This window comes from Paraburkholderia nodosa DSM 21604 (assembly GCF_000519185.1).
In the GTDB taxonomy this organism is placed as follows: Bacteria; Pseudomonadota; Gammaproteobacteria; order Burkholderiales; family Burkholderiaceae; genus Paraburkholderia; species Paraburkholderia nodosa.
The window spans coordinates 57672-169418 of the sequence record NZ_JAFA01000018.1; the positions used below are offsets into that span (position 1 = coordinate 57672).

The 111747-nt window shown below is 64.9% G+C and carries 93 protein-coding genes, 1 tRNA gene, 1 pseudogene and 1 riboswitch (1 of these 96 cut by a window edge); of the genes and pseudogenes, 39 read left to right on the forward strand and 56 right to left on the reverse strand.

The window, feature by feature from the left end; genetic code table 11:
* The 3 genes from fba to A3CW_RS0124695 all read right to left on the reverse strand — a co-directional run.
* Positions 1-545: the 5' portion of a class II fructose-bisphosphate aldolase gene (gene fba, locus A3CW_RS0124685; RefSeq protein ID WP_028205946.1), read on the reverse strand. The gene continues 520 nt to the left of window position 1, outside the view; only the first 545 of its 1065 coding nucleotides appear in the window; it begins with the start codon at positions 543-545; its stop codon lies off the left edge, out of view.
* Between the two features lie 410 nt (positions 546-955).
* Positions 956-2392 (reverse strand): pyruvate kinase, encoded by a 1437-nt coding sequence (pyk, locus tag A3CW_RS0124690; protein WP_028205947.1) that lies wholly within the window; start codon positions 2390-2392, stop codon positions 956-958.
* 429 nt (positions 2393-2821) lie between these two features.
* A complete protein-coding gene (locus A3CW_RS0124695) occupies positions 2822-4021 on the reverse strand; it encodes a phosphoglycerate kinase (protein ID WP_028205948.1) in 1200 nt (399 codons plus the stop codon).
* A 492-nt stretch (positions 4022-4513) separates the two neighbouring features.
* Between A3CW_RS0124695 and A3CW_RS0124700 the strand changes: the two genes are divergently transcribed.
* The 6 genes from A3CW_RS0124700 to A3CW_RS0124725 all read left to right on the forward strand — a co-directional run bounded on the left by A3CW_RS0124700 (position 4514) and on the right by A3CW_RS0124725 (position 9431).
* The gene (locus A3CW_RS0124700) at positions 4514-5437 is read left to right on the forward strand and encodes a branched-chain amino acid transaminase (protein WP_028205949.1); all 924 of its coding nucleotides are present in this window, start codon (positions 4514-4516) and stop codon (positions 5435-5437) included.
* A 59-nt stretch (positions 5438-5496) separates the two neighbouring features.
* Complete coding sequence (locus A3CW_RS0124705) at positions 5497-5691, forward strand: zinc-finger domain-containing protein (RefSeq protein WP_028205950.1); 195 nt, start codon at positions 5497-5499, stop codon at positions 5689-5691.
* Between the two features lie 209 nt (positions 5692-5900).
* Complete coding sequence (waaF, locus tag A3CW_RS0124710) at positions 5901-6926, forward strand: lipopolysaccharide heptosyltransferase II (protein WP_028205951.1); 1026 nt, start codon at positions 5901-5903, stop codon at positions 6924-6926.
* 311 nt (positions 6927-7237) lie between these two features.
* Positions 7238-7684: a nuclear transport factor 2 family protein gene (locus A3CW_RS0124715; protein WP_028205952.1), complete on the forward strand. Its 447-nt coding sequence runs from the start codon at positions 7238-7240 to the stop codon at positions 7682-7684.
* A 27-nt stretch (positions 7685-7711) separates the two neighbouring features.
* Complete coding sequence (locus tag A3CW_RS0124720) at positions 7712-8800, forward strand: YheT family hydrolase (RefSeq protein WP_028205953.1); 1089 nt, start codon at positions 7712-7714, stop codon at positions 8798-8800.
* A complete protein-coding gene (locus tag A3CW_RS0124725; protein ID WP_028205954.1) occupies positions 8793-9431 on the forward strand; it encodes a DUF2946 family protein in 639 nt (212 codons plus the stop codon). Before A3CW_RS0124720 ends, A3CW_RS0124725 begins: the two co-directional genes overlap by 8 nt.
* A gap of 8 nt (positions 9432-9439) precedes the next feature.
* Here the strand turns inward: A3CW_RS0124725 and A3CW_RS0124730 are convergent, their stop codons facing one another.
* On the reverse strand, positions 9440-11245 hold the full coding sequence (locus tag A3CW_RS0124730; protein WP_028205955.1) for a M48 family metalloprotease: 1806 nt from the start codon (positions 11243-11245) through the stop codon (positions 9440-9442).
* Positions 11246-11427: 182 nt separating this feature from the next.
* On the opposite strand from A3CW_RS0124730, the gene moaC reads away from it, so the two are divergent.
* Both moaC and A3CW_RS0124740 read left to right on the forward strand, forming a co-directional pair.
* Positions 11428-11907 (forward strand): cyclic pyranopterin monophosphate synthase MoaC, encoded by a 480-nt coding sequence (moaC, locus tag A3CW_RS0124735; protein WP_028205956.1) that lies wholly within the window; start codon positions 11428-11430, stop codon positions 11905-11907.
* Between the two features lie 4 nt (positions 11908-11911).
* A complete protein-coding gene (locus tag A3CW_RS0124740) occupies positions 11912-12262 on the forward strand; it encodes a nucleotide pyrophosphohydrolase (RefSeq protein WP_028205957.1) in 351 nt (116 codons plus the stop codon).
* A gap of 71 nt (positions 12263-12333) precedes the next feature.
* On the opposite strand, the gene A3CW_RS0124745 is transcribed toward A3CW_RS0124740, so the two are convergent.
* The 8 genes from A3CW_RS0124745 to recA all read right to left on the reverse strand — a co-directional run bounded on the left by A3CW_RS0124745 (position 12334) and on the right by recA (position 20990).
* The gene (locus A3CW_RS0124745; RefSeq protein ID WP_028205958.1) at positions 12334-14175 is read right to left on the reverse strand and encodes a PglL family O-oligosaccharyltransferase; all 1842 of its coding nucleotides are present in this window, start codon (positions 14173-14175) and stop codon (positions 12334-12336) included.
* Between the two features lie 144 nt (positions 14176-14319).
* On the reverse strand, positions 14320-14931 hold the full coding sequence (locus A3CW_RS0124750) for a pilin (RefSeq protein ID WP_035513850.1): 612 nt from the start codon (positions 14929-14931) through the stop codon (positions 14320-14322).
* A gap of 126 nt (positions 14932-15057) precedes the next feature.
* The gene (locus A3CW_RS0124755) at positions 15058-15780 is read right to left on the reverse strand and encodes a TerC family protein (protein WP_028205960.1); all 723 of its coding nucleotides are present in this window, start codon (positions 15778-15780) and stop codon (positions 15058-15060) included.
* 187 nt (positions 15781-15967) lie between these two features.
* Positions 15968-16849, reverse strand: a complete 882-nt coding sequence (sucD, locus tag A3CW_RS0124760; protein ID WP_028205961.1) for a succinate--CoA ligase subunit alpha — start codon at positions 16847-16849, stop codon at positions 15968-15970.
* 91 nt (positions 16850-16940) lie between these two features.
* On the reverse strand, positions 16941-18107 hold the full coding sequence (sucC, locus tag A3CW_RS0124765) for an ADP-forming succinate--CoA ligase subunit beta (RefSeq protein WP_028205962.1): 1167 nt from the start codon (positions 18105-18107) through the stop codon (positions 16941-16943).
* Between the two features lie 50 nt (positions 18108-18157).
* Positions 18158-18853 carry a DUF2889 domain-containing protein gene (locus tag A3CW_RS47510; protein ID WP_051481694.1) on the reverse strand — a complete coding sequence of 232 codons (696 nt, stop codon included), beginning with the start codon at positions 18851-18853 and terminating at the stop codon, positions 18158-18160.
* Between the two features lie 119 nt (positions 18854-18972).
* Entirely contained in the window at positions 18973-19860 is an 888-nt protein-coding gene (gene recX / locus A3CW_RS0124775) for a recombination regulator RecX (RefSeq protein WP_081771791.1), read from the reverse strand.
* A gap of 53 nt (positions 19861-19913) precedes the next feature.
* Entirely contained in the window at positions 19914-20990 is a 1077-nt protein-coding gene (gene recA, locus A3CW_RS0124780; protein WP_028205964.1) for a recombinase RecA, read from the reverse strand.
* 247 nt (positions 20991-21237) lie between these two features.
* Between recA and A3CW_RS0124785 the strand changes: the two genes are divergently transcribed.
* From A3CW_RS0124785 to A3CW_RS0124800, 4 genes are all read left to right on the forward strand, one after another.
* Complete coding sequence (locus tag A3CW_RS0124785) at positions 21238-22002, forward strand: response regulator transcription factor (RefSeq protein ID WP_028205965.1); 765 nt, start codon at positions 21238-21240, stop codon at positions 22000-22002.
* Between the two features lie 12 nt (positions 22003-22014).
* Complete coding sequence (locus A3CW_RS0124790) at positions 22015-23664, forward strand: sensor histidine kinase (protein WP_081771792.1); 1650 nt, start codon at positions 22015-22017, stop codon at positions 23662-23664.
* A gap of 321 nt (positions 23665-23985) precedes the next feature.
* Positions 23986-25644 (forward strand): MFS transporter, encoded by a 1659-nt coding sequence (locus A3CW_RS0124795; RefSeq protein ID WP_028205967.1) that lies wholly within the window; start codon positions 23986-23988, stop codon positions 25642-25644.
* 113 nt (positions 25645-25757) lie between these two features.
* Positions 25758-25834: transfer RNA gene (locus tag A3CW_RS0124800), tRNA-Met, on the forward strand.
* Between the two features lie 111 nt (positions 25835-25945).
* Here A3CW_RS0124800 and A3CW_RS47515 read toward each other — a convergent pair.
* Positions 25946-26962: a sensor domain-containing diguanylate cyclase gene (locus A3CW_RS47515; protein ID WP_035513854.1), complete on the reverse strand. Its 1017-nt coding sequence runs from the start codon at positions 26960-26962 to the stop codon at positions 25946-25948.
* 174 nt (positions 26963-27136) lie between these two features.
* Positions 27137-27832 (reverse strand): FadR/GntR family transcriptional regulator, encoded by a 696-nt coding sequence (locus A3CW_RS0124810; RefSeq protein ID WP_028205968.1) that lies wholly within the window; start codon positions 27830-27832, stop codon positions 27137-27139.
* 133 nt (positions 27833-27965) lie between these two features.
* On the opposite strand from A3CW_RS0124810, the gene dgoD reads away from it, so the two are divergent.
* Both dgoD and A3CW_RS0124820 read left to right on the forward strand, forming a co-directional pair.
* Positions 27966-29114 carry a galactonate dehydratase gene (gene dgoD, locus A3CW_RS0124815; protein WP_028205969.1) on the forward strand — a complete coding sequence of 383 codons (1149 nt, stop codon included), beginning with the start codon at positions 27966-27968 and terminating at the stop codon, positions 29112-29114.
* Positions 29115-29393: 279 nt separating this feature from the next.
* Complete coding sequence (locus A3CW_RS0124820) at positions 29394-29693, forward strand: hypothetical protein (RefSeq protein ID WP_028205970.1); 300 nt, start codon at positions 29394-29396, stop codon at positions 29691-29693.
* Between the two features lie 17 nt (positions 29694-29710).
* On the opposite strand, the gene A3CW_RS0124825 is transcribed toward A3CW_RS0124820, so the two are convergent.
* Positions 29711-30637, reverse strand: a complete 927-nt coding sequence (locus A3CW_RS0124825) for a CopD family protein (RefSeq protein ID WP_028205971.1) — start codon at positions 30635-30637, stop codon at positions 29711-29713.
* A gap of 611 nt (positions 30638-31248) precedes the next feature.
* Between A3CW_RS0124825 and A3CW_RS0124830 the strand changes: the two genes are divergently transcribed.
* From A3CW_RS0124830 to A3CW_RS0124845, 4 genes are all read left to right on the forward strand, one after another.
* Complete coding sequence (locus A3CW_RS0124830) at positions 31249-32016, forward strand: c-type cytochrome (RefSeq protein WP_028205972.1); 768 nt, start codon at positions 31249-31251, stop codon at positions 32014-32016.
* Positions 32017-32038: 22 nt separating this feature from the next.
* On the forward strand, positions 32039-33334 hold the full coding sequence (locus tag A3CW_RS0124835; RefSeq protein WP_028205973.1) for a c-type cytochrome: 1296 nt from the start codon (positions 32039-32041) through the stop codon (positions 33332-33334).
* Positions 33335-33670: 336 nt separating this feature from the next.
* A complete protein-coding gene (gene trhA / locus A3CW_RS0124840; protein ID WP_028205974.1) occupies positions 33671-34291 on the forward strand; it encodes a PAQR family membrane homeostasis protein TrhA in 621 nt (206 codons plus the stop codon).
* A gap of 257 nt (positions 34292-34548) precedes the next feature.
* Complete coding sequence (locus A3CW_RS0124845; protein ID WP_028205975.1) at positions 34549-36201, forward strand: DEAD/DEAH box helicase; 1653 nt, start codon at positions 34549-34551, stop codon at positions 36199-36201.
* 66 nt (positions 36202-36267) lie between these two features.
* Here the strand turns inward: A3CW_RS0124845 and A3CW_RS0124850 are convergent, their stop codons facing one another.
* Positions 36268-37101 carry a ferritin-like domain-containing protein gene (locus A3CW_RS0124850; RefSeq protein ID WP_028205976.1) on the reverse strand — a complete coding sequence of 278 codons (834 nt, stop codon included), beginning with the start codon at positions 37099-37101 and terminating at the stop codon, positions 36268-36270.
* Between the two features lie 640 nt (positions 37102-37741).
* On the opposite strand from A3CW_RS0124850, the gene A3CW_RS0124855 reads away from it, so the two are divergent.
* On the forward strand, positions 37742-37939 hold the full coding sequence (locus A3CW_RS0124855) for a hypothetical protein (protein WP_028205977.1): 198 nt from the start codon (positions 37742-37744) through the stop codon (positions 37937-37939).
* Between the two features lie 249 nt (positions 37940-38188).
* On the opposite strand, the gene A3CW_RS0124860 is transcribed toward A3CW_RS0124855, so the two are convergent.
* Positions 38189-38566 carry a hypothetical protein gene (locus A3CW_RS0124860; RefSeq protein ID WP_028205978.1) on the reverse strand — a complete coding sequence of 126 codons (378 nt, stop codon included), beginning with the start codon at positions 38564-38566 and terminating at the stop codon, positions 38189-38191.
* 221 nt (positions 38567-38787) lie between these two features.
* Between A3CW_RS0124860 and glpK the strand changes: the two are divergent.
* Positions 38788-40322, forward strand: a pseudogene (gene glpK, locus A3CW_RS47520) (glycerol kinase GlpK).
* A 141-nt stretch (positions 40323-40463) separates the two neighbouring features.
* Positions 40464-41150 carry an HAD family hydrolase gene (locus A3CW_RS0124870; RefSeq protein ID WP_028205979.1) on the forward strand — a complete coding sequence of 229 codons (687 nt, stop codon included), beginning with the start codon at positions 40464-40466 and terminating at the stop codon, positions 41148-41150.
* 109 nt (positions 41151-41259) lie between these two features.
* Here A3CW_RS0124870 and ribB read toward each other — a convergent pair whose 3' ends face one another.
* The 4 genes from ribB to A3CW_RS0124890 form a co-directional block, all read right to left on the reverse strand.
* Positions 41260-41988, reverse strand: coding sequence for a 3,4-dihydroxy-2-butanone-4-phosphate synthase (gene ribB / locus A3CW_RS0124875; protein ID WP_028205980.1), 729 nt, complete (start codon positions 41986-41988; stop codon positions 41260-41262).
* A 163-nt stretch (positions 41989-42151) separates the two neighbouring features.
* A riboswitch (FMN riboswitch) is annotated at positions 42152-42325 on the reverse strand.
* Positions 42326-42438: 113 nt separating this feature from the next.
* Positions 42439-43188 (reverse strand): helix-turn-helix domain-containing protein, encoded by a 750-nt coding sequence (locus tag A3CW_RS47525; protein WP_081771798.1) that lies wholly within the window; start codon positions 43186-43188, stop codon positions 42439-42441.
* Between the two features lie 201 nt (positions 43189-43389).
* A complete protein-coding gene (locus A3CW_RS0124885; RefSeq protein ID WP_028205981.1) occupies positions 43390-44577 on the reverse strand; it encodes an MFS transporter in 1188 nt (395 codons plus the stop codon).
* 57 nt (positions 44578-44634) lie between these two features.
* Positions 44635-45039, reverse strand: coding sequence for a VOC family protein (locus A3CW_RS0124890; protein WP_028205982.1), 405 nt, complete (start codon positions 45037-45039; stop codon positions 44635-44637).
* A 115-nt stretch (positions 45040-45154) separates the two neighbouring features.
* On the opposite strand from A3CW_RS0124890, the gene A3CW_RS0124895 reads away from it, so the two are divergent.
* The 12 genes from A3CW_RS0124895 to A3CW_RS0124950 all read left to right on the forward strand — a co-directional run bounded on the left by A3CW_RS0124895 (position 45155) and on the right by A3CW_RS0124950 (position 58957).
* The gene (locus A3CW_RS0124895) at positions 45155-46138 is read left to right on the forward strand and encodes a LysR family transcriptional regulator (RefSeq protein ID WP_028205983.1); all 984 of its coding nucleotides are present in this window, start codon (positions 45155-45157) and stop codon (positions 46136-46138) included.
* A gap of 278 nt (positions 46139-46416) precedes the next feature.
* Positions 46417-47790 (forward strand): tRNA (N6-isopentenyl adenosine(37)-C2)-methylthiotransferase MiaB, encoded by a 1374-nt coding sequence (miaB, locus tag A3CW_RS0124900; RefSeq protein ID WP_028205984.1) that lies wholly within the window; start codon positions 46417-46419, stop codon positions 47788-47790.
* 37 nt (positions 47791-47827) lie between these two features.
* Positions 47828-48961: a PhoH family protein gene (locus A3CW_RS0124905; protein WP_028205985.1), complete on the forward strand. Its 1134-nt coding sequence runs from the start codon at positions 47828-47830 to the stop codon at positions 48959-48961.
* 35 nt (positions 48962-48996) lie between these two features.
* Complete coding sequence (gene ybeY / locus A3CW_RS0124910) at positions 48997-49458, forward strand: rRNA maturation RNase YbeY (RefSeq protein ID WP_028205986.1); 462 nt, start codon at positions 48997-48999, stop codon at positions 49456-49458.
* 9 nt (positions 49459-49467) lie between these two features.
* Positions 49468-50157: a gamma-glutamylcyclotransferase gene (locus A3CW_RS0124915; protein WP_035513857.1), complete on the forward strand. Its 690-nt coding sequence runs from the start codon at positions 49468-49470 to the stop codon at positions 50155-50157.
* Positions 50158-50365: 208 nt separating this feature from the next.
* On the forward strand, positions 50366-51259 hold the full coding sequence (locus A3CW_RS0124920; RefSeq protein ID WP_028205988.1) for an HlyC/CorC family transporter: 894 nt from the start codon (positions 50366-50368) through the stop codon (positions 51257-51259).
* A 197-nt stretch (positions 51260-51456) separates the two neighbouring features.
* Positions 51457-53145 carry an apolipoprotein N-acyltransferase gene (gene lnt / locus A3CW_RS0124925; RefSeq protein ID WP_028205989.1) on the forward strand — a complete coding sequence of 563 codons (1689 nt, stop codon included), beginning with the start codon at positions 51457-51459 and terminating at the stop codon, positions 53143-53145.
* 237 nt (positions 53146-53382) lie between these two features.
* On the forward strand, positions 53383-54390 hold the full coding sequence (gene glyQ / locus A3CW_RS47530) for a glycine--tRNA ligase subunit alpha (protein WP_081771794.1): 1008 nt from the start codon (positions 53383-53385) through the stop codon (positions 54388-54390).
* Positions 54391-54406: 16 nt separating this feature from the next.
* A complete protein-coding gene (gene glyS, locus A3CW_RS0124935) occupies positions 54407-56506 on the forward strand; it encodes a glycine--tRNA ligase subunit beta (protein ID WP_028205990.1) in 2100 nt (699 codons plus the stop codon).
* A gap of 30 nt (positions 56507-56536) precedes the next feature.
* Positions 56537-57100, forward strand: coding sequence for a D-glycero-beta-D-manno-heptose 1,7-bisphosphate 7-phosphatase (gene gmhB / locus A3CW_RS0124940; RefSeq protein ID WP_028205991.1), 564 nt, complete (start codon positions 56537-56539; stop codon positions 57098-57100).
* A 41-nt stretch (positions 57101-57141) separates the two neighbouring features.
* Complete coding sequence (locus A3CW_RS0124945; protein WP_028205992.1) at positions 57142-57903, forward strand: lysophospholipid acyltransferase family protein; 762 nt, start codon at positions 57142-57144, stop codon at positions 57901-57903.
* A 169-nt stretch (positions 57904-58072) separates the two neighbouring features.
* The gene (locus tag A3CW_RS0124950) at positions 58073-58957 is read left to right on the forward strand and encodes a M48 family metallopeptidase (RefSeq protein ID WP_028205993.1); all 885 of its coding nucleotides are present in this window, start codon (positions 58073-58075) and stop codon (positions 58955-58957) included.
* 190 nt (positions 58958-59147) lie between these two features.
* On the opposite strand, the gene A3CW_RS47535 is transcribed toward A3CW_RS0124950, so the two are convergent.
* The 10 genes from A3CW_RS47535 to gloA all read right to left on the reverse strand — a co-directional run bounded on the left by A3CW_RS47535 (position 59148) and on the right by gloA (position 71398).
* Positions 59148-60131, reverse strand: a complete 984-nt coding sequence (locus A3CW_RS47535; RefSeq protein ID WP_051481695.1) for a hypothetical protein — start codon at positions 60129-60131, stop codon at positions 59148-59150.
* 28 nt (positions 60132-60159) lie between these two features.
* Positions 60160-61230 (reverse strand): hypothetical protein, encoded by a 1071-nt coding sequence (locus A3CW_RS47540; RefSeq protein ID WP_051481696.1) that lies wholly within the window; start codon positions 61228-61230, stop codon positions 60160-60162.
* Positions 61220-62509, reverse strand: coding sequence for a lipopolysaccharide biosynthesis protein (locus tag A3CW_RS47545; protein ID WP_154678026.1), 1290 nt, complete (start codon positions 62507-62509; stop codon positions 61220-61222). The genes A3CW_RS47540 and A3CW_RS47545 overlap by 11 nt, the downstream gene beginning before the upstream one ends.
* A complete protein-coding gene (locus A3CW_RS0124975) occupies positions 62500-63669 on the reverse strand; it encodes a polysaccharide pyruvyl transferase family protein (RefSeq protein WP_028205994.1) in 1170 nt (389 codons plus the stop codon). The genes A3CW_RS47545 and A3CW_RS0124975 overlap by 10 nt, the downstream gene beginning before the upstream one ends.
* Positions 63669-64904 carry a glycosyltransferase gene (locus tag A3CW_RS0124980; RefSeq protein WP_028205995.1) on the reverse strand — a complete coding sequence of 412 codons (1236 nt, stop codon included), beginning with the start codon at positions 64902-64904 and terminating at the stop codon, positions 63669-63671. Before A3CW_RS0124980 ends, A3CW_RS0124975 begins: the two co-directional genes overlap by 1 nt.
* Positions 64904-67189: a polysaccharide biosynthesis tyrosine autokinase gene (locus tag A3CW_RS0124985; protein ID WP_035513861.1), complete on the reverse strand. Its 2286-nt coding sequence runs from the start codon at positions 67187-67189 to the stop codon at positions 64904-64906. The genes A3CW_RS0124980 and A3CW_RS0124985 overlap by 1 nt, the downstream gene beginning before the upstream one ends.
* 33 nt (positions 67190-67222) lie before the next feature.
* Positions 67223-67690: a low molecular weight protein-tyrosine-phosphatase gene (locus A3CW_RS51185; RefSeq protein ID WP_211254083.1), complete on the reverse strand. Its 468-nt coding sequence runs from the start codon at positions 67688-67690 to the stop codon at positions 67223-67225.
* On the reverse strand, positions 67687-68697 hold the full coding sequence (locus tag A3CW_RS0124995; protein WP_245623733.1) for a polysaccharide biosynthesis/export family protein: 1011 nt from the start codon (positions 68695-68697) through the stop codon (positions 67687-67689). The genes A3CW_RS51185 and A3CW_RS0124995 overlap by 4 nt, the downstream gene beginning before the upstream one ends.
* A 269-nt stretch (positions 68698-68966) precedes the next feature.
* Positions 68967-70424 (reverse strand): undecaprenyl-phosphate glucose phosphotransferase, encoded by a 1458-nt coding sequence (locus A3CW_RS0125000; RefSeq protein WP_322787967.1) that lies wholly within the window; start codon positions 70422-70424, stop codon positions 68967-68969.
* A 587-nt stretch (positions 70425-71011) separates the two neighbouring features.
* A complete protein-coding gene (gene gloA, locus A3CW_RS0125005; RefSeq protein ID WP_028206000.1) occupies positions 71012-71398 on the reverse strand; it encodes a lactoylglutathione lyase in 387 nt (128 codons plus the stop codon).
* Positions 71399-71595: 197 nt separating this feature from the next.
* On the opposite strand from gloA, the gene panE reads away from it, so the two are divergent.
* Positions 71596-72546, forward strand: coding sequence for a 2-dehydropantoate 2-reductase (panE, locus tag A3CW_RS0125010; RefSeq protein ID WP_028206001.1), 951 nt, complete (start codon positions 71596-71598; stop codon positions 72544-72546).
* A gap of 42 nt (positions 72547-72588) precedes the next feature.
* Here panE and rsmA read toward each other — a convergent pair whose 3' ends face one another.
* The 4 genes from rsmA to A3CW_RS0125030 form a co-directional block, all read right to left on the reverse strand.
* Entirely contained in the window at positions 72589-73416 is an 828-nt protein-coding gene (gene rsmA / locus A3CW_RS0125015) for a 16S rRNA (adenine(1518)-N(6)/adenine(1519)-N(6))-dimethyltransferase RsmA (protein WP_028206002.1), read from the reverse strand.
* Between the two features lie 15 nt (positions 73417-73431).
* The gene (gene pdxA, locus A3CW_RS0125020) at positions 73432-74454 is read right to left on the reverse strand and encodes a 4-hydroxythreonine-4-phosphate dehydrogenase PdxA (RefSeq protein ID WP_028206003.1); all 1023 of its coding nucleotides are present in this window, start codon (positions 74452-74454) and stop codon (positions 73432-73434) included.
* A gap of 24 nt (positions 74455-74478) precedes the next feature.
* On the reverse strand, positions 74479-75846 hold the full coding sequence (locus tag A3CW_RS0125025) for a peptidylprolyl isomerase (RefSeq protein WP_028206004.1): 1368 nt from the start codon (positions 75844-75846) through the stop codon (positions 74479-74481).
* 101 nt (positions 75847-75947) lie between these two features.
* The gene (locus A3CW_RS0125030) at positions 75948-78332 is read right to left on the reverse strand and encodes an LPS-assembly protein LptD (RefSeq protein WP_028206005.1); all 2385 of its coding nucleotides are present in this window, start codon (positions 78330-78332) and stop codon (positions 75948-75950) included.
* A 247-nt stretch (positions 78333-78579) separates the two neighbouring features.
* Between A3CW_RS0125030 and A3CW_RS0125035 the strand changes: the two genes are divergently transcribed.
* A complete protein-coding gene (locus tag A3CW_RS0125035) occupies positions 78580-79653 on the forward strand; it encodes an aminoglycoside phosphotransferase family protein (protein WP_035513869.1) in 1074 nt (357 codons plus the stop codon).
* Positions 79654-79715: 62 nt separating this feature from the next.
* Positions 79716-80426 (forward strand): N-acetylmuramate alpha-1-phosphate uridylyltransferase MurU, encoded by a 711-nt coding sequence (murU, locus tag A3CW_RS0125040; RefSeq protein ID WP_028206007.1) that lies wholly within the window; start codon positions 79716-79718, stop codon positions 80424-80426.
* Between the two features lie 47 nt (positions 80427-80473).
* Here murU and A3CW_RS47550 read toward each other — a convergent pair whose 3' ends face one another.
* Positions 80474-82378 carry an ABCB family ABC transporter ATP-binding protein/permease gene (locus tag A3CW_RS47550; protein WP_051481700.1) on the reverse strand — a complete coding sequence of 635 codons (1905 nt, stop codon included), beginning with the start codon at positions 82376-82378 and terminating at the stop codon, positions 80474-80476.
* Positions 82379-82676: 298 nt separating this feature from the next.
* On the opposite strand from A3CW_RS47550, the gene A3CW_RS0125050 reads away from it, so the two are divergent.
* On the forward strand, positions 82677-83072 hold the full coding sequence (locus A3CW_RS0125050) for an acyl-CoA thioesterase (protein ID WP_028206008.1): 396 nt from the start codon (positions 82677-82679) through the stop codon (positions 83070-83072).
* A gap of 46 nt (positions 83073-83118) precedes the next feature.
* Here A3CW_RS0125050 and A3CW_RS47555 read toward each other — a convergent pair whose 3' ends face one another.
* Positions 83119-86685: a sensor domain-containing protein gene (locus A3CW_RS47555; RefSeq protein WP_407669765.1), complete on the reverse strand. Its 3567-nt coding sequence runs from the start codon at positions 86683-86685 to the stop codon at positions 83119-83121.
* A gap of 248 nt (positions 86686-86933) precedes the next feature.
* Positions 86934-87416 (reverse strand): nitrate reductase associated protein, encoded by a 483-nt coding sequence (locus tag A3CW_RS0125060; protein ID WP_028206009.1) that lies wholly within the window; start codon positions 87414-87416, stop codon positions 86934-86936.
* 175 nt (positions 87417-87591) lie between these two features.
* Between A3CW_RS0125060 and fdhD the strand changes: the two genes are divergently transcribed.
* On the forward strand, positions 87592-88461 hold the full coding sequence (gene fdhD / locus A3CW_RS0125065; protein WP_051481701.1) for a formate dehydrogenase accessory sulfurtransferase FdhD: 870 nt from the start codon (positions 87592-87594) through the stop codon (positions 88459-88461).
* A 14-nt stretch (positions 88462-88475) separates the two neighbouring features.
* Here the strand turns inward: fdhD and A3CW_RS0125070 are convergent, their stop codons facing one another.
* From A3CW_RS0125070 to A3CW_RS0125155, 18 genes are all read right to left on the reverse strand, one after another.
* On the reverse strand, positions 88476-89246 hold the full coding sequence (locus A3CW_RS0125070; RefSeq protein ID WP_028206011.1) for an enoyl-CoA hydratase: 771 nt from the start codon (positions 89244-89246) through the stop codon (positions 88476-88478).
* A gap of 103 nt (positions 89247-89349) precedes the next feature.
* Positions 89350-90549 carry an acetyl-CoA C-acyltransferase gene (locus A3CW_RS0125075; protein WP_028206012.1) on the reverse strand — a complete coding sequence of 400 codons (1200 nt, stop codon included), beginning with the start codon at positions 90547-90549 and terminating at the stop codon, positions 89350-89352.
* A 34-nt stretch (positions 90550-90583) separates the two neighbouring features.
* On the reverse strand, positions 90584-93025 hold the full coding sequence (locus A3CW_RS0125080) for a 3-hydroxyacyl-CoA dehydrogenase/enoyl-CoA hydratase family protein (RefSeq protein WP_028206013.1): 2442 nt from the start codon (positions 93023-93025) through the stop codon (positions 90584-90586).
* Between the two features lie 129 nt (positions 93026-93154).
* Entirely contained in the window at positions 93155-94942 is a 1788-nt protein-coding gene (locus A3CW_RS0125085) for an acyl-CoA dehydrogenase C-terminal domain-containing protein (protein ID WP_028206014.1), read from the reverse strand.
* Positions 94943-95012: 70 nt separating this feature from the next.
* Positions 95013-95612, reverse strand: a complete 600-nt coding sequence (locus A3CW_RS0125090; protein ID WP_028206015.1) for a TetR/AcrR family transcriptional regulator — start codon at positions 95610-95612, stop codon at positions 95013-95015.
* Positions 95613-95854: 242 nt separating this feature from the next.
* Complete coding sequence (locus A3CW_RS0125095; protein WP_035513874.1) at positions 95855-97243, reverse strand: phospholipase D-like domain-containing protein; 1389 nt, start codon at positions 97241-97243, stop codon at positions 95855-95857.
* 7 nt (positions 97244-97250) lie between these two features.
* Entirely contained in the window at positions 97251-97745 is a 495-nt protein-coding gene (gene nudB, locus A3CW_RS0125100) for a dihydroneopterin triphosphate diphosphatase (RefSeq protein WP_028206017.1), read from the reverse strand.
* Positions 97746-97893: 148 nt separating this feature from the next.
* On the reverse strand, positions 97894-99699 hold the full coding sequence (gene aspS, locus A3CW_RS0125105; RefSeq protein WP_028206018.1) for an aspartate--tRNA ligase: 1806 nt from the start codon (positions 99697-99699) through the stop codon (positions 97894-97896).
* A gap of 63 nt (positions 99700-99762) precedes the next feature.
* A complete protein-coding gene (locus A3CW_RS0125110; protein WP_028206019.1) occupies positions 99763-100404 on the reverse strand; it encodes a DUF502 domain-containing protein in 642 nt (213 codons plus the stop codon).
* A gap of 57 nt (positions 100405-100461) precedes the next feature.
* Entirely contained in the window at positions 100462-100821 is a 360-nt protein-coding gene (locus A3CW_RS0125115; protein ID WP_028206020.1) for an FmdB family zinc ribbon protein, read from the reverse strand.
* A gap of 218 nt (positions 100822-101039) precedes the next feature.
* Positions 101040-101690 carry a methyltransferase domain-containing protein gene (locus A3CW_RS0125120; protein WP_028206021.1) on the reverse strand — a complete coding sequence of 217 codons (651 nt, stop codon included), beginning with the start codon at positions 101688-101690 and terminating at the stop codon, positions 101040-101042.
* 27 nt (positions 101691-101717) lie between these two features.
* Entirely contained in the window at positions 101718-103295 is a 1578-nt protein-coding gene (gene ubiB / locus A3CW_RS0125125) for a ubiquinone biosynthesis regulatory protein kinase UbiB (RefSeq protein WP_028206022.1), read from the reverse strand.
* Between the two features lie 18 nt (positions 103296-103313).
* Positions 103314-103949 (reverse strand): ubiquinone biosynthesis accessory factor UbiJ, encoded by a 636-nt coding sequence (locus A3CW_RS0125130; protein WP_028206023.1) that lies wholly within the window; start codon positions 103947-103949, stop codon positions 103314-103316.
* 173 nt (positions 103950-104122) lie between these two features.
* The gene (locus tag A3CW_RS0125135) at positions 104123-105145 is read right to left on the reverse strand and encodes a Tim44 domain-containing protein (RefSeq protein WP_028206024.1); all 1023 of its coding nucleotides are present in this window, start codon (positions 105143-105145) and stop codon (positions 104123-104125) included.
* 36 nt (positions 105146-105181) lie between these two features.
* On the reverse strand, positions 105182-105913 hold the full coding sequence (ubiE, locus tag A3CW_RS0125140) for a bifunctional demethylmenaquinone methyltransferase/2-methoxy-6-polyprenyl-1,4-benzoquinol methylase UbiE (protein WP_028206025.1): 732 nt from the start codon (positions 105911-105913) through the stop codon (positions 105182-105184).
* A gap of 89 nt (positions 105914-106002) precedes the next feature.
* Complete coding sequence (locus tag A3CW_RS0125145) at positions 106003-106416, reverse strand: gamma-butyrobetaine hydroxylase-like domain-containing protein (RefSeq protein ID WP_028206026.1); 414 nt, start codon at positions 106414-106416, stop codon at positions 106003-106005.
* Positions 106417-106485: 69 nt separating this feature from the next.
* Entirely contained in the window at positions 106486-106911 is a 426-nt protein-coding gene (locus tag A3CW_RS0125150; protein WP_028206027.1) for an HIT family protein, read from the reverse strand.
* 41 nt (positions 106912-106952) lie between these two features.
* Entirely contained in the window at positions 106953-110999 is a 4047-nt protein-coding gene (locus A3CW_RS0125155; protein ID WP_028206028.1) for a DUF3683 domain-containing protein, read from the reverse strand.
* Between the two features lie 311 nt (positions 111000-111310).
* Between A3CW_RS0125155 and A3CW_RS53930 the strand changes: the two genes are divergently transcribed.
* Positions 111311-111747: pyridoxal-phosphate dependent enzyme (locus A3CW_RS53930; RefSeq protein WP_245623735.1), on the forward strand; the 437-nt coding region annotated here is incomplete at its 3' end.

The following is a 111747-nucleotide window of genomic DNA, read 5'->3' on the forward strand; positions in this document are numbered from 1 at the left end:
ACGAAGTCGGCGGCCTGCTCCGGGTCCGTCAGGAGCTGCTCGCGCGTCATGGTGCCTTCGGCGCCGTGACCGTCTTCCTTGTCGCCCTTCATCGTTTCCAGCGAACCGAGCACACCCAGTTCCGCTTCGACCGTCACGCCGATCGAGTGCGCCATTTCGACGACCTTGCGCGAGACTTCGACGTTGTACTCGTACGATGCGACCGTCTTGCCGTCGGCTTCGAGCGAGCCGTCCATCATCACGCTGGTGAAACCGCTGCGGATCGCGGCCATGCAGACCGCCGGCGACTGGCCGTGGTCCTGGTGCATCACGACCGGAATATGCGGATACGACTCGACCGCGGCTTCGATCAGGTGGCGCAGGAAGGGCTCACCCGCGTACTTACGCGCGCCGGCCGATGCCTGCATGATCACCGGCGAACCGACCTGGTTCGCGGCTTCCATGATCGCCTGGACCTGTTCCAGGTTGTTCACGTTGAACGCCGGCAGGGCATAACCGTGTTCAGCCGCGTGGTCGAGCAGTTGACGCATTGATACGAGAGGCATTGTTGCTACTCCTTTGATTTGAAACGAAATGCTTCTGCCGCCGACTGTCTTGCGCAGCCGGTCGAGGGCGGCCTGGCAGCCGCCGCCCGCGTGACCTGCCGCGGGCTCGATAGGGTGATTTTATCGCGAAGCGCGTCCGTTCCCGGCGCCAGGCACGTAACTGGCATGAAATTGGCGTATCGGAGCGTCAAAACCGCGAGAAGGTGCAAAAAGAGTTGACAGCCCGCGCGCCGTTTCTACAGCGTACGGGCTGCAATTGCGGGGAAAAGGCGTCTAAATGGCACCGATCTGGCGTCGATCTGATACCAGTGTGATACCAGCTGGCCACCTCGGGCGCCGACCGCATTTATTTTCGGGAGTCGCGAAAATAAAGCGAAAAAAATCGCCGCCGCGAGGTTACAGCAACGAACTTACAGCACGTCGCCCACGCGCACGATTTTCAGCGTGTTCGTGCCGCCCGGCTGCCCCATCGGCTCGCCCACGGTCAGCACGACCATGTCGCCGCGCGACGCGTAGCCCTTGCTCACCACCACCTCGATGGCTTGCTGCAGCGCCGTGTCGCGGTCGCTGCTCGTGTCGAGGTGCAGCGGCGTGACATTGCGGTAGAGCGACATGGCGCGCTCGCTGCCCGGGCGCGGCGTGAGCGCGAAGATCGGCACATGGGTCCAGTGACGCGACATCCAGAGTGCGGTCGAGCCCGACTCCGTGAGCGCGACGATCGCCTTCGCGCCCAGGTGGTAGGCCGTAAACAGCGCGCCCATTGCGATCGACTGGTCGATGCGCGTGAAGGTGCGGTCGAGGAAGTCCTTGTCCAGCTCGGATTGCTCCGACTTCTCCGCTTCCAGACAGATCGCGGCCATCGCCTCGATGGTCTGCACCGGGTACTTGCCCGCCGCCGATTCGGCAGAGAGCATCACCGCGTCCGTGCCGTCGAGCACGGCGTTGGCGACGTCCGAGACTTCGGCGCGCGTGGGCACCGGCGCGTGGATCATCGACTCCATCATCTGCGTGGCCGTGATGACGAGCTTGTTCGAGTCGCGCGCCATGCGGATCATGCGCTTTTGCAGCGCCGGCACGGCGGCATTGCCCACTTCCACGGCCAGGTCGCCGCGCGCGACCATGATGCCGTCCGACGAGTCGAGAATTTCCTGCAGCGCCGGAATCGCTTCGGCGCGCTCGATCTTCGCGATCATCTTCGGCTTGATGCCGTACGGCGCGCCCGCGATGTTCGCGAGCTGGCGCGCCATTTCCATGTCGGTGGCGTTCTTCGGGAACGACACGGCGACGAAATCCGCGCCCAGCGACATGGCCGTGCGGATGTCTTCCATGTCCTTCGCAGTGAGCGCGGGCGCCGTCAGGCCGCCGCCCTGGCGGTTGATGCCCTTGTTGTTCGACAGGTCGCCGCCCACGCGCACGACCGTATGAATCTCGCTGCCGATCACGCGCGAAACGTCGAGCACGATCAAGCCGTCGTTGAGCAACAAGATGTCGCCCGGCTTCAGGTCGCGCGGCAGGTCCTTGTAGTCGAGACCGACGCGCTCGTCATTACCGAGCTCGCATTCGGCGTCGAGGATGAAGGGATGGCCCGGCTCGAGCGTCGTCTTGCCATTCTCGAATTTGCCGACGCGAATCTTCGGACCTTGCAGGTCCGCCATGATCGCAACTTCGCGGCCAGCCTGGCGGGCGCAGTCCCGCACCATTTCAGCACGCTGACGGTGGTCGTCGGCGGTGCCGTGCGAAAAGTTGAGGCGCACCACGTCCAGTCCTGCGCGGATCATTTTCAGCAGGATGTCCGGCGTGCTGGAAGCCGGACCGATGGTGGCGACAATCTTGGTGGCGCGATGCATGAGTCTCCTCGTCTGGATAGGATCGCTGGGAAAACCGTTGCTGCGAGAAGTGCTGGCCGGCTGCGCCGCGGGTGCGGATGCGCCGGAACGCGCACCGGGTCTACCCGGCGTCGCTTTCTTGGAGGACGCCGCGGGGCTCACACGAGCCGCTGCGGCGCTTTCTACCTGCGTAGTCATGTTCGATGCGGGCGTGGCTGTACGCCCTGTCGGATTCTGTGCGGCTGTCGATTCAGCAGTCGACTGCGTCGCCGCAATGTCCATTTCGGCAGCGGCGGCGGGCGTCGCGTCCGCCCTCGCCTTATCAGTATCTGCCTGGGGCGCTGCACGCCCCTTTTGTTTTGCTGCGGCCCCGGCTGCGCTGCGCGACTTCTGTGCGCTTGCACGAGGAAGTTTGCTCATGGCCTTCCCGGCCGGGGCGCGCGGCGCCACTTAACCGGCCGCCCGCGTTTCGAGCACTTCGACCGCCGGCAGCTTCTTGCCTTCGAGGAACTCGAGGAAGGCGCCGCCGCCGGTGGAGATATAGCTGACCTTGTCGGCAATGTTGTACTTCGCGATGGCCGCGAGCGTGTCGCCGCCGCCGGCGATCGAGAACGCGCCTGAACTGGCGATCGCATCAGCGAGCGTCTTCGTGCCGTTGCCGAACTGGTCGAACTCGAACACGCCGACCGGGCCGTTCCACACGATCGTGCCGGCCTGCGCGAGTTGCGCGGCGAGCGCGTTGGCGGTGACGGGACCGATGTCGAGGATCATCTCGTCGTCGGCCACATCGGCCACGTTCTTCGTCTCGGCCTTGGCCGTCGGCGAGAATTCCTTCGCGGTCACGACGTCGGTCGGGATCGGCACCGAGGCGCCGCGCGCGCGCGCCGCTTCGATGATGGCCTTCGCATCGTCCACCAGATCGGCTTCGGCAAGCGACTTGCCGATCTTCAGACCCGCGGCCAGCATGAACGTGTTGGCGATGCCGCCGCCGACGATCAGCTGGTCGACCTTCTCGGCCAGCGACTTGAGGATGGTGAGCTTGGTCGAGACCTTCGAGCCCGCCACGATCGCCACCAGCGGGCGCTTGGGCGCGCCGAGCGCCTTGCCGAGGGCGTCGAGTTCGGCCGCCAGCAGCGGACCCGCGCAGGCGACGCCCGCGTACTTCGCGATGCCGTAGGTCGTGGCTTCGGCGCGGTGGGCGGTGCCGAACGCGTCGTTCACGTAGATATCGCAGAGCTTCGCCATCTTTTGCGCAAGCTCGTCCGAGTTCTTCTTCTCGCCCTTGTTGACGCGGCAGTTTTCGAGCAGCACCACGTTGCCAGGCTCGACGTTCACGCCGTTTTCAACCCAGTTCGCAACCAGCGGCACGTCGCGGCCGAGCAGTTCGGCGAGGCGCTTGGCGACCGGCGCGAGGGAGTCTTCGGGCTTGAATTCGCCTTCGGTCGGGCGGCCCAGGTGCGAGGTGACCATCACGGCCGCGCCGGCGTCGAGTGCGGCCTTGATGGCCGGCACGGAGGCGCGCACGCGGGTGTCTTCGGTGATGTTGCCGTGATCGTCCTGCGGCACGTTCAGGTCGGCGCGGATGAATACGCGCTTGCCCTTCAATTTGCCTTCGGAGATCAGATCGGAAAGACGCAGAACCTTGTTCATGGGCATGTCATCTTGATGGTGGGAAGGCGGTGGCAAGGCAATGCGGCGCCGCAGGCCGTACTCTGGCGCGGCAAGACGTGCTCAACGGCACGGCGCGGGATCCGGTGTGACTGTCTCGGGTCGCGGCTCCGGGTCGCTGCTCGTCGCTGGCACGAGCCGGCATCGAATTGCGAGATCGGTATTTTAGCTGATAGCCAGGACGATCTGAGACGTGTCCAGGCGAATCTCCCGTATTTGGGCAGACGCTGCTCGCCGGGCGGGCGTTCCCGCGATTTGCTGCGATGCAGCATGCGTTAACCCCGAAAAAAATCGCCGGGAAACGGCGCGAAACGACCCTAAAATCGCCCGAAAACCCCGCCCCACGCGCCCGCGGGCGCGCTGGAAGGCGTCAAATGACGCTAAAATAATCGTCTTTGCCAACCGCAACCACGCGGCGCGCGGCGAAACCCCGTGCATAAGCCCGATATTTACTGCACCTGTCTGGAGAATCGTATGTCAATGGCCGACCGCGACGGCAAGATCTGGATGGACGGCAAGCTGATTGAGTGGCGCGACGCCAACATTCACGTGCTGACCCACACGCTGCACTACGGCATGGGTGTTTTCGAAGGCGTACGCGCCTATCAGACCGCCGACGGCAGCACCGCCATCTTCCGCCTCGCCGAGCACACCAAGCGTCTGCTCAACTCGGCCAAAATCTTCCAGATGGACGTGCCGTTCGACGCGAAGACGCTCGCCGACGCGCAGCTCGAAGTCGTGCGCGCGAACAAGCTCGAGTCGTGCTACATCCGCCCGATCATCTGGGTCGGCTCGGAAAAGCTCGGCGTTTCGGCCAAGGGCAACACCATTCACGTGGCCATCGCCGCATGGCCGTGGGGCGCCTATCTCGGCGAAGACGGCCTCGCCAGGGGCATCCGCGTGAAGACGTCGTCGTTCACGCGCCATCACGTGAACGTGTCGATGGTGCGCGCCAAGGCTTCGGGCTGGTACGTGAACTCGATCCTCGCCAACCAGGAAGCCACCGCCGACGGCTACGACGAAGCGCTCCTGCTCGACGTGGACGGCTATGTCTCGGAAGGCTCGGGCGAGAACTTCTTCCTCGTGAACAACGGCAAGCTCTACACGCCGGACCTCGCGTCGTGCCTCGACGGCATCACGCGCGACACCGTCATCACGCTCGCGCGCGACATGGGCATTCCGGTGATCGAAAAGCGCATCACGCGTGACGAGGTGTACACCTGCGACGAAGCGTTCTTCACCGGCACCGCCGCCGAAGTCACGCCGATCCGCGAACTCGACAACCGCACCATCGGCAGCGGCTCGCGCGGTCCGGTCACGGAAAAGCTGCAATCGGCCTTCTTCGACGTGGTTTCGGGCAAGAACGAGAAGTACGCGCACTGGCTCGCGAAGGTCTAAGACATAAAGGTCCGGGCGCCCTTCGCCCGGCCCCCACAGCTACACAGAGAATTGTCCTCATGAGCGAAATTAAGGAAATGCCGCTGGTCGAACTTTCGGCCAAGGATCTGCCCGCTTACTGCCCGAATCCGTCGATGCCGCGCTGGAGCAACCACCCGCGCGTGTTCCTCGACGTAACGCACGGCGAAGCGAAGTGCCCGTACTGCAGCACGCGTTACAAGCTGCGCGCGGGCGAGGTCGTCCACGGCCACTGACGCGTTTCGCCTCACTCGCGGCGCGCCGTCGTGCATGCGGCGGCGCGTCTTTCCGTGATGCCGCTGCCCGTTCATCGGCGCGCGGCTCGTCGTCGTTTTCCCAACCGTGTTTCGCGCGCGGCCCGATACGCCCCCAAGCCGGCCCCGAGCCGGTCCCAGGCGGGTACGCCGCACGTGCAACCTTTACCCTCTCCGGACCCTGACTCCCGATGCGTCGCGCGCTGGTAATCGCACCGAACTGGATCGGTGACGCACTCATGGCGCAGCCGCTTTTTTCGCGGCTCGTGAAACTGCACCCGCGCATTCAGATCGATGCGCTCGCGCCAACCTGGGTTGCGCCCGTACTCGAGCGCATGCCCGAGATCCGCGACGTCTACGCCACCGACCTCGGCCACGGCAAGCTGCAGCTGCTGCGCCGCTGGCAACTGGCGGGCGATTTGCGCGCCGAGCGCTATGACGCCGCCTACGTGCTGCCTAATTCGCTCAAGTCCGCGCTGATCCCGTGGCTCGCCAATATCGGGCTGCGCATCGGCTACACGGGCGAGAACCGCTACGGCCTCTTGAACGTGCGCCATGCGAATCCGCCGAAGGACGAGCGAGCGCCAATGGTCGGGCACTACGCCGCGCTCGCCTACGCGCCCGGCGCGAGCGTGCCCGACGACCTGCCGATGCCGCGCCTCGAGTCGGACCCGAACGAGGCATCGCGCGTGTCGGCGCGCTTCAATCTCGATACGCGCGTGCCGCTGCTCGTGTTCTGCCCCGGCGCCGAGTACGGCCCGGCCAAGCGCTGGCCGCCCGAGCATTTCGCGGCGCTCGCGAAGATGGTGGGCCAGTCGTTCCCGTACACGCAGATCGTCGCGCTCGGCTCGCCGAAGGACGCCCCGCTCGCCCAGGCCATTGCCGATCGCGCGCCGAACGTGCGCAACCTGTGCGGGCAGACCGCGCTCGGCGAGGCATGCGCGCTGATCTCGCGCGCGAACGCCGTGGTGACCAACGATTCGGGCCTGATGCACGTGGCCGCCGCGCTGCGCCGCCCGCTCGTGGCGCTGTACGGTTCGACGGATCCGCGCCACACGCCGCCCTTGTCCGAGCTTGCAAAGGTACAATGGCTGCATCTCGAATGCAGTCCCTGCTTTGCGCGCGAGTGTCCGCTCGGGCATCTGAACTGCCTGCGCGAACTGAGCCCGGAGCAGGTTTTCGGCGATCTGCGCGGCATGCTGCTCGGGCAGCGATAAGCATCAGGCATCGCCAGCAGAGTTGGGCGGCTATGTACCGCCCGCCACGCTGAAAACATCGCGCACACAAATGGATGTGCGCCACGCAACGGACGCCACGCGCGTTGCGCGCGCCCAATAGAGGCATCGAGGCGCGGGAGGGACCAAAGCGCCGCATCGGAGCACGTCACAGGCCTGTCTCGCGAAAGCGGCATGCTCGCGGCAAACGCGCGGCACGCAGCGACAGCCGCGCAGCGACGCAACCGATCAATCGCCAACCCGCGCCCAGGTAGACGCCGAATGCAACACCGAGCGCACAAGACCAACGAGCCATGCCACGTTTTGCCCACATCTTCGAAGCCGCCGCGGACACCCTCAACGCGTACTACCAGGCCGTCGCGGAAGTCAACATCGACAGCTTGATGGGTCTGTGGATCGATGAAGAATTCGTGAGCTGCATCACGGCGGAAGGCGCGCATCTGCACGGCCTGTCGAGCATCCGCGCGGGCCTCGCCGCGCAGCTCGAAGCGGCGCCGGTGTCGATCGAGCCGCTCGACATCCGCGTGTACGACAGCCTAGGCACCGTGGTCTACGCGATCGTGGAAGCGCACCGCCCGGTCGATCCCAGCGCGATTCCCACCATGGTCTTCACGACCTACGTGATGGTTCACGAGCGCGGCGAGTGGCGCATTGCGCACATTCACGCGAGCCGCATGCCCGACGACGCAGCTACCCAGTTCTCGGCCAAATTGCGCCACGGCCAGGGCGCGCTGCACTGACATAAGGGCGCAAAGCAGGGGGCAGTGATGAGTACGACCGACGACACCAGCAGGCCCGGCGAGGCAGCCCGCGTCGCGGCCGCGCTCGATGCCCAGACTGCCCTGCTCGGCCCCCACTACGACAACGACTACCGCGCGCCGTTCTGGCTGCCCGGTGCGCACATCCAGACCATCGTGCCGGCGCTGTTCTCGCGCCTGCCCGCGCCCGCCTACCGGCGCGAGCGTTGGGACACGCCAGATGGCGACTTTATCGAAGTGGACTGGCTGGACGGCAAGCAAGCCGGTGCGGGTTCACGCAACGCCCCCAACGTACGTAACGCCCCGCTGTTCGTCCTGTTCCACGGCCTGGAAGGCGGCTCGAGTTCCCACTACGCGCGCGCGCTCGCTGCCGCCGCGCAGGCGCGCGGCTGGCACGCGGCGATCCCCCACTTTCGCAGCTGCAGCGGTCCGCTGAACCTGCTGCCGCGCTTCTACCATCTCGCCGATTCCGCCGAAGTCGACTGGGTGCTACGCCGCTTCGCCGCCCGCCACGCAGGGCCGCTCGTCGTCGCGGGCGTGTCGCTCGGCGGCAACGTGCTGCTGCACTGGCTCGCACAGCGTCGCGAGGACGCCGCGATCGTCGCAGCCGCCGCCGCGATCTCCACGCCGCTCGATGTGCATGCCGGCAGCGAGATGCTGACGCAGGGCTTCGGCATGATCTACACGCGCAGCTTCCTGAGGACGCTGAAAGTGAAGGCGCTTCAGAAACTCGAGCAGTACCCGGGCTTGTTCGACGCGCAAGCCGTGCTCGCCAGCCGCACGATGTACGAATTCGACAACGTCGTGACCGCGCCGCTGCACGGTTTTCGCGACGCCCATGACTACTACACCCAGGCGACGATCCGCCCGAAGCTCGGCGAAATCGCCGTTCCCACGCTCATTCTGAACGCGCGCAACGATCCGTTCCTGCCGGGCCGCGCACTGCCCGCGCGCCACGAAGTGAGCGCCGCCGTCGAGCTCGATCAGCCCGCGCACGGCGGCCACGTCGGCTTCATGACGGGGCCGTTCCCCGGCCGCAGCGACTGGCTCGCGCAGCGCGTGTTCACCTATCTCTCGCCTTTCGTCTCTCATGGATGACATCGTCAAACAGGCGCTCGCGCGCTGGCCCAACGTCCCGCATTGCACGGGCTGGCTGCTGCTCGACGCACGCGGCAACTGGCGCATGCGCGACGAGGCCGCCCAGGCGCAGAACGCACCCGGCACGGCGATCCGCCACGAAGCGCTGCTCGGCTTCATCAACCGCAATTACGAGCGCGACGAACAAGGCCAGTGGTACTTCCAGAACGGGCCGCAGCGCGTGTACGTCGAGCTCGAATACACGCCGTGGATCGTCCGTCTCGCCGCGGGTCATGACGGCGGCGATGACGCGTTGACGCTCACCGATCAGGGCGGTCAGGCGTTCGAGCCCCTGGCCGCCTACCTCGACGAAGCGGGCAGCGTGATTTTCGCCGATGCAAGCACGCCACCGCGCGCGGCGCTGCTGCACGACCACGACCTCGACCTCTTCACGGACCACGCCACGCTCGCGGACGACGCCGAGAGCGGCACGTTCCACTGGCGCGCTGGCGCCGCGCTACCGCTGCAGCCGATCAAGCGCGCCGACGTGAGCGCGCGCTTTGCCTTCGTGACGAGCCCGGCGCGCGCCGAGCGCGAGGCGCAGGCCGCGCAGCACGGCGCGAGCGGCACGCCGCCTGCATCCGCAGACTGAGCGCCGGCTCAGCCGCGGCCCTCGTCCTTCTCGTCCTGGCGCTCCTGCTTGTAGCGCGCCTCGAAATCGTGCAGGCGCGCTTCGATGGTCGACAGATCATAGTAGCCCACCGATTTCATGTCGCGCGCCTCCTTGAGCTGGCGGATGGCCGACGGCCAGGCGCCATCGAGCGCGAGCTTCTCCGCCATCGCCCGATGCTGGGTGAGCGCGTCGCCGAGTCCGGCGCTCGCCTGCGCCAGATAGAGCCACCATGCGTCCTGCTGCGGTTCGGCCTCGGTTTCGCTGCGCGCGAGCGTCTGCGCCTCCTTGAAGCGCCGCGCCGCGATCAGCGCCTGCAGCAGCGCATCGGTGGCCGCGTGGGAGTCTGGCCACGCCTTGTGCGCGGCCAGGGCCAGCCGCACCGCGTCGTCGGTGCGGCCTGCGCGGCGCGCGATGTCCACGGCGAGCACGTCTAGACTCGGCGAGTTGCGTGTCTTGCTGCCATCCGCGGCCTCGAACCGCGCGAACGCCGCGCGCGAGTTCGCGAGCGACGCCGTGGCGTCGTCATAGCGCTCCAACAGCATTTGCGCGTAGGCAATGCCATACCAGTTCGCGGCGACGTTGAGCGCCGTGCGGTCCTCGAGCTCCGAGCGCAAGCGCGAAACCTCGTCGATGTACTCATTACGCGTGCGGTCCTGAAGCACACGCACACGTGCGCGCACGAAACCGTACTCGGGCGCCTGGCGCGGCTGACGGTATGCGGCGCGGCGCGCGCGGTCCTGCATGTCGGCGATGCGCTCGCCGGTGAGCGGGTGCGTGCGCGCGTAGGCAGGCACGCCTGTGTCTTCCATCGAATCGCGCTCGAGCCGCTCGAAAAACGCCACCATGCCCCACGGGTCGTAGCCCGCGCCCGTGAGCAGCTGGAAGCCCACTCGATCAGCCTCGTGCTCCGCGGCGCGCGAGAAACGCAACTGGCTGTCCACGGCATACGCCTGGCTGCCGAGCGCAATTCCGGCGCCGAGATCGCCGCTGTGCGCGAGCACGCCCGCGAGAATGCCGAACAGCACGCCGGCCAGCGCGGCAAGACCCGTGCGCTCGCTCTGCGAAAGCATGCGTGCGATGTGCCGCTGCAATACGTGGCCCATTTCGTGACCGAGCACGGAGGCGAGTTCGGATTCCGTTTGCGTGACGACGATGAGCCCCGAGTTCACGCCGATGAAGCCGCCCGGCAGCGAGAACGCGTTGATCTGGCCATCGCGGATCGCGAACAGATCGAAGTCGGGCCGATACCCGCCGATGAACTGCGCGCTAGCGGCCGCGGCGAGGCGCGCGGCGACCGAATTGAGGTAGTCGCGCACGAGCCAGTCGCCGATATAGTCGGGGTCGCGGCGAATCTCGCGCATCACGCGCTCGCCGATACGGCGCTCGGCCTGCGGCGTGAGTGCGCCGCCCGAGCCGTCGCCGAGGTCGGGCAGTTGCGGCACCCAGGCGGGGGCGCGCACGCTGGTATTGCCGCTCGAAGACGAGGAAGCTGCGCCGGCCTGGCCCGGGGTCGCAAAGCGGTTCTGCGCACCGCCGTAAGTGCCGAACACGCCCTGCGCGATCGAGGCGGGGACGACGGGGTCCGCCGCGTCGTCGAACGGGCCGCTCACGAGTGCGGGCGCCGCATTGGCCGCATTCGGTGCGGGCCGGGAGGGGACCGGGACGGGCTGCACGGCTGTCGGCGGGGCCGCGCCGAGATTGAGCACGGCGGCATTCGACGCCTGCGCGTACGCTTGCGGCGAAACCGCGAGCGACGCGCACAACCATGCAGCAAGCAGCCGTTTCAGACGCATTGATGACAGGATCGGGGAATGCGGAACACTGGCGCGGCGGCGCGCCCGGGGCGGACCGCCTGCGCGCTTGCGCCAACCGATCGATTGTAGCCCGCCTTACAACTCTTGCGGCGCGGCAAGACGCGTAGAAAGAGCGGCGTGCCGCACTGTTAAGATAGGTACCCCTCAAGGAAGAACCCACCATGCCTGAACTCACGCATTTTGACGCCGCCGGCGACGCTCATATGGTCGATGTCGGCGGCAAGGCAGAGACGAAGCGCATCGCGCTCGCGAGCGGCACGATCCGCATGTTGCCGGAAACCTTCGCGCTGATCCGCGACGGCCAGGCGAAAAAGGGTGACGTGATCGGCGTTGCGCGCATCGCCGCGATCCAGGGGGCGAAGCGCACCTCGGACCTGATTCCGCTGTGCCATCCGCTCGCGATCACGCGCGTGAAGGTGGACTTCGCGCTCGACGAAACGCTGCCCGGGGTTCACTGCACGGCGCAGGTGGAAACGCTCGGCCGCACGGGCGTGGAGATGGAAGCGCTGACCGCCGTGCAGGTCGGACTGCTGACCGTCTACGACATGTGCAAGGCCGTGGACCGCGGCATGACGATCACCGATGTGCGCGTGCTGGAAAAGCACGGCGGGAAGTCGGGGGATTGGGTCGCGGAGCGCTGACGCCATGACGCTCGACGAACTGCTCGCGCAGGTTCTGGCCTTCCGCGACGAGCGCGACTGGAAACAGTTTCACACGTTGCGCAACCTGATCGTCTCCACGAGCATCGAGGCCGGCGAGCTGCTGGAAACGGTCCAGTGGAAAACCGATGCGCAGATCGACGCACAGCTCGCCGATCCCGCGCAGCTCACGCATCTCAAGCACGAATGCGCGGATGTCTTCATCTACCTCTTGCTGGCCGCGCATACCGCCGGCATCGATCTGGTCGAGGCGGCAGCGGAAAAGCTCAAGCTGAACGCGCAGCGCTACCCCGTGGAGAAGGCGAAAGGCAGCGCCGCGAAATACTCCGAGCTTTGATTGCCGCAGCGGCAGCGCAGAACGCGGCGGCGAGCTGACGCGCCCGCCGCTTCACGCACGAGCGGTGAGGCTCAATCGTCCGAATCGTCCTCGTCGTCCTGTTCGACCGACTTCGCCGGCGTCCCGTATTTCTTGACGAGTTGCGCCTTGAAGTCTGCGAGCGTGGGCTGCTCGTCGAGCAGGCCGTAGAGCGAAGCGAGTTGCGTCTGCCAGTCGTGCAGCTCCGAGGCAAAAATGCGCAGCCGCTCCACCGTATCGAATGCACCCGCCGTGTCGCCGTCCAGCGCCTGCAAGACCGCGTAGCGGCGCAGCACCGTCTCGCCGGGCAGCAGCGCGATGGCGCGCTGGTGCGCGTAAAGCTTGCTCGGCAGGCTCGCGGCGCTCATCGGCAACAGCGTGGCCATGCCGTAGTCGCCCCACGCGCCGAACAGGCGCGAAGGATCGTCGCCGTAGTCGCGCGCCGGGTGCTGTCCGTAATACAGCACCTCGGCGCGGTTGTAGTCGCGCAGCACCGGGTACAGCGCCGCGACGCCGCCGAACACGACCACCGCATACACGCCGAGCGAGACGCGCGACGGCACGGCACGCAGCGGCTTTGTCTCCAGCAGACCGAACACGAACATCGCCGGCAGCAGGAAGAACATGTACTGCTGCGGATACTCGACGAGTGCATGCATGACGAGCACGCCGATCAGCATGAAGCCAAACACGCGCTCGGCGGTGTGCGGCGCGCGCAGCCCGCGCACGAACCACGCGACGAGCCCGATCACGACGATGGCAAGACCGACGAGGCCGGTCTTCGCGAGCAGATCGAGGAAGATATCGTGCGCGTTGTTGGCGATCTCGACGCCGCCAAGCGAGCGCACCAGCTCGAACTGATGCATCGGGAAGTCGCCCCAGCCGACGCCGAGCACCGGATGCGACTTGAACATCGTCCAGCCGTAGCGCCACAGCGCGAGGCGCGGCGCAATCTGGCTGGCGTCCTTCATGCGCTCGGCGGCCGACTGCGCAAGGTCGAGGCCATAGTGGACGTTGGCCCAGCGCACGAATGCGTTCATGCCGAAAAAGATCAGCACGAGCACGACCGGGATGGTCCAGGCACGCACGCCGCCGGCCTTGCGGCCCGAGCCCGCCGCCGATGCGAAGCCTTGCGCGAGCGCACCGCGTCCCTCGTCTGCTTCGGTGCGGCAGCCCGCGAGCGCGATCCACAGACCCGCGACGAAAATCACGCCCATCTGCAGCCACGGCCCGCGCGACACCGTGAGCGCGAGACCGCCCGAATAGATCGCGGTCAGCACGCCCCAGAGCAGGATGTTCAGACGCCGCGTGAGCACGAGGTACATCGCGCCCGCCATCGCGAAGGCGATATAGGTGGCCAGGTGATTGGCCTGCGCCATGTTGCCGAACGGCCGGCGATCGACGGTAATGTTGTACGCCACCACGAGTGGCGTGACCTTCGTCTCCAGGTGAAAGAGCTGGATCACCTGGGTGAACACGGCGAAGAGGCCGCCGAACTGCAGCGCGAACGCCCCCCACACGAGTGCGGACTGCATGAGGCGCGCGCGCGTGATGGTGTAGCCCGCGTGCGTCGCCACGAAGGCGGCGAGCAGATAACCCGCGCCGAGCCAGTTCATCGAAGGCTCCGCGAGCGGCAGTGCGAAGGTCTGCACGATCAGCAGCAGACCGAAGAAAAACGGCACGAGCGCGACCGTGGGCGATGCGAAGCCCTCGCCCGTGCGCGCCGGACGAATGAGCAGCAACGTCGCGGCGCCCATCAGCACATAAAGTGTCAGTGCAACGAATTCCGCGTAGAAAGTCGGAATCGGATAGGTGTGGTTGACGACCGCATAAGGCAGCGTCAACGCGAGGGCCAGCAAGACGAACGTAAGGTAACGCGCAAAATTGGAAGGCATGGTTGGGCGGGGGCGTTCAGCAACGGGGCACTATACAAAACTTTTCCCCCGCTGTGCGGGTGCGGCCGGTTGAGTCGCATCGGCGTGCGTTGCGCGCATGCGCTCGAAAGCGCTCATCGTTGCCCCCGCACCTGCGCGCAAACCTTATGCGCGGCAATCCGGCGGCGCGAGATTGCCCGCCAGCGTTGCGGCGTCCACCGGCGCGGGGCCCACGCCGGGCGCGCCAAGCGACGAAGCCGCCTTGCCCGCTGCGAAGCACTCCCACGTGAGTGTCCCGCCCTGCACGCTGCCCTGCGCGAGCGCGACGCGCGCGGTGGGCGCATCGGCATTGTCGGGCACCGAGGGCACGAGCACGATGGTGTTGCTGCCCTCGGGCGCCACGCGCGAGGTGAAAGCAACCGTGATCTGACCGGTGGTGTTGTCGATATGCAGCGACTGCACGTTGCGCGTGGCCGGTGGCACGGTGTAGCCCGCGCCGAACGCGTTGCCGCTCGCCGCGTTCTCCGCCACGGCAAGGCGTGCGGAAGACGCGAGCGAAAGGCCCTCGCCCACGCGGCTGCGGGCGAGGTAATCCTGGTACGCGGGAATGGCGTAAGCGGCGATCACACCGACGATCGCGAGCACGATCATTAGTTCGATCAGCGTGAAGCCACGCGCGGTCCAGCGCGCGGCAATGCTGGCGAGGCGCGAGAGTCTGGCAAAACACGCGCAGCCGTTGCGCGGCGGCGGGCTCATGGGAAGGGCGGATACGGTCATCGTCAGGGCTCCTGAAACAAGAAACGCCTGCTCACAGTCGTGAACAGGCGTCTTGATCGTATCGGCGGCCCGCTTTGCGCAGCAGTCGGCCAGATGGCCCAGGCGCAATGGCACAGCCATGCGCGCTCAGTGCGCCTGCGGCCCCTGCGCCGCGCTGCGCCGCGCGTTGCGGCGCCTGAGCCAGGACCCGAGCGCGACGACGAACACTGCCCCCGCCACGCACATGCCATATTCGGCCGCAGGCGTGTCGAGCAGCGGCCAGCGGTCGCCGGCGGGATCGTTGATGATGAGCCCGCCCGCGATCCAGCCGAGCAGCGCTGCGCCGAGCGTCACGATCACCGGGTAGCGGTCGAGCAGCTTGAGCACGAGCTGGCTGCCCCACACGATAAGCGGAATGCTCACCATCAGCCCGAAGATCACGAGCGCGATGCGATGACGCGGATCGGCCGATTCGGCTGCGCCCGCAATCGCGACGACGTTGTCGAGGCTCATCACCGCGTCAGCGACGACGATCGTCTTGATCGCGCCCATCAGCTTGTCGGCAGGCTTCACGTTGGCGTGCTCGAGATGGCTGGGCGCGAGCAACCGAACGCCGATCCACAGCAGCAGCAGGCCACCTGTGAACTTGAGGAACGGCACGTTGAGCAGCACCACGGCGAACGCGATCAGCACCACGCGCAGCGCGATCGCGCCTGCGGTGCCCCACAGAATGCCGCGCATGCGCTGCTGCGAAGGCAGGTCGCGGCAGGCGAGCGCGATCACCACGGCGTTGTCGCCGCCGAGCAGGATGTCGATGACGATGATCTGGAAGACAGCGCCCCAATGGAGCGTCGCGAAAAACTCGAGCATGGAGACGAAGACTCAGCCGTGACTCAGGATGGGCGGCTCATACGGCGAGCCAAATAAAAAAGCGAGGAGGCCATGACTGGCTCCCTCGCTTTTGTTCGGAAACCTCGTGAAAGGATTCCGCAAGCATATCAAAAAACGCCGGCCGCCCGCGCATGCATGATGCACGAGCGGCGGCGCATTTCGAAATTTACAGCATCGCCTTCAGCAGACGGCCCATTTCCGACGGGTTGCGCGTCACCTTGATGCCGCACGCGTCCATGATTTCCAGCTTCGCGTCGGCCGTATCCGCACCGCCCGAGATCAGCGCGCCGGCGTGGCCCATGCGCTTGCCCGGAGGCGCCGTGACGCCCGCGATGAAGCCGACGACCGGCTTCTTCATGTTGCCCTTGATCCACTCGGCCGCGTTCGCTTCGTCCGGACCGCCGATTTCGCCGATCATGATCACGGCGTCCGTATCCGGATCGTCGTTGAACATCTTCATGACGTCGATGTGCTTCAGACCGTTGATCGGGTCGCCGCCGATACCGACTGCCGACGACTGGCCGAGGCCGATCGCGGTCAGCTGGGCAACCGCTTCATACGTCAGCGTGCCCGAACGCGACACGACGCCGATGCGGCCCTTGCGGTGGATGTGACCCGGCATGATGCCGATCTTCAGCTCGTCCGGCGTGATCGTGCCGGGGCAGTTCGGGCCGAGGAGCAGCGTCTTGCGGCCTTCGCGGCGCATACGGTCCTTGACTTCGATCATGTCGCGGACGGGAATGCCTTCCGTGATACAGATCGCGAGATCGAGGTCGGCCTCGACGGCTTCCCAGATCGCAGCAGCAGCGCCTGCCGGCGGCACGTAGATGACCGAAACGGTCGCGCCAGTGGCGTCCTTCGCTTCACGCACGTTCGCGTAGATAGGAATGCCTTCGAAATCTTCGCCGGCCTTCTTCGGGTTCACGCCAGCGACGAACGCTTCACGGCCGTTCGCGTACTCACGGCAAGCGCGGGTGTGGAACTGACCGGTCTTGCCGGTAATGCCCTGCGTGATGACCTTGGTGTCTTTGTTGATCAGAATCGACATGTATTGACCTCTGTTCGTCTGGCGTCATGTAGCCCTGCCACTTTCATTACAGTGGCCGCGCCGGCACCACGCCATTCGTGTCCGGTGAAAATTACTTGCCTTCGGCAGCCGCGACAACCTTCTGCGCGGCTTCTTCCATGCTGTCTGCCGAGATGATCGGCAGGCCCGATTCGGCCAGCATCTTCTTGCCGAGGTCCTCGTTCGTGCCCTTCATGCGCACGACGAGCGGCACCTTCAGGTTCACAGCCTTCGAACCGGCGATCACGCCTTCTGCGATCACGTCGCAGCGCATGATGCCGCCGAAGATGTTCACGAGGATCGCCTTCAGGTCCGGGTTCTTGAGCATGAGCTTGAACGCTTCGGTGACCTTCTCGGTCGTGGCGCCACCGCCTACGTCGAGGAAGTTGGCCGGCTCGCCGCCGAACAGCTTGATGGTGTCCATCGTGGCCATCGCGAGGCCTGCGCCGTTCACGAGACAGCCGATGTTGCCGTCGAGCGAGATGTACGCGAGGTCGAACTTCGAGGCTTCGATTTCAGCGGGATCTTCTTCGTCCAGGTCGCGGTAAGCGACGATTTCCGGATGACGGGCCAGCGCGTTGGAGTCGAAGTTGAACTTCGCGTCGAGCGCGATAACCTTGCCGTCGCCGGAGACGTTCAGCGGGTTGATTTCAGCCAGCGATGCGTCGGTTTCCCAGAATGCCTTGTACAGGCCTTGCAGGATGGCGCGGGCTTGCGGAATCGAAGCGGCCGGCACGCCGATCTTCGCGGCGAGGTCGTCGGCCTGGGCGTCGAGCAGACCCGTCGACGGCTCGACGATGACCTTGTGGATCAGTTCCGGGTGCGTTTCGGCGACTTCTTCGATGTCCATGCCGCCTTCGCTCGAACCCATCAGAACGATCTTTTGCGACACGCGATCAACGACGAGGCTGACATACAGTTCCTGCTTGATGTCGGCGCCTTCTTCGATCAGCAGACGATTGACCTTCTGGCCTTCCGGACCGGTCTGGTGCGTGACGAGCTGCATGCCGAGGATCTGGTTCGCGTATTCGCGGACTTGCTCGATCGTCTTGGCGACCTTCACGCCACCGCCCTTGCCGCGGCCGCCAGCGTGGATCTGCGCCTTGACGACCCAAACCGGACCGCCCAGCTCTTGAGCGGCCTTGACCGCGTCATCCACCGAAAACACCGGGATGCCGCGCGGGACCGCGACTCCGAATTTCCGCAGGATTTCCTTACCCTGGTACTCGTGAATCTTCATGCGTGATTCCTTCAGTCTGAGAGTTGGAGTGAACTTCGATTCCGCTGTTGTTATTCATGCGAGACGGCGTCGGCCCTGCCCTCTTGGCCCGGGCTCCGGCTGTCGCGCACGCTGGGGGTTTCCGCGCCGCGTGCTATTGAACGCGGCACATGGCCATACCAGCGCGGATAAAACTGCTTCACCGCCTCCCCGTCGAACCGCAGCGCATGGCAGCGGCCAAGCTGGAAGGGCGGCTTTTCACCGGCGGCCTCGTTGCCTCCGGCGGTCTTGCCGAGTTCCGGTCCGGGCGCTTCACCCGGCGAGCCATTCGATGTGTCCCACACTGCCCCGACGAACGCCTGGACCGCAGCGGTCGGCAAAACGCCCAACATTTCTGTGAGGTGTGTGCAGCCGAGCGTGCCGGCGAGGCGCCGGCCCGCTTCACGGCGGAAGTTGTCGAGGAGATTGAGCCCGATAAGGGCCCGATAGGCGGGATTGGCGTTCTGGCACTGACCGTCGTAAGGCACCCAGTCGGACGACGCTTCGGCGTCGACGACGTTGAGCTTGCGATCGATCGTAATGCGCAGCCAGAGTTCATGGATCGGCAGACCATTGGGCCGGACACCGGCGGCGAGCGGCACGTCGCGTGGCTTGTGGTCGGTCAGGCACGCGTCGATGTCCCACAAGCCGTCTTCGCGCTCATAGGCAACCGCCCGGATGGCGCGCTGATGGCGCAACTGGCGGGGCACGGGCGGAGAAAGCGGCATGCTAAAGGTAAGACCGGATGGGAAAACCTCGCGATTTTAACATACCGGGTATTTGAGACAGCCGCGAACACACAGGCCGGGCGGGGACTTGCCTGCGCGGATTTTTCGAGACGGCCGGCTCAGTTGTCGGACCAGTCTTCCTCGATTCCCTTGAGGATCTTGCCGATGATCGACATCGAGAAGCCGCGGGCCGCGAGAAAGCGCGCCTGGCGCGCGCGTTCGGCAGGCGTCTCGGGCAACTGGCCGTACTTCTTCTGCCAGACCGTGCGGGCACGCACGAGCTCGGTCTCGCGCAGTTGCGAGCTCACCTCTTCGATGAGCGCTTCGCCCACCGCGTGGCGCTTGAGTTCGCTGACGATACGCCCTGCCCCCACGCGCGACGCGCGCCGGTGTACGACGCTTTCGGCAAAACGCGCGTCGGAGAGCCAGCCCTCGCGTTCGAGCGAATCGAGCAGCACTTCGAGTGCGTCGGCGTCCTCGGTGTACGGCATGAGCTTGCGCGAGAGTTCGGCGCGGCTGTATTCGCGGCGCGAAAGATAGCCAAGCGCGCGGCCTTTGAGGGAGCGCTCGGGGCGCTGCTTCGCCGTGGACGATTTTTCGCGCTCGCTGGCGCGTGCGGCGCGGCTGGCCGAGCTACGCTCGTATTGGTCGGCTTGCGGCGCGCTGGATTCATGCGCCGTTTCAACTGGTGCGCGACGCGATCGCTTGAACGTTGTGTCGGACAGCGGCTCTGGCGGCACGTTTGCCGCGGCTTCATCGGCCCCGCTGAAGAAAGCCTCGAACGGGACTTCGAAGACCGCGCCGCCATCGTCGCTGAGATCGGCGGGCGAGGAATACGCCGCGCCAGAATGGGCAAAGCCGCGATCGCCCGCCTGGGCGTCGCGGCTCAAATGGCTTGAGCGGCTCGTGCGCGAGTCGGCAGGCTTGACGGCGGAACGCCGCTCGGCGCCCCTGTCCGCAGGCGAGCCCGCATGCGGGTTCGCCTGCTCGCCGGAAGGCGAGGACATGTGTGACCCGCCCTTGCGCATCAGCTTGCCTTATCTACGAGAGCCTCGTGGACTTACTCTTCGTCGGCGACTTCGACTTCGCCGGAATCCTTGACGCCGTCCGGCATCGTGCTCACGCCAAGCGATTCGCGGATGCGGTTTTCGATCTCGCGAGCAATGTCCGCGTTCTCGCGCAGGAATTCGCGTGCGTTGTCCTTGCCCTGGCCAATGCGCTCGCCGTTATAGCTGTACCACGCACCCGCCTTGTCGACGATCTTGGCCTGCACGCCGAGGTCGACGATTTCGCCCTGACGCGAGATGCCCTCGCCGTAGAGAATGTCGAACACGGCTTCGCGGAACGGCGGCGCGACCTTGTTCTTCACGACCTTCACACGCGTTTCGCTGCCGATCACTTCGTCGTTCTTCTTGATCGAACCGATGCGGCGAATGTCCAGACGCACCGACGAATAGAACTTGAGCGCGTTGCCGCCCGTGGTGGTTTCCGGGTTGCCGAACATCACGCCGATCTTCATGCGGATCTGGTTGATGAAGATCACCATGCAGTTCGTCTTCTTGATCGTGCCGGTGAGCTTGCGCAGCGCCTGCGACATCAGACGCGCCTGCAGACCCGGCAGCGAGTCGCCCATTTCGCCTTCGATTTCGGCCTTCGGCACGAGCGCCGCGACCGAGTCGATCACGATCATGTCGATCGAGCCCGAGCGCACCAGCGCGTCGGTGATTTCGAGCGCCTGCTCGCCCGTGTCCGGCTGCGAGATCAGCAGTTCGGGCACGTTCACGCCGAGCTTGGCGGCGTATTGCACGTCGAGCGCGTGTTCCGCGTCGATAAACGCCGCCGTGCCGCCGAGCTTTTGCATTTCGGCGATCACCTGCAGCGTGAGCGTGGTCTTGCCCGACGATTCCGGACCGTAGATTTCGACCACCCGGCCGCGCGGCAAACCGCCCACGCCGAGTGCGATGTCGAGGCCGAGCGAACCGGTGGAGACTACCTGGATGTCCTCGACCGCGTCGCCGTCGCCGAGTCGCATGATCGACCCCTTGCCGAACTGCTTTTCGATCTGCGCGAGCGCGGCGGCCAGCGCCTTGCTCTTTTCAGCAGTCAGCCCAGCCGAGCCTTTCTTGCTATCTTCCATGAATCGTCCTTTGCTATGATGAACGGCGTCTCGTGACCATGCGCACGCCTCATTCGGGCTAATGCACACGAACGCAGACACTGTATAAAAAAACAGTGGTTTTGGCAAGCCTTTTGGCTATCCAGAACCGCAAATTTCGGGAGACCGCCGCGCGTCGCCTGACCGCGCCTTCAAGGACGCGGCGCGGCGCGGGTGTTACGAGCCTGACTACGAGGTCAAAACGCCTCGAAGGCGACGCTGGCGCAACATGCGAATCCTCATTGCCGAAGACGACAGCATACTCGCGGACGGGCTCGTGAGATCACTCCGCCAATCGGGCTATGCCGTTGATCACGTGCGTAGCGGCGTGGACGCCGATACCGCCTTGTCGATGCAGTCGTTCGACCTCCTGATCCTCGATCTGGGCCTGCCGAAAATGCCGGGCCTCGAGGTGCTGCGCCGTTTGCGCGCGCGCAATTCCAACCTGCCCGTGCTGATCCTCACCGCCGCCGACAGCGTGGACGAGCGCGTCAAAGGCCTCGACCTCGGCGCCGACGACTACATGGCCAAGCCCTTCGCGCTCAACGAACTCGAAGCACGCGTGCGTGCGCTCACGCGGCGCGGCGCGGGCGGCGGCCCGACCGTCGTGCGCCATGGCGCGCTGGCGTTCGACCAGGTTGGGCGTATTGCGCGCATCAACGACCAGGTGCTCGACCTTTCCGCGCGCGAACTGGGCGTGCTCGAAGTGCTGCTGCAGCGGCTCGGGCGGCTCGTCTCGAAGGAGCAGCTCGTCGACCACCTGTGCGAATGGGGCGAGGAAGTCAGCAATAACGCCATCGAAGTCTACGTGCACCGGCTGCGCAAGAAAATCGAAGCGGGCGGCGTGCGCATCGTGACCGTGCGCGGGCTCGGCTACTGCCTCGAAAAGGAGGCGAAGGAAGCGCAGGCCGGCGCAGGCCAGACGCCCGCCCGGACCGGGTCCGGCGCGCCCGACGCCGCGCCGGCGATGCCCGCCAGCCACTACTTCAAGTAGGCGGGATCGACGATGGCCGGGCGTCCTCCCATCGCGCGCGCCGTGCCGCCCAAGGGCGCCGCAGGCGTGGCCGGCTCGGCCGGCGACAGCGCCTCGGGCGCGTCCGCATTCGCGGCCGACGCCCTCGACGACGACGCGCGCGACGCCCGCTACGCCAATCCGTTCGCCCCACCCGACGAAGCCGAAGCCGTCGCCGAGGCGCGCCCGCGCTCGCTCTTCGGCGAGATTCTCGACTGGATGCTCGCGCCGTTGCTGCTGCTCTGGCCGATGAGCATCGCGGTCACGTATCTCGTGGCGAAGTCGATCGCCAACGGCCCCTTCGACCGTGCGCTCGAAACCGACGCCTATGTGCTCGCGCGCCAGATCCAGCCCGTCAACGGCGTGGCCGAGCTGACACTGCCCGCCTCCACGCGCGACTTCCTGCGCGCCGATAACGTCGACAGCGTGTTCTATCAGGTGCTCGGCAGCCGCGGTGAGCTGATCGGCGGCGATCGCGACATGCCGCTGCCGCACGACGACGACCGACCGCCGCCGGGTCTCGTCGAATTCCGCGACGACACGCTGCATGGCATCGACATCCGCGTCGCCTATACAACCGTGGAGCCGACGCATCCCAGCGCCGGCGATCGGCAAGGCCAACCCGTGCTCGTGCAGGTCGCGGAAACGCTCGACAAGCGCCGCCAGCTCGCCAACGACATCATCAAGGGCGTGATCCTGCCGCAGTTCGTGATCTTGCCGCTCGCGATCCTGCTCGTGTGGTTCGGCCTCTCGCGGGGCCTCGCTCCCCTGCACGCGCTGCAGTCGAACATCCGCATGCGTCGCCCTGACGATCTTTCGCCGCTCGAAGCGCGCCGCGCGCCGCCCGAAATCGAGCCGCTCGTCACCTCGTTCAACGACCTGCTCACGCGCCTCGAACAGAACATGGAGCTGCAAAAGCGCTTCATTGCCGACGCCGCGCATCAGATGAAAACGCCGCTCGCGGGTCTGCGGACCCAGGCCGAACTCGCGCTGCGCCAGAACGCGCCCGCCGAAGTGCACCGCTCGCTCGAGCAGATCGCGACGAGCTCCGAGCACGCCGCGCGGCTCGTCACGCAGCTGCTCGCGCTCGCGCGCGCGGAGAACCGCATGTCCGGGCAGGTCTTCACGCCGGTGGACGTGGCCGATGTGGCGCGTCACGCCGTGCGCGACTGGGTGCAGCCGGCGCTCGCCAAACAGATGGACCTCGGCTACGAAGGTCCCGAAACGGCCTACGGCAGCGAGGAAGACGATGGTGAAGCGGCGGTGCGCGTCGAAGTGGACGGCAACCCGGTGATGCTGCGCGAGATGCTCTCGAACCTCATCGACAACGCGATCCGCTACACGCCCGCGGGCGGGCGCATCACCGTGCGCGTGCGGCCCGAATCCGCGGCGGGCGTGGTCCATCTAGAGGTGGAAGACACGGGCATGGGCATTCCGCCCGCCGAGCGCGAGCGCGTGCTCGAGCGCTTCTACCGCATTCTCGGGCGCGATGGCGAAGGAAGCGGGCTCGGGCTTGCGATCGTGCGCGAGATCGCCACAATGCACGGCGGGACACTCGCCATCGACGACCACGTCTATCAGGACACGCCACGCCTCGCCGGTACGCTCGTGCGCGTGACGCTGCGGCTGCGCGCGCACGCTTGAGCGGCATCGCCGGCGCTTTGGCGGCGAAACCACCGCGAAACTGACGGATCGCGTCAGAAAAACGGGATGGGACTTACCCTTATCCGACCCGCGGGACGCGGGTCACGATCATCACGTTAGAAGATGTTCGTGTGTGAATGCGTAATTATAGTTGCGGATTCAGCGAATATAACCGATTAGACCCCACTCCGATACCTCACTCAGAAACCCACACGCGCGTCAGAAGCCCGTAAGTTTCCATTCCAATAATGCTCCGCAGGACCGCGGGTCTACGAGTCGCCTGCCCGACGGACCACACGCATATCAATACTGGAGACATCTATGGCAACCGTTGGCGGACAAGTCTCGCACGCGCCGATGACCAGCGACGAAAAACGCGTGATTTTCGCGTCGTCGCTCGGCACTGTGTTCGAGTGGTACGACTTCTACCTGGCCGGATCGCTTGCGGCCTTCATCAGCAAGAGCTTCTTTTCCGGTGTCAATCCCACGGCCGGCTTCATCTTCACGCTGCTCGGCTTCGCCGCCGGCTTCGCCGTGCGTCCGTTCGGCGCGATCGTGTTCGGGCGCCTCGGCGACCTCGTGGGCCGCAAGCACACGTTCCTCGTCACGATCGTCATCATGGGTATCTCGACCTTCGTGGTCGGTTTCCTGCCCGGCTACGCGGCGATCGGCATTGCGTCGCCGGTGATCTTCATCGGCATGCGTCTGCTGCAGGGTCTCGCGCTCGGCGGCGAGTACGGCGGCGCTGCGACCTACGTCGCGGAACACGCGCCGCCCGGACGCCGCGGCTTCTACACCTCGTGGATCCAGACGACCGCCACGCTCGGCCTGTTCCTCTCGCTGCTCGTGATCCTCGGCGTGCGCACGTTTGTCGGCGAAGAACAGTTCGCCGCATGGGCCTGGCGCATTCCGTTCATCGCCTCGATCCTGCTGCTCGCGGTTTCGGTGTGGATCCGTCTGCAACTCGACGAATCGCCGGCGTTCAAGCGCATCAAGGCGGAAGGCAAGATCTCGAAGGCGCCGATCAAGGAAGCGTTCGGCCAGTGGAAGAACCTCAAGGTCGTGCTGCTTGCCCTCTTCGGCCTCACGGCCGGCCAGGCCGTGGTCTGGTACACGGGTCAGTTCTATGCGCTCTTCTTCCTCACGCAAACGCTCAAGGTGGACGGCTCGAGTGCCAACATCCTGATTGCGCTCGCGCTGTTGATCGGCACGCCGTTCTTCCTGTTCTTCGGCGCGCTGTCGGACAAGATCGGCCGCAAGCCCATCATCATGGCTGGCTGCCTGATCGCGGCGCTCACCTACTTCCCGATCTTCAAGGCAATCACGCACTACGCGAACCCGGCGCTCGAAGCCGCCACGCAGCGCGCGCCGATCGTCGTGATCGCGAATCCTGACGAGTGTTCGTTCCAGTTCAACCCGGTTGGCACCTCGAAGTTCACGAGCTCGTGCGACATCGCCAAGAGCGCGCTTTCGAAGGCTGGCCTGAACTACGAGAACGTGGCCGCCCCGGCAGGCACGCTCGCGCAGATCAAGGTGGGCGACACGACCATCGACACATTTGACGGCCGGGCGCCCGGTGCGAAGGAAGCCGGCTCGCTGTTCGAGAAGACGCTCGCGGCCACGCTGAAAGCGGCAGGCTATCCGCTGAAGGCCGATCCCGCGCAGCTGAACTGGCCGATGACGGTGGTGATGCTGACGATCCTCGTGATCTTCGTGACCATGGTGTACGGGCCGATCGCGGCGATGCTGGTGGAGATGTTCCCGACCCGCATCCGCTACACCTCGATGTCGCTGCCCTATCACATCGGCAACGGCTGGTTCGGCGGCTTCCTGCCGGCGACGGCCTTCGCGATCGTGGCGGCGCGAGGCGATATCTACTCGGGCCTCTGGTACCCGATCATCATCGCGCTGGGCACCTTCGTGATCGGCATGCTGTTCGTGAAGGAAACCAAGGACTCGGATATCTACGCGCAGGATTGAGGCTGTGAGCGCCGCCGGGCGGGACTTCTCGCCCGGCGGCGAGCGTCTTCCCTGCAGAAAAGATGACGAAGGGGTTGACAACCTCCGGCTGTACCGCGATAATTCTTTTCTTCGGCGAATTAGCTCAGCCGGTTAGAGCGACGGAATCATAATCCGCAGGTCCGGGGTTCGAATCCCTGATTCGCCACCAGTTGCAAAAGAAAGCCGCTGTCCCACAAGGACAGCGGCTTTTTTCATTTCCGGGTTCCGTGCTCGCGCCTGGCGAACCGATTAACCGCAGTCCGCCAGACAGCGGCACCGTTCACCTAACCTGCTTGCGCTCCCGCTTCGTTTCGTACATCGAACGATCTGCGTATTCGATCAGCGCCGTCATCTCGGTGCCGTCTTCGGGCAGGATGGCAACGCCCACGCTCACGCCGAGATCGATGCGATGTCCTTCGAATTCGAACGGCTCGCCCACGGTGTCCACGAGCCGGCGGCTGTAAGCCTCGGCGTCCCCGCGCCCCGCGATGCCCGGTAGGATCACGGCGAACTCGTCGCCGCCCACGCGCGCGGCCGTGTCCACGCGGCGGCTGTGACGCGCGATGCGTGCCGCGGTCTCGCGGATCGCCGCGTCGCCGGCGCGATGGCCGTAGCGGTCGTTGATCGGCTTGAGGCCATCCATGTCGAGATTGAGCACGCCGAGTCCGCCCGACGAGCGCACCGCGAGATCCACCGACTGGCGCAGGCGATCGTAAAAGAGCGCGCGATTGGGCAGACCCGTGAGCGCGTCATGCGTCGCGCGCAGATAGAGCTCGCTCGTTTCGTGTCGCGCGGCATGGAACATCGCCGCGGCGATGAGTTCGGACATCAGCGAGAGCGTGCGGATGTCCTCGTCCTTGAAGGCGTCGACTTCCGAATTCGTGACTTTCAGAACGCCGACGGTCGTCTCGAGATGCTTGAGCGGCGTGACGATCATCGAGCGCAGGCCGGCGCGCCGGCAGGCTTCGCGGTCCACGCGCGGGTCGCTTTCGGAGTCGTCGCAGCGCAGGATCTCGCCCTCGCGCACGCACATGCCCGACAGGCTCGTTGCGCGCGCGAGGCGCAATCCAAGGAGGTCCGCGACGTTGCCCGAGGCCGCGCGGTAGACCATGTCCTCGCCTTCGGCTAGCTCGACGACCGCGCCTTGCGCTCGCGTGAGCTGCTCGGTGCGCTCGGCCACGTAGGCCATCACGCCGCCGAGATCGAGCCCGAGCTTCGCGATGTCCGACTGCGCCTTGATGATTTCCAGCAGGGTTGCGTTGTCCAGTTGCGTGTCTTTCGCTTCGCTCTTCTTCATCGCTTAACCGTTAGCCTTGCCTTTGACTTGTTGACGGCACTGAAAGCCAAAGCGCCGTGCGATCGGGCTAAAGCATAGCAAACGCTATTGATTGTGCCAGCGCAAACGTTTTACATCTGCAATTCGCTGCGCTTTATGCGATTCGTTGCGAAGACACCCATTAGGCATACGCGTTCAGCGCTCGATGCGCTCGCGCGTCACGCGCAGCAGCGCCGCCATCGCGCGGCTCGCCGCATAGGCGTCGCGTTGCGCGATCGCGTCGTACACAAGGGTGTGATCGGGCAGCGCAGCGTTGAACACGTCGGCGCGCTTCGCATTCACGCGCAACTGGCCTTCGAGCGTGCGCTCGATCAGCGTGCCGAGCGGCACCAGCAATTCGTTGCGGCAGGCGCCCAGCACCGCGAGATGAAAGCGCAGGTCCGCGCGCACCCACTCGTCCACATTGCGCGCCTCGGCCATGGCCGCGTGCGCGGCGGCGATCGAGGCAAGCGCATCGGCGTCGTGCGCGTTCGCGGCCAGCCCTGCCGCAAACGGCTCGATCATCTCGCGCATTTCCTGGAGCTTGAGCGCGAAAGCGAGCGGCGGCGCCACGCGCGCGTACCAGTCGAGCACGTCGGCATCGAGCAGGTTCCACGCTTCGCGCGCCCGCACCCGCGTGCCCACGCGCGGGCGCGACTCCACGAGCCCTTTCGAGGTGAGCGTGCGCAGCGCCTCGCGCAGCACCGTGCGGCTCACGTCGAACGTTGCCATGAGTTCGGCCTCGCGCGGCAGGACCGTCGCGGGCGGGTAGTCGCCGCGCAGGATCGCGCTGCCGAGTTCGTAGGCCACCGTGCCGTGCAGATCGCGTTGAATCGCCGTTCTCCTGGATATTGGGAAGCGTTGCTAAATAATACTATTAATAGCACTTAAAGGCGAGTTTTGCAGTAGCATGTGCGCTTGAAGACGTTGCCGCTCGCGCGTGGTGCGAGCGCCGCCCTACCGCTTAAGGTCATGGAGACACCGCATGAAAATCACCAGGCTCGAAACCTTCGTCGTCCCGCCGCGCTGGCTCTTTCTGAAGATCGAAACGGACGAAGGGATCGTCGGCTGGGGCGAGCCGATCGTCGAAGGCCGCGCGCATACGGTAGCCGCCGCCGTCGATGAACTCGCCGACTATCTGATCGGCCGGGATCCGCTCCTCATCGAAGACCACTGGCAGGTGATGTATCGCGCGGGCTTCTACCGCGGCGGCCCGATCTCGATGAGCGCCATTGCCGGCGTCGATCAGGCGCTCTGGGACATCAAGGGCAAGCACCATGGCGTGCCGGTTCACGCGCTGCTCGGCGGCCAGGTTCGCGACAAGATCAAGGTGTATTCGTGGATCGGCGGCGACCGTCCGAGCGACGTCGCCAACAACGCGCGCGCCGTGGTCGAGCGCGGCTTCAAGGCCGTGAAGATGAACGGCTCGGAAGAACTGCAGATCATCGACACCTTCGACAAGGTCCAGGGCGTCATCAACAACGTCGCGGCCGTGCGCGAGGCCGTGGGCCCGAACGTCGGCATCGGCGTGGACTTCCATGGCCGCGTGCACAAGCCGATGGCCAAGGTGCTCGCGAAGGAACTCGATCCGTTCAAGCTGATGTTCATCGAGGAGCCCGTGCTCTCGGAGAACGTCGAGGCGCTGCGCGACATCGTCAACCAGACCAGCACGCCGATCGCGCTGGGCGAGCGTCTGTATTCGCGCTGGGATTTCAAGCACATTCTCGCGGGCGGCTATGTGGACATCATCCAGCCCGACGCCTCGCACGCGGGCGGCATCACCGAGTGCCGCAAGATCGCCGCGATGGCCGAAGCCTATGACGTCGCGCTCGCGCTGCACTGCCCGCTCGGGCCGATCGCACTCGCCACCTGCCTGCAGATCGATGCGGTGAGCTACAACGCGTTCATCCAGGAGCAGAGCCTCGGCATCCACTACAACAAGGGCAACGACCTGCTCGACTACATCAGGAATCCCGAAGTCTTCAAGTACGAAGACGGCTTCGTCTCGATTCCGCAGGGCCCGGGTCTCGGCATCGACGTGAACGAGGAGAAGGTGCGCGAAATGGCGAAGACCGGTCACCGCTGGCGCAATCCGGTGTGGCGTCACGAGGATGGCAGCGTCGCCGAATGGTGATGCACAAATGAACGCCGAAACGCGCGGCGCGCAGCGTGACGCGCTCGGTGTCGCGCGTTTCGGCGACGTAACGTTTCGCGTGGCTTTGCGCGCCCAGGCGCGCGCGCTCGCGACACGCGCGAACGGCTTATGTCGTTTGCGCACACAGCCAGTTCATGGAAGGCCACGGCGCGCAAGGCGTGGCCATCATCGAACGCACGCGCCGCTCCCGAACGCCACCCACTGGCCTGCTCCTTGCTGATTCCTTTGCAACCCAACTTCGGTGTTGCAAAGGATTCCATGGACGCGTCGCTTCCCGACTATCTGATCCGCGAACAAGCCGCCGTCGGCGCACTCGTCGCCTTCGGCTTCCTGCGCGTGTTCGCTGCCGCAATCGCCTTCACGCGCGGCTGGCGCATTGGCTGGGTCGAGTACGCCGCGATCGGCGCCGCGGCGTTGTGGTGCGCGCCACAAGTGATCGCGCTGATCGCCAATCCAACGTCCGTGGCCGCGCTCGCGGAACTCGAAGGCAACGCCACGGGCTGCGCCCTCGCCCTCTTCTTCTCACCGATCCTCAGTCACCGGCTCGGCTACGAATAGGTTGCAGCGACGACGTTTCAGCCCTGCAACACGTAGGCCGGCACGCTGTGCGCGAGCGCTGCGGCGGCCACCAGCACGCCGATCATCACGATCGCTTCGAGATGGATCACGTTGACGAAACGGCGCGCCGCCGCTGTCGACGCCGCGCGCCGCAACTCGGGCATCGCCACGAGCCGGTTGAAGCCGCCCATCGCGAGCGCGAGCAGGACGAGCACGGCCTTGAGCATCAGCACGCGGCCCCAGGTGCTGCCGACGATGGCGTCGATCGAGCCGCCGCTGCCGCGCAACGCGTCGAACACGCCCGTCGCGATCACGAAGCCGACCGCGAAGAACGCCACGTTCGAAATCTGGCCCGCCGTGCGGATCAGCACGCCGCGCGCCGTCGATGCGCCGAGCGCCGGCAGCACGGCAAGTCCCCCCGCCATGACGATGCCGCTCCACGCGCTCGCACTGAGCAAATGGAGGGTGTGCAGCCCGAGCGCGGCCGAGGCGAAGCCCGCATCGGCGGCGTGTCCGAGCCCCGCCCGCCCCGCGGCGATGGCGACGAGCGCGAGCCACAGCACGCCGTCGCGCGCCACACTCGAAGCCGCGAACGCGCAGCCGAGCAGCACGAGCGCGCCGACGAACGCAACGCTCCACGCGTGGCCAACGTGCGTTTGCGAGAGCACCGTGCCGACCACGCCGAACGCGCTGGGCAACGGTTCGCCGCTGACCGACGCACTCTCGTAAAGCATCCACAGGATGAGCGCCGCCACGAGCACGAATGCCGCAGCGCGCAGCGAGCGTTGCGCACGCAGCCATGCGAGGCGCGCGGGCGCGACGGCCCTGCGGCCGTCCTTGTCGAGCCACGCGCCATAGAACGCCGAGCCGAGCGCGAATGCGTAGGCAATGTTGACGATGGCCGCCATGGCGACCTGCCCGATCCAGAGCCAGTCAGCTTTCATCGGACCTCGCCCTCCCGCGTGTTGCGGGTCGCACGGACTTCGCGCGAAGGGGATCGGTCGGCTTGATGCAACGATAGGGAAAGTGCAATTGGAGTCATCGAGACAAGTGGCAAGGAAACAACATGAAAACGGCAACAGCAGCACGCAGACGCATCACGTCGCGTGTCCCGCAAGGGTGCCTGCTTCGATAGCCGGCGCGTCATTCGGTTCAATGCGGGCTCGATGCGGCCTCAACGCGCGTTCCATGCGCGAGCATCGAGCCGGGGGCACGAGTCCGAACGCGACGGCGGCATGCGCCCGGCATGATGACATGCATGCACCCGGCCACACGCGGCTCGCCGAGTGTGGCGCGGGTGCGGGACAACCCCGTGTCACCGATTGGCGAACAGGTGCAGAATCATAACCGGCACCGACGCGACGATCGGCCGCAAGCACGTCGCGGTGGCGCCTCGAAGCCATCGGAGGGCGTTTGTGGCGCATGTGGCAAATGGTCACTATGAGTTCCCGATGCTAGAATCTGCTGCGTCGCCGCAGCGCGCACGGTCTTCTGCTTTCATCGCGCGCAGCCTAAAAGCCGGGCCGTTCGAAGCCTGGTCAGGTCCACGATAAAGATGGAGTTACGCGTGTCCCCAAGACGTATCTTCCGACCGCTCATTCCGCTCGTCGCGCCTCTGGCAGCAGCACTTTTGCTCGGGACGACCGGCGTTCTCAGCGCTGCACATGCCCAGACGGCGGCCTCCGCGCCGCAGGCCAAAGCCCCCGACACGATCGCCGCACGCGTGCAGGGCTGCACCGCGTGCCACGGCTCGCACGGGCAGGGCACCGACAACGACTACTTCCCGCGTCTCGCCGGCAAACCGGCCGAGTACCTGTTCAACCAGCTAATGAACTTCCGCGAGGGGCGCCGCAAGTACCCTCCGATGAATTATCTGGTCACCTATCTCTCCGACGACTACCTGCACGAGATCGCGACGTTCTTCTCGCAGCAGCGGCCGCCCTACCCGCCGCCCGCGAAACCTTCGGTCGGCAGCGACACGCTCGCGCGCGGTCAGCAGATCGTCCTGCACGGCGACCCGGCCAAGCAGGTGCCCGCCTGCGCGGCCTGCCACGGTGCGAAGCTCACCGGCATGGAGCCGGCCATTCCGGGTCTGGTCGGTCTGCACCTGGATTACATCAGCGCGCAGATCGGCGCCTGGCGCTCGGGCTCGCGGCATGCGAAGGCGCCCGACTGCATGCATGAGATCGCCACGCGCCTCACCGACGCAGACGTGAACGCGGTCGCGGCCTGGCTCTCCACGCAGAGCGCGCCGCAGAACCCCGTGCCGGCGCCGGCTGGCTCACTCAAGACGCCGCTTGCCTGCGGCAGCGAACCGCAATAAGGCGCCGGGGGAGACAGCCAATATGAACCGCAAGTCCCTGTTCGCACTTTCCGCCGTGATCGTGGCCGCCGCCGCGGCCCTCGTACCGGTGCTCTGGTCGGGCACCCACTATCTGCACAACGGCGCGGCGCAGGCCGCGACACCCGTCGACCAGGCCGACCTCATCAAGAAGGGCGAGTACCTCGCGCGCGCCGGCGACTGTATCGCCTGCCACACCGTGCGCGGCGGCCAGATGTTCGCGGGCGGCCTGCCGATGGCCACGCCGTTCGGCACGCTCTACACCCCGAACATCACGCCCGACGACCAGTACGGCATCGGCAAGTGGAGCGCCGACGACTTCTATCGCGCCATGCACACGGGCCGCTCGAAGGACGGCAGCCTGCTCTATCCGGCGTTCCCGTTCGCGAGCTACACCAAGGTCACGCGCGCCGACGCCGACGCGATCTTTGCCTATTTGCGCTCCGTCCCGCCAGTCAACGTGCCTAGCCGCCCGCACGAACTCAAGTTCCCGTTCAACAACCGCAACCTGCTGATCGGCTGGCGCACGCTGTTCTTCCGCGAAGGCGAATACAAGCCCGATCCGACCAAGTCGGTCGAATGGAACCGCGGCGCGTATCTCGTGGAAGGCCTCGGCCACTGCGGCATGTGCCACACGTCCATCAACGCAGTGGGCGGCCCGGTCAACTCGGCGGCCTTCGCGGGCGGCCTGATCCCGCTGCAGAACTGGTACGCGCCGTCGCTCACGGGCAGCGAAGGCGGCCTCGGCGACTGGGACATCAAGGACATCGCGAGCCTCCTGAAGACCGGCGTTTCCGAGCGCGGCGCCGTGTTCGGCCCGATGGCGGACGTGATCCACAACAGCCTGCAATACCTCTCGGACGACGACATCCACGCGATGGCCTCGTATCTGAAGACCATCCCGCAGAAGAAGGAAGCGCCCGAAACGATGCAGATGGAGACTTCGGAAGCGTTCGGCGGCGAACTCTTGCAGCAAGGTCAGAAGATCTACCATGACCAGTGTGCGAAGTGCCATGCGGAGAACGGTCTCGGCATGCCGCCGAACTTCCCGCCGCTTGCGAACAACCAGTCGATCCAGATGCATTCGGCCGTGAACCCGATCCGCATGGTGCTCAATGGCGGCTATCCGCCGAGCACGGGGGGCAATCCGCGCCCGTACGGCATGCCGCCGTTCGCGCAGGCGCTCTCGAACCAGGAGGTTGCGGCGGTGGTGACGTTCATCCGCATGTCGTGGGGCAACAAGGGCACGCCGGTGTCCCCGCAGCAGGTCTCGGACCTGCGCTCGTCTCCGCTCGACTGAGGCCTGTGTCGACCGGAGTTGACGCTTTAGCGCCTGCTCCGGTCCCATAGCGCTTACTCTGGTCCCATGCAAAGCCGTCCGCCGCCGTTAGGGCCCCAGCCCTTACGGCGGTCCCACGCAAGTGGTTACTGCTATAGTGACGGTTGCCTGATAAGGGCGCAGTCCGCAAAGCGCGGGCTGCGCCCTTCGCTATTTGGCGCCGGGCCGTGCGGTGAAAACGGCTCCGTGGCCCGTCAGGCCTGGTTTTGAACGCTGCGCTCGAGCACGGCGCCGTACGGGGCGGAACACTGTTCCACCGGCGCGCCTCGCGCTCAAGAAGAACAAGGAGTGGTCGTCATGCACGCCGGTGAGCGTCTGAACAGCATTACTCACCTCGTGGGCGCGATGTTGTCGGTAGCGGGGCTCGTCTCGCTCGTGACGCTCGCGGCGCTGGATCACGACGCTTATAAGGTCGTGAGCTTTGCGGTATACGGGGCGATGTTGTGCGCGCTGTACACGATCTCGACGCTGTATCACGGCGTGCGCGGCATCCGCCTGAAGGCGGTGCTGCAAAAGTGCGACCATGCCGCGATCTATCTGCTCATCGCGGGAAGCTATACTCCGTTCACGCTGGTGACGCTGCGTGGACCCTGGGGCTGGTCGCTCTTCGGCGTTAGCTGGGGGCTCGCGGCCCTTGGCATCGTCCAGGAACTCACGCTCGGGCGGCGCACGAGAGTGCTTTCGATGGTGCTCTACGTGGTGATGGGGTGGCTCGCGGTGGTGGCGGTTCGCCCGCTCATCGAAGCCTTGCCGGCCGCGGGCGCGGCGTGGCTGCTGGCCGGCGGCGTCATTTACAGCGTCGGCATTTATTTTTTCGTCAATGACGAGCGCATCCGGCACGGACATGGAATCTGGCATCTGTTCGTGCTCGCCGGAAGCGTCTGTCAATTCGTGAGCGTCGCGCGCTACGTCGCGTGACGCGTCAATGCGAAGACATCGCACGGCCGCCGCAGTGTCCGCGGCCGCACGATGCAACTTAACGCCAGACGACGGGTCTTGATAGACCCGTCCGTTCCATGAAGAAAAAACGCGGCGCGCGCACTGGCGTGCCGTCCGAACAACGCGAAAAGGCGGCTTCACCGGGCGCATTTGAATCCGGCAACACCGCTTTGGCTGCGCAGCGCGCCTTCGGGCCGCGAAGCGACGCCCGCGCTACTGCAATACAACAGGTGTTTATGTCTTTCGATTCTCTCGGCTTGTCCGAACCGCTGGTCCGCGCAGTCAACGAACTTGGGTACAGCACGCCCACGCCTATCCAGGCGCAGGCGATTCCCGCCGTGCTCGGCGGCGGCGACCTGCTCGCCGGCGCGCAAACCGGCACCGGCAAGACCGCCGGCTTCACGCTGCCGATCCTGCAACGCCTCACGGACATGGCGCCGGCAGCGGGCGGCAAGCGCGTGGTGCGCGCGCTGATCCTCACGCCCACGCGCGAGCTCGCCGCGCAGGTCGAAGAGAGCGTGCGCGCCTACGGCAAGTATCTGAAGCTCAAGTCCACGGTGATGTTCGGCGGCGTGGGCATCAATCCGCAAATCGACGCGCTCAGGCGCGGCGTGGATATCGTGGTCGCGACACCGGGTCGCCTGCTCGATCACATGCAGCAAAAGACGATCGATCTTTCGCAGCTCGAGATTCTCGTGCTCGACGAAGCCGACCGCATGCTCGACATGGGCTTCATCCACGACATCAAGCGCGTGCTCGCGAAGCTCCCGCCCAAGCGCCAGAACCTGCTCTTCTCGGCCACCTTCGCCGATGAGATCAAGGCGCTCGCCGACAGCCTGCTCGATTCGCCCGCGCTCATCGAAGTCGCGCGCCGCAACACCACGGCCGAAACCGTGGCGCAGAAGATCTATCCCGTCGACCGCGACCGCAAGCGCGACCTGCTCACGCACCTGATCCGCCAGCACAACTGGTTTCAGGTGCTCGTGTTCACGCGCACCAAGCACGGCGCGAACCGCCTCGCCGAGCAGCTCACGAAGGACGGCATCAGCGCGCTCGCGATTCACGGCAACAAGAGCCAGTCGGCACGCACGCGCGCTTTGAGCGAGTTCAAGGACGCCACGCTCCAGGTGCTCGTCGCGACCGACATCGCCGCGCGCGGGATCGATATCGATCAGCTTCCGCACGTCGTCAACTACGATCTGCCCAACGTGCCCGAGGACTACGTGCACCGCATCGGCCGCACCGGCCGCGCGGGCGCGACGGGCGAAGCCGTGTCGCTCGTGTGCGTGGACGAGCATCAACTGCTCAAGGACATCGAGAAGCTCATCAAGCGCGCGGTGCCCCAGGAGGTCATTGCGGGCTTCGAGCCGGACCCGAACGCGAAGCCCGAGCCGATCCAGCGCCGCAGCCAGCCCCAAGGGCGCTCGCCGCGCCAGGGGCAAGGCCAGGGCCAGGGCCGCGGTGCGTCGAATGGCGCGAATGCCACGAACGGCGGACGACCCGCGCAGGCGCGTGAACCGCGTGAGTCGCGCGGCGGTAATCGCGAAGGTGGCCGCGAAGGTGGCCGTGAAGGCAACCGCGAAGGTGGCCGCGACAGCAACCGCGCGCAGCCAGCCAGCGGTGGCGGCAACGGCGGCCAGCGCCCGGCCAAGCCGGCCTCGAACGGCGGCGTGCGCACCGCCAAGCCCGTGAAACAGCAAGGCGCGAATCACGGCTCACAAGGCGCGCGCGGCGAGCATACGCGTCGCGAAAGCCAGCGCGGCGTTTCGCACGAGAGCGCCATGGGCCGCCCGCAACAACGCAAGCCCCAAGGCAACCCGGGCGCACTGCTCGGCGGCCGCCCAGGCGGCAATTCGCGCCGCGACGGCAACGGCCAGCGCGATCGCTGATCTTCGCTTGCAGAAACGAAAAAGCCCGCTCGAACAGCGGGCTTTTTGTTTTCGCGCGCCGATGTCCTAGCGGAAGAAGACGTGTTGCGTGATCTTCGCGAGCGGATAGTGCACGCCGGGCCGGATCTTCGCAGGCAGGTTGAGCGGCTTGAGCAGCATCTTCACGCACATGTCGGCGGAAAGATTGTGGCGCACCAGCTTGTTCACGCGCGCGGTGAGCTCGCGGCTATAGGCATCGTCGCGCACGCGGTCGGGGTAGCGGCTCGCGTACACATGGCGCAGCGCGATCTCGGAATCCTCGTTCTTGATCTCCATCACGCGGCGCATGAGCGCACCGAGTACGGCGAGACGCCCGTGCCCTTCTATCTGGTTGTACTTCTTGAAATAGCGGAAAAAGTGCTTGTAGTGGCGCACTTCGTCGCTGCGAATGTTGTCGGTGATTTCCTTGAGCACGGGCTCATCCGAATACTCGCCGATCGCGCGGTAAAGCGTGGCGGTGCCGGTTTCGACCACGCAGCGCGCAACCATTTCGAGCGCGCGCGTTTTCTCGAACTCCTCGAATGAACAGGTCTTCGAATACTCTTCGATGAAGGTCTGAAACGCCGCGTCCCAGTCGAACTCGGGCCACACGTACTGGATGTACGTCTTCAGCGCACGCCCGTGCTGAAGCTCCTCGGGCTCCCATTCGCGGTTGAGCCACTCTGAGACCTCGGGGTCGCCGTTGAAGAATACGTTCAGGTTACTGGTGTAAAGGTCGGAACCGCTTTCAATGAACGAAGAGGCGGCGAGGAGCAGCATCAGGTCTTCGTTGGCGGCGGCACGTTGACGGTCGATACGTGTGAGATCGATGTCTTCGATGCGCCAGGGCATCACATGGCGAGGCTCATTGTCGTTACGCATTGTGTCCTACTCCCGAAGCGGCGTTTTACGCTCACGACGCGCGGCGCCCGGCCGGAAGCCCGAGGCCCGGCGAACTGCGCCAGTCACGCGCGGCGAACGTTACAAGCCATCCCTATTTCCATCTTAGCTGTACTTTCGCGTAGCTGCAGTCACAAAGCACAGACCGGGCCCGGTTCCCGCAGTTCCGCGAATTGACGACCTCTTCGCGTTACGTCATGTGACGATCACCGGCCGAGGCGCAAACGCATTACGCGCGGGTACCCGCGGGCATACCGTGCGTTTGATGCGTAGCGTATCGACGCGGATTCGCTCGCTGCGTGCCGCGCTGCGGCACGAACTTCAAGTGATTTCGCGAATCCAGGCGGCTCGCAACACCGCTGCGTGCGGGCTCGAATGTCAAAGGGAAAATTTTCGGGGCGTGGTTTGTACAACGCAGCGGCGTTGACTACACTCCAGTTCCCCGAGGTAGATCCCGGGCTGGATGCCGTTTTGGCCGCGCACAGGCGGTCCGGGCGGCCGGTCCCTCCAGCCAGCCGATCTGCACGGTCGCAGGCTTTCGCTCACACCACCGCATTCCTGTCGCTGCGCCGCCCTGCGGGCCGCAACCGGCGACCTCTGATGCGGCAACACGGAGAGAACGATGCTGAGTCCGCATGAATTCGCCACCCTGCTGCTAGTACAGGACGCCCCCAACCAGCTCGACATGGAGCGAGAAGAACTGGACGCCTTGCTCGAACGACAGCTCGTCCAACTGGAGCGCCTTGCATCCGGCCTTCAGCAATGGCGACTAACCGAAATCGGCGACTCTGCGTTACGCGCCATCAAACGGTGTTCGTAGCCTGATCCCGCGGGCCGAGCACCCGCGTAGTCACAGGCTCCATTGCCCTCTATCGATTTGCGCGGACGCATGGGTCGTCCGCCAGCCCGGCTTGTCGGGCACGTCCCCGATGCAGGCGCACGGCAGTAGACGTACGCGCCTGCAGTGCATGGTCACGCGGACCCGCGCGCTTCATGCCCGCGTGACCATTTTTTTGCGCGTGCCTCTTTGCACGCGCGGACGCGCGCACCCTGCCGCGGCACTATGCGCCTACCCGGCTCTCAGCGTGGGGTCGACCGCCGCCCGCCAGCTCAGCGCCTGGGCGCGCTGCGTATTGAGGAAGTTCACCCACTCACCCCGCGCCTCGCCGTTGCCGCTCTTGCCGAGCGTGGTGTATTGCTGCGCGAGCTGAGCCTGGAAGCCGCAAAACTGGTCCTGGGGCAGCCTGCCGCGCCGATTGGCGACCCACGCATCGAAAATGGCCGCGTAGACGCCCGGCGCATACGCACCGAAATCGACCGCCTGCCCGCCGCACATCTGTTGCAAAGCGGCCAGCGACGGTGCGCGCCCCCCGCCTTCCGGGCCCGGCGGCGCGCCCACGCACCCCGCGAGCAGCACGGCCGCACCGATCATTGCAATTGCACGCATGATTGCCTCGTTATCGTTTTCGACTGGTTGGAACGACTGCATCCCGACTCGGTTATTGTCGCACCGCGCCGCGCGAGCGACACCCTGGCCGTTGCGTCGCGCCGCGTCGAGCGCAAATCGCTTTCGGGCTATGCTGGATTCGATGCCACGCACCTCGTTGCGCGCCGGTCGACGGCCGGTCGACGCGCGTACCGCCGCGCACCCTCCACGGAGACTGCACGATGCCTCAGTCGCACGCCGGGTCGTACATCCTCGCGCTGGACCAGGGCACGACGAGTTCACGCGCCCTGCTGCTAGAGCGCAGCGGCGCAATCGTCGCGCTCGCACAGAAGGAGTTTGCGCAACTTTACCCGCGGCCCGGCTGGGTCGAACATGATCCGCGCGACATCTGGTCGAGCCAGGCAGGCGTCGCGGCGGAAGCGCTCACGCGCGCGGGCGTCGGGGCCGCCGCGATTGCGGGCATCGGCATCACGAACCAGCGCGAAACGACCATCGTGTGGGACCGTGCAACGGGTCAGCCCGTGTACAACGCCATCGTCTGGCAGGACCGCCGCACGGCCGGCTATTGCGACGAACTGAAAGCGCGCGGCCTCGAGCCAATGGTGCGCGCGAAAACCGGCCTGCCGATCGACGCGTACTTTTCGGCGACGAAAATCCGCTGGATTCTCGATCACGTCGAGGGCGCGCGCGAAAAAGCGCGCGCGGGCCGGCTCGCGTTCGGCACCGTGGACGCCTGGCTGCTGTGGCACTTCACGCGCGGCGCGCTGCACGCCACCGACGTCACGAACGCCGCGCGCACGATGCTCTTCGACATCCACAGGCTGCGCTGGGACGACGACCTGCTCGCGCTCTTCGAGATTCCGCGCAGCATGCTGCCGCAGGTGCGTTCGTCGTCGGAGATCTACGCGCGCACGGCGGCGTCGCTCTTCGCAGCCGAAATCCCGCTTGCCGGCGTGGCCGGCGACCAGCACGCGGCGCTCTTCGGGCAGATGTGCATGCGCCCCGGCATGGTGAAGAAACCTACGGCACCGGCTGCTTTCTCGTGATGAATACTGGCGCGCAGCCCGTCGAGTCGAGCCACAACCTCGTCACGACCATCGCGTGGCAAGCGCTCGGTCAAACGCAATACGCGCTGGAGGGCAGCATCTTTATCGCGGGCGCGGTGGTGCAATGGCTGCGCGACGGGCTCGGCATCATTCGCAGCGCAGCGGAAATCGAACCGCTCGCGGCCAGCGTGCCGCACAGCGACGGCGTGTACTTCGTGCCCGCGTTCGCCGGCCTCGGCGCGCCGCACTGGAACGCGCACGCGCGCGGCACGCTGTTCGGGCTCACGCGCGGCACGACCGCGGCGCATATCGCACGCGCGGCGCTCGAGTCGATCGCCTATCAGTCGTTCGACGTGCTCGCCGCCATGGAGGCCGATTCCGGTATGCGCGTGAACGAGCTGCGTGTAGATGGCGGCGCCAGCGCGAACGATCTGCTCATGCAGTTTCAGGCCGACCTGCTGGGCGTGCATGTGTTGCGGCCGCGCTCGAGCGAAAGCACCGCGCTGGGCGCGGGATATCTGGCCGGGCTCGCGGTGGGGTTCTGGCGCGATATCGACGAACTCCAGCAGCATTGGAGTCTCGAGCGCCGCTTCACGCCCTCGTTGCCGCGCGACGATGCGGCAAGGTGCCTGGCCGGCTGGCAGCGCGCGATACTCGCGGCAAAAGCATGGGCCGACACCCGCGAGGCAGACGCAATGGACGACGGCTGAGCCTCGCAGGCCGCGAGTGCGCTGCGTGCAAAAAGCAAAAGCACGTATGATGGGAGTTTCCACCTTCCCGCCTGCCTGGCTCAGGCGCACGCACCGGCCGCTGACCGCTGGCCGCGCGCTGCCCGGCCTCTCGTTTCACGCATGATCGACCATCTCATCTGCGACTGTGACGGCGTGCTCGTCGACAGCGAAGTCATCGCCGACCGCGTTCTGTTCGACACGCTCAGCAGCAGCTTTCCCGGCATCGATTTTCACGCCGCCGTGAACGCGGCGTTCGGCCAGCAGACCTCGCGCTTTCTCGCCGACGTCGCCGCGCGCTTCGACCTCACGATGCCCGAGGACTTTCTCGAGACCATCGAACATCGTTGCGAAGCCGCCATTGCCGAGTCGGTGAGCCCGATCAACGGCGTGCGCGACGCCTTGCGCCAGGTGACGCTTCCTGCCGCCGTCGTTTCGAACAGCCGGCTCACGCGCGTGCACGCTTCGGTGCGGCGCGCGGGGCTCGACACGATCTTCGGCGAACGCATCTTCAGCGCCGAGCAGGTCGCGCGGCCCAAGCCTTATCCGGACGTGTACCTGCACGCGGCGAAGCAGCTCGGCGTGGAGCCGGCGCGCTGCGTCGTCGTCGAAGACAGCATTTCGGGTTTGAACGCCGCGCGCGCGGCAGGCATGAAGACGATTGCGTTCGTGGGCGCGAGCCACATTCCATCGGGCTACGCCGACGTGCTGCGCGAGATGGGCATCACGCGCATCATGGCGCACATGGAAGAGCTGCCGGCGCTCGTCGAGGCCGGCGTACGCGGCGAATTCGGCGACGTGCAGTCGTAAGGCTGCGCGCGCCGCAGGCCCGCAGACCGCACAAGTCGCATATGTCGCGATGAAAACAGGACGCGGCCCATCGGCGCCACGTCCCTCACTCCGCTACTTTCAGCGCGCCTCAGGCCGGCTCGGCGCAGCGCTCGCGCGCCACGGCGAGCGACTCGCGAAACGCCACCAGCTCGGCAATCGAGAGCACCGGCAGATTGTGGAGCCTGGCGAAGTCGTCGACCTGCTTACCGCGCGCCATTGTGCCATCCGGGTTCATCAGTTCGCACAGCACGCCGGCGGGCGCGAGGCCCGCGAGCACCGCCAGATCGACGGTGCCTTCGGTATGGCCGCGGCGCGCCAGCACGCCGCCCTTCTGCGCGCGCAGCGGGAACACGTGGCCCGGGCGCACGATATCCGCAGGCTTCGCGTCCGGGGCAATCGCGGCGCGGATCGTCGTCACGCGGTCGGCGGCCGAAACACCTGTGCTCACGCCGTCGCGCGCTTCGATCGAGACCGTGAACGCGGTGCGGTTGCGGCTCTCGTTGTGGGCCACCATCGGCGGCAGTTCGAGCGCGCGCACCTTTTCGTCGGACAGACACAGGCAGACGATGCCGCTGCATTCGCGGATGAAGAGCGCCATCGTTTCGGGCGTGAGGCGTTCGGCGGCGACGATCAGATCGGCCTCGTCCTCGCGGTCGTGGTCGTCCTGCAGCACGACCGGGCGGCCTTCGCGCATGGCTTGCAACGCGGCGGCAATGCGCTGCGGCACCGGCTCGGAATCGATGAACGGGAGATCGGCGGCGGCGTCGAGCGGCGCGCCCTGGGATGAAGCGAGAGTGGTACTGGCAGTAAGGGACATGTGAAACGCTCCTCGCGAGAGTTAGGCGAAAAACGTTTCAGGGCATTGCAAACAGACAGGAATCCCCGGCACGCGTGATTCGCACGGATGCGGCACGCCCCAAAAATGGGGACGCACGCGCATCGGCCGAAACGCCGCGGCGGATGGGCAAACATGACCATCTGCACATCTTCTTTCATCCGGACTATGACCGTCGGCTCTGGCTTCGCACCAGATCTGCTGACCCTGCGCACGACACAATGAGGCTCGCGCAGGCGCTCGCGGGCTCGTCGACCTTGCCTTGCGGCGCGGCCGGCATACCGCCGGTGGGGAATTTCGCCCCGCCCTGAAGACGCACTGATTACCGGCTTATTACCTGACTTAACCGGCGGGCAAAGGATACAACAGGCTGCGCAACTGTGCAGCGCGAAAAAGCACGACTAGAGAATATTCTCGACGATACGGCGCGGCTCATGCCGGCTGCGCCGCCACGGCTGCGACCGACTTGACCACCTCCACCGTGTCGACCGTCCTGACCGCTTCGACTGCCGACGGCGCTTCGCCGCCAGCCGGCGCGGCCGGCACGTCCCAGCGCGGCGGCGTCTCGGCGTTGAGCGTCACGCGAAACACGCGTGCCTCGGTGTCGCCCGGGTTGCGCAGGCTGTGCGGCTGGTCGGCGTCGAATACGATCGCGTCGCCGGTTGCGAGCAGTTGGCGCCGATCGTGCACGCTCACTTCGAGCGTACCCTCGCTCACCACGAGGTTCACCGTCGTGCCGGGCGGGCGGCGCACGCCGGGCTCGGTATGCAGCGGCGCGATGCGCAGTTCGTGGAATTCGGCGGCGGCGGGCTCCCCTTCCGGATAGAGCGCGCGCGCCGAATAACGGCCGTCGGCGGAAACGAGGCGCGACGCCCGCTCGGCGGGCAAATGCTCGAAGCCGTTCACGGCATGGCGCCGCAGGAACGCCGAAACCGAGACTTTGAGCGCCGCCGCCACCTTGCACAGCACCTTGATCGACGGCACGCTGCGCGCCGACTCGACTTGCGCGAGCATCGCGCGGGAGACACCCGAGGCGCGTGCGAGCGCATCGAGCGAAAGCTGGCGTTCGGCGCGCAGCCGGGCGAGGTTCACACCGACGAGATGCTCCAGCGTCTCGTAAGATCCTTCGGTGTGCGCAATATCGGGTTGTGCATCGCGGACGAGCGCGAGGGGTGAATGCATGGCTGCCTCCAGGCGCACCGCGTGATTGCGGCGCAAGAGCATGAATGGAGGCAAGACTAGCATCGCGATTTGCCGCGCCCAACGAAGTTATCTTCACACTGTTATCAGCATTGCAGAGCGCCAATCCTGGATTGCTTTCGCGTCCTGCGCATAAGGCGCATTGCCCGCCGCACGGCCTTGCGCCTTGGCCTCATCGGGCGCTCACGTATTCTGCCGCGCCGCCACGCGCGCATCGGGCACCGGTACGGTGCGCGTGTCGAGCCGCGCCGCCGCCCAGGTGAGCACGAGCGCCGCCAACGAGACGGCTGCGGCCACCCACGGCAGCGAGTCGAGCGCCACGCCGTGCGCAATGGCGAGACCGCCCATCCACGCGCCCATTGCGTTGCCCACGTTGAACGCGCCGATGTTCAGCGTCGAAGCGAGATTCGGCGCCGCCGCGGCCTTCGCGACTACGCGCATCTGCAACGGCGGCACGGTCGCGAACGCGGCGATGCCCCACACGAAGACGGTGATCGCGGCGGGCCACATGGCGTGGCTCGTCTTCGTGAAGATGGCCATGACCACGGCGAGCATCACGAGAATGCCCATGAGCGAAGGCATCAGCGCGCGGTCCGCGAGCTTGCCGCCCAGGGTGTTGCCGAGCGTCAGGCCCACGCCGAACAGCACGAGCATCAGCGTCACGCCGCGCGGCGAGAAGCCGCCCACCTGTTCGAGAATCGGCGCGATGTAGGTGAACACGACGAACACGCCGCCGAAGCCCAGCACCGTCATGCCGAGCGCGAGCCACACCTGCGGGTCGCGCAGCACGCGCACTTCGTGGCCGAGCCCCACCGGGCCGCTGTCGTGATGATTGGGCACCAGAGCCGTCACGCCGACGAGCGAAATCACGCCAAGGCCGCTCACTATCCAGAACGCCACGCGCCAGCCGAACTGCTGCCCAATGGCGGTGCCGAACGGCACGCCCAGCACGGTGGCGAGCGTGAGTCCCGTGAACATCAGCGCGATGGCGCTCGCGCGCTTTTCCTGCGGCACGAGCGAGGCGGCCACCACGGCGCCGATGCCGAAGAACGAACCGTGCGCGAACGACGCGACGACGCGCGCGACCATCAAGAGCGAATAGTTCGACGCGACCGCGCACATCACGTTGCCGACGATGAACACGCCCATCAGCAGTTGCAGCGCGAGCTTGCGCGGCATGCGGCTCGTCAGCGCGGCGAGCAGCGGCGCGCCGGCCGCCACGCCGAGCGCATAGCCGGTCACGAGCAGCCCCGCGGCGGGAATCGTCACGTGCAGATCGCGCGCCACATCGGGCAACAGGCCCATGATGAGGAACTCGGTGGTGCCGATGGCAAAGGCGCTGATGGCCAGCGCGAGCAAGGGGATAGGCATCGAAATCTCCGAAAATCAGCCTGGATTCAAATGGGCTTCAGTGGCATCCAGCGGCCATCAAGCCGCCGCGCCGGCCGGCAGCGACGTCACGAACTCGACGACGACACCCGGCGCGAGCGCAACGAACAGCTGCACTTCCGCGCTCGCGGGCACCTCCGCCAGCTGGTACGGCACGCGGTGAGCCGCAAGCCGCTCGACGAGTGAGCGCCACTCAACGCCCGGTGCCACGCGAAACGCCACGTGGTCGATGCGCGGCGCGACGAGCGCAGACGATCCAACTGACAAGCGGGCGGGCCCGGTCGCATCGACCAGATGGATGACCGGGCGGCCGTTCGCGTAGAGCCAGTGGCCGTCCACGCGAAACGGCGGCCGCGGACCGTCTTCGAGGCCGACGATGTCGCGAAAGAAGCGGCATGTGCCTTCGAGATCGGGCGTGACGAGGGTGACGTGATCGAGTTGCATGGCGCGCGGTCCGAGGCGGTTGTCCTGAAAACACGCGCATTGTCGCGGCTACACTCGAATTTGATAATTGGCGTAGCATTTGAATCATTTTCAATCTATTTCTAATAATCGCGCGATGGACAATCTCGGCGACGTGCGCCTTTTCGTGGAGGCAACACGCCTCGGCAGCCTTTCCGCGGCGGGCCGCAAGCTCGGCCTCACGCCCGCGGCGGCCAGCGCCCGGCTCGCGCGGCTCGAAGCGGAGCTTCGTGCGCGTCTGTTCGACCGCACCACCCGCCAGCTGCGCCTCACCGACGAAGGCCGCCTCTACCTCACCTGCAGCGAGCACGCGCTGCGCTCGCTCGACGACGCCAAAGCGGCCTTGCAGGAGGGCCAGAACGCGGTGCGCGGCAAGGTGCGCATTTCGGCGACCTCGGATTTCGGCCGCAATCTGCTGATGAACTGGCTCGACGAATTCCGCGCCCTCTATCCCGACGTGCGTTTCGCGCTGATGCTGACCGACTCGCTCTCGAATCTCGTGCTCGAAGACATCGATCTCGCGATCCGCTTCGGCACGCCGCAGGACAGCTCGCTCGTGGCGCGCTGGCTCGCGCCGAACCGCCGCGTGCTATGCGCCTCGCCCGACTACCTCGCGCGCTGCGGCGAGCCGAAGGACCCGAACGATCTGGCCCGTTTCGACTGCATCGTGATCGGTTCGGCGGCGGGGCCGGTGAACGAATGGCGCTTCACGCGCGGCAGCGGATCGCAGACCGAAACGCAGACCTATACGGTGGCGCTCGACGGCGCGCTCGAATCGACGGATGGCGAAGTCGCGCGCCAGTGGGCGCTATGCGGCTACGGCCTCGCGGTGAAGTCGATCTGGGATGTCGCGGACGATCTGCGCGCCGGGCGGCTCAAGACCGTGATGCCCGAGTGGCGCTACCCCGACGCGCCGCTGCACGCGCTCTATCACCGCAACCGCTTTCTCGCGCCGCGCGTGCGGGCGCTGCTCGATTTCCTCACCGAGCGTTTCGCGCAGACTTCGGGCGAACTGGAAGCGCTCGTCCCCTGCACGGATCCGGCCGAAGCGACGCAAAGCCGCAGACGCAAACGGATATAATGTCGGATTGCGCAGAAAGCGATCCGCAGCCGCATCCGCATTGGTAAATATTGGCAAATGCGGCGCCGGCAGAAAGAAGCGAAAAACAACGCGGAACGTCCCAAGTTGCTAAACGCGCATGGCCAGAAACAGGATGCCGATGCCGGCTCACAGCCGACATCGCCGCGCCCCGATTCGGCCCCTTAAAACACCGTAGTCCTGACGTGCAGACCGTGCATCACGCGCGCGCATCAAGCGGACGACGCCCCCAGGTCAACCACTGCGAACGGCGAAACCCGATGACCAAGAAAGTTTATGTAAAGACCTTTGGCTGCCAGATGAACGAGTACGACTCCGACAAGATGGTCGACGTACTCGGCGCCGCCGAAGGTCTCGTGAAGACCGACACCCCCGAAGACGCGGACGTCATTCTCTTCAACACCTGCTCGGTGCGCGAAAAGGCGCAGGAGAAGGTCTTCTCCGACCTCGGCCGCGTGCGCGAGCTCAAGGAAGCGAACCCGAACCTGCTGATCGGCGTAGGCGGCTGTGTGGCGAGCCAGGAAGGCGCGGCGATCGTCGCGCGCGCGCCGTACGTGGACCTCGTGTTCGGCCCGCAAACGCTGCACCGCCTGCCGCAGATGATCGACGCGCGACGCGCCTCGGGCCGCGCGCAGGTGGACATCTCCTTCCCCGAAATCGAGAAGTTCGACCATCTGCCGCCCGCGCGCGTGGAAGGCCCGAGCGCGTTCGTCTCGATCATGGAAGGCTGCTCGAAATACTGCAGCTACTGCGTGGTGCCCTACACGCGCGGCGAGGAAGTCTCGCGTCCGCTCGACGACGTGCTCACCGAAATCGCGGGCCTCGCCGACCAGGGCGTGCGTGAAGTCACGCTGCTTGGCCAGAACGTGAACGCCTATCGCGGCGCTTTGACGGCCGGCGCGCACGACGTGGCCGACTTCGCCACGTTGATCGAATACGTCGCCGAAATCCCCGGCATCGAGCGCATCCGCTACACGACTTCGCATCCGAAGGAATTCACGCAGCGCCTGATCGACACCTACGCGAAGGTGCCCAAGCTCGTGAGCCACCTGCATCTGCCGGTGCAGCACGGCTCGGACCGCGTGCTCATGGCGATGAAGCGCGGCTACACCGTGCTCGAGTACAAGTCGATCATCCGCAAGCTGCGCGCGATCCGCCCGGATCTGTCGCTCTCCACGGACTTCATCGTCGGCTTCCCCGGCGAGACCGAAGAGGACTTCCAGAAGATGATGGCGCTCGTCGAAGAGATGAGCTACGACACGAGCTTCTCGTTCATCTACAGCCCGCGCCCGGGCACGCCCGCCGCGAATCTCGAAGACGACACGCCGCGAGAGGTGAAGCTCAAGCGCCTGCAGCATCTGCAGGCCACGATCGAAGAGAACGTGGCGCGCATCAGCCAGTCGATGGTCGGCCGAGTCGAGCGCATTCTCGTGGAAGGCCCTTCGCGCAAGGACCCGAGCGAACTTTCGGGCCGCACGCAGAACAACCGTGTGGTGAACTTCCCGGCGCCGCTCGCTTCGCACGCTCGCCTGATCGGCCAGATGATCGACGTGAAGATCAACCACGCGTACCCCCACTCGCTGCGCGGCGAACTCGTGCTCGCTCACGAAGACGCTTCGACGCTAGCGCATTAATCGGCGCATCGCAGGAATTCAGGAGTTCAGAGACACCTTGAAGCCCAATCAGCAGCATCTGGAATTCACCGCGCCGCGCGACGACAACGCGCGGCTCGCCAACCTCTGCGGCCCGCTCGACGAAAACCTGCGGCAGATCGAGCAAGCGCTCGACGTGACGCTCGCGCGGCGCGGCCATCGCATCACCATTCGCGGGCGTGGCGCCAAGCTGGCGCTCGCGGCGCTCGAGAACTTCTACAACCGGGCGCGCGATCCGCTCTCCGTCGACGACATTCAGTTGGCGCTCGTCGAAGCCCGGCACCCCGTGAACTTCGGCAGCAATTCGGCGAACGATCCGCGCGGCAATGGCAACGGCGGCGTGCGCGGCAATGTGAACGGCGGCAACAGCGGTGGCAACGACGCCGCCGAGATCGACCCGCGTTTTCGCGGCGACCCCGATCATCCGTTCGACGAGCCCGCGCGCGAAGGCGTCGATGTCGAGGAACTGGGCCCGAAGCTCTACACGCGCCGCGCCGACCTGCGCGGCCGCACGCCCGCGCAGCGCGAGTATCTGAAGCAGATCATCTCGCACGACGTGACGTTCGGCATCGGGCCCGCGGGCACCGGCAAGACCTATCTCGCCGTGGCCTGCGCCGTGGACGCGCTCGAGCGCGACCAGGTCAAGCGCATCGTGCTCACGCGTCCGGCCGTGGAAGCGGGCGAGCGTCTCGGCTTCCTGCCCGGCGATCTGTCGCAGAAGGTCGATCCGTATCTGCGTCCGCTGTACGACGCGCTTTACGATCTGCTCGGCTTCGACAAGACCGCGAAGATGTTCGAGCGCCAGATGATCGAAATCGCGCCGCTCGCCTACATGCGCGGGCGCACGCTCAATCACGCGTTCATCATTCTCGACGAGGCGCAGAACACCACGCCCGAGCAGATGAAGATGTTCCTCACGCGTATCGGCTTCGGCTCGAAGGCAGTCGTGACCGGCGACACCACGCAGATCGACTTGCCGCGCGGCCACAAGAGCGGCCTTATCGAGGCGCAGCATGTGCTGAAGGACGTGCGCGGCATCGCCGTCACGCACTTCACGAGTGCGGACGTGGTGCGCCATCCGCTCGTCGCGCGTATCGTCGAGGCTTATGACGCGCATTCGAAAAAGGACGAGGGCGTTGGCGACGCGCGCTAACGCCGCCGCCTGCGTCGTTTCACAGCTTTAACCCCATGCCCCGCGCACCGAAACTCAAACTGACCGTGCAGTTCCCCGCCGCGAAGGCGTTCCCCGAGCACAAGGCCGCGCTGCCGCGCGCCACCGTGGCGGCGTGGCTCAAGGCCGCGCTCTTCGCGGACGCGGAACTGGCCGTGCGCTTCGTCGATGCCGAGGAAGGCCGCACGCTCAACCGCACGTATCGCGGCAAGGACTACGCGACCAACGTGCTCACCTTCGCGTATGCCGAGAGCGAGGACGATCCGGTCACGGGCGATCTGATCCTGTGCTGCCCCGTGGTGGAAAAAGAAGCTGCCGAGCAGGGCAAGCCGCTCGCCGCGCACTACGCGCATCTGCTCGTGCACGGCGCGCTGCACGCGCAGGGTTACGATCACGAAGACGAGACCGAAGCCGAAGAGATGGAAGGCATCGAAACCGAGGTGCTCAACTCGCTAGGCTTTCCGGATCCGTACAAGTAAGCCCACGCCATGAACGACAAACGCACGCCCGATTTCGCCGAACCCTCAGCACTGCCCGAGGCGGGCGATGCGAGCGTGCCCTGCCCCGGCTACCCGCCGGCGCTCGGCGAGTCGCGGCTCCTGAGCGAAGACGAATTGCGCGCCTCGCTCGCCTGCACGCTAAAAGCGCGAGGCTGGGACGGCGCGAGCGACATCTGGCTGTTCGGCTATGGCTCGCTGATCTGGAACCCAGGGCTGCCCACCGTCGAGAACGTGCGTTCGCGCGTGCACGGCTACCATCGGGGGCTTTACCTGTGGTCGCGCGTGAACCGCGGCACGCCCGAGCAGCCCGGCCTCGTGCTCGCGCTCGACCGCGGCGGCTCGTGCGCGGGCGTCGCGTTCCGTCTTGCGGCCGAAGGCGCGATGCCGCACCTCGAAGCGCTCTGGCGCCGCGAGATGCCGATGGGCTCGTACCGCCCCGCCTGGCTGCCCTGCGTGCTCGCAGACGGCCGCCGCGTCGCCGCGCTCGCATTCGTCATGCGGCGCGATGTGTCGTCTTACACCGGCAAGCTTTCCGAAGCCACAGTGCGCACCGTGTTCGGCTGCGCGTCTGGCCGCTACGGCACGACGCTCGACTACGTGCGCCGCACCGTCGATGCACTGCGCGAGAGCGGCATGCGCGACCGCGCGCTGGAGCGGCTGCTCGCGCGTTGCGCTTGAGGTTGCGCTGGTCACGTTGACCAAACGGCGGCTGGCGTCACGGCGCGCCGCTTTTTCGTCCACCGGGCGGCGACGCCGCATCTGCGTTAGGATTGATCTGCCGGCGTGTGTCCTTTGTGTGGCATTACACGGTCGCGCCACAGGCGTGATGTATCCTTAACCCTCCGCAACAGCGCGCCCTGCCCCCAGCGGCAAAGGGCGCACCACCATGAACGACTCTTATCCCAGTCGACGCCAGACCGACAAACCGCAGGAAAAGCGCTCCCTACTCGAGCGGCTGACCGACTTCATCTCGCCCGAGCCCGACTCTCGCAGCGAGCTTCTCGAAATCCTCCAGGACGCGCACGCGCGCAACTTGATCGACGCCGATTCGCTTTCGATGATCGAAGGCGTGTTTCAGGTGTCCGAGCTTTGCGCGCGCGACATCATGATCCCGCGGGCCCAGATGGACGCGATCAACATCGCCGAAAATCCTGACGAATTCATTCCATTCGTGCTCGAGAAAGCGCACTCGCGCTACCCCGTGTACGACGGCAACCGCGACAACGTGATCGGCGTGCTGCTCGCCAAAGACCTGCTGCGCTACTACGCCGAAGAGGAATTCGACGTGCGCGGCATGCTGCGCCCGGCCGTGTTCATCCCCGAGTCCAAGCGCCTGAACGTGCTGCTGCACGACTTTCGCCAGAACCGCAATCACATCGCCATCGTCGTGGACGAATACGGCGGCGTGGCCGGTCTCATCACGATCGAGGACGTGCTGGAGCAGATCGTGGGCGACATCGAGGACGAATACGACTTCGACGAGGAAAGCGGCAACATCATCGCTTCGCCCGACGGGCGGTTCCGCGTGCGCGCGCTCACCGAAATCGAGCAGTTCAACGAGGCGTTCGGCACCCATTACTCCGATGAGGAAGTCGATACGATCGGCGGCTTCGTCACGAATCACTTCGGGCGCGTGCCGCATCGCGGGGAGAAGGTGCGCATCGGCGACCTGATCTTCGAGGTGCTGCGCGCCGACGCGCGCCAGGTTCACATGCTGCTGGTGCGGCGCGACCCGATGGCAGGACAGCGCGAAGCCGCGCTGCAGCCGCCGGGCACCTGACGCAACGCGAGCGCGCCGCCTATGCGCAGACGACGCCAGCCTCCGGGCTGGCGTTTTTGCTTCGAGCGCGCCGAAGCTTCGATCCGCCCCCAGGAGACCATCCCGGTAACGTCGCACGAAAGTGCTATCGTTGCGCTCGTCGCGCAATCCGCGCCCGCGCTTTTCAGCGCGCTTTCCATCGCATTCCACAGCACCGCATGGCCGAACCGATCGATACCCGCGCGCGCACCGAGACGCGTGCGAGCGAAACCACCAACGGCGCCGCGCGCCGCGCGCTGCCCTTCTGGCACTATCTCGCCGCTGCCGCGCTGGGCGCGCTCAACACGCTGTCGTTCGCGCCCACGCCGCGCGGCGGCTGGCTCGCCATTGCGATCTTTGCGCTGTTCTACTTCTGGCTCACGCGCACCACCGGCTGGAGGAGCGCGCTCTTCACGGGCTGGGCGTTCGGCTTCGGCAACTTCGTGAGCGGCGTCTGGTGGCTTTACGTGAGCATGCACTTCTACGGCGGCATGCCCGCGGTGCTCGCGGGCGCCGCGCTCGTGCTGTTCTCGCTTTACCTCGGTCTGTATCCGGCGCTCGCCGCGCTCATCTGGTCGTTTTGCGCGGGACACGCGAAGAATGGACGCAGCGGCGAGTTGCCGTTCTCACCCACGTGGCACGGCGCCTTCGCATTCGCGAGTGCGTGGGCGCTCGGCGAATGGGCGCGCGGCTATGTGTTCACCGGCTTTCCCTGGCTTTCGAGCGGTTACGCGCAAGTGGACGGTCCGCTCGCCGGTTTTGCGCCGATCGTGGGCGTGTATGGCGTGGGCTGGGTGCTCGCGCTCGTCGCGGCGCTCATCGCGCAGGCGGTTTTGCGCGCGCGCGACATGAAGGGGCATGGCGCGACGCCTCGGCGCGGTGCGGTGGCGACGCCTGCGCTGCTCGCGCTCGCCGTGATCGCCGCCGGCCTGCTGCTCTCGCTCGTCTCGTGGACGCAACCCTCCGGCACGCCGCTCAACGTGCGGCTGCTGCAAGGCAACGTCAAGCAGGACATGAAGTTCTCCGAGCAGGGCACGATCGATGCGCTCAACGAGTTCCAGAAGCTGATTACCGAAAAGCCCGCCGATCTCGTCGTCACGCCCGAAACCGCAGTGCCGGTGCTCGTGCAGGAAATTCCCCAGAAGTTCGGCCGCGATATCCGCGCCTTCGCCGACGGCACGAACACGGCTATTCTGTTTGGCGCAGTAGGCGGCACCATCACGTCCGACGGGCGCGTGATCGACTACACCAACAGCCTCTTCGGCATCACGCCGGGCCAGAACGGCCTCTATCGCTACGACAAGCATCACCTCGTGCCCTTCGGCGAATTCGTGCCCTGGGGCTTCCGCTGGTTCGTCAATCTCATGAACATCCCGCTCGGCGACTTCGCGCGCGGGGCGCCCGTGCAACCGCCCTTCCGCGTGCACGGTGAACTCGTGGCCGTGAACATCTGCTACGAGGATATCTTTGGCGAGGAGGTCGCGCGCACCGTGCGCGAGAGCCCGGCCTCGCCGGGCATCCTGATCAACTCGACGAACCTCGCGTGGTTCGGCGACACCATCGCGCTCGATCAGCACCTGCAGATTGCGCGCATGCGCTCGCTCGAAACCGGCCGCCCGATGCTGCGCGCGACCAACACGGGCGCCACGGCCGCCATCGACGCGAAAGGCCGGGTGATCGCACGTTTGCCGACGTTCACGGTGGGCTCGCTCGACGTGAAGGTGGAAGGGACGAGCGGCTTCACGCCCTACGTGACGAGCGGCAACAACACGGTGATCGCCATGTCGTTGCTGCTGCTGGCGCTCGGCTTTGCGTTCGGACCGGCCTTCAAGGGCGCGAAGGAACGCAAGCCGGCCAACGAAAAATAAGCCGCGCAACCACCCGCTGACGACGCAACCACGCCGCTGCCGGCCGCCCGAACCCCGTCCAGGTCTCAAGGCTCCGGCAATCCGGTAAAATTCAATGTTTTAGCACCTGGCCGCCTCCTGGCCCGGGCCACGCAAGGGGAAGGGGCAAGGCGGAGCATCGCCGCCCCGCCGGCGCGCTCGCCTGGCTCCGGCCGCCGCATTCCGCCCCCGAAAGCCCGAAAGACACTGCAGGCACACATGCTCACGTTTCAGCAAATCATCCTGACGCTCCAGTCTTACTGGGACAAGCAGGGCTGCGCACTGCTCCAGCCGATCGACATGGAAGTCGGCGCCGGCACCTCGCACGTCCACACCTTCCTGCGCGCAATCGGCCCCGAGCCGTGGCGCGCGGCCTACGTGCAGCCCTCGCGCCGCCCGAAGGACGGCCGCTACGGCGAGAACCCGAACCGTCTGCAGCACTACTACCAGTACCAGGTGGTGCTCAAGCCCGCGCCGGAGAACATTCTCGACCTGTACCTCGGCTCGCTCGAGGCGCTCGGCTTCGACCTGAAGCAGAACGACGTGCGCTTCGTCGAAGACGACTGGGAGAACCCCACGCTCGGCGCCTGGGGCCTCGGCTGGGAAGTGTGGCTCAACGGCATGGAAGTCACGCAGTTCACCTACTTCCAGCAAGTGGGCGGCATCGACTGCAAGCCGGTGCTCGGCGAAATCACCTACGGTCTCGAGCGTCTCGCGATGTATCTGCAGAAGGTCGAGAACGTCTACGACCTCGTCTGGACCGAGTGGGAAGAACAAGGCCCGAACGGCCCGGAAATGCGCCGCCTCACCTATGGCGACGTCTACCACCAGAACGAAGTCGAGCAATCGACCTATAACTTCGAGCACGCGAACGTCGACCTGCTGTTCACGTTCTTCAACGCGTACGAAGCCGAAGCGAAGCGCATGATCGATCTGCAGCTCGCGCTGCCCGCCTACGAACTCGTGCTCAAGGCCGGCCACACGTTCAACCTGCTCGACGCGCGCGGCGCGATCTCCGTGACGGAGCGCGCAGCGTACATCGGCCGCATTCGCGCGCTTTCGCGCAGCGTGGCGCAGTCGTACTACGAGTCGCGCGAAAAGCTCGGCTTCCCGATGCTCGGCAACCCCGTGCACGGCGTGCCGGGCCTCACCACCGACGAACAGGACGCCGCGATGCCCGCCTGGGCGCCGCCGCTGAAGGTCGAACGCAAGTTCGACGAGGAATGAACGGATCTCAAGAACAATGACGCAAGCTCATCACGCCACCCTCCTCGTCGAACTGCTGACCGAGGAACTGCCGCCGAAGGCCCTCGCGCGCCTGGGCGACGCGTTCGCCGAAGGCATCGCGCAGCGCCTCGCCGCGCGCGACCTGATCGAAGGCGACCTCTCGTTCGAACGTTACGCGACGCCGCGACGCCTCGCCGTCACGATCAAGAACGTGCGCAGCGTTGCGCCCGAAAAGCAGGTGCGCGAAAAAGTGCTGCCCGTTTCGGTCGCGCTCGACGCCAACGGCCAGCCCACCGCGCCGCTCGCGAAGAAGCTCGCGGCGCTCGGCTTCCCCGATTTCCCCGTGAGCGACCTCGAGCGCGCGAGCGACGGCAAGAACGAAGCGTTCTTCCTGCGCTACTCAGCGCCGGGCGCCACGCTCGCCGACGGCCTGCAAGCCGTGCTCGACGAAGCGCTCGGCAAGCTGCCGATCCCGAAGGTCATGACCTACCAGCGCCCGGATGGCAGCAACGTCCAGTTCGTGCGCCCGGTGCATCGCCTCACGGTGCTGCACGGCGACCAGATCGTGCCGGTCACGGCGTTCGGCGTCGATGCCGACGACACCACGCGCGGCCACCGCTTCCTCTCCGAAGGCCTGATCGCCATCCAGCACGCCGACGAGTACGCGCACACGCTGCAGCACAAGGGCTTCGTGATCGCGAGCTACGCCGACCGCCGCGAATCGATCCGCGCGCAACTCATCGAACAGGCCGGCAGCGACAAGGTCGTGATGCCCGAGTCGCTGCTCGACGAAGTGAATTCGCTCGTCGAATGGCCGGTCGTGTATGCGTGCAAGTTCGAGGACGAATTCCTGCAAGTGCCGCAGGAATGCCTGATCCTCACGATGCAGACGAACCAGAAGTACTTCGCGCTCACCGACGACCAGGGCCGACTGCGCTCGCGCTTCCTGATCGTCTCGAACATCGCGACGCAAACGCCCGACGAGATCGTCGAGGGCAACGAGCGCGTGGTGCGCCCGCGTCTGGCCGACGCGAAGTTCTTCTTCGAGCAGGACAAGAAGAAGCCGCTGGCCGACCGCGTACCGCTGCTCGCGAACGTGGTGTATCACAACAAGCTCGGCTCGACGCTGCAGCGCGTGGAGCGCCTCGAAGCGCTTGCCGGCCGGATTGCCTTGATGTGCAGCGCCGATATCGCGCTCGCGGAACGCGGCGCGCGCCTCGCGAAGGCCGACCTCCTGACCGACATGGTGGGCGAGTTCCCCGAGCTGCAAGGCACGATGGGCACCTACTACGCGCGCCACGACGGCGAGCCCGAAGAAGTGGCGATTGCGTGCTCCGAGCACTACCAGCCGCGCTTCTCCGGCGACGCCCTGCCCGCCACCACGACGGGCACGATCGTCGCGCTCGCGGACAAGCTGGAAACGCTCGTCGGGATCTGGGGCATCGGCCTCGCGCCCACCGGCGAAAAAGATCCGTTCGCGCTGCGCCGTCACGCGCTGGGCGTGCTGCGCATTCTCGTCGAGAAGCAACTGCCGCTCGACCTCGTCGAGCTGCTGCGCGCCACCTCCGTGCAATTTGCCGGCATCGAGGCCGTGACGGAGTCGACCCAGGCCATCTACGAGTTCTGCATGGACCGCCTGCGCGGCATGCTGCGCGAACGCGGCTTCGCGGCCACCGAAGTGGACGCGGTGCTCGCACTGAACCCCACGCGCCTCGACGACATCGTCTCGCGTCTGGACGCGGTGCGCGAATTCGCAGCGCTCGCGGAAGCGGCCTCGCTCGCGGCGGCCAACAAGCGCATCTCGAACATCCTCAAGAAGTCCGAGGGTGTAGAAGATGCGGGCGTGCAGATCGCCCTTTTCGTCGAAGCCGCCGAGAAGGCGCTCTACGCACAGCTCGAACAAGTCGCGCCGCGCGTGGAAACGCAGCTCGCCGCACGCGAGTACACGGGCGCGCTCACCGCGCTCGCGGCGCTGCGCGAAACCGTGGACACGTTCTTCAACGACGTGATGGTCAACGCCGAAGACCCGGCGCTGCGTGCGAACCGCCTCGCGCTGCTCAAGGCGCTGCATCGCCAGATGAACAGCGTCGCGGACATTTCGCGGCTGGCTGCATAAGCGCAAACAAGCGGAACTGAGCGAGACGCCATGCCGACCAGCACCACCAGAAAACTCGTGATCCTCGACCGCGACGGCGTGATCAACGTCGACTCCGACGCGTTCATCAAGTCGCCGGACGAATGGGTCGCGATACCCGGCAGCCTCGAAGCGATCGCGCGCCTGAACCAGGCGGGCTATCGCGTCGCGGTGGCGTCGAACCAGTCGGGCATCGGGCGCGGATTGTTCGACATGGCCGCGCTCAACGCCATGCACGCGAAGATGCATCGCCAGGCGGCAGCCGTGGGCGGCCGCATCGACGCCGTGTTCTTCTGCCCGCACACGGCGCAGGACCATTGCGAGTGCCGCAAGCCGCAGCCCGGCATGCTCAAGATGATCGCGGAGCGCTTCGAGATCGAACCGGCCGATACCCCGGTGGTGGGCGACTCGCTGCGTGACCTCCAGGCAGGCGCGGTACTCGGCTTTCGCACGCACCTCGTGCGTTCGGGCAAGGGCGAGAAAACGCTCGCCGCCGGCGGCCTGCCCGAGGGCACGCTGATCCACGACGACCTGCGCGCTTTCGCGCTCGACTTTCTCGCGAACGTCCCTGCGTAAAGGCGCAGGCGGCACACGCGAACACTAAACCGGCTCGACCGATGCGCTTTCTCCGCTCCCTGCTGCTGTTCATCTATTTCATCGTCTACACGATGCCGTACGCCACGGCGTGCTTTATCGCGTTCCCGTTCATGAACGCGACGCGGCGCTACTGGATGGCCGTGGGCTGGTGCCGCTCGACGCTGTTCGTTGCGCGCTACCTCAATGGCATTCGCTACCGCATCGAGGGCATGGAGAACCTGCCCAACGGGCCGGCCGTGCTGCTCTCGAAGCACCAGTCCGCATGGGAGACGCTGGCGTTCCCCGCGCTCATGCCGCGGCCGATGTGCTACGTGTTCAAGCGCGAGCTGCTGTTCGTGCCGTTCTTCGGCTGGGCGCTGGGCATGCTGAAGATGGTTCACATCAACCGCAAGGAAGGCAAGAACGCGTTCACCTCGGTGATCCGCCAGGGCAAGCAGCGCATGGCCGAAGGCGCATGGGTGATCATGTTCCCCGAAGGCACGCGCATACCGGTGGGCAAGCAGGGCAAGTACAAGACCGGCGGCCCGCGCTTCGCCATTGAAACGGGCGCGCCCGTGGTGCCGATCGCGCACAACGCGGGCCACGTCTGGCCCCGAAACTCGTTCATGAAATATCCGGGTATAGTCACGGTGTCGATCGGCAAGCCGATCGAGACGACCGGACTCACGCCCGACGAAGTGAACACGCGCGTGGAAACGTGGATCGAAACGGAAATGCGGCGGATCGATCCTGAGGCATATCGCGAAACGGATGGCGCAGCGGCGAAAGCGGCACGGATTTGAGGCGCAGCGCGTGCTGGCTCGCGTCGCGCGAAGCGTTGTAGCGCGGATGTGGGCGCTGCTCGCTGCACGGCTGAGCGCGCCGCACGACACGGCGCCAGAAGCCCTGCGCAAACGCCCCGCGAACGGCACACGCCCCCGCCGCGCACGCCCATCCGCACCAGGCCTGACGATGCAGAAGTCCCCCACGCCGCGCCCAAACGCGGCACTCGACAACCGGCAACTCGACTTGCCACTCTTTGCTGAACCGGCGCCTGTTGTGCCGCCTGATGCATCCTCTCCCCTCACACCGCAGCCCGCGACTCCCCTCTCGCCTGAAAAGCCAGGCAAGGCGCCGCTTGCGCCGGATGGCACGCGGCTGCGTACTGTCGTGCTTGGCGCGCGCACGCTGCATTACCGGCTCAAGCGCTCGTCGCGCAAATCGATCGGGTTCGTGATCGACGGTACCGGGCTCAGCATCACGGCGCCCAGGTGGGTCACGATCGCCGACATCGAGACCGCTATCGCCGAGAAGCAGCGGTGGATCTTCGCCAAGCTCGCGGAATGGCAGACGCGCACGGAGCAGCGAGCCTTGCCGCGCGTGGAATGGAGCGACGGGGCTGAACTGCCTTATCTTGGCAGGCCGATTACGGTGAAGCTGGGGGCTTCCTTGCTCGCGTTCGATCAGGAGACGCGTGTGCTTGCGTTGCCGCTGCCGCCGCATGCTGACGCGCAGCAGATCAAGGACCGCGTGACTGGGTGGCTTCAGGGTGAAGCGACGCGGATTTTTGGTGAGCGGCTCGAGGTGTATGCCGACAAGCTTGGGGTCTCGTTCCGGTCTTATGGGCTTTCTTCGGCGGCGACGCGGTGGGGGAGCTGTTCAAGCGAAGGGAGAATTCGCTTGAACTGGCGGCTGATTCATTTTCCGCTCTCCGTCGTGGACTATGTGGTGGCGCATGAACTCGCGCATTTGCGCGAGATGAATCACAGCCCAAGGTTCTGGGAAACCGTTGAATCGATCTTTCCGGAGTTTCGCGAGGCGAGGAAGCAGCTTAAGCAGCATCCGGTGGAGATGTGACCTTTGGCTCGAAACCTCGGTTGCGTTGCCGTATGAACTCACTGGTGAACTACATGATGCGCCGGGCAGCAAGTTGCCTCGCCTTCGTGGCCGGCGCCCTACTCGTCGGCTTGATGATTGCGTTCGCAGGTGCCTGCAACGTAGCTACGAAGCTCGTCAGCTGGAAACGCCAATAGCCGTAGATGCACAGTCACGGAACGCCGAGCATTGGCTTTACCGCATCGAGTGCTGCCTTGTCTTTCCCGGCTGCATCGACCAGCCCAAAGTGCCTCTCCTTGATGTTCTGCGCATTAGCCGTGTCTTGCCATTCATAAATAGAAATCAACGGCGTATTTAACGCATCGAGGTTAGCCAGAAACGAACGATAGGTGGAAACCTGCCCCGATTCGCCGCCCAGCGCACCCGATGACGCGCCCCACTCCGTAACAACGGTTGGAACGCCATATCGCGCTCGGACATAGTCCGATACTGCCCGGATCTCCCGCGCACTCTTTCCATACGCGTGCCACGACACAGCGTCCAGGCAATGCGGTGACGCAGTCTCAACGCTGCGCAACAATATATCGGAACGCGAGCCTGGCATTGGCGGCGTCGCGAAGGCAAATCCAATGACATGAGTCGATTCTCGTACCGTCAACAGGCCTTCACAAACAGCGCGCATATAGACAGGAAACGCCGAATCGAGGTCGCCAGTTGGCCAATACTTCCGCAATTCCGGCTCGTTCCAGATTTCGACGGCCAACACGTCGTGTCCGTATATCCCAACGATGCCTTTGACGACCTGTACCAACTCAGCCGCTGCTGCGCGAAGCTGCTGGACTCGCACCTCCTGATCTGCATCAGGCTGCACTAGCGTAGCGGTCGATCTAACCGTCACGATGACCGCAATGCCAGCCGAATGCGCCGCCGCGAACGCAGTCGCCACCTGCTTTCTGTAGGCGGCGTCCTTCATTGCATTGGCCCAGACACCCAGGCGCACGAAAGCGAATCCAGTCGCCTTGACGCGTGTCGCCGCCTCACGGGTAAAGCGATCGATCTTGATCTGAACACCGACAAGAGGACGATCGGCATCGCTCGCAATCCATTGCCTGGGCGACTGCGCGTGAACGGCAAGCGGAACAACGCAGCAAAGCCCAAACACCAGGCGCCTGACGTTCGCAATAGCGGCCCTCAATTGAGCGGCCTTCTAATAGTCGAGAAGATCATATGGAAAGCTTGCTGAGGCTGGAAGCACGCTTTGTGCTGCATCTCCGGTACAAAATATTCAGACGCAAGGCGCCGAACACAACAACGCTCGTCAAATGTCGCGTGTAGCTTCCCAAATCCGGTTCAAATAGCATTGAAACCGCCATATGCCCAATCACCAGGCAAGTCAGGACCTCAAGGGCGGCCGCGCTATCCGGCTGCGGTTCAGAAATTTTTGAAAAAATCGACGCAACAATGATTCCCATCAGACAGGTCATCGCCAGCTCTTTCGGCCCGGTATGAAACAAGACTGGCAGATGAAGCTTTGCAACGGCATAGACATAGTCAATGCAAAATGCCCCGACCGAATCAGGGGGAAGCAGATTGTAGAATCCCGTTCTCGCACCGAAAGCTGACCCGGCAATAAGATAGTCGACAGCCATATCGCGGGGATGTAAAAGCGCAAAGTACGCCCTATCCGGCAACGCGATCACCCCGATAGTCGTTACCAGCGCAATGAGCAGCTTTCCTCGTAGCGAGGATGCTCTGAACATCCACGCCCCCACGGCAATCGCCAGGATAAGCAGGAAGTACATTCGTACCGTCACCGCGTATCCAACATACAGGAGCACGGCCAGCGATGCGACTTTCCATGCTCCCCAACGTCTCGCAGTCAATACAAGTATCAACGCCATAAAAACGACCAGCGTGTCTTTGCTTGCGACGAACAGGTTGAAAAACACGCATGGGGCAAGCAGAAACATATTGATCGCCAATGCTCCGGTTCGCTTTGAGTAACTCACCATCGTCCAGATCAGGATCGCAGCAACAGTTACGACAAATAGATCCGTACCCGCCGTACCAAGCGATGAATAAAACTTCGCCACAGCATCAAACGACGTATTCTGATACGTGCTTGACCCACCGATCTGTGACTGGATTTTTTCTGAGTCACGAAACACGAACCCAGGCAGGAAGCTGCTCGCCTTGAGATAGAGCAACGCGTAAAGGATGACAATGAAAGCGGCGGTCACGCGTAACACGCCCTTGCTCAGCCTCGGTCCGCCGAGATAAAGCTTACGAAGCATGGCGTTCCTTTATCGTCGTCGCATCACGCCGATAACCTTCGACAGCGTGGCCGACCTGCCATAGCAACAACACAAAGATACCTACACTAGAGAGCAAATGTGCCCACGCAGCCCCCAAAATACCGAAGCGCGTTACCAGCATCCATCCCGCGGCGAAGACCAACAGCATCACGAGCGAAACCAGGACCGCCACCTGCTTGCCCAGGCGTAGCGCGATCGCGCCACCCCAGTAGATGTCAGCGATCGACCGAAACACGAACGACAACAGTAATACACCCAGGATCGCGAATTCATTCGCTCCATCCGCCTGATGGGCGATCCGAAAAATAAACCGCCATGCAAGCAACAACGCGGCCGCGCCGAAGACAGACAGTCCGAGGCTCGCGAATACGGAGCGTCTCAGTTCGGTGCGAAATGCCTCGTATGAGACATCAAGCGCCCGTACCATTCTCGGCCCGGATGTAACGACGACAGTGGCATACGCTATCGTTTGAATTGCGTTGGAGATCGACCAGCAAAATACATAGCTGCCAAGCGCAACTGATGAGACGACCATACCGGCGATGAAGCGCTCCGAGTACTGAAGGCACGAAAGTGCGGTTGTCGCTACGAAGAACGGCGCGCCGCCAATCCACAACGAGCGCATCTTGCCAAGGCGCGCAGGCTCGCCTGCGCTAATCGGCCCCGAAGACTGCCTGCGTGCATCGACCAGGATGCGAATTACGACAGCGACCACCAGTACGTTGGTCACACCCCAAAGCAGAAGAATCAGCTCGACCGAATCAATCACTTTTGTGATCAGACCGGCAATGGCGATCGCCGCCCACGCACCGGATCGCACGAACAGGAGCACCGCTCCAAGGTGTGGTCTGTGCATCGAAAAAATCCACGAATTCGCCTCCAGGCCAGCGTGTTCGGAAAGTGCCACGAGCGTGACGCCCCATACGATCGCGGGGCGAACATGCCAGAACCCGTCTAATATCCCACCGACCTCTAGCAGCGTCATGATTGCTGCGATAGCCGCATAGAATCCACCGAAAACGAACAACAAGCGGTACGCTTCCAACACGGAATCGCGTGAATTTGCCAGGCTTAGTCGGCGATTGATTTCCGTACTGAACCCTAAACCCAGCAATTTCGATGCAACAACAGAAACCGCAAGCGCAAGTCCGTAGTCCCCTACGGCCGCTAATCCGAGCGCTCTCGCAATTACGACAGTCAGTGCGAACTTGAGTGAGAGTGCGGCGATTCGCAGACCCAGACGGCTAATCAGATGCATGATCGCCCTGTGTCAACCGCGGTTCTCAAACCTAGAACGATTTTGTCTCGGCCAGCGCGAATCCGATTGAGGCCCGTTGATGCGCATTCCCAAAAGTTCCGAATCGCGTTCGGCGCGAAGATCGTCTCGGCAACCATCGTCGCGTCGAAGTCGGCCGCATTCGCAACCCAGTCATTGACACCGAGATCTGCATAGGCTCCAAAGCCTTTGCGTTCATAGCTCAGGTGATAAGCGGCAACGCCATGCAAGATCGACTCAAGTGCACCATGCAGTCGAACTGAAACAACGATATCCGGCGTGTCTCGATACAGCAATTGCTTAAGCGATACAAGATCCCCGTCGATGCCGATGCTCCGATAGTAAGCGACGTCGTCATTCCCCCTCCCGGTGCTCTGAACGGCGACACTCACGCGGCAGGTCGCGCCGACCAGTTTGAGCAAAGAACGTGTCGAAGCTTCGTACCGTTCCCGCTGCTGCACGTTCCAGCTCGGCGCGCGGCGTAGCACAAACGCGACGTGCTTGACTTCAGGCTTCGCGGCATGCCCACGATCCAATATATCCTTGCCACGGCGCTCATATTCAAGCACCGCCAGGTCGGGCGCGCGCAACGTGTTGGCGTTGCCGGCAAGCAGCCCGAACGATCGGTCGTCGCGCACGAATACAGCTGAAAACTTGCCGAGCATCCCGGTCAGATGGCTGCGCAGCGGCACGCTCGGCGTCGCTGGCCCGATGCTTTGCGGTAGATACACAGTTGGCTTCCCCGAAAGCACGGCGGCTCGCATCTGGAGCAAGTGCCCTGCTTCGAGCTTTAAGACTTCCCAGCAATTGCGGGCCCGTAGATACCCGCCGCCAACCCCTGCGATCAGGTCAACCGTATCGAGGATTTCCATCGGTCTTCGCGTGCGCCCGTTAAGATCCAGCGGTAACCCAAACCCCGCCGCTCCGGCCAGGCGCTTGATACCGCTGTCGGCTAGCACCGGCGCCGGATAGACATCGGCGTACTGAGGAAATGAGCCCGGATCGGCCGCGACAATCGAGACTTTTGTCGACTCGCCAAGCGCCTCCTTGAGTAACGCGACAGAAAGATCGACGAGCAAGCCATCCCCCGAATTCCTCGAGCTGTAAGCGTGGAGCAACGCGACATGAGATGAACGAGGCATTACGTTGGCTCCTTTAATAGATCGTCATAGAGCTTCACAGTACGGTCGACCATTCTGGAAACCGAGAATCGTTCCACCGCGCGCCGACAGTTCCCTCGCATGTATGCTCGCATCGCCGCATCGAGCACCATCGCCTCGATTGCCTCACAAAAGAGCGAGATGTCGTCTTCATTGGGAACCACAAAACCAACTCGCTCAGCCTCAATCAACTCCGCCGCGCCCGACACCATCGTTGCGACAAGGGGAACACGGGCCGCGACCGCCTCCAGCAACACGTACGGAAATCCTTCGTAGCGGCTTGGGAGCACAAGCAGATCAAACGCCGAAAAATAGCGCCGCGCGTCAGCAATTCGTCCTGCTACGTGCAAGTTCGCAGGAATAGACTGCGCTTCGGTCCCGGCTGCAGCAGCAAAATCGCCTGGACCAATCGCAACAAACATGATCTTTCCAGGATTGCGTTGATCCAGTGTTCGTGCAACCTTCACCAGGCGATCAACGCCTTTCTGAAAATCAAATCGCCCCACAAACCCAATCACGAACGCGTCTTGCGGCACTCCGATGGCAGCGCGTGCCTCTTTGGCGGGCATCAAGTCAGATACAGGAACGCCGTTGAAGATGGTCGTTACGCGTTCTGCTGGAATGCGCAAAGTCTTTTGAAGATGGAATGCCTCGTCTTCGGATACCGCGATAATGCGGTCGCTGCGTAATCGCCCAAGCAGTCTTTCGATAAGGCCATAGAAGCAACGCTGTGCCTTTTCCAGGTAAGGATTGAGCGTGTAGATCGCGTGGGGCGTATATACCTGCTTCCATCTGCCGAAACACAGACGAGCGAGCGCTCCCGCTTTTGAACTGTGACTGTGCACGACGTCCGGATTGATTCGGCTCAGACACTTGAACAACTGCGCAAAGGCGAACAAATCCGATACACCGATCGAACGCTCCATCTTGATCCTGTAGGCGCCATCACAGAGCGATAGCACCTCGTCATTGAGGATAAGACCGTCGAACCGCGCGCCAGCGGGCGCGATCAGGTGGATCTGGAACCCACCGCGCTCGCGCAACCCGCGAATCAAATCGGCGATGTGTACGGCTACACCGCCTCCCGCGGCCTCAACTACAATTGCAATGCATATGACACGCTTTCGTTCTGGCGTCAGCAAAGCCCCGTGAACTCGCGTTGGCGATCCGGTCTTGTGCGCCACCACGTCTGAAACATCAATCGATTCCGCTGACATTACGCGCTCCGGCGGAGACGATCGATCAGTCGAATGAACAGCGACTTGCTCACCTTCGATTCGGAATCTGCATAGCCATAGTTGACATAGCGATAGCTGCCACTCCTGCTACCGTAGGAAAGCCGTGCGTTGCGCAAGCTAATGTCGTTGAGCAGAACACCGGTTACGCGGGCGCCACCATGCGCCACCTGTCTTGCGCATTCCGCCAGATCCGCTACGCGCGTGCGGCCAGCGCGCGCGACGAGCAGGACATTTGCGCAGTGCCTGGCGAGCACGGCTGCATCCGTGACGGCTAGAATGGGAGCAGAATCAATCACCACGACGTCATACGCCAGTGAACATTCATCAAGTATTTCTTTTAGCCGCTCGTGCGCCAGCAATTCCGAAGCATCCGGCGCTGCCCGACCGGTCGAAAGAAAGTCGAGGTTAGGCATGACGGCGCGCCTGACCACGTCACTCCATGGCGCTTCACCCGCGATCGCGTCGGAAAACCCGCGGTCACGCTGTGCGCCGAAATACTTGTACAAATATCCACGGCGAAGGTCGCCATCGATCAACAGCACGCGCTTTCCGCTTTTCGCCAGCAGAGCGCTGAAGTTGGCGGAGATGAACGACTTGCCGACGCCAGGTGCGGGCCCCGTAAAAAGGACGATGTTGTTCGCAGAATTGAAGAGCACGAACTGAAGCGCGGTGCGCAAGCTGCGCAAGCTCTCCATTGCCGGATCATCTGGATGCGTCTGGGTAAGCAGAGGCAGCCGGTCCACGTGTGTCACTTGATCCACCGAATGCTGTTCCTGCTCGTCCGATTTCGGAACGGTCGCGTACACGCTCAAGTTTGTATGTGACTCGATCTCCTCCGCGCTGGCGATACCCGAAAAGAGAAAGTTGTGCGCGAATGCGTAACCTACGCCCGCGAGCAGCCCGAGAAGCGCACCGATCGCCACCGTAATGGATCGATTCGGAAACGCGATATCTTCTGGAACAACGGGTGTGTCGACTACGCGGACACTTCCCGTCTTACCGGCCTTGACCAATTCCAGTTGCTGAACATTGCTCAGTAGTGCGGTGTACAGTTCAGTGTCTATCTTCACCTCGAGCATCAGACGGGCAACCTCTTGCTGCTCGAGAGGCATACGCTTGATTTGTTGATCAAAGACACGTTGCTGCGCGCTCAATGTGCCGATTTGTGCATCGAGTGCTCGGACGTCCGGATGGGCGCTGGTGAGGCGCGTTGCGAGTTCATCCCGTTTTTGCTTCAACGCGAGCATGCGCGTGGTGGTGTCAGCGGACTGTTGCAGCGCGAGCTTCGTTTCCTCGCTTAAATCGAGCGAGCCCTGCTTTTCCCGTAATCTCGTGTACCGCGCTTCTGCTTCTTCGAGCCGCTCACGGAGAACCGGAATTTGCGTTTCAAGAAATGCCAGGGACTGGGCGGCGTCTGACGCCTTGCGGTCGATGTTCTGCTTGACGTAATAGCGGCCGATTGCGTTTAGTTGATCTCGCACTGCGACCGGGTCACGCCCTTTGATCGTTGCAACCAATATCCCCGAAGACTTTATCTGTTCTTCGATCTTGATTGCGGATTGCATATCCGTGATAGCGGTAAGCCGGGAATTGCGCGTGAGCTTGAATGCAGTCCCCGGCGATGCGTTGAACGACTTCACGAGAAATCTCATCGGACCGTACGGAGTCGATATGGATAGTGTTTGTCCGACCTTGCCGGTCACGGCGGAGTCGAGATCCCATCCCGCGAGGCGATAGTTGCCACCAGGCAGAACGGTAAGCGTGAACGAATCGCCTTCGAAACGCCTGGGTACTTCAAACTCAAGGACTTCGGCGCTCTCTGTACCCCACGCCCATCCCCCAAGTCCGAAAATACCCGGTCGCACCGGCCCGTCGTTCATCCGCGATATCAGATTACCCACGATCGGGAAACGACTTGGACGAGCGACGATATAGAGCCGCAATTCATCAACGACGTTCGTGACGACAAGCCGGGAAGCCATGATCTGCTGCTCGGCGGATGCAGGGGAGTTAATATCGAATAGCGACGACATTCCCCCAAAGAGACTCTGCGCGGCAGCCCCAGAGCTATCCTCCACCTGGACGGAGATATCGGCTTGGTAGCTAGGCGGATAGAGAAATGCAAATGCCGTCGCGAGCAATACGCACGCAATGACTGCCTTTACGAGGACCCGTCGATACTCAACTAGTACGTCAAGAACCCCCACCAAATCGAGTTCGCCTTCGCCTGACAATTCATTCCCCTGCAGATTCTTTGAATTCATTCTGATTCAGCAAGACTGTCCACTTCTCGTAAGTCAACGCCCCCTCATCGCCTCGACCCGACGTGCCCACATTGAAACGCCTTCGTCGATGTGCTTCAGAGACTCCATGAATGCATCTCGACCACGCCGATAGGGATCAGGAACGTCGAAGCCGTCGAGAGTTGCCGATTCGTCTTGCATCACGTCACCGAGGCGGAATACCCGTCCATGCAGCGATGGAATTCGTCGTTCTATAAAGCGCTTCTGTTCGGCATCCATAGCAAGTATGAGATCCGACTTCGTTGCCAACCAGCTCTCAAGCTGCGTCGCACGATGACCGCGAATGTCCACCCCGCGCGCTGCCATAAGTTCTACAGCAACCGGATCCGCTCGATGACCTACGAGAGCCTTTGTTCCGGCAGAGCGGACCAGGACGGGCGCGATCTCACGCGCTAGCAGGGCAGCCGCCATCGGACTACGGCAGATGTTGCCTTCGCACACAACCAGAACGCTGTCGATCACTTCGCCACCATGCCTGCTGTCATACCTGCATTGATTGCGGGCAGAAGCAACGTGAGGACACGGTTGAAGCGCACCAGGCCGTTGCCGTCAACGTACACGACGTCTTTGGGCTTCAGGTCGAACTCCTTGGCAACGAGCATCGCCACGGGCGAACGGCCATCCAGATGGAAAACCTCCGGTTTGCCATCTAGCGCACCGCGTATCACAAACATCTGTGCGGCGTCCGCCGTCGAAGCATTGACACTACCGGCCTGCGCGAGCGCATCGGCTAACGTGATACGCCCGGTGCGGCGCGGAATCGCGGAGATGGGCTTGTTGACTTCGCCCATCACGTAGACGTCGTTTTCGTCGCGCGCAACCGCACGCAGCATGTCGCCTGGCTTGAGGTAAAGCCTGGCAGGGCTAAGACCGCTCGCCACCATTTGCGTCAGATTGAGTCGATGCGATTGGCCACCGCGCACGAGTACAAGGTGACTCTGATCCGCCGTATCGGCAAACCCGCCCGCCCGCGAAATCGCCTCGTAGAGCGACATAGGCACGTCGTTGACGGCCACAATGCCGGGGTTGCGCAGCTCGCCGTCCACGTAGATTTCGTGGGCACGATAAGAAGCCATGCGTACCGTCACTTGAGGTTTGATGAAATAGCGCGTGAGCGCCGAAGTCAAACGACGTTGAACCTCTTCTGTGCGTAGTCCAGCGACGTGCAGTGTGCCCGCATACGGAAAAGTCAGATCGCCGGCTTGATCGACGACGAAGCCTGCATACGGGTCGCCCGGTCTCGTCGATGCCTGTGACTGGGCACCGCCGATTGCCGCAGCGAATTCGGGATGGTCCCATACGACGATTTGCAGTACATCGCCAGCGCCGATTACGTATGGCTGCGGGACCGTCGAAAGGAGGTCGACTTGACTTTGCTGCTGCTTGAGACGTTCCGCCCGATATCGCTTTACGAGTGCGAGGTCGAGTTCGGTGATAGAAATCTCCGGCGTAGCAGCAGTTACGTTCACGACCTGATTTGTCGTTTGGCCTGCTGACTCAGCACCCGCTGGCGCCGCTGGGTCTGCACTAGCGCCAGTCTGGTCAGACGATGTCGATTCGGGCTTGCCTGGCGAGATCGTCATACGCATACCTGGCGCAACCGCACACGCGCCAAGCGTGACGCAAAGTACGAATGCCATGCCTGCGCGAACGTATCGAAAGGAGAAACCGGTCCATGATTTTCGATCGGAATACGTTCTTTTTGATGAGTTCAGCACTTCTATTTCCCGACCAGTCACTATGCGTTGCGATTGAACAATCCCTTCACGATCGTCGCAAACACAATGCGCATATCGAATCCGAAGGTCCAGTTACTGAGGTAGTAAAGATCATGAGCAACACGTGCCTGCATTTTTTCGATTCGGTCTGTTTCGCCTCGAAGGCCGTTTATCTGCGCCCAGCCTGTAATGCCCGGCTTGATGCGATAGCGATGAATGTAGCCATCCACGATGTCCCGATAGAGTGCGTCATGCTCGATGGCGTGCGGACGAGGACCGACGACGGACATTTCACCTCGAAGAACGTTGAGGAACTGTGGAAGCTCATCGAGACTTGTACGTCGCAGGAACGCGCCTACACGCGTCACACGTGGGTCGTTGCGCGTCGCCTGCTTCACGACGCCATTGGTTTCAGCGTGCACGCGCATGCTGCGGAACTTATAGATGTTGAAGACTTTGCCGTTTGCCCCACTGCGGCGCTGCGTAAACAACACCGGCCCCGGCGAAGAGAGTTTCACGGCGAGCGCAACGATCAAGAAGATCGGAGAAAGCGCGACTAGCGCCAGCAATGCAAACACGCGATCGAAAATATCCTTCGACACGAGAGCGCCAGACGAAAACGGTGATCCCACGAGGTTGATCGCAAACGTGCCGTCGAGGTTGACCAATTCACCTTCGAAAAGCGCCAGGCCAGTGACATCGGGAACGAACCGGATGTTCACGAGGTCGTTGCGAAACAGGTTGATGAATTCGCGCATCGTGTTCGCTTCCGAGAGCGGCAACGCGAGCCAGACTTCCGCGACGCGATAACGCCGCACGTATTCTGCAAACCGTTCCCGGTCGCGAAACGCCGGTACGACGTCGGGCGCCATGGCAGTCCCGGTGCCGGTGTCGAAGATGGTCGACACGCTGTAAATCGAATATGGCGTTGTTTCGACCTTACGCAGCAAGTGGTCGCAATACGCCCCGCTGCCGACGATCGCAACCGCGAGCGTATGTGCGCCCTGCTCCTCCCGGCGCAGACAAAGGCTGCGTTCGATGATCCGGCAGATCACGAGGCCCAGACCGGAGAGGTACATCCACCGCATGAACCAGTCACCCGCCGGTCGATACGGGTCGAGCAATGTGGTCGCGATCAGCAATGCGACGGCGAAAGCGAGCACCAAGGCGACTACAGGCGCGCAAACGCAGCGCCAGAAGATGTGGCTGCGAACGGCCCGATACAGGCCGAAGAGCGGAAAGAGGAAGACCGACGCCAATAGTGCGAACGCGACAAGCGCGTTGTCGTAGCCGGGCTGAGCCGCTGTTGCCTCCAGCCGCAGCGCAATGAACGCGCACGCTGCGATCACAGCAAAGTCCACCAAACGCATCAGTGCGCCAAAGCGGCGTCTCGATGTGGTGCGATTGCCTTGAGCGGGCAAGTGCATTGGGATATCCACGAATGAATTGATTGCCGCGTCTCTGCAGACGGGGTTCATCAACGCTGGCGCACTCGACTCGTCGTCAGTGACTGCAGGTTGATTCGTGAAATGTCCAGCGATGCCATGAATCCACTAAGGATAAGAAACGAAATACGCGGAAACTGGTTGCTTGCCTGCACGCTGCACTCCCTCGCTCGACGAATTCGATTACGCTCGCGCGGATACGCACAACCTGCGCGTGCCAGCCCGAAGGTGGCTATCCCGCGCGTGGGAGCGCCTTGCCGAATCCGTTTCGTGTTTAATGACAGGGGAGAGAGTTTCTTCCACCGATACTTCTACGTATATAGGAAGAGTCTGAAATGGCGTCGCAGGAGATCGCACCCAGGCAGTCCCGGCAATCCAAAATCCACCGAAACAAACGCCTGGCAATGGCATACGAAATCGATCACCAATAATGATGAGGCGCGTAATCGACAAATAGCCGCACTCACATCTCAAACGAGATAGAGATAACGGAATATTTAAATTCTCACAAATCGCCCAATATTTTCTTTTTAATTCCGGACGATTGCCAATTCGACTTAATGCTCAATGAGCCTCAAGCGACGGCATCGGGCAATCCCGACACCGCCACGAGAAAGACTTTACTTCTTCCGCTGAATAAACTCGATCTTGTACCCGTCCGGATCGGTCACGAACGCGATCACCGTGGTCCCATGCTTCATCGGGCCGGCTTCGCGCACCACCGTTCCACCCTGCTCCTTGATCTTCGCGCAGGCAGCATAGGCATCGGCCACCTCGACCGCCAGATGGCCGAAGCCAGTCCCAAGATCGTACGAAGCCGTATCCCAGTTATGCGTCAGTTCGATCACGGTGCCGTCGCGCTCGTCCGTGTACCCGACGAAGGCCAGCGTGAACTTGCCATCGGGGTAGTCTTCGCGGCGCAGCAGTTTCATGCCGAGCAGTTCGGTATAGAACTTGATCGAGCGATCGAGGTCGCCGACCCGGATCATTGTGTGCAGCAGGCGCATGGTGTACTCCGTTTTGCCGTCGTCAAAAAACGGACTGTACCAAAAACGCGCCGGCCCTGCCGGCGCCGGCAAGATACGCCGATTTGCTCTAGCATGGACGCCATCCCGAAATTGCCGCGGCAATTTCGCCAGCCAGGCGTAAGCAATGTGCGTAAGCAAAGCGCGCAAGCAATGAACGCAAGAACCGAGGAGTAGACATGCGAATTCTGGTAGTCGGTGCGGGTGCGACGGGCGGCTATTTCGGCGGCCGGCTCGCCGCTGCGGGGCGTGACGTGACGTTTCTGGTACGCGAGGCGCGCGCCGCGCAACTGCGCGAAGCGGGCCTTGTGATTCGCAGTCCGGCGGGCGATCTCACGCTGCGCGACGTCAAGACCGTCACGCGCGAAGCCCTCGACTCGCAAGGCGGCCAGCCGTTCGATCTCGTGCTGCTGAGCTGCAAGGCCTACGACCTCGACAATGCCATCGATTCGTTCGCCGCAGCCGTCGGCCCGAACACGTTGATCCTGCCGCTGCTCAACGGCATGCGTCATCTCGAAGTCCTGCAGGCGCGCTTCGGCACGCAGGCGGTGCTGGGCGGCGTCTGCCTGATCGCGTCGACGCTCAACGACAAGCGCGAGATCGTGCATCTGAACGACGTGCAGGCCATCACGTTCGGCGAACTCGGCGGCGGCGTCTCGCCGCGTGTGCAAGCCGCGGCGGATCAGTTCGGCAATGCCGGTTTCCACGTGAAGGCGAGCGATCACATCCTTCAGGAGATGTGGGAGAAGTGGGTGTTCCTCGCGTCGCTCGCGGGCAGCACGTGTCTTTTCCGCGCGCCCATTGGCGCGATTCTCGCCACGGCCGACGGCGCCGCGATCATCGAGCGCCTGTTCGCCGAATGCCGCGCGATCGCAGCTGGGCACGGCCACGCCGTGCGCGACAGCTTCCTCGAGCGTTCGCGCGCGATGCTGTTCGCCAAGGGTTCGTCGCTCACCGCCTCGATGCTGCGCGACGTGCAGAACGGTTCGCGCATCGAGGCCGATCACGTGCTCGGCGACCTGATCCAGCGCGGCGGCGCGGCACAGCACGCGTCGAGCGAGCTTTCGGTGCTGCGCATCGTCTACAGCCAGCTCAAGGCCTACGAGGCCCAGCGCGCCGAGGCGGCCTGAGCGACGGCTAGCGCACCGGCGAGGCGGCGCACCACGCGCACATCAAGCGCCGCAAGCCCCTTCCAGCGCCTGCGCGAGACTCACGTATTCCTCAACGGGCACTTCCTCGGCACGGCGCGCCAGATCGAAGCCTAGCGCGTCGAAATCGAGGCGCTCGCGGTAATCGCTGAGCGTATTGCGCAGCATCTTGCGGCGCTGCGAGAAGGCCGCCGTCACGAGTTCGCCAAGCACGGCGTCGTTGACCTTCGGCAGTTCGTGCGGCGCGTAAGGAATCATGCGCACGATCGCGGAATCCACCTTGGGCGGCGGCTGGAACGACTCGGGCGGCACGTCGATCAGCTTGTCGATCACGTAGCGGTACTGGAGCATCACCGTGAGACGGCCGAACGCCTTGCTACCGGGCTCCGCCACCATGCGCTCGACCACTTCGTTCTGCAGCATGAAGTGCTGGTCGATCACGCGCCCGGCGAACGCGGTGAGGTGAAACAGCAGCGGGCTCGAAATGTTGTACGGCAGGTTGCCGACAATGCGCAGCGAGGGCTTCTCGCCCGGCGCCGCGAGCGTGCCGAAGTCGAACGCAAGCGCGTCGCCCGCATGGAGTTCGAGCAGCGGGCCGAACTTCTTCGTGAGGCGCGTGATCAGGTCGCGGTCCAGCTCGACCGCGTGCAGCGGCGATTCGGGCGTGGCGAGCCGTTCGATGAGCGGCTCGGTGAGCGCGCCGAGACCCGGCCCGATCTCGACCATGCGCTCGCCGCGCTGCGGCCGGATGACGTCGACGATCGAATCGATCACGCCTGTGTCGACAAGAAAGTTCTGGCCGAAGCGCTTGCGCGCGAAGTGGCCCTGGTGCTGTCTGCTGCTGTTGGACATCTTCTCTGGAATCAATCAGATGGCGCGCCGGTGGCGCGCCATCGAAACGGCGGTGTCGAGGGCGGCGATCAGGCTGCCGGCGTCCGCGCGGCCAGTGCCGGCGAGGTCGAGCGCGGTGCCATGATCGACCGAGGTGCGCACGATCGGCAAGCCGAGCGTGACGTTGATGCCTTCGCCGAACGTCGCGTATTTCAGGACCGGCAGGCCCTGGTCGTGGAACATCGCCAGCACACAGTCCGCGTCCTTCAGGTAGCGCGGCTGGAACAGCGTGTCGGCGGGGTACGGGCCGCGCGCGTCGATGCCTTGCGCGGCGGCGGCGGCCAGCGCCGGCGAGATCGTATCGATTTCCTCGCGCCCCAGGTAGCCATTCTCGCCCGCATGCGGGTTGAGGCCGGTCACCAGGATGCGCGGCAGCGGCACGCCGAAATGGTGACGCAGGTCATGATCGATGATGCCGAGGGTTTCAACGAGCCCCTCGACGGTGAGCGCCGCCGACACGTCCTTGAGCGGCAAATGCGTCGTGGCGAGCGCCACGCGCAACGGACGCGCGCCGGTGCCCGCCAGCATCATGACCACGCGCGGCGTGTGCGTACGTTCGGCGAGGTATTCGGTGTGGCCGGTGAACGGCACGCCGGCGTCGTTGATGGTGCTCTTTTGCAGCGGAGCGGTGACGATCGCGTCGAATTCGCCGGCCAGTGCGCCGTCGATGGCGCGGTCGAGCAGCGCCAGCACATAGCGGCCGTTCGCGGCGTCGAGTTTGCCGGGCTTGGCAGGCGTGGCCAGCGCCACATGCTCGACCTGCACAGGCTGGTTCGCCAGCACGGCGGACCAATCGACGCTCGCGGCCTGCGCGCGCGTTTCGAGCAGCGCGCTGTCTCCGAGGACGACGAACTGCGCGTCGGGCCAGTGCGCCGAGGCGCCCGCCAGCGCGGCGGCGGTCAGCTCGGGACCGACGCCGGCCGGCTCACCCGTGGTGATGGCGATGCGGATCGGCCCCGCCCTCCGCGGAGCCGGCGACGACGATGCGGAGGCGTTCATGGCTCGATCCCTGAGTGACTGCGCTTAGTTGTGCGGCGGCGTCATGCCCGCGATCTTGTAATCGACGTAGGCGCTGTCGCGCAGCTGGCGCAGCCAGTCGGCGTAGGCTCGCTCGGCCTTGCGCTGGCCGATGGCCTGGCGCGCGAGTTCCATTTGCTGCGCGATCGAGCCTTCGGCGTCGCGGCGGCCCAGCACCTGGATCAGGTGGTAGCCGTACTCGGTGCGTACCGGCTCGCTCAGCTGGCCGTCCTGCAGCGTATTCATGGCGCGCTCGAATTCAGGCACGGTTTCACCCGGGCTGATCCAGCCGAGGTCGCCGCCCTGCGAGGCCGAGCCGTCCTGCGAGTAGGTGCGCGCGAACTTGGCGAAGTCGCCGCCCGCCCCGATTTCCTGGCGGATTTCGAGCAGCTTCTGGCGCGCCTGGGGCTCGGACATGCCGTCGCCCACACGCAGCAGGATGTGGCGCACGTGCGTTTGCACGAGCTTGGGCGCGTCGGCGGCCGTACCCTGGCCCTGGCGGCGCTCGACGAGGCGCACGATCTCGAAGCCGTCGTTGGTGCGGATCACCGACGGGTTCACCTCGCCCGGACGCATCGTGGAAGCGGCGGTCACGAATTCGGGCGGCAGCTTCGACTGCGGCAGGAAACCCATGTCGCCGCCCTTGCCCGCGTCGCTCGCCTGCGAGTTCGACTTCGCGAGGCTCTCGAACTTGCTACCCGACTGGGCTTCCTTGAGCAGCGCATTGGCCTTCGCCTGCGCGGCTTCGATGTCGGTTTCCGAGGCGTTCAGCGGCGCCTTGATGAAGATGTGCTGGAAGTGCAGGTCGCTCGACTGGCCCGCGTTCGGTCCGCGCTGGCTTGCGATGTAGTTCGCGACTTCGGCGTCGGTCACCGTGACCTTGCTGTCCACTTCCTTCTCGCGCAGCTTCGAGAGCGTGAGCTCCGTGCGTGCGTCGCGCGTGAACGTGGTCCAGGGCACCCCGGCCGCCTCGATGCGCGCGCGATAGGTGGCGAGATCCATGCCGTTGGCCTGGGCGAGGCGCTCGAGCGTGCGCTGCACGCCGGCGTCGTCGACGGTGATGCCGTCTTCCTTGGCCTTCTGGAGCTGAATGCGCTCGAGCACCATCTGGTTGAGCACCTGCGCGCGCAACTGCTCCTCGGGCGGAACCGGCGCGTTTTGCTGCTGCAGCCGATGAGCAATCATTTCGGCGCGGCTGTCGAGCTCGCGCTGCGTGATCACGCCGTCATTGACGACTGCGGCGATCGTGTCGACCGTCTGGCCGTTGCCAGCCGGGAGACCTTGAGCTTGCGCCGGCGCGGCCGGCAACACGCCTGCGACGGCGAAGAGACTCGCAGCGTACGCTGCCAGGCGAAGCTTTTTCATGATTCCCACAGATACTCCAATGTTGGCGGGCACGCTTCGCCCGTCTCTATGCAACCGACACCGCGTTGCCCCGAGGCGCCTCGCGCAAGCAAGGCGCTCCGGATCACGCGTTATTGATAATCAGTGAAGCGCGAATCCGGCGGCGACTGAGCCGGCAGCTGCGTGTACCCCGGCACTGCGGTCCTGAACGCCGCCACCAGCCCGTTGTCGACGTTCGACAGTCCCTTGAGCGTAAGCTGCGCGAGAAACCGCGTTGACGAATTCGGCGTGCCCGACGTATTGAGCCCGTTCGCGTAACGCTGCAGGCCGACCCCGAGCACCCAGCAATCGGCGTCGTACTGCATGCCGACCAGGCCGTCGACGATCCGATGGCCGTTCAGATCGTAGTTGAAGCGGCCCACGGCGTACACCCGGTGCGAGAACGGCCATTGAGCCGAGATCAGAACCTGATTGATCGGCTGGAAGTCGAGCGTGGTGTTCGCGCGCGTGTAGCGGTAGGCCACGTTCAGCACGCGGCTCGTTCCCGGGCTGTACCCGAAACCGATGCTCGCCTTGGTGAGCTGGTTGCTGTCGGCATTATATTGGAACGCCGTTTCCGAAGCGAAACCGGCCCCGATTTTCAGCGCGGCGCCCGCAATCAGGTCCGAATGCGTCGCCTGGCTCGTGCTCTCGCCCGAGTTGAGCGTGACGCGCTGATCCTGGAAGTAGTACTGCTGCGCGATCACGAAGCGCGCGCGCTCGTCGCCCGAAGCCGGGTCGATGAAGCGCGTGGTGAGCGCGGCCGTCAGGCGGTTCGCGTCGGCAATGCGGTCGTTACCGACGAAGGTGTTCGGCGTGAAGATTTCCGCGAGGCCGAAGTCCGACTCGGCGGTATCGAAAAGGGGCGCGAACTGCTGGTTGCGGTACGGCGTGTACACGTAGTACAGGCGCGGTTCCAGCGTCTGGATGTAATCCTGACCGAACAGGTGCACCGAGCGGTCGAACACGAGGCCCGTGTCGAAGCTGAAGGTCGGGATCGATTCGGTGAAGCTCTTCGGCGTGCCGACCGGCGAGCCGAAGGTCGTGCCCGCCGGGCCGATGTTGCTCAGGTTGTACGACGCGAAGTGCCACTGAACCTTCGGCGTGACGAAGTAACCCGGCCCCATCAGGGAGTACGACAGGTACGGGTTGAAGACGACGCGGTCGCCTTCGGTCGCATTGTCTTCCGTAATGCGGAAGCGCGAATAGTCGGCTTCCATGCCGTAGTCGAAGCCGCCGACGTTGTACTTCGCGTACTTAACGTTCAACTGCGGCTCGCGGCCATAGGGCGGCGTCGACGACTCGACCGTCTGCCAGTGCTGGTAGCGGCCCAGCACGGACCACGGCCCGTTGTTGTACGTGAGGCCGGCTTCCTGCTGGTACAGCGTCTGCGTGCCGTTCAGGAACTGGTTGGCCGGCGACGACAGGTCCGACGGATAGGTGTTGTCCGAGACCTTGTTGTAGTAGACGTAGCCGCCGAACCCGTTGCCGAAGTTCTGGTTGTGCTGGATGAACAGCGCGTAGCGGTTCGTCTTCGTGATCGCGTCGTCCGGCAGGAAGGTCCCGGTGATCGAGCCCGAGTAATTCGTCGAGAGATACCGGTAGTTGCCCTGCAGGAACACGCCGCGCTTCGAGATGATCTCGGGCGTGAACGTGAAGTCGCGGTTCGGCGCGATGTTGAAGTAATACGGCAGCGAGATTTCGTAGCCGTTCGTCGAGCTGACCGAGAACGTCGGCGGCAGCAGGCCGCTGCGACGGTCACCCGACAGCGGGAACGACAGCCACGGGCTCGCAAAGATCGGCACGTCCTGGAAGAACAGCACGGCGTTGTGCGCGACGCCTTCGTCGCTGCCGGTGTCGAAATCGAACTCGCTGCCCTTGATGTACCACGCCGGATTGGTCGAGCAGTGGCACGCCGTGTAGGTGCCGGTCGTGAGCACCGAGCGCTCGCTGTCCAGCAGGTCGGCGCGCGCGGCGCTGCCCGAGCCGCCCGTGAGCGTGAAATGGTACTTCGGCGCGGGCATGAAGCCCTCGTTCGCCTCGACCTTCAAATGCGCCTCGGGCCCCGAGAACGTCGTGCCGTTCTGCACGACCGTGACATTGCCGTAGGCATTGGCCATGTCGGTGTCCTGGTCGTAGTGCAGGGCGTCGCCCTTCACCACGTTCGAACCCTGGCGCAGCTCCGAGGCCCCTCTGACGGCGAGGTCGGTGTCCACCGTGCCGGTCGTCGAATCGCCGAGCACGAACGTCGCCGGGTGCTGGCCCGACGCATTGGGGTGATCTTCGAGTTGCGGTGCGATCCGCAGGCTCCACGGGCCGTCCAGCTGCTCGGGCTGCGCGGCCGCGCCCGAGAGCTGGGCGTGCGCGAGCGCGGGCACCAGACCCGGTACGGCCAGGAGTGCCGCGATGAGCCGCCGCTTGCCCGGCACGCCGTCGTCACTAAGGGAGATCGTCTGGAAAAGCTGTCTGGGCGGCATGTATGGTTTTGGCGAATCGGCCCGGCCGCCTGCCCTCTCCATGATGGTGGCCCGCCTGGGCACCCGCCTCCCGATGAACCGGATCGAGGCCGGGCTGCAAACAATTAATTACAATTCACCGTCCCCCTGGAGCGACGATGAATGCGGCGAGCGAACCGTCATGCGGGCTTTGGCGCGAGTCGCGTCAAAAAAGTCGTGGGGTATTATATGGCAAGACGTTGATCCACTGATTTTGCCTCTGGCTTTCATGACCTTTTCCGCCGCGCATTCTCCCGCCGCTTCCTCTGGCGCCTCTCCGACCGACAATCGCCGCGACCTGCTCGCCGCCTGGCTCGGCAGCCACGCCCAGCAGTACGCCCTCGACCTCGCAACGCTCGCCCCGGCCTCGGCCGACGCGAGCTTTCGGCGCTATTTCCGCCTCGCGAGCGCAGGCGCGCACGGCGCGACGCTGATCGCCGTCGACGCCCCGCCGCCCGAAAAAAGCCGCGAATTCGCCCAGATCGCGCAGTGGCTCGAGGCGGCCGGCGTCCACGTGCCGCGCGTGCTCGAAGCCGATTTCGACGCGGGCTTCATGCTCGTGACCGATCTCGGCACCGCGCCCTACCTGAAAGCGCTGCAGGAAGCCGGCCCCGGTGCGCGCTCGCGCGAGCTGATGCGCGACGCCATCGACGCGCTGATCCGCTGGCAGCTCAGCTCGCGGCCGGGCGTGCTGCCGGAGTTCGACGAAGCCTTCATGCGCCGCGAGATGGAGCTGATGCCCGAGTGGTATCTGGAGCGCCATCTGGGCCGCAAGGTCGACGAAGCCACGCGCGGCGTGCTCGATCGCACCTTCGCCCTGCTCGTGGCGAGCGCCAGCGCGCAGCCGCAAAGCTTCATGCTGCGCGATTTCATGCCCCGCAACCTGATGATCGCCACGCCCAACCCCGGCGTGCTCGACTTCCAGGACGCCGTGTACGGCCCGATCACCTACGACGTCGTCTCGCTGCTGCGCGACGCGTTCCTGAGCTGGGACGAGGAGTTCGAGCTCGACTGCTTCGCGCACTACTGGGAGCGCGCCAAGAAGGCGGGACTGCCCGTCGATGCCGATTTCGGCGAGTTCTACCGCCAGCTCGAGTGGATGGGCCTGCAGCGCCACATCAAGGTGCTCGGCCTGTTCTGCCGCATCAACTATCGCGACGCCAAACCGCATTACATGGCCGACCTGCCGCGCTTTCTCGCCTACGCGAGCAAGGTCACGCACCGCTACCGCCCGCTCGCGCCGTTCGCACGGCTCATCGACGAGCTGCAGGGCAGCGCCGTCGAAGTCGCTTACACCTTCTGAAGCGGGCCGTCATGACCCAATCGAATCACACGCCGGCCAGGGCGGGCCACGGCCGCACCGCCATGATCTTCGCCGCCGGACGCGGCGAACGCATGCGCCCGCTCACCGACACCTGCCCGAAGCCGCTCCTCGCCGTGGGCGGCAAACCGCTCGTCGTGTGGCAGATCGAGCGGCTCGCCGCGGCGGGCTACACGCGCATCGTCATCAATCACGCGTGGCTTGGCGCACAGATCGAAGCCGCGCTCGGCGACGGCGCGCGCTTTGGCGTGACGCTCCACTATTCGCCCGAGCACGACGCGCTCGAAACGGCGGGAGGTATTGCCCAGGCGTTGCCGCTCATCGAGTCGATGGGCGCGCCCGAGGTGTTCCTCGCGGTGAGCGGCGACGTCTACAGCGCCTACGATTTCGCGCGCCTGAAGACGCACGCGCAAGCGCTCGCGGCGCAGGCGCAGCCGGGCATGCATCTCGTGATGGTGCCGAACCCGCGGTTCCACCCGAAGGGCGACTTCGCGCTGGGCGTCGACGGCCGGCTAGCGCTCGAAGGCGCGCCGCGCTACACGTTCGGCAATATCGGCCTCTATGACACGCGCATGTTCCGCGACCTCGCGCCCGGCACGAAGCGCGCGCTCACACCGTACTATCGCGAGGCGATCGCGCAAGGACGCGTGAGCGGCGAGCTATACGAAGGCGTATGGGAAAACGTCGGCACGCCCGCGCAGCTCGAAGCGCTCGACGCCGCGCTGCGAAATTCGACCGACGCGCACCAAAGCTGAAACCGGCAACACGACGCGCCGTGCCAACGCCGGCGCGGCGCGCTTCTTCAGTTTCCACCCGCCGCCGGCAACTCCACCTGCCCCTGTTGTGACTGGGACTGGGGCGCCTCAGCCGCCTTCTGCTGCTGAAGCGCCCACATCTGCGCATAGTGTCCGCCCGCGTGCAGCAATTGCGCATGCGTGCCGCGCTCGACGATGCGCCCGTGATCCATCACGATGATCTGCTGTGCGTGCACGACGGTCGAGAGCCGGTGCGCGATCACGAGCGTCGTGCGCTCGCGCGCGATCTGGTCGAGCTCGTGCTGGATGGCGCGCTCCGAACGCGAATCGAGCGCCGACGTCGCCTCGTCGAACAGCAAAACGGGCGGATTCTTGAGCAGCGTGCGCGCGATCGCCACACGCTGCTTCTCGCCGCCCGAAAGCTTGAGGCCGCGCTCGCCCACGGACGTGTCGTAGCCCTTGGGCAGGCTCTCGATGAACGCGTGAATGTGCGCCGCGCGCGCCGCCGCGATCACTTCCTCGCGGCTCGCCGTGGGCCGGCCATAGGCGATGTTGTAATAGATCGAGTCGTTGAACAGCACCGTGTCCTGCGGCACGATGCCGATCGAGGCGCGCAGCGAATCCTGCGTCACGTCGCGGATATCCTGGCCGTCGATCGTAATCGCCCCCCCGCTCGCTCGATCGAGATCGTAGAAGCGGAACAGGAGCCGCGCGAGCGTGGACTTGCCCGAGCCGCTATGCCCCACCACGGCCGTGGTCGTGCCCGCCGCAATCGTGAAGCTCAGGTCGTGCAGAATCTGGCGCGACGGCTCATACGCGAAGTTCACGTGCGAAAAGCGTACTTCGCCGCCGCGCACCGCTAGCGCCTGCGCGCCGGGCACGTCGGCCACTTCGCGCTCGACGGTGAGCAGCGTGAACATGCGGTCCATGTCGGTGAGGCTTTGCTTGAGCTCCCGATACACCACGCCGAGAAAATTCAGCGGAATGTAGAGCTGCAGCATGAAGGTGTTGATGAGCACGAGGTCGCCGAGCGTGAGCCGCCCCGCCATCACGCCCTGGGTGGCGCGCCAGAGGATGAACACGAGCCCGGTGCCGATGATCGCCTGCTGCCCGAAGTTGAGCGCGGAAAGCGAGTGCTGCGACTTGATCGCGGCCTGCCGGTAGCGGTGCAGGTTCTCGTCGTAGCGCTTCGTCTCCCACTCTTCGTTGCCGAAGTACTTCACGGTCTCGTAGTTGATGAGCGAATCGATTGCGCGTGCGTTGGCGCGCGAATCGAGTTCGTTCATCGTGCGGCGGTAATGCGTGCGCCACTCCGTCACCTTCACCGTGAACACGATGTACGCCACGAGCGCGATGAGCGTGACGATCGCGTAGTACGCCTCGTACTTCACCACGAAGAAGCCGAGCACGAGGCCCACTTCCACGAGCGTCGGCAGGATGCTGTAGAGCGAATACGAAATGAGCTGCGTGATGCCGCGCGTGCCGCGCTCGATGTCGCGCGACATGCCGCCCGTCTGCCGTTCGAGGTGAAAGCGCAGCGAGAGCGCATGCAGATGGCGGAACACCTTGAGCGCGAGCTGGCGCACGGCGCTCTCGGTCACCTTGGAAAACAGGATCTCGCGCAGCTCGGTGAACAGCGACGTCGACAGACGCACGACGGCGTACGCCACCACGAGCAGTCCGATGCCGCCCGCGAGCACGATGCCGGGCGCGTGCTCCGCGCGACCGAGCGCCGTGAGATGGCGCACCGAGGCGAGACCGTCGACGATGTGCTTCATCACGATCGGCACGCCGAGGTTGGCCACCTTCGCGCCGATCAGGCAGGTGAGCGCGAACCCCACGCGCCAACGGTAAGCGGTGAGGTAAGGCAGCAGCGAAACGATCGTCTGCCAGTCGTTGCGCGGCCCGGTGGCGGGCAGCGCGGGTTCGTTGGAAGCGGGAAAGCGGCGCATGGGGCGAGCGGCGTGATGCCTGTGCCGGGCGGCGCGCCAAGTCCGGTTCGGGAACCGGAAGCTGGCGCGGCGCAAACGGCACGGCGAGTCATGTGGGGCGGATGTGAGGTTCCTGGCGACGGGTTTCGCGAAGGTGGAGGGCTCTAATCGACCCGCCCGCCGCGCCTTAGGCTTTCCCGTACAATTCCTGATCGACGTATTGTCGCAGAAGGCGGCGCACGCCGCTGAGCGCCCCACGCCGGCGCGAGGCTAGCGCCGCAACGCCTTGCGCCGTTCGATCCCTTTTCATGGACGCCCGATGACCGACTCCTTCCCGCTCCCCCAAAAATCGCCTGCGCTGCGCGTCGTGCCGCAGCCTTCGGACGCCAACGTTCACGGCGACGTCTTCGGCGGCTGGATCATGGCGCAGGTCGACATTGCCGGCTCGATTCCGGCGAGCCGCCGCGCCAACGGACGCGTCGCGACCGTCGCGGTGAACTCGTTCGTGTTCAAGCAACCGGTGTTCGTGGGCGATCTGCTGAGTTTTTACGCTGATATCGTCAAGACCGGCAACACCTCGGTGACCGTCGAGGTCGAGGTGTACGCGCAGCGCATGCGCCTCCAGGAGGAAGTCGTCAAGGTGACGGAAGCCACGCTCACCTATGTCGCGACCGGCGCGGACCGCCGCCCGCGCCAGCTGCCGCCGATCGAATAAAGGCAACGGCCGAGGCAATCGCGAACGCCCGGCCGTAGCGCGGGGCTCAATCCGTCCACGCGAGCCCGGGCGTTTCCTCGTAGGTCGCGCTCGCGCGCAACAGCGCCGCGGCCTCGTCGCCGGGTAGCGGCGGCGCGAAGAAATAGCCTTGCAGCTCGTCGCACGCGCGCGCGCGCAGGAAGGCGAACTGCGCCGAGGTCTCCACCCCTTCCGCGATCACCTGCAACTGCAGCTCGTGCGCAAGCGCGATGATGGCAGCCGTGATCGTTTCGTCGTCGCTGCTCGTGCCGATGTCGGCCACGAACGAGCGGTCGATCTTGAGCCGGTCCACAGGCAGACGCTTCAGGTAGCTCAGGCTCGAATAGCCGGTGCCGAAGTCGTCGATGGCAATGCCGATGCCCAGCGCGTGCAACTCGTTCAACATCGACACGGCTTCTTCGGCATTGCGCATGAGCGTGCTCTCGGTCAGCTCGATTTCGAGCCAGCAGGCTTCCAGCCCGGTTTCCTGCAGCACGTCCTTCACGAGTTGCGCAATGTCGCGCTGGTGGAACGTCTTCGCCGAGAAGTTCACGGACACGCGCACGGGCGGCAGCCCCGCGAGCTGCCACGCGCGATTCTGCCGGCAGGCCTCGCGCAGCACCCAGTCGGAGAGCGGGCCGATCAGGCCGCTTTCCTCGGCCACGGGAATGAACTGCGCAGGCGAGACGAGCCCCACCTCCGGATCGCGCCAGCGCACGAGCGCCTCCATGCCGATGATGCGCCCGCCCTCGATCTCCACCTGCGGCTGGTAGTGCAGCAGGAACTCGCTGTCGCGCAGCGCCCGGCGCAGGCGCCGCTCCAGATTCAGGCGCGCCCCCACATTCGCGTTCATTTCGGGCTGGAAGAACTGGAACGTGTTGCGGCCCATGTCCTTCGCGCGGTACATCGCGACGTCGGCCTTCTTCATGAGCGTCTCGGCATCGTTGCCGTCCTGCGGGTAGACGCTCGCGCCCATGCTGCAGCCCACATACAGCTCGGTGCCGTCGATCCACACCGGCTCCGAGATCAGCGCGCGCGCCCGCTCCATCCAGCCGATCAGCGACTTCTCGTCGATGGTGTCGGTAAGCACGATCACGAACTCGTCGCCGCCGTGGCGCGCGACCGTGTCGGTCGTGCGCGTGCAGCGCTGGAGCCGCTCGGCCACCACACCCAGCAGCCGGTCGCCCACGCTGTGGCCGAGACTGTCGTTGACGTTCTTGAAGCCGTCGAGGTCGATGAACACCACGGCCACGCCCGTGTCGTGCCGCTGCGCCGCGAGCAGTGCGTGCTGGAGACGGTCGCGCAGCAGGTTGCGGTTGGGCAGCTGCGTGAGGCTGTCGTAGTTCGCCTGGTATTCGAGCTGCTCCTGGTAGCGGATCAGCTCGGTCACGTCGTTGATGATGCCGATGTGATGCGTGATGCGGCCATCGAGATCGGGCACCGGCGCGATCAGCAACTGGTTCCAGAAGAGCGCGCCGTCCTTGCGGTAGTTGCGCAGCACGGCGCTCACTTCGCGATTGGCAAGCAGCGCCTTGCGCACCGCGATGAGTCCGTCCTGATCGCGGTCGTCGCGCTGCAGGAGGCGGCAGTCCTGGCCGATCACCTCGGCCGGATCGAAGCCCGTGATGCGGCGAAACGCCGGATTCGCGTACTCGATCAGATTGCTACCGCCCGGGCCCGGCGCGGTGATCAGAATGGCGTTGACGCACGCGTCGAGCGCGCGGCTTTGCAGGCGCAGCGCGAGGTCGGCGCGCTTGCTTTCGGTGGTGTCCGAGTACGAGCCGAGCACGCCGATCACGCGGCCGTCGCCGTCGAGCAGCGGCAGCTTGCTCGTGAGCGTCGTGCGGTGCAGGCCATCGATCGTGTGGTTGTCCTCGTAGTTGATGCGCGGCAGCCCCGAGTCGATCACCTCGCGGTCCTGTTCGCGCATGCCGTCGGCGTAGGCGCGCCACGGCAGGTCGTCGTCGGACTTGCCGATGATCTGCTCGGGGTACGCAAGGCCTGCGTCGCGCGCGAAGGTCATATTGCAGCCGAGATAGCGCGACTGCGCGTCCTTCCAGAAGATGCGCTGCGGGATGTTGTCGATCACCGACTCGAGCATCTGGTTCGAGCGCTGCGCCTCCGCTTCGGCCTTGATCTGCTCGGTCACGTCGTCGGCGAGCACGAACACGGCGTCGCGGCCGAGGAACGTAAGCGAGTGATGCGAGATGTCGGCGCTGATGATCGAGCCGTCGCGGCGGCGATGGTGCCAGATGCCGGCCATCATGCGCACATTCTGCGTGACCATGTCCGAGCGCGTCAGATGTTGCTCGAGCCGCGAGACGTCCTCGGTGGGACGGATATCGCGGATCGTCATGGTGAGGAACTCTTCCTCGCTGTAGCCGTACTGCTGGATCGCGGCGGCGTTCACGGCGAGAAAGCGCAGCGTCTCGCGGTCGAACACGTACATCGGCACTGGATGCGCGTCGAACAGGCCCTGAAAGCGCTCGCTGCGCAGGCGCATGCCGCTCACGGCGCGCAGCTTCTCGCGGGCGGCGCTCTCGCGCGCGCCGAACGTGTAGATGAGGAGCGTCGCGCCCGCAAGCATCGTCACGATCAGCAGCAACAGCGCGCGGCCGCCCGAGCGCGCCGAGTCGGCGAGCGCGGCGGCGAGCGCCAGATCTTCCGCGCGTTGCAGCGACGCGAGCTGCCCGTCGAGCTGATCCACGAGGTTGTCGATGCGGATGTATTCGCCGGCGAGCCACGCGGCCGTGGCCGGCGCCGGCGTTGCGGCCCCGGCTGCGGGCACTCCGGCGGGCGTTGTCGTTGCCGGGTCAGGCAGCGCAGCGGTCGCCGTGATGGGGTTCTGGGCGCCGTTTGCCGCGCCGCTCTCGACAGCCGGTGCCACCGTGAGCGTGTCCAGCGTCACGGCACTCGCCGCGTCATCCGCCGCGGCGTGCAGCGGCAAGATCGTGCCAGTCACGACATGACCGGCCATGCGCGCGTCTGCGGTGTTTCCGGGTTGAATCGTCTTCGCGGCGGCGGCGTTGCGGGCAAGCGCCTCGCGCGCGCCCCACGGCGCCGCGGGCGAACGCGCGGCATTCGCGGGCATGGCCGTGCCGAACTCCTGGCTGGCCGCACCGTCGGCTGGCAGAGCCTGCGCTGCCGCGGTCCCGCTCGCCACCGCCGCCACGGCCGCCTGCCCGCGCTCGTCGGCGACGCGCTGTTCGGCGCGCGCAAGCGTCACGTCGATCTCGCTCGCCATCGCGCTGGCCTGCCCCGCCAGCGCGTCGAAACGGGCTGCGAGGTCGGCGTTGCCGGCCAGTTCCGCGCGCAGTGAGCGGGCGGTTTCGTCGAGCATGGCGGCGCGCGCGTCGTGCGCGGCGGCTGACTCCGTCTGGCCCTGTGCTGCGAAACGGCCCAGCGCGCTCACGCCGCTGCCAAGCGCATCGCGATAGCGGTCGAGGTCGTGACGGATCGTCGCCGCCTGGCTCGCGCGCAGGTCGATCTCGCGCTGACCGTCGATCTGCGTCCACGCGACAAAAGCGTTCGCGCCAACGGCCGCCGCGACGACGGCCAGATTGATGAGTTGGCGCTTCGAAAAAAGAAGGTTCATGAATGCCGAGCGTCGTTCGCGCCCGCGCCGTGAGCGCGGGATGATGGGTCACGACTGCGCGCGACCGGTCGGCGCCTGACGCGCCAACCCGAAATAACGGCAGGGCCGGCCGGGTCTTGAGGGTAAATGTGGAGAAAGAAGCGGAAAACGACCCGCGGCGGCGCAAGGCAGCCGCGGTTAGCGGGAATCGGGTAGGGATCGGCTATGAATCGTGGCGGGCAGCATCGGCGGGAAACAGCGGCTAAAAATCAGCGCGGCACCGCCAGCCCGAACTCGTGCATCGCCGGCGCGAAGTCGTGATTGCCCTCCGGTTTGCGCGCGAGCTTCGCAAGCACGTAGCGCCGGAACGGGTCGAGCTGCGCCCAGTCTTCGAGGCCGGGCGCCTGCAGGCTGGCAAGCTCGGATTGAAGCGCAATGCCGCCCGGCACCGCGTTCACGTCACGCCAGGCCGGTGCTTCTTCGGGAGCGAACCATTCGGGTTCGACGTTCGCGTGCGTGCGCATCATCTCGAAGAGCGCGTGGTCGAAATTGGGCTCGATTTGCGTGTCCTCGTCCACGGGGAAACACGCCAGCAGCCGGCGGTCCTCATAGGGCAGCAACTGCCATTGCGCGAGAGAAATGCGCAGACCAAAACGATCCAGGTTGAAGCGCACGCACATCGGGATATAGGTGAGGTTTTCCGACGAGTCGACCTCGAACCGGAAAAGCAGCGGAGCTTCGTTCAATGCCATGACGGTATCCTCGCGAGGCGGACATAAGCGCGGGCGGCCCGCTTGAGGTATTTTAGAACCTTCCGCGCGCGGCGCGGCCCCGCTGTCCCCCGGCGGCGCTGCGGTACCGCGCCGCACAAGGACCGATGGAGTTTTGCGCTTGCCCACCTCGACCCGCACCCCAACCCCCACGCCAATGAGCACCGCAAACCGGCCGCAGATCACGACGACGCATCCGCCGACGCATCCCCTCGAAACCGAAGGCCAGCCTGGCGCCATCGAATTGCGCGTGCATCGGCACCGCGGCGGCGGCGTGGAAACGCGTGAGGACCACGTGGGCCAGGAATGGCCCGTCGCGCTCGTCTTCAACGGCATTTCGCACGCGGTCATGATGTGCACGCCGCGCGACCTCGAAGCGTTCGCCGTGGGCTTCGCGATCTCCGAAGGCATCGTCGGGCGCAATGCCGACATTCAGGACATCGAGGTGTACTGGCACGCAGAGTCGGATCTGCCGCACGCCGAAGTCCACTTGACCGTGGTGCAGCAGGCGTTCGTCGAACTCAAGGAAAAGCGCCGCGCACTCGCCGGACGCAGCGGCTGCGGCGTGTGCGGCATCGAGAGCATCGACCTGCTCGATCTCGAACCCGAGCAGGTGCCCGACACGGGCTTCGCCGCGCGCCTCGCACCTGACGCCATCGCGCGCGCCGCACGCGAGTTGCCGCAGCATCAGGCGCTCACGAAACTCACCGGCGGCCTGCACGCGGCCGCCTGGTGCGACGAAAACGGCGCGATCCTGCGCGCCTTCGAGGACGTGGGCCGCCACAACGCGCTCGACAAGCTCATCGGCCAGCTCGTGATGGAGCGCGCCGACACGCAGCAGGGCTTCGTCTTCCTCTCGAGCCGCGCGAGCTACGAACTGGTGCGCAAGGCCGCGCGCGTGGGCATTCCGATGGTCGCGACGATCTCGGCGCCCTCCTCGCTTGCCATCGCCATTGCAAAGCGCGCCGGACTACGGCTCGTGAGCTTTTGCCGCGAGTCCGGGTACGTCGATTACGAAACGGCCTGAAGCGCCGTTAGCGCTCAATCGAACTGCCGGAAATCCGGCCTGCGCTTTTCGAGGAAAGCCGTGAACGCCTCGCGTGCTTCGGGTGCGAGCAGCATCTTGCCGAAGTGCACGAACTCTTCGCTCATGCGCGTCTTGATCTCGTGCGTATCCGCGCGCTTCATGAGCGACTTCGTCACGCGCAGCGACGAGGCGGGCAGCGCCACGAGCTTCGCAAGTTGGCCGCTAACGAACGCGTCGAGTTCGGCCGCCGGCAGCACGCGGTTCACGAAGCCCATGCGATGCGCTTCCGCCGCATCGAAGGTCTCGCCGAGCAGCAGCTTTTCCGCCGCGCCCTGGTGGCCCGCAATACGCGGCAGCAGCAGCGACGAAGCCGCTTCGGGGCACAGCCCGAGTTGCGCGAACGGCACGGCAAAACGCGCGTTGTCGGCCGCGTAGACCATGTCGCAATGCAGCAGCAGCGTCGTCCCCACACCGATCGCCGGCCCTTTCACCGCGGCGACGAGCGGTTTCTCGCAAGCCGCGATGGCGTCGAGAAAGCGGATCACGGGCGAATCGGCGCCCGCGGGCGGCCCCTTCAGAAAGTCTTCGATGTCGTTGCCGGCCGTGAAGATCTCGGCGTGGCCGCGCAGCAGCACCGCGCGCACCGAGGCGTCCTTGTTCGCGCCGGTGAGCGCGTCGGCCATCGCCTGATACATCGCGGGCGTGAGCGCGTTCTTGCGCACGGGCCGGTCGATGGTGATCGTGAGCACGCCGTTTTCGTGTGCTAGCAGGATTTCGTTGCTCATGTGCCTGTCTCCTCGCATCCCAATCGTGATACGAAAAACGGTCCGCAGACCGCGAAGTCTGCGAACCGTGTCGATAACGCCAATGCGCTAATCAGATGAACGCTTACAGCCGCTCGATGATGCCCGCCGCCCCCATGCCGGTGCCGACGCACATCGTCACCATGCCGTACTTGTAGTTGCGGCGGCGCAGGCCGTGCACGACCGTCGAGGCGCGGATCGCGCCCGTCGCGCCGAGCGGGTGGCCGAGTGCAATCGCGCCGCCAAGCGGGTTGATCTTCGAAGGATCGAGGCCGAGATCCTGGATCACGGCCAGCGACTGCGCAGCGAACGCTTCGTTCAGCTCGATCCAGTCGAGATCGTCCTGCTTCAGGCCCGCGGCCTTGAGCGCCGCGGGAATCGCTTCCTTCGGACCGATGCCCATGATCTCCGGCGGCACGCCGCGCACCGCGAAACTCACGAAACGCGCGAGCGGCGTGAGGTTGAACTGCTTGAGGATCTTCTCGGAGACGACGATCAGCGCGCCCGCGCCATCCGAAGTCTGCGAGCTGTTGCCGGCCGTGACCGAGCCCTTGTTCGCGAATACCGCGCGCAGTTTCGCGAGGCCTTCGAGCGTGGTATCGGCACGCGGGCCTTCGTCGAGTTCGATCAGGCGCTCCTTCACCTTCACTTCGCCCGAGGCGAGATCCGGGAAACGCTCGACGAGCGTGTACGGCGCGATTTCGTCCTTGAACTCGCCGGCCTGCTGCGCGGCAAGCGCGCGGCGGTGCGATTCGACCGAGAACGCGTCCTGCGCCTCGCGGCTCACCTTCCAGCGCTCCGCGACTTTCTCGGCCGTGAGGCCCATGCCGTAAGCAATGCCAATGTCTTCGTTGCGATCGAAGATATGCGGCGAGAGCGACGGCTTGTTGCCCATCATCGGCACCATGCTCATCGACTCGCAGCCGCCCGCGATCATCGCGTCGGACTCGCCCACGCGGATACGGTCCGCGGCCATGGCGAGCGCCGTGAGGCCCGATGCGCAGAAGCGGTTGACGGTCACGCCGCCCACGCTCTGCGGCAGCCCCGCGAGCAGCGCGCCGATCCGCGCCACGTTCAGGCCCTGCTCGGCCTCGGGAATCGCGCAGCCGACGATGGCGTCTTCGATCACGCTCGTGTCAAGGCCGGGCACCTGCGCGACGGCCGACTTGATTGCGTGAACCAGCAGCTCGTCCGGGCGGGTGTTCCTGAACACGCCGCGCGGCGCCTTGCCGATGGGCGTGCGGCTCGCGGCGACGATGTATGCGTCCTGCAACTGTTTGCTCATCTCTTACTCCAGTATCTGGTGTGCGTCGTGCCGCTTAGTTGCGCACCGGCTTGCCGGTTTGCAGCATGCCCATGATGCGTTCCTGCGTCTTCTGCGTGCCGAGCAGATCGACGAAGGCGCGGCGCTCGAGCTTGAGCAGCCATTCTTCGTCGACCAGACTGCCCGCCTCGACGTCGCCGCCGCACACCGCTTCCGCGATGCGGCTCGCGATCAGGAAGTCGTGGTCGCTGATGAAGCGGCCGTCGCGCATGTTCACGAGCGATGCCTTGATGGTCGAGATCGCCGAGCGGCCCGCCACCGGAATCTGCGTCGCGCGCAGCGGCGGGCGGTAGCCCGCGGCGGAGAGTGCGCGCGCTTCCTTTTTCGCCGTGTCGAGCAGTTCGAACACGTTGAAGACGATCGTGTCCGAAGGCTTCAGGTAGCCCATTGCGCGTGCTTCGTGCGCCGAGGCCGAAACCTTCGCCATCGCCGCGTTTTCGAACGACTTCTGCAGGAACCGGAGCAGATCGCTCGGTGCCGCGCCGATCGCCTGTGCGCCTTCGGCTGCGCGAATCGCCGCCTCCTTCAGGCCGCCGCCAGCAGGCACGAGACCCACGCCCACTTCCACGAGGCCGACATAGCTCTCGACGTGCGCCACACGCTTCGCGCTTTGCAGCATGATTTCGCAGCCGCCGCCGAGCGCGATGCCCGACACCGCCGTGATCACCGGCACGTTCGCGTACTTCACGCGCAGCATCGTGTCCTGGAACTTCTTCACGAACGGCCCGATGCCCTTCGCCCCGCCCATCATGAACGCGGGCATCGCCTCTTCGAGGTTCGCGCCAGCCGAGAACGGACCACCGGGCGCGCCGAGCTTGAGCGACGTCGGTTGCCAGATCACGAGGCCCTTGTAGCCGTCTTCCGCGATGTCGATGGCCTTCACGAGGGAGTCGAGCAGGGCCGGGCCCATCGTGTTCATCTTGCTCTTGTACGAGACGATGACGACGTCGTCCTCGCCCGCGCGGTCGTCCACCCAGGCGCGCAGGTTGTCGTTCTCGAACAGCGTCTTGCCGTAGGTCTTTGGATCGCGTGCGCTCGTTTCACCGAACAGCGCCGCACGGAACACCTGACGCTCGTACACCGGCAGCGTCGAACGCGGCACGAAGCGCGCCGCAGCGGGCGACCACGAACCCTCCGCACCGTGCACGCCGCCGTTAGCGGCGACCAGGCCTTCGAACACCCAGGCGGGCAGCGGTGCATTCGACAGCGCCTTGCCCGCGTCGATGTCTTCCTTCACCCACTCGGCGACCTGCTTCCAGCCCGCGGCCTGCCAGCCTTCGAACGGACCTTCGTTCCAGCCGAAGCCCCAGCGGATCGCGAGATCGACGTCGCGCGCGTTGTCTGCGATCGACTGCAGATGCACGCCGATGTAGTGGAACACGTCGCGGAAGATCGACCACAGGAACTGCGCCTGCGGGTGCTGCGTTTCGCGCAGCAGCTTCAGGCGCTCGGCGGGCGGACGCTTGAGGATGCGGCCCACCAGCTCGTCGGCCTTGCCGCCGCCGTCGACGTACTCGCCCGTGTTGGCGTCGAGCACCTTGATCGACTTGCCTTCCTTGCGATAGAAACCGCCGCCCGTCTTCTGGCCGAGCGCGCCCTTCGCCACGAGACCCGCGAGCACGGCCGGCGTCTCGTACACAGGGAAGAACGGATCGTCCTTCAGGTTGTCCTGCATCGTTTTGATGACGTGCGCCATCGTGTCGAGACCCACGACGTCCGCTGTGCGGAACGTCGCCGACTTCGCGCGGCCAAGGCGCGCGCCCGTGAGGTCATCGACTTCGTCGAAACGCAGACCGAACTTCTTCGCCTCGGCGATCACCGCGAGGATCGAGAACACGCCCACACGGTTCGCGATGAAGTTCGGCGTATCCTTCGCGCGCACCACGCCCTTGCCCACCACGCTCGTGAGGAACGATTCGAGCTGGTCGAGGATTTCGGGCTTCGTTTGCGACGTCGGAATCAGCTCGACGAGGTGCATGTAGCGCGGCGGGTTGAAAAAGTGCACGCCGCAGAAGCGCGCCTTCAACGCATCGTCGAAGCCATGCGAGAGTTCGGTGATCGACAGGCCCGAGGTGTTGGTCGCAAAAATCGCGTTCGGGCCGAGGTGCGGCGCAACCTTCTTGTAGAGGTCGTGCTTCCAGTCCATACGCTCGGCGATCGCCTCGATCACCACGTCGCATTCCGCGAGCTTCGCGATGTCGTCTTCGTAGTTCGCGGGCGTGATGTATTGCGCGTCGTCCTTCACGCCGAACGGCGCGGGCGAGAGCTTCTTGAGCGTCTCGATCGCCTTCAGCGCGATGGCGTTTTTCGGGCCTTCTTTCGCGGGCAGATCGAACAGCAGCACGGGCACGCGGGCGTTGATCAGGTGCGCGGCGATCTGCGCGCCCATCACGCCGGCGCCGAGCACGGCCACCTTGCGAATATTGAGGTTGCTCACGTTGTTCCTCCAGCGGGTATGCAATGTCGAGCGGATTGAGGTGTGGGGGCGGCGTGCCTCAGCGGCCGCCGCCTCTGGACATCGTGTTGACGGGGCGCGCGCCTTTGAAAAGCGCGCGCCCGTTGGCTTTTAGAACAGCGCTTCGTCGACTTCCATCAGCGTCTTCGAACCCGCGCGCGCCTGGCGAATCGACGTGGCGGTTTCGGGCAGCAGCTTCGCGAAGTAGAAGCGCGCCGTGGCCAGCTTCGACTTGTAGAACGGATCGCCCGAGCTTTCCTTGTCGAGCGCGATGCGCGCCATGCGTGCCCAGAAGTAGGCGAACACGAGGTGGCCCGCCGTGCGCAGATACGGCACCGCGGCCGCGCCCACTTCGTCCGGGTTCTGCATCGCCTTCATGCCGATTTCCATCGTGAGCTTCTGCATCTTGTCGCCGATGTCGGCGAGCGGATTCACGAACTCCTGCATTTCCGGCTTGATGCCTTCGGCTTCGACGAAATCCGTCACGAGCTTGCCGAACTTCTTGAGCTTCGCGCCCATGTCGCCCAGCACCTTGCGGCCCAGCAGGTCGAGCGACTGGATCGTGTTGGTGCCTTCGTAGATCTGGTTGATACGCGCGTCGCGCACGTACTGCTCCATGCCCCACTCGGCGATGAAGCCGTGGCCGCCGAACACCTGCATGCCGAGGTTGGTGCTCTCGAAGGCGTTGTCGGTGAGGAAGGCCTTGATGATCGGCGTGAGCAGCGCGACGAGGTCGCCGGCTTCCTTGCGCTCGCTTTCGTCGCCGTGCGAGAGTTCCTTGTCGATCTGCAGCGCCGACCAGTACGTGAAGGCGCGCGCGCCTTCGGCCCAGGCCTTCTGCGTGAGCAGCATGCGGCGCACGTCCGGATGCACGATGATCGGGTCCGCGGCCTTTTCAGGCGCCTTCGGGCCGGTCAGCGCGCGCATCTGCAGACGCTCCTTCGCATACACGAGGGAGTTCTGGTAAGCGACTTCGGTGAGACCGAGACCTTGCATGCCGACGCCCAGACGCGCGGCGTTCATCATCACGAACATGGCGTTCAAGCCCTTGTTCGGTTCGCCGACGAGCCAGCCCTTCGCGCCGTCGAGATTCATCACGCAAGTCGCGTTGCCGTGAATGCCCATCTTGTGCTCGATCGAGCCGCACTTGATGCCGTTGCGCTCGCCCACTTCGCCCGCTGCCGTGGGGATGAACTTCGGCACGACGAACAGCGAGATGCCCTTGGTTCCCGGCGGCGCATCAGGCAGACGCGCGAGCACGAGGTGGATGATGTTCCCGGCCATGTCGTGCTCACCGCTCGAGATGAAGATCTTCGTGCCGGTGATCGCATACGAGCCGTCGCCGTTCGGCTCGGCCTTCGTGCGCAGGATGCCGAGGTCGGTGCCGCAGTGCGGCTCGGTCAGGCACATCGTGCCGGTCCACACGCCTTCGACGAGCTTCGGCAGATAGGCCTTCTGGAGTTCGGGCGTGCCGTGTGCATGCAGACACTCGTAGGCGCCATGCGAGAGACCCGGGTACATGGTCCACGCCTGGTTCGCCGAGTTCAGCATTTCGTAGAGTGCGTTGTTCACGAACGCGGGCAGGCCCTGGCCGCCGTATTCGGGATCGCAGCCGAGCGCGGGCCAGCCGGCTTCGACGTATTGCCTGTACGCTTCCTTGAAACCAGCCGGCGTGGTGACGACGCCGTCGCCGGCGTAGGTGCAGCCTTCACGGTCGCCGACCTGGTTCAGCGGAAACAGCACCTCGGAGCAGAATTTGCCGGCTTCTTCGAGCACCTGGTTGATGGTGTCGGCGTCGAGGTCGGCGTGCTTCGGCATCTGCTTCACTTCGCCTTCCACGTTCAGCAGTTCGTGCAGAACGAACTGCATGTCGCGCAGCGGCGCGGTGTACTGTCCCATGTCTTCTCTCCAAAATTTGAGCTTCGGGTCCCTCGCGCGCCGCCGCGACTTCGATGTTGCGGCCTGGGCGCTACTGGGTCTCGCTCTGATACGAAACAATCAGCTTCTCGAACGCGGCCCACGTATGCTCGACCGCGTCCGGCAGATGCAGGAAGCGGCCGTCATGATGCAGGCCGAGCGTCACGCTATACAGTTCGAAGAGCATCAGCGCGGGATCGGTCTCCTTGCGCAAATGGCCTTCTTCGATCGCCTGCGAAATGGCCCTCAGGAGCGCCGCGCGCCACATCGACACGCTCGCGACGAGCGTCTCGCGCACCTGGCTGTCGGCGCGGTCGTCGTACTCGACGGCGCCGCTGATGTAGATGCAGCCAGTCGTGACTTCGTGAATGCGCTTCTCGAACCATCGCGACAGCATCGCACGCAGACGCGGCAAACCGCGTGGCTCGCGCAAACTCGGAAAGAAGACTTCTTCCTCGAATCGACGGTGGTACTCGCGCACCACCTCGACCTGCAGGTCTTCCCGAGACCCGAAGTGAGCGAAGACGCCACTCTTGCTCATCTGCATGCGCTCGGCGAGCAGGCCGATGGTCAGGCCTTCAAGGCCATCGCGACCTGCCAGGTCGAGTGCTGCGTCCAGAATGGCGGCTCGTGTCTGTTCGCCTTTTCGCATAGCTTTCTTTACCGTAACGATGTGGCCGCGATGTCGCTGTCAACTGCTCATTAACTGCTTACATCTGGGCCTGAATTAAATCGAACGGCCGTACTATTGTTGAGGACAGCCGTCCGCGAAACAAGGACTTTATTAGAAACCGATTTCTAACCGGTACTCTAATTTTCGGGGTTCGGGCGCCGCGCGCAAGCCGACATTCTCTCGATTGCACGTGCGCTGATTCGTATGGCAGCGTTCTGTTTCTAATCGTAGCCGCCCACGGTGATCAGCTTCATGAGCGCACGATAGAACGCCCAGGCGAGCCAGTTCACGGCGCGCACGTGCCACGGCCGCGCCTCATAACGCGCGCGGTCGATCTGCGCGGCGTCGCCAAACGCCGTGAGGATCTCGCCGCGCAGCTGTTCGATCTGCGGATGCTGCACGAGCAGCACGTTGGCCTCGTTGTTGAGCACGAGGCTGAGCGCATCGAGGTTCGAGGAACCCACAGTGCCCCAGCTCGAATCGACGACGGCCACCTTGCCGTGGAGCATCGTTTTCTCGTACTCAGCAATCTGCACGCCCGCGCTCAAGAGCTGGTGATAGAGGAACGGCACTCCGTAGTCGAGCACCTTGAATTCCTTTCGTCCGACCAGAAGCTTGACCGCCACCCCGCGCTCCGCGGCGCTCACGAGCGCGCGTCGCAGCCGCCGGCCCGGCATGAAGTACGGATTGGCGAGCAGCACCTCCTTGCGCGCCTCGCCGATGGCGTCGAGATAAGCCTTTTCGATGGCGCGCCGGTTCACCACGTTGTCGCGCGCGACGAACGCCACGCAGGGCACCTGCGCCGCGCGCGGATCGCGCACGCTCGCGCGCAGGCGCTCGCGCAGACGCGTGAAGAAGCGTTTCGCGCGCGACGAGCGCACGGTGGGCGCAAGCGCGCGCAGCGCGTCGTCGACGATCTGCGTGGGGCGCCCCACCGTGTGACCGGTGGGATGTGGCGACATGAAGCCCGCGCTCGCGGGCACGCCGGGCGAAAGCTGCTGGGGCAGCGGCGGCCGGTAGCCGAGCCGGATACGCCGCCACTGCTGCTCGATCGCGAGGCGCACGTCCACGACCACCGGGCCATACAGCTCGACGGCGAAATCCCAGCGCGCGTACGGCAGCCGGTGGCCGTCCTGCTCGAAATCGTCGATCACGTTGATGCCGCCGCAAAAGGCGAACTGGTCGTCGATCACGGCGAGCTTGCGGTGCGTGCGCGAAAAGCCGAAGCGCCCGAAGATGTGCGGGTTGTAGACGCGGTGCTCCACCCCCGCGCCCGGCCAGGTCTCGAACAGCGCAATGCGCGGCGAGCCGATGCCGTCGGTGATCACGCGCACGCGCACGCCGCGCGCCGCCGCACGCGTGAGCGCGTCGGAGAGCGCACGGCCGATGTCGTCGTCGCAGAAGATATAGGTTTCGAGCGCGACGTCGCGCACGGCGGCGTCGATGCGTTCGATCATCGCGCCGAACAGACCGGCGCTCGAGCCGAACAGGCGCACGTCGTTGCCGCTCGTGAAGCGATAGCGCGAACGATAGCGCCGGCCAAGCAGCGCCTCGCGCAGCCTCACCAGGCGCTGCGATTCAATGCCGGGATCGGTACTGGTTTCGCTCATGTTGCGCTCACCCGCGTCCCTCACATCCTTCGCGCCCTTCGCGTAGCCGCATGGGCAGTTGCAGAATGGCCTCGCGGTTCGACCACGAGAAGCACTTCGCCGCCGCCTGCTCGTAGGGCAGCCATACATACGCCGTATGCTCGCGCGGCGCGAGCGTGACGACGGTGCCCGTGGGCACTTCCAGGCTGAACCAGTGCTCGGTGTTGCGCGTGACGCCGGGCGCATAGCGATGGCGCCACACGGGATAGATTTCGTACTCGATCTCGTGGTGCCAGTCGAGCAGCGCCGCCTGCGGAACGCCCACCGCGCCGACAGCAATACCCGTCTCCTCGCCCACCTCGCGCACGGCGGTTTCGGTGAACGGCTCGCCTGGGCGATCTTTCGAGCCGGTGACCGACTGCCAGAAACCCGGGCGGTCGGCGCGTTCGATGATCAGGACCTCCAGTTGCGGCGTATGGATGACGACGAGTACGGATTCCGGAATCTTCGGCGGCTTCTGCATGGTGTTGGAGCGTGGGGAGGAACGCGCGCTGCGCGCTTGCGGCGCGTCTAAAGGTAATTTAACGCAAAAAGCAAAAAAGGCGCACGATGCGCCTTTTTTGTTGTTGCGATGCAAAAGTCCTGACGGGCCTTCGCAGACGGAGTGCGGCTTACTGCGCCGTCTTCTGCTCGGGCTGACGCAGACGGATGTGCAGTTCGCGCAGCTGGCGCTCGTCCACCGGGCTCGGGGCCTGCGTAAGCAGGTCCTGCGCGCGTTGCGTCTTCGGGAACGCGATCACGTCGCGGATCGAATCGGCGCCGGCCATCATCGTGACGATGCGGTCCAGACCGAACGCGATACCGCCATGCGGCGGCGCGCCGTATTGCAGCGCGTCGAGCAGGAAACCGAACTTCGCGCGGGCTTCTTCCGCATTGATCTTGAGCGCGCGGAACACCTTGCTCTGCACGTCTTCCTGATAGATACGCACCGAGCCGCCGCCGATTTCCCAGCCGTTCAGCACCATGTCGTAAGCCTTGGCGAGGCATCGGCCCGGATCCGTTTCGAGGTATGCCAGGTGCTCGTCCTTCGGGCTCGTGAACGGGTGGTGCGCGGCCACGTAGCGGTTTTCTTCCTCGTCGTACTCGAACATCGGGAAGTCGACCACCCACAGCGGCTTCCAGCCCTTCTCGACGAGGCCGTTGGCCTTGCCGAACTCCGAGTGGCCGATCTTCAGGCGCAGTGCGCCGAGGCTGTCGTTCACGACCTTCGCGCGGTCTGCCGCGAAGAAGATGATGTCGCCGTCTTGCGCGCCGGTACGCTCGAGGATCGCGGCAATTGCGGCGTCGTGCAGGTTCTTGACGATCGGGCTTTGCAGACCGTCACGGCCCTTCGCGGCTTCGTTGACCTTGATCCACGCGAGACCCTTCGCGCCGTAAATACGCACGAATTCCGTGTAGCCGTCGATGTCGCCGCGCGACAGCTCGCCGCCCTTCGGCACGCGCAGCGCCGCGACGCGGCCGTCCTTCGTGTTGGCCGGTGCGCTGAACACCTTGAAGTCGACGTCCTTCATCGCGTCGGTCAGTTCGGTGAATTCGAGCTTCACGCGCAGGTCCGGCTTGTCCGAACCGAAGCGGCTCATGGCTTCCGAGTACGGCATGACCGGGAACTTCGCGTCGAGCTCGACATCGATCGTTTCCTTGAACACGTGACGCGCCATGTCCTCGAACAGATCGCGGATTTCCTGCTCGCCGAGGAACGACGTTTCGCAGTCGATCTGCGTGAATTCGGGCTGACGGTCGGCGCGCAGGTCTTCGTCGCGGAAGCACTTGACGATCTGGTAGTAGCGATCGAAGTTCGCCACCATCAGGAGCTGCTTGAAGAGCTGCGGCGACTGCGGCAGCGCGAAGAACTGACCCGGGTTCGTACGCGACGGCACGAGGTAGTCGCGCGCGCCTTCCGGCGTGCTCTTCGTGAGCATCGGCGTTTCGATGTCGATGAAGCCGAGCGCGTCGAGATACTTGCGCACGGCCATCGTCACGCGGTAGCGCAGACGCAGGTTGTGCTGCATCTGCGGACGGCGCAGGTCGAGCACACGATGCGTGAGGCGCGTGGTTTCCGAGAGGTTGTCGTCGTCGAGCTGGAACGGCGGCGTGACCGACGCGTTGAGCACCACGATTTCGTGGCACAGCACTTCGATCTTGCCGCTCGTGAGGTTCGCGTTGACCGTGCCTTCCGGACGATTGCGAACGAGACCCTTTACCTGCACGCAGAACTCGTTGCGCACGCCTTCGGCGATCTTGAACATTTCCGCGCGGTCCGGATCGCAGACGACCTGAACGAGGCCCTCGCGGTCGCGCAGGTCGATGAAGATGACGCCGCCATGGTCGCGGCGGCGCTGCACCCATCCGCACAGCGAAACAGTTTGGCCCAGCAGCTGTTCGGTCACCAGACCGCAGTATTCAGATCTCATCGACATGATGTTCGTCTTTCGTTATGCATGAATGAACGGGAGCGGCGCGCAGCAGCGCGTCGTCCGGTATTAAAGCGGAGGATCGATGGGGCGGCGTGGTGAGGTTGTCGGCGCGACCACGCCCATCGAAACAATATACTTGAGCGCGGCGTCGACGGTCATGTCCAGCTCGACCACCTCGCTCTTTGGCACCATCAGGAAAAAGCCCGACGTCGGATTCGGCGTAGTCGGGACATACACGCTCACGTGATCTTCCTGCAGGTGGTTGACCACGTCGCCGCCGGGAATGCCGGTGAGAAACGCGATCGTCCACGAACCCTTGCGCGGGTACTCGATCAGGAGCGCTTTGCGAAATGCATTGCCGTTGCTCGAAAGCAGTGTATCGGAAACCTGCTGGATGCTGCCGTACAGCGGTCCGATGATCGGAATGCGGCGCACCAGCGCGTTCCACCACTCCACCAGCTTCTGGCCGATGAAGTTGTGCGTGAGCAGACCGACCCCGAAGATGAACGCGAGCGTAAGCACCGCGCCGAGTCCCGGCAGGCGCACACCGAACATGCGCTCCGGCCGCCACGATTCGGGCAGCAGCAGCAGCGTCTGATCCATCGTGCCGATGACGAGGTTCAGCACCCACAGCGTGATGGCCAGCGGCACCAGCACCAGCAGGCCGGTCAGGAATACCGATTTGAACGTCGCTTTCTTGATCGTCATGTACACCGCCAAGCGCGGCGCCTCTCCCTGGGATTGCAGGAATCGCGCCGCAGGTTTTCAGGTCGAGGCTGCCGGGCTGGGCGTGCTCGCTGGGGTGCTCGCGGCAGGCGCCGCTGCGTTCGAATCGCTGGAAGCGCTCGCGGCGCCCTCGCCGGCCGGCTTGCTGGCCTCCGACGGCGGCGCGTTTTCGCCAGCCTCCTTCGCGCCGGTCGCCGCGCCGCTCTTGCCGCCGTTGCCGCCGCGGAAATCGGTGACGTACCAGCCCGAACCCTTCAGCTGGAAGCCCGCCGCGGTGACCTGCTTGCGAAATGTGTCCGCGCCGCAGCTCGGGCACTGCGTCAGGGGCGCATCGCTCATCTTTTGGAGCACGTCCTTGTCGAAGCCGCACGACTCGCAGCGATAAGCGTAGATCGGCATGATCTCTATCCTGATGAAAATCTGATAATTGCTTGCAAAGCCTTGAATTATAGCCGCAAACCAGGATCGCCCCTGGCATTTACCGGGGTTGGGTATCCAGCGCAGAGGGTCGGAGGGTTGCGGCCGCCTCAAGTCAGATGAGGGCAGGTTGTGCGCACATCAAGAGCGCGCGCGGCCATGCAAGGCGCCGCGCGCATGGCGCGAGCGCCTGAGGCAGCTCAAACGGGCGACGGCGCGACGTCGTTGCGGCGCCACACGAGCCAGCGCTCGCGCCCGACGAACACGGGCAGCGAGTCGGTCACGGGCTGATCGTCGGCCAACGTGAAGTATGGCGTGAGCAAGGCGTCGAGTTCGTCGCGCGCGATGGCGAACGGCGGCCCTTTGGGCGTCTCGCCAATAAAGAAGTAGCCCGCGAGCAACGCGCCGGGCTGCAACAGCTGGGCCATGCGGGTGGCGTAGCTCGCGCGCTGCGCTTTGGGCAGCGCGCACAGGAACGCGCGCTCGAACACCCAGGCCGGCGTGAACGGCGGCGTGTAGGCGTAGAAGTCCGCCTCTTCGACGACACCCGCGTACTGCCCCAGCGCCGTACGCGCGCTCGCGACCGCGGCCGGCGCGAAGTCGATGGCGCGCACCGCGCGGCCGCGCTCGGCGAGCCAGCGTGCCTCCCAGGCGTTGCCGCAGCCCGGAATCAGCACGGCGGCCTCAGGGTGCGCTGTGGCGAAAGCTTCGAACTGGCGCTGGACGCCCGCCTGATCCCACGGCGTGAAGCCGCGCGCGAAGCGCTCGTCCCAGAACGAGGGCGACGCCGGGTCGCGGGTTTCGAACTCGGGCACTTCGCCCGGTTGCGGCGGCAGGGTCGGGTCGCTCATCGTCTCACTCCTTGTTCTCGTGGTCCGTCAGCCGCCGTAGGCGAACGCGAGCCACACGCGCGCGGCCACCATGCCCACGCCCACGGCCACGCCGAACACGAGCAGGCCCTGCAGCAGGCGATTCGTGCGGCGTTGCTCGGCGAGCATCGCGCGAATCGTCTCGTCGTTCGCGAAACCGCCCGGCTCCTGGCGGTGCAGCAGCGCCTGGTGCACGAGGCGCGGCAATTGCGGCAGCGTCTTGCTCCATTGCGGCGCTTCGATCTTGAAGCGCTCGTACCAGCCGCGCAGGCCGATCTGCTCGGTCATCCAGCGCTCGAGATAAGGCTTCGCCGTTTTCCAGAGATCGAGCTCCGGATCGAGCGAGCGCCCGAGGCCCTCGACGTTGAGCATGGTCTTTTGCAGCAGCACGAGCTGCGGCTGGATTTCCACGTTGAAGCGCCGCGAGGTCTGGAAGAGGCGCAGCAGCACCTGACCGAGCGAAATGTCCTTCAGCGCCCGGTCGAAATACGGTTCGCACACGGCGCGAATCGCGCTTTCCAGCTCTTCCACGCGCGTATGGGGCGGCACCCACCCCGATTCGATATGCAGCGTCGCCACGCGGTGATAGTCGCGCTTGAAGAACGCGAGAAAGTTCTGCGCGAGGTAGTTCTTGTCGAAGTCCGACAGCGCGCCGACGATGCCGAAATCGAGCGCGATATAGCGGCCGAAATGCGCGGGATCGAGACTCACCTGTATGTTGCCGGGGTGCATGTCGGCGTGAAAGAAGCCGTCGCGGAACACCTGCGTGAAGAAGATCTCCACGCCCTCGCGCGCGAGCTTCGGAATGTCCACGCCCGCCGCCCGCAGCTTGTCCACCTGGCTGATCGGCACGCCGACCATGCGCTCCATCACGAGCACGTTGGCCGTGCTGAATTCCCAGTACATTTCCGGCACGAGCAACAAGTCGAGGCCCGCGAAATTGCGGCGCAACTGGCTGCCGTTGGCGGCTTCGCGCATCAGGTCGAGCTCGTCGTGCAGGTACTTGTCGAATTCGGCCACCACTTCGCGCGGCTTCAGGCGCTTGCCGTCGGCCCACAGGCGCTCGGCCCACACGGCGATGTCGCGCAGCAGCGCGAGGTCGGAATCGATCACCGGACGCATGTTCGGGCGCAGCACCTTGATCGCCACCGGCTTGCCCGCGTGCTGGCCCGACTTCACCTTGGCGAAGTGCACCTGGGCAATCGACGCGCTCGCCACCGGCACGCGTTCGAACTCGTCGAAGATCGCGTCGACCGGCGCACCCAGCGACTTTTCGATCAGGCCGATCGCCACGGTCGATTCGAACGGCGGCACCTGGTCCTGCAGCTTGGCAAGTTCGTTGGCGATATCGGGCGGCAGCAGGTCGCGGCGCGTAGACAGCACCTGGCCGAATTTCACGAAGATCGGGCCGAGGCTTTCCAGCGCGAGACGCAGACGCAAGCCGGGCGGGTCGTCGAAGCGACGACCGATCGTGGTGATGCGCAGGAGCAGCGCCACACGCCGGTCGTTGATCCGGCTCAACATCATCTCGTCCAGGCCGAAGCGGATGACGGTGAAGAAAATCTTGAGGAAACGCAGAAAACGCATGTCTGGGGGGCCTGTTGACTAGCGCGAGCCGCGCGGCGCAGCGCTTTGGCTCCCGCCGCTGGCCAGTGATTTTTGTTCGAGCCGCTCGATGCGCTTTTCCACGCGTGCCAGCGCATCGCGTGCGCGCGACAGTTCTTCATTGAAGCCGTCGAGTTCGGCGCGCCGCACGAGCTGCGGATTTTCGTCGAGCAGATATTCCGTGACCGAGCCGAACACGTTGCGCCCGGTGCGCAGGGCCTGCTCGCCCGCGGCGCGCGCGAGCGTGGCGATGCGTGAAGCCGGCGCGTCGCCAATCAGCTTCGCGAGGTCCTCTTCGGGCTCCCAGCGCAGATGCTCGGCGAGCTTGCCGATGACCTGGGCAAACTCGGCATCGCCCTCGATCTTCACGTGTTTCATCACGGCCGCCTGGCCGCCCTGCACGAACGACGAGAGCGCGCCTGCGGGCAGCGACAGCGTCACATCGACGTCGCCTGCATCGTGGTCCTCGACCGCGCCCAGATAGCCGTCCGGCTGCACGAGCAGCGTGAGCACGATGGGCGGGCATGTGAGACGGGCCGTCTTGCCGGCATAAGGGGCGAGACGCTCACGGGCCCACGTTTCGCGGGCGAGCAGGTGATTGACGGCAGCGGCGAAGGGCTTGGCGGCAAGAGTCATCGGCATGGAATAAGAAAACCCGCTCGGGCACAAGCCCGGGCGGGTTCCTATTGTAACGTTCGAGCCACAGGATCGCGCCGCCGTCCTGCCCTGTCCAATGCCGCGCGGCCGCTCGAAGGCGCCACACTCCGTGATCTGAATCAAATCACGAGACGCGCGGCCCCAGTGCTGGCTCAGTGAGATTCGACCTGCTGGATGCCCGCGAGCAGCCAGCCTTCGCCCGAGGTGCGCGACTTCGAGAGATTCCACACCTCGACGAACGGTGCGGCCGGCTCGCCCATGGCTTCGCGAATCAGGCCGGAGAAGCGTACGCTCGCAAGGTACTCGCTGCCGCGCTCTTCCACGCCGAGCAGGTCCGCGTTGAGCTGCACGACGTCGGTCTGGTTGGACTGCGCGCCGCGCCCCGCGAGATCGACGCGGATTTCGGCGAACATCTCGGGCGTCGTGAATTCGCGGATGTCGTCCATGTTGCCGGCGTCCCACGCGGCCTGCAGGCGCACGAAGTAGACCTTCGCGTTACGCACGAAGGCTTCCGTGTCGAAGCCGGCCGGAATTGACGCGACGTCAGCAGCAGGCGTGTCGATGTGCGGCGTGCTCAGCGGATTGGCTTCAGGCGCGAGGTACTGCCCCGTGGGCGGCGCGGTGTAGCGCGGCTCCTGCGGCTGATATCCGCCCGATGACGAGTTCAGGCTGTTCGACGAGTACCCGCCCTGGTACGCGGGTTCCGCGGCACGGCGGCGGCTCATGAACTTGCGGATCAGCCAGACGGCGATAAAGGCGATGATCGCGATTACGATCATGTTGGCCATCATGCCGGCAAACGCCTCGCCAAGACCGAAGTGCGAAAGCAGCGCGGCGATGCCGAGACCGGCCGCGAGGCCCGCGATCGGCCCAAGCCAGCGATTGCGCGCCGGTGCGGGCGCAGGCGTGGGAGCCGGCGTGCCGGGAGCGCGCTGGGCCCCGGCCTGCTGCGCGGGATTCGTGGGACTGGGCTGGGCCGGCGGCGGCGTGGTGCTGCGCTGCGAGGCCACCGACGACTGCTTGCCGAAACTGCGGCCGCCACCCATGCGGCGAGCCTCCGCATCGAACGACGCGAGGCTGCCGGCAATCATCACGCCGGCAAGAGCCAGGACGCCGATTCGTCTGGCCCATGACGATGAAAGCTTTTTGGAAGCATCGATTCGGGGCTCAGACATGGTGGAAATTCCTTTAAAGACAGTAAGTTGGGAACACTAATACTTTGTGCCGACGTGTAAGGCTACCACGCCAGCTGACAAATTGTAATATTTGACGGCTTCAAGGCCGACTTGTTCCATCATCGTCTTGAGTGTTTCCTGGTCCGGATGCATGCGGATCGATTCCGCGAGGTACTGGTAGCTGTCCGCGTCCTGTGCAAAGCGCCGGCCAAGCCACGGCAGGACCTTGAACGAATACACGTCATACGCCTTCTTGAGCGGCTCCCAGACCTTCGAGAATTCGAGCACGAGCACACGGCCGCCCGGCTTGAGCACGCGACGCATCTCGGCGAGCGCGGCGTCCTTGTGCGTCATGTTGCGCAGCCCGAAAGCCACGGTCACCACGTCGAAGTAGTTGTCCGGAAAAGGAATTTTCTCGGCGTCGCAAAGCAGCGCCGGCGTGATCACGCCGTTGTCGATGAGGCGGTCGCGGCCCACGCGCAGCATCGACTCGTTGATGTCGGTGTGCCAGACCTCGCCCGTCGGGCCCGCTTTCCTCGCGAACGCCATGGAAAGGTCGCCGGTGCCGCCCGCGATGTCGAGCACCTTCGCGCCGGGCCGGATGTTCGCCTGCGCGATCGTGAACGCCTTCCACGCGCGGTGCAGCCCGCCCGACATCAGATCGTTCATCAGGTCGTAGTTCGAGGCGACCGAGTGAAACACGCCGGCCACCTTCTTCGCCTTGTCCTGTTCGTCGACTGTCTGATAGCCGAAGTGGGTTTTGCTCATCGCGCTCGTCCTTTCGCGGAAGGGTGTTCTATTGGGTGCTGCGCCGCTTCTGTCAGAGAAGCGGCGGGGCTGGATCGTAACAGGAAGCGTCAGTGGCAGTGGCCATGCGCGGCAGGGGGCGCCGCCATGGGAGCGTCGCGCTCGACGCCCGCCGCCTTCAGGCTGGCGAAATATTCCGCCCAGAGTTCGTCCTGGCGCGTGGCGAGCTCGTAGAGCTGGTCCCACGAGTAGATGCCGGTATTGTGGCCATCGGAGAACGTGGGCTGCAGCGCGTAGTTGCCGACGCCTTCAAGCGCCGTAATCGTCACCTCGCGCTTGCCGGTCTGCAGCGTTTCCTGGCCGGGGCCGTGCCCGCGCACCTCCGCCGAGGGCGAATACACGCGCATCAGCTCGAAGGGCACGCGATAGCTCTCCCCGTTCGCATACTGGAGTTCCAGCACGCGCGAGACGGCGTGCACCACGACGCCGGTTGGCACCGGCGTATCGGATTTCAGTCCACTCATGATCGTTCCTGCTGTTGGACGCGCGATGGACGCGCATTGGACGCTCACCGCCCCCCGCCCGCTCAGGCCTTAAGCGTGCTCCATTTCCTGTCGCACCGCGTCACGCAGCAGCGTGGCTTGCGCGCGGCGCTGGCCCAGCATCGCCTCGGACACCGTGCGCTGGCGCGGCGCCCAGACGGGCAGCGGGAAATGGGCGTCGTTCGTGAAGCGCGGAATGACGTGCCAGTGCACGTGCGGCACCTGGTTGCCAAGGCTCGCCAGATTCACCTTCGAAGGATGCATGACGCGGCGCAGCGCACGCTCGACGGCGTACACCGCCCGCATCAGATGTTCCCGGTCGGCCGCGCCCAGGTCCGAGAATTCGGCGACGTGCGCATTCCAGATGACCCGGCAAAAGCCGGGATAGTCGGCCTCGGCAGTCGCGAGCACGACACGCATGCGCTCGTCCTGCCACAGCACATCGCCGCCTTCCTCACTGCAGAATACGCATGTCATCGTCGTCCTCGAACCCGTTCACCGAAAATTGAGCGCTGCCATTAGACCAGCACGCGCTCGATTCCGCCATTGTTCGCGTTCTGAACGTAGTCCGCCATCCAGTTTTCGCCAAGCAGGTGTCGGGCGATTTCCACCACGATGTAGTCGGCTTCGATGTTGGCGTCTTCGTTGTACCGCGACAGACCCTGGAGGCACGACGGGCAGCTCGTCAGAATCTTGACGTCCTGCGTCGTACCCTGCCCGCCCGCTTCCTGCTGCGTCGCCGGCTGCACCCCGTTCGCGCCGTTGCCGACGATCGGAATGCCGCGCAGCTTCGCCGCGCCCTTGCGGATTTCCTCTTCCTTGCGGAAACGCACCTGCGTCGAAATGTCCGGGCGCGTCACGGCCAGCGTGCCCGATTCGCCGCAGCAGCGATCGTTCTTCTCGATCTTGTAGCCGTCGTGTTCAGAGCCCATCAGCTCGTTGACGAGCTTGACCGGATCGATCGTCTTGATCGGCGTGTGGCACGGGTCGTGGTACATGTAGCGCGTGCCCGTCACGCCGTCGAGCTTGATGCCCTTCTCCAGCAGGAACTCGTGGATGTCGATGATGCGGCATCCCGGGAAAATCTTGTCGAATTCATAACCCGCGAGCTGGTCGTAGCACGTCCCGCACGACACCACGACGGTCTTGATGTCGAGGTAGTTGAGCGTGTTCGCGACGCGATGGAACAGCACGCGGTTATCGGTGACGATCTTCTCGGCCTTGTCGTACTGGCCCGAGCCGCGCTGCGGATAGCCGCAGCACAGGTAGCCCGGCGGCAGCACCGTCTGCACGCCCGCTTCCCAGAGCATCGCCTGGGTGGCGAGGCCCACTTGCGAGAACAGACGCTCCGAGCCGCAGCCAGGGAAGTAGAACACCGCTTCCGAGTCGACGTTCGTCGTCTTCGGGTTGCGGATGATCGGCACGATCTTGTTGTCTTCGATGTCGAGCAACGCGCGCGCCGTCTTCTTCGGCAGGTTGCCCGGCATCTTCTTGTTGACGAAGTGGATCACCTGCTCGACCACGGCCGGCTTGCCCGTGGATGCGGGCGGAAGCGCCGTCTGCTTCTTCGCGAACTTCTTGAACAGGTCGTTGCCAAGGCGCTGCGCCTTGTAGCCCACGCCCATCATCGCGGTGCGCGCGAGATTGATGGTCTGCGGGTTCGTGGCGTTCAGGAAGAACATGCCCGCCGCGTTACCCGCGTTGAACTTCTTCTTGCCCATCTTGCGCAGCAGATTGCGCATGTTCATGGTCACGTCGCCGAAGTCGATCTTGACCGGACACGGCGTCACGCACTTGTGGCAGACCGTGCAGTGGTCGGCCACGTCGTTGAACTCGTCCCAGTGCTTGATCGACACGCCGCGGCGCGTCTGCTCTTCGTACAGAAATGCTTCGACCAGCAAGGAGGTCGCGAGAATCTTGTTGCGCGGGCTGTAGAGCAGGTTCGCGCGCGGCACGTGGGTCGCGCACACCGGCTTGCACTTGCCGCAGCGCAGGCAGTCCTTCACCGAATCGGCAATTGCGCCAATGTCGGACTGCTGCATGATGAGCGACTCGTAGCCCATCAGGCCGAACGACGGCGTGTAGGCGTTGCGCAGGTCGGCGCCTTCGAGCAGCTTGCCCGCGTTGAAGCGGCCTTGCGGATCGACGCGCTGCTTGTAGGCGCGGAACTCGGCGATCTCGTCTTCCGTGAGGAATTCGAGCTTCGTGATGCCGATGCCGTGCTCGCCCGAGATCACGCCGTCGAGCGAACGCGCGAGCTTCATGATGCGTGCGACCGCATGGTGCGCGTCCTGCAGCATCTCGTAGTTGTCGGAGTTGACCGGCAGGTTCGTGTGCACGTTGCCGTCGCCGGCGTGCATGTGCAGCGCCACGAACACACGGCCGCGCAGCACCTTCTTGTGGATCGCCTGGGCCTCGTCGAGGATCGGCTTGAATTCGCCGCCGTTGAAGATCTTGCGCAGTTCCCCGCGGATCTCCTGCTTCCACGAAATGCGCACCGTGCGGTCCTGCGTCACGTGGAAGACGTTGGCGTCGGGCTGCACGTCCACGCGGTCGGCAAACTTCTCCGCCAGCGCCTCGTAGCCCAGCTGCACGAGGTAGTGCTGCGCCTCGCGCAGCGACAGATCGAGCTTCTCGCCCACGAAGGTCCAGCGCTCGCGCACGCGCTTGAGCAGGTCGAGCGCCTGCTGAACGCGGTCTTCGAGCAGTTCCGCCGAGGGAATCTCGTTCGCGTCGTCGGTCTTGCCGAGCGGCAGCTTGCCCGCCTTGAAGAACGCTTCGAGCGCGTCGACCAGTTGCAGCTTGTTCTTGATCGACAGTTCGATGTTGATGCGCTCGATGCCGTCCGTGTACTCGCCCATGCGGTTGAGCGGAATCACGACGTCTTCGTTGATCTTGAACGCGTTGGTGTGCTTGGCAATGGCGGCCGTGCGGCTGCGGTCGAGCCAGAAGCGCTTGCGCGCCTCGGCGGACACCGCGACGAAGCCTTCGCCGCTCTTGCCGTTGGCCATGCGGATGACTTCCGAAGTCGCGGTGGCCACGGCATCGGCGTCGTCGCCGACGATATCGCCGATCAGCACCATCTTCGGAAACGCGTTGCGCTTGCTCTTGGTCGCGTAGCCAACGGCGCGCAGATAGCGCTCGTCGAGGTGCTCGAGACCCGCGAGAATCGCGCCGCCCTGCTTCGACGTTTCGAACAGGTAGTCCTTGATCTCGACGATGCTCGGAATCGCCTCGCGCGCCTGGCCGAAGAACTCCAGACACACCGTGCGCGTATGCGCGGGCATCTTGTGCAGCACCCAGCGCGCGGACGTGATGAGCCCGTCGCAGCCTTCCTTCTGCACGCCCGGCAGGCCGGCGAGGAACTTGTCGGTGACGTCCTTGCCGAGGCCTTCCTTGCGGAAGCGCTTGCCTTCGATATCGAGCGATTCGGAGCGCAGGAGCTTTTCGCCCGGCGCGTATTCGCCGTCGAACCACTTCAGCTCGAAGCGCGCCACGGGAATGTCGTGGATCTTGCCCATGTTGTGGTCAAGACGCGTGACCTCGAGCCAGTTGCCCTGCGGGTCGACCATGCGCCACCAGGCGAGATTGTCGAGCGCCGTGCCCCACAGCACCGCCTTCTTGCCGCCCGCGTTCATCGCGACGTTGCCGCCGATGCAGGACGCATCGAGCGAAGTCGGATCGACTGCGAAGACGAAGCCCGCGGCGTCGGCGGCCTCGGTCACGCGGCGCGTGACCACGCCCGCGCCCGAGAAAATGGTCGCGACCTTGCGGTTCACGCCCGGCAGGTCGGTCATCTCGACCGGACCGAGCTGCTCGAGCTTTTCGGTATTGATCACGGCCGAGAACGGCGTGAGCGGCACTGCGCCGCCCGTGTAACCCGTGCCGCCTCCGCGCGGAATCACGGTGAGGCCGAGTTCGAAACAGGCCTTGATGAGGCCGGCGATTTCGGCTTCGGTATCGGGCGTGAGGACGACGAACGGATATTCCACGCGCCAGTCGGTCGCGTCGGTCACGTGCGAGACGCGCGCGAGGCCGTCGAAACGGATGTTGTCCTTCGCTGTGCGCTTGCCGAGCACCTTCGTCGCGCGGCGGCGCAGGTCGGCCATCTTCTCGAACTCGCCCGCGAAGGCGTCGATGGCGCGGCGCGTGGCGCTGACCAGTTTTTCCACGCGCGCGGCGCGGTCCACGCCTTCCTTGTCTGCATGCTCCTGCAGGTCGGCGCGGCGGCGCTTCTCGATTTCGGCGAGGCGGTGGTTCAACGCCTCGATCAGGAGCGCGCGGCGCTTCGGATTGTCGAGCAGATCGTCCTGCAGATACGGGTTGCGGCGCACGACCCAGATGTCGCCCAGCACCTCGTAGAGCATGCGCGCCGAGCGGCCGGTGCGGCGCTCCGCGCGCAGTTCGGCGAGCGCGTTCCATGCGTCTTCGCCGAGCAGGCGGATGACGATTTCGCGGTCCGAAAACGACGTGTAGTTATAGGGAATCTCGCGCAGGCGCGGTTCGACGTCGGCGGCCACGGCGGTGGCGGCGCCGTGAGGATCGAAAACTTGAGGTGCGTTCATGGTTGGACGACTCTTTGGGCCAGTCCCGCGCACGGCTCGCGGCCGCTGCAACGGATACTGACGGGGCGCGTGGGGCGCTATTCTGAAATCGTGTCCGCCTGTGGCAGGCTGCGGACGAAAGGGGTGGGGAGGCACATGGCGGCAACGCTCACGCCGATGGTTCCCCGGCGCTCGGATTTAGCGACACGATCGTGCGTGGCGGGCGTGCCGCTGCGCCGCCGGGCGGGTTACGCGCCGTGCGGACATCAAATGGGCTGTCCGAGGTTGCCAGTGCATCATCCGATCCTTGTTTCGAAAAAGGATTTTACCGCATGATCCGCACCCGCGCTGACGCGGCGTGGGAACCTGGTGAACACACAAGATTCACCTGCGTTGACGGACGATTCGCGCCGGATTGCGCGCGCTTTGACGATGATTTGCCTTCCGACCGGTCGGCGAATCGCGCCGCCGCATCCCGCGCCAGCCGCCTGCCCTGCCAGCGCGGGAGCCGTTGGCGCTATCATTTACGCTTTCCCGCCCTGAAACCGCGCCCGGCGCGCCCTCGCATGGCCTCTCACGACGATTACCTGAAGAAAATCCTCACCGCCCGCGTCTACGATGTTGCCCGCGAGACCGAACTCGAGCGCGCCCCGAACCTCTCGGCGCGCCTGCGCAACGCCGTGTTCCTCAAGCGCGAGGACAACCAGCCGGTGTTCTCCTTCAAGCTGCGCGGCGCCTACAACAAGATGGCGCATCTCTCGCCCGCGCA

What these genes read in the sequence shown, in the direction of transcription:
- pyk (WP_028205947.1), bottom strand. Translation starts at nt 2,392, where the DNA reads ATGCATCGCGCCACCAAGATTGTCGCCACCATCGGTCCGGCTTCCAGC.
- A3CW_RS0124695 (WP_028205948.1), bottom strand. Translation starts at nt 4,021, where the DNA reads ATGAACAAGGTTCTGCGTCTTTCCGATCTGATCTCCGAAGGCAAATTG.
- A3CW_RS0124700 (WP_028205949.1), top strand. Translation starts at nt 4,514, where the DNA reads ATGTCAATGGCCGACCGCGACGGCAAGATCTGGATGGACGGCAAGCTG.
- A3CW_RS0124705 (WP_028205950.1), top strand. Translation starts at nt 5,497, where the DNA reads ATGAGCGAAATTAAGGAAATGCCGCTGGTCGAACTTTCGGCCAAGGAT.
- waaF (WP_028205951.1), top strand. Translation starts at nt 5,901, where the DNA reads ATGCGTCGCGCGCTGGTAATCGCACCGAACTGGATCGGTGACGCACTC.
- A3CW_RS0124715 (WP_028205952.1), top strand. Translation starts at nt 7,238, where the DNA reads ATGCCACGTTTTGCCCACATCTTCGAAGCCGCCGCGGACACCCTCAAC.
- A3CW_RS0124720 (WP_028205953.1), top strand. Translation starts at nt 7,712, where the DNA reads ATGAGTACGACCGACGACACCAGCAGGCCCGGCGAGGCAGCCCGCGTC.
- A3CW_RS0124725 (WP_028205954.1), top strand. Translation starts at nt 8,793, where the DNA reads ATGGATGACATCGTCAAACAGGCGCTCGCGCGCTGGCCCAACGTCCCG.
- A3CW_RS0124730 (WP_028205955.1), bottom strand. Translation starts at nt 11,245, where the DNA reads ATGCGTCTGAAACGGCTGCTTGCTGCATGGTTGTGCGCGTCGCTCGCG.
- moaC (WP_028205956.1), top strand. Translation starts at nt 11,428, where the DNA reads ATGCCTGAACTCACGCATTTTGACGCCGCCGGCGACGCTCATATGGTC.
- A3CW_RS0124740 (WP_028205957.1), top strand. Translation starts at nt 11,912, where the DNA reads ATGACGCTCGACGAACTGCTCGCGCAGGTTCTGGCCTTCCGCGACGAG.
- A3CW_RS0124745 (WP_028205958.1), bottom strand. Translation starts at nt 14,175, where the DNA reads ATGCCTTCCAATTTTGCGCGTTACCTTACGTTCGTCTTGCTGGCCCTC.
- A3CW_RS0124750 (WP_035513850.1), bottom strand. Translation starts at nt 14,931, where the DNA reads ATGACCGTATCCGCCCTTCCCATGAGCCCGCCGCCGCGCAACGGCTGC.
- A3CW_RS0124755 (WP_028205960.1), bottom strand. Translation starts at nt 15,780, where the DNA reads ATGCTCGAGTTTTTCGCGACGCTCCATTGGGGCGCTGTCTTCCAGATC.
- sucD (WP_028205961.1), bottom strand. Translation starts at nt 16,849, where the DNA reads ATGTCGATTCTGATCAACAAAGACACCAAGGTCATCACGCAGGGCATT.
- sucC (WP_028205962.1), bottom strand. Translation starts at nt 18,107, where the DNA reads ATGAAGATTCACGAGTACCAGGGTAAGGAAATCCTGCGGAAATTCGGA.
- A3CW_RS47510 (WP_051481694.1), bottom strand. Translation starts at nt 18,853, where the DNA reads ATGCCGCTTTCTCCGCCCGTGCCCCGCCAGTTGCGCCATCAGCGCGCC.
- recX (WP_081771791.1), bottom strand. Translation starts at nt 19,860, where the DNA reads ATGTCCTCGCCTTCCGGCGAGCAGGCGAACCCGCATGCGGGCTCGCCT.
- recA (WP_028205964.1), bottom strand. Translation starts at nt 20,990, where the DNA reads ATGGAAGATAGCAAGAAAGGCTCGGCTGGGCTGACTGCTGAAAAGAGC.
- A3CW_RS0124785 (WP_028205965.1), top strand. Translation starts at nt 21,238, where the DNA reads ATGCGAATCCTCATTGCCGAAGACGACAGCATACTCGCGGACGGGCTC.
- A3CW_RS0124790 (WP_081771792.1), top strand. Translation starts at nt 22,015, where the DNA reads ATGGCCGGGCGTCCTCCCATCGCGCGCGCCGTGCCGCCCAAGGGCGCC.
- A3CW_RS0124795 (WP_028205967.1), top strand. Translation starts at nt 23,986, where the DNA reads ATGGCAACCGTTGGCGGACAAGTCTCGCACGCGCCGATGACCAGCGAC.
- A3CW_RS47515 (WP_035513854.1), bottom strand. Translation starts at nt 26,962, where the DNA reads ATGAAGAAGAGCGAAGCGAAAGACACGCAACTGGACAACGCAACCCTG.
- dgoD (WP_028205969.1), top strand. Translation starts at nt 27,966, where the DNA reads ATGAAAATCACCAGGCTCGAAACCTTCGTCGTCCCGCCGCGCTGGCTC.
- A3CW_RS0124820 (WP_028205970.1), top strand. Translation starts at nt 29,394, where the DNA reads ATGGACGCGTCGCTTCCCGACTATCTGATCCGCGAACAAGCCGCCGTC.
- A3CW_RS0124825 (WP_028205971.1), bottom strand. Translation starts at nt 30,637, where the DNA reads ATGAAAGCTGACTGGCTCTGGATCGGGCAGGTCGCCATGGCGGCCATC.
- A3CW_RS0124830 (WP_028205972.1), top strand. Translation starts at nt 31,249, where the DNA reads ATGGAGTTACGCGTGTCCCCAAGACGTATCTTCCGACCGCTCATTCCG.
- A3CW_RS0124835 (WP_028205973.1), top strand. Translation starts at nt 32,039, where the DNA reads ATGAACCGCAAGTCCCTGTTCGCACTTTCCGCCGTGATCGTGGCCGCC.
- trhA (WP_028205974.1), top strand. Translation starts at nt 33,671, where the DNA reads ATGCACGCCGGTGAGCGTCTGAACAGCATTACTCACCTCGTGGGCGCG.
- A3CW_RS0124845 (WP_028205975.1), top strand. Translation starts at nt 34,549, where the DNA reads ATGTCTTTCGATTCTCTCGGCTTGTCCGAACCGCTGGTCCGCGCAGTC.
- A3CW_RS0124850 (WP_028205976.1), bottom strand. Translation starts at nt 37,101, where the DNA reads ATGCGTAACGACAATGAGCCTCGCCATGTGATGCCCTGGCGCATCGAA.
- A3CW_RS0124855 (WP_028205977.1), top strand. Translation starts at nt 37,742, where the DNA reads ATGCTGAGTCCGCATGAATTCGCCACCCTGCTGCTAGTACAGGACGCC.
- A3CW_RS0124860 (WP_028205978.1), bottom strand. Translation starts at nt 38,566, where the DNA reads ATGCGTGCAATTGCAATGATCGGTGCGGCCGTGCTGCTCGCGGGGTGC.
- A3CW_RS0124870 (WP_028205979.1), top strand. Translation starts at nt 40,464, where the DNA reads ATGATCGACCATCTCATCTGCGACTGTGACGGCGTGCTCGTCGACAGC.
- ribB (WP_028205980.1), bottom strand. Translation starts at nt 41,988, where the DNA reads ATGTCCCTTACTGCCAGTACCACTCTCGCTTCATCCCAGGGCGCGCCG.
- A3CW_RS47525 (WP_081771798.1), bottom strand. Translation starts at nt 43,188, where the DNA reads ATGCATTCACCCCTCGCGCTCGTCCGCGATGCACAACCCGATATTGCG.
- A3CW_RS0124885 (WP_028205981.1), bottom strand. Translation starts at nt 44,577, where the DNA reads ATGCCTATCCCCTTGCTCGCGCTGGCCATCAGCGCCTTTGCCATCGGC.
- A3CW_RS0124890 (WP_028205982.1), bottom strand. Translation starts at nt 45,039, where the DNA reads ATGCAACTCGATCACGTCACCCTCGTCACGCCCGATCTCGAAGGCACA.
- A3CW_RS0124895 (WP_028205983.1), top strand. Translation starts at nt 45,155, where the DNA reads ATGGACAATCTCGGCGACGTGCGCCTTTTCGTGGAGGCAACACGCCTC.
- miaB (WP_028205984.1), top strand. Translation starts at nt 46,417, where the DNA reads ATGACCAAGAAAGTTTATGTAAAGACCTTTGGCTGCCAGATGAACGAG.
- ybeY (WP_028205986.1), top strand. Translation starts at nt 48,997, where the DNA reads ATGCCCCGCGCACCGAAACTCAAACTGACCGTGCAGTTCCCCGCCGCG.
- A3CW_RS0124915 (WP_035513857.1), top strand. Translation starts at nt 49,468, where the DNA reads ATGAACGACAAACGCACGCCCGATTTCGCCGAACCCTCAGCACTGCCC.
- A3CW_RS0124920 (WP_028205988.1), top strand. Translation starts at nt 50,366, where the DNA reads ATGAACGACTCTTATCCCAGTCGACGCCAGACCGACAAACCGCAGGAA.
- lnt (WP_028205989.1), top strand. Translation starts at nt 51,457, where the DNA reads ATGGCCGAACCGATCGATACCCGCGCGCGCACCGAGACGCGTGCGAGC.
- glyQ (WP_081771794.1), top strand. Translation starts at nt 53,383, where the DNA reads ATGCTCACGTTTCAGCAAATCATCCTGACGCTCCAGTCTTACTGGGAC.
- glyS (WP_028205990.1), top strand. Translation starts at nt 54,407, where the DNA reads ATGACGCAAGCTCATCACGCCACCCTCCTCGTCGAACTGCTGACCGAG.
- gmhB (WP_028205991.1), top strand. Translation starts at nt 56,537, where the DNA reads ATGCCGACCAGCACCACCAGAAAACTCGTGATCCTCGACCGCGACGGC.
- A3CW_RS0124945 (WP_028205992.1), top strand. Translation starts at nt 57,142, where the DNA reads ATGCGCTTTCTCCGCTCCCTGCTGCTGTTCATCTATTTCATCGTCTAC.
- A3CW_RS0124950 (WP_028205993.1), top strand. Translation starts at nt 58,073, where the DNA reads ATGCAGAAGTCCCCCACGCCGCGCCCAAACGCGGCACTCGACAACCGG.
- A3CW_RS47540 (WP_051481696.1), bottom strand. Translation starts at nt 61,230, where the DNA reads ATGCTTCGTAAGCTTTATCTCGGCGGACCGAGGCTGAGCAAGGGCGTG.
- A3CW_RS47545 (WP_154678026.1), bottom strand. Translation starts at nt 62,509, where the DNA reads ATGCATCTGATTAGCCGTCTGGGTCTGCGAATCGCCGCACTCTCACTC.
- A3CW_RS0124975 (WP_028205994.1), bottom strand. Translation starts at nt 63,669, where the DNA reads ATGCCTCGTTCATCTCATGTCGCGTTGCTCCACGCTTACAGCTCGAGG.
- A3CW_RS0124980 (WP_028205995.1), bottom strand. Translation starts at nt 64,904, where the DNA reads ATGTCAGCGGAATCGATTGATGTTTCAGACGTGGTGGCGCACAAGACC.
- A3CW_RS0124985 (WP_035513861.1), bottom strand. Translation starts at nt 67,189, where the DNA reads ATGAATTCAAAGAATCTGCAGGGGAATGAATTGTCAGGCGAAGGCGAA.
- A3CW_RS0125000 (WP_322787967.1), bottom strand. Translation starts at nt 70,424, where the DNA reads ATGAACCCCGTCTGCAGAGACGCGGCAATCAATTCATTCGTGGATATC.
- gloA (WP_028206000.1), bottom strand. Translation starts at nt 71,398, where the DNA reads ATGCGCCTGCTGCACACAATGATCCGGGTCGGCGACCTCGATCGCTCG.
- panE (WP_028206001.1), top strand. Translation starts at nt 71,596, where the DNA reads ATGCGAATTCTGGTAGTCGGTGCGGGTGCGACGGGCGGCTATTTCGGC.
- rsmA (WP_028206002.1), bottom strand. Translation starts at nt 73,416, where the DNA reads ATGTCCAACAGCAGCAGACAGCACCAGGGCCACTTCGCGCGCAAGCGC.
- pdxA (WP_028206003.1), bottom strand. Translation starts at nt 74,454, where the DNA reads ATGAACGCCTCCGCATCGTCGTCGCCGGCTCCGCGGAGGGCGGGGCCG.
- A3CW_RS0125030 (WP_028206005.1), bottom strand. Translation starts at nt 78,332, where the DNA reads ATGCCGCCCAGACAGCTTTTCCAGACGATCTCCCTTAGTGACGACGGC.
- A3CW_RS0125035 (WP_035513869.1), top strand. Translation starts at nt 78,580, where the DNA reads ATGACCTTTTCCGCCGCGCATTCTCCCGCCGCTTCCTCTGGCGCCTCT.
- murU (WP_028206007.1), top strand. Translation starts at nt 79,716, where the DNA reads ATGATCTTCGCCGCCGGACGCGGCGAACGCATGCGCCCGCTCACCGAC.
- A3CW_RS47550 (WP_051481700.1), bottom strand. Translation starts at nt 82,378, where the DNA reads ATGCGCCGCTTTCCCGCTTCCAACGAACCCGCGCTGCCCGCCACCGGG.
- A3CW_RS0125050 (WP_028206008.1), top strand. Translation starts at nt 82,677, where the DNA reads ATGACCGACTCCTTCCCGCTCCCCCAAAAATCGCCTGCGCTGCGCGTC.
- A3CW_RS47555 (WP_407669765.1), bottom strand. Translation starts at nt 86,685, where the DNA reads ATGAACCTTCTTTTTTCGAAGCGCCAACTCATCAATCTGGCCGTCGTC.
- A3CW_RS0125060 (WP_028206009.1), bottom strand. Translation starts at nt 87,416, where the DNA reads ATGGCATTGAACGAAGCTCCGCTGCTTTTCCGGTTCGAGGTCGACTCG.
- fdhD (WP_051481701.1), top strand. Translation starts at nt 87,592, where the DNA reads ATGAGCACCGCAAACCGGCCGCAGATCACGACGACGCATCCGCCGACG.
- A3CW_RS0125070 (WP_028206011.1), bottom strand. Translation starts at nt 89,246, where the DNA reads ATGAGCAACGAAATCCTGCTAGCACACGAAAACGGCGTGCTCACGATC.
- A3CW_RS0125075 (WP_028206012.1), bottom strand. Translation starts at nt 90,549, where the DNA reads ATGAGCAAACAGTTGCAGGACGCATACATCGTCGCCGCGAGCCGCACG.
- A3CW_RS0125085 (WP_028206014.1), bottom strand. Translation starts at nt 94,942, where the DNA reads ATGGGACAGTACACCGCGCCGCTGCGCGACATGCAGTTCGTTCTGCAC.
- A3CW_RS0125090 (WP_028206015.1), bottom strand. Translation starts at nt 95,612, where the DNA reads ATGCGAAAAGGCGAACAGACACGAGCCGCCATTCTGGACGCAGCACTC.
- A3CW_RS0125095 (WP_035513874.1), bottom strand. Translation starts at nt 97,243, where the DNA reads ATGAGCGAAACCAGTACCGATCCCGGCATTGAATCGCAGCGCCTGGTG.
- nudB (WP_028206017.1), bottom strand. Translation starts at nt 97,745, where the DNA reads ATGCAGAAGCCGCCGAAGATTCCGGAATCCGTACTCGTCGTCATCCAT.
- aspS (WP_028206018.1), bottom strand. Translation starts at nt 99,699, where the DNA reads ATGTCGATGAGATCTGAATACTGCGGTCTGGTGACCGAACAGCTGCTG.
- A3CW_RS0125110 (WP_028206019.1), bottom strand. Translation starts at nt 100,404, where the DNA reads ATGACGATCAAGAAAGCGACGTTCAAATCGGTATTCCTGACCGGCCTG.
- A3CW_RS0125115 (WP_028206020.1), bottom strand. Translation starts at nt 100,821, where the DNA reads ATGCCGATCTACGCTTATCGCTGCGAGTCGTGCGGCTTCGACAAGGAC.
- A3CW_RS0125120 (WP_028206021.1), bottom strand. Translation starts at nt 101,690, where the DNA reads ATGAGCGACCCGACCCTGCCGCCGCAACCGGGCGAAGTGCCCGAGTTC.
- ubiB (WP_028206022.1), bottom strand. Translation starts at nt 103,295, where the DNA reads ATGCGTTTTCTGCGTTTCCTCAAGATTTTCTTCACCGTCATCCGCTTC.
- A3CW_RS0125130 (WP_028206023.1), bottom strand. Translation starts at nt 103,949, where the DNA reads ATGACTCTTGCCGCCAAGCCCTTCGCCGCTGCCGTCAATCACCTGCTC.
- A3CW_RS0125135 (WP_028206024.1), bottom strand. Translation starts at nt 105,145, where the DNA reads ATGTCTGAGCCCCGAATCGATGCTTCCAAAAAGCTTTCATCGTCATGG.
- ubiE (WP_028206025.1), bottom strand. Translation starts at nt 105,913, where the DNA reads ATGAGCAAAACCCACTTCGGCTATCAGACAGTCGACGAACAGGACAAG.
- A3CW_RS0125145 (WP_028206026.1), bottom strand. Translation starts at nt 106,416, where the DNA reads ATGAGTGGACTGAAATCCGATACGCCGGTGCCAACCGGCGTCGTGGTG.
- A3CW_RS0125150 (WP_028206027.1), bottom strand. Translation starts at nt 106,911, where the DNA reads ATGACATGCGTATTCTGCAGTGAGGAAGGCGGCGATGTGCTGTGGCAG.
- A3CW_RS0125155 (WP_028206028.1), bottom strand. Translation starts at nt 110,999, where the DNA reads ATGAACGCACCTCAAGTTTTCGATCCTCACGGCGCCGCCACCGCCGTG.